Annotated in this window: 84 protein-coding genes and 3 pseudogenes (2 of these 87 only partly in view); 38 read left to right on the forward strand and 49 right to left on the reverse strand. The window is 71.7% G+C overall.

Annotated elements, in window-relative coordinates; translation table 11 throughout:
- The 3 genes from ACFY8W_RS01360 to ACFY8W_RS01370 all read left to right on the forward strand — a co-directional run.
- Positions 1–667, forward strand: the 3' portion of a protein-coding gene (locus tag ACFY8W_RS01360) for an FAD-dependent monooxygenase (RefSeq protein ID WP_391098693.1). 869 nt of this gene lie to the left of the window's left edge; the window shows 667 of its 1,536 coding nt (coding positions 870–1,536); the start codon falls outside the window, past its left edge; its stop codon occupies positions 665–667.
- Between the two features lie 62 nt (positions 668–729).
- Positions 730–2,055 (forward strand): amidohydrolase family protein, encoded by a 1,326-nt coding sequence (locus tag ACFY8W_RS01365; protein WP_391098696.1) that lies wholly within the window; start codon positions 730–732, stop codon positions 2,053–2,055.
- Positions 2,056–2,181: 126 nt separating this feature from the next.
- Positions 2,182–2,736 (forward strand): TetR/AcrR family transcriptional regulator C-terminal domain-containing protein, encoded by a 555-nt coding sequence (locus ACFY8W_RS01370; protein WP_391098698.1) that lies wholly within the window; start codon positions 2,182–2,184, stop codon positions 2,734–2,736.
- Positions 2,737–2,786: 50 nt separating this feature from the next.
- Here ACFY8W_RS01370 and ACFY8W_RS01375 read toward each other — a convergent pair whose 3' ends face one another.
- Together ACFY8W_RS01375 and ACFY8W_RS01380 are read right to left on the reverse strand one after the other, a co-directional pair.
- Complete coding sequence (locus tag ACFY8W_RS01375; RefSeq protein ID WP_391098700.1) at positions 2,787–3,941, reverse strand: DUF3500 domain-containing protein; 1,155 nt, start codon at positions 3,939–3,941, stop codon at positions 2,787–2,789.
- A gap of 13 nt (positions 3,942–3,954) precedes the next feature.
- On the reverse strand, positions 3,955–5,058 hold the full coding sequence (locus ACFY8W_RS01380; RefSeq protein ID WP_391098703.1) for a zinc-binding dehydrogenase: 1,104 nt from the start codon (positions 5,056–5,058) through the stop codon (positions 3,955–3,957).
- A 236-nt stretch (positions 5,059–5,294) separates the two neighbouring features.
- On the opposite strand from ACFY8W_RS01380, the gene ACFY8W_RS01385 reads away from it, so the two are divergent.
- From ACFY8W_RS01385 to ACFY8W_RS01400, 4 genes are all read left to right on the forward strand, one after another.
- Positions 5,295–6,080, forward strand: a complete 786-nt coding sequence (locus ACFY8W_RS01385) for an SDR family oxidoreductase (protein WP_391098706.1) — start codon at positions 5,295–5,297, stop codon at positions 6,078–6,080.
- A 32-nt stretch (positions 6,081–6,112) separates the two neighbouring features.
- A complete protein-coding gene (locus ACFY8W_RS01390) occupies positions 6,113–7,048 on the forward strand; it encodes a dihydrodipicolinate synthase family protein (RefSeq protein ID WP_391098709.1) in 936 nt (311 codons plus the stop codon).
- A gap of 130 nt (positions 7,049–7,178) precedes the next feature.
- Positions 7,179–8,084 carry a LysR substrate-binding domain-containing protein gene (locus ACFY8W_RS01395; protein ID WP_391098712.1) on the forward strand — a complete coding sequence of 302 codons (906 nt, stop codon included), beginning with the start codon at positions 7,179–7,181 and terminating at the stop codon, positions 8,082–8,084.
- Between the two features lie 431 nt (positions 8,085–8,515).
- A complete protein-coding gene (locus ACFY8W_RS01400) occupies positions 8,516–9,826 on the forward strand; it encodes a DUF3533 domain-containing protein (protein ID WP_391098715.1) in 1,311 nt (436 codons plus the stop codon).
- A 160-nt stretch (positions 9,827–9,986) separates the two neighbouring features.
- Here the strand turns inward: ACFY8W_RS01400 and ACFY8W_RS01405 are convergent, their stop codons facing one another.
- The 4 genes from ACFY8W_RS01405 to ACFY8W_RS01420 all read right to left on the reverse strand — a co-directional run bounded on the left by ACFY8W_RS01405 (position 9,987) and on the right by ACFY8W_RS01420 (position 15,680).
- Positions 9,987–12,098 carry an MMPL family transporter gene (locus tag ACFY8W_RS01405; protein ID WP_391098718.1) on the reverse strand — a complete coding sequence of 704 codons (2,112 nt, stop codon included), beginning with the start codon at positions 12,096–12,098 and terminating at the stop codon, positions 9,987–9,989.
- A 291-nt stretch (positions 12,099–12,389) separates the two neighbouring features.
- Positions 12,390–13,016 carry a TetR/AcrR family transcriptional regulator C-terminal domain-containing protein gene (locus ACFY8W_RS01410; protein ID WP_391098721.1) on the reverse strand — a complete coding sequence of 209 codons (627 nt, stop codon included), beginning with the start codon at positions 13,014–13,016 and terminating at the stop codon, positions 12,390–12,392.
- A gap of 354 nt (positions 13,017–13,370) precedes the next feature.
- On the reverse strand, positions 13,371–13,958 hold the full coding sequence (locus ACFY8W_RS01415; protein WP_391098724.1) for a TetR family transcriptional regulator: 588 nt from the start codon (positions 13,956–13,958) through the stop codon (positions 13,371–13,373).
- 465 nt (positions 13,959–14,423) lie between these two features.
- Entirely contained in the window at positions 14,424–15,680 is a 1,257-nt protein-coding gene (locus ACFY8W_RS01420; RefSeq protein ID WP_391098727.1) for a hypothetical protein, read from the reverse strand.
- Positions 15,681–15,742: 62 nt separating this feature from the next.
- Between ACFY8W_RS01420 and ACFY8W_RS01425 the strand changes: the two are divergent.
- From ACFY8W_RS01425 to ACFY8W_RS01450, 6 genes and pseudogenes are all read left to right on the forward strand, one after another.
- Positions 15,743–15,874 (forward strand): annotated as a pseudogene (locus ACFY8W_RS01425) (aldehyde dehydrogenase family protein); the annotation flags it as partial.
- Positions 15,875–16,118: 244 nt separating this feature from the next.
- Positions 16,119–20,237: a LamG-like jellyroll fold domain-containing protein gene (locus ACFY8W_RS01430; protein WP_391098729.1), complete on the forward strand. Its 4,119-nt coding sequence runs from the start codon at positions 16,119–16,121 to the stop codon at positions 20,235–20,237.
- Positions 20,238–20,362: 125 nt separating this feature from the next.
- Positions 20,363–26,521 carry an RHS repeat-associated core domain-containing protein gene (locus tag ACFY8W_RS01435; protein ID WP_391098732.1) on the forward strand — a complete coding sequence of 2,053 codons (6,159 nt, stop codon included), beginning with the start codon at positions 20,363–20,365 and terminating at the stop codon, positions 26,519–26,521.
- A 551-nt stretch (positions 26,522–27,072) separates the two neighbouring features.
- Positions 27,073–27,438: a hypothetical protein gene (locus ACFY8W_RS01440; protein ID WP_391098735.1), complete on the forward strand. Its 366-nt coding sequence runs from the start codon at positions 27,073–27,075 to the stop codon at positions 27,436–27,438.
- A 679-nt stretch (positions 27,439–28,117) separates the two neighbouring features.
- Entirely contained in the window at positions 28,118–28,375 is a 258-nt protein-coding gene (locus ACFY8W_RS01445) for a DUF6400 family protein (protein ID WP_391098737.1), read from the forward strand.
- Positions 28,359–28,589: a hypothetical protein gene (locus ACFY8W_RS01450; RefSeq protein WP_391098740.1), complete on the forward strand. Its 231-nt coding sequence runs from the start codon at positions 28,359–28,361 to the stop codon at positions 28,587–28,589. The genes ACFY8W_RS01445 and ACFY8W_RS01450 overlap by 17 nt, the downstream gene beginning before the upstream one ends.
- Before the next feature lie 2 nt (positions 28,590–28,591).
- Here the strand turns inward: ACFY8W_RS01450 and hypE are convergent, their stop codons facing one another.
- The 15 genes from hypE to ACFY8W_RS01525 all read right to left on the reverse strand — a co-directional run bounded on the left by hypE (position 28,592) and on the right by ACFY8W_RS01525 (position 43,474).
- Positions 28,592–29,632 carry a hydrogenase expression/formation protein HypE gene (gene hypE / locus ACFY8W_RS01455; RefSeq protein ID WP_391101653.1) on the reverse strand — a complete coding sequence of 347 codons (1,041 nt, stop codon included), beginning with the start codon at positions 29,630–29,632 and terminating at the stop codon, positions 28,592–28,594.
- A 49-nt stretch (positions 29,633–29,681) separates the two neighbouring features.
- Positions 29,682–30,866 (reverse strand): hydrogenase formation protein HypD, encoded by a 1,185-nt coding sequence (gene hypD / locus ACFY8W_RS01460; protein WP_391098743.1) that lies wholly within the window; start codon positions 30,864–30,866, stop codon positions 29,682–29,684.
- Positions 30,863–31,180: a HypC/HybG/HupF family hydrogenase formation chaperone gene (locus tag ACFY8W_RS01465; RefSeq protein ID WP_391098745.1), complete on the reverse strand. Its 318-nt coding sequence runs from the start codon at positions 31,178–31,180 to the stop codon at positions 30,863–30,865. The genes hypD and ACFY8W_RS01465 overlap by 4 nt, the downstream gene beginning before the upstream one ends.
- 9 nt (positions 31,181–31,189) lie before the next feature.
- Positions 31,190–33,628 carry a carbamoyltransferase HypF gene (gene hypF / locus ACFY8W_RS01470; protein ID WP_391098747.1) on the reverse strand — a complete coding sequence of 813 codons (2,439 nt, stop codon included), beginning with the start codon at positions 33,626–33,628 and terminating at the stop codon, positions 31,190–31,192.
- Positions 33,625–34,320 (reverse strand): hydrogenase nickel incorporation protein HypB, encoded by a 696-nt coding sequence (hypB, locus tag ACFY8W_RS01475; RefSeq protein WP_391098750.1) that lies wholly within the window; start codon positions 34,318–34,320, stop codon positions 33,625–33,627. The genes hypF and hypB overlap by 4 nt, the downstream gene beginning before the upstream one ends.
- A gap of 2 nt (positions 34,321–34,322) precedes the next feature.
- A complete protein-coding gene (locus ACFY8W_RS01480; RefSeq protein ID WP_391098753.1) occupies positions 34,323–34,718 on the reverse strand; it encodes a hydrogenase/urease maturation nickel metallochaperone HypA in 396 nt (131 codons plus the stop codon).
- A gap of 136 nt (positions 34,719–34,854) precedes the next feature.
- A complete protein-coding gene (locus ACFY8W_RS01485; RefSeq protein WP_351179957.1) occupies positions 34,855–34,995 on the reverse strand; it encodes a DUF6893 family small protein in 141 nt (46 codons plus the stop codon).
- On the reverse strand, positions 34,992–35,522 hold the full coding sequence (locus tag ACFY8W_RS01490; protein WP_391098755.1) for a hydrogenase maturation protease: 531 nt from the start codon (positions 35,520–35,522) through the stop codon (positions 34,992–34,994). The genes ACFY8W_RS01485 and ACFY8W_RS01490 overlap by 4 nt, the downstream gene beginning before the upstream one ends.
- Positions 35,519–36,916, reverse strand: a complete 1,398-nt coding sequence (locus ACFY8W_RS01495; RefSeq protein WP_391098757.1) for a hypothetical protein — start codon at positions 36,914–36,916, stop codon at positions 35,519–35,521. The genes ACFY8W_RS01490 and ACFY8W_RS01495 overlap by 4 nt, the downstream gene beginning before the upstream one ends.
- Positions 36,913–37,551 carry a DUF6084 family protein gene (locus tag ACFY8W_RS01500; RefSeq protein ID WP_391098759.1) on the reverse strand — a complete coding sequence of 213 codons (639 nt, stop codon included), beginning with the start codon at positions 37,549–37,551 and terminating at the stop codon, positions 36,913–36,915. The genes ACFY8W_RS01495 and ACFY8W_RS01500 overlap by 4 nt, the downstream gene beginning before the upstream one ends.
- Positions 37,548–38,207 (reverse strand): DUF5947 family protein, encoded by a 660-nt coding sequence (locus tag ACFY8W_RS01505; RefSeq protein ID WP_391098766.1) that lies wholly within the window; start codon positions 38,205–38,207, stop codon positions 37,548–37,550. The genes ACFY8W_RS01500 and ACFY8W_RS01505 overlap by 4 nt, the downstream gene beginning before the upstream one ends.
- Entirely contained in the window at positions 38,204–38,761 is a 558-nt protein-coding gene (locus ACFY8W_RS01510) for a hypothetical protein (protein ID WP_391098768.1), read from the reverse strand. Before ACFY8W_RS01510 ends, ACFY8W_RS01505 begins: the two co-directional genes overlap by 4 nt.
- Positions 38,758–40,542 (reverse strand): nickel-dependent hydrogenase large subunit, encoded by a 1,785-nt coding sequence (locus ACFY8W_RS01515; RefSeq protein WP_391098770.1) that lies wholly within the window; start codon positions 40,540–40,542, stop codon positions 38,758–38,760. Before ACFY8W_RS01515 ends, ACFY8W_RS01510 begins: the two co-directional genes overlap by 4 nt.
- Before the next feature lie 88 nt (positions 40,543–40,630).
- A complete protein-coding gene (locus tag ACFY8W_RS01520) occupies positions 40,631–41,713 on the reverse strand; it encodes a hydrogenase expression protein HypE (RefSeq protein WP_391098772.1) in 1,083 nt (360 codons plus the stop codon).
- Between the two features lie 57 nt (positions 41,714–41,770).
- Positions 41,771–43,474 (reverse strand): enoyl-CoA hydratase-related protein, encoded by a 1,704-nt coding sequence (locus ACFY8W_RS01525; RefSeq protein ID WP_391098774.1) that lies wholly within the window; start codon positions 43,472–43,474, stop codon positions 41,771–41,773.
- 262 nt (positions 43,475–43,736) lie between these two features.
- On the opposite strand from ACFY8W_RS01525, the gene ACFY8W_RS01530 reads away from it, so the two are divergent.
- The 4 genes from ACFY8W_RS01530 to ACFY8W_RS01545 all read left to right on the forward strand — a co-directional run bounded on the left by ACFY8W_RS01530 (position 43,737) and on the right by ACFY8W_RS01545 (position 48,483).
- Positions 43,737–44,120, forward strand: a complete 384-nt coding sequence (locus ACFY8W_RS01530) for a hypothetical protein (protein ID WP_391098776.1) — start codon at positions 43,737–43,739, stop codon at positions 44,118–44,120.
- 566 nt (positions 44,121–44,686) lie between these two features.
- Complete coding sequence (locus ACFY8W_RS01535) at positions 44,687–45,220, forward strand: 2Fe-2S iron-sulfur cluster-binding protein (protein ID WP_391098778.1); 534 nt, start codon at positions 44,687–44,689, stop codon at positions 45,218–45,220.
- Entirely contained in the window at positions 45,217–46,218 is a 1,002-nt protein-coding gene (locus ACFY8W_RS01540) for an FAD binding domain-containing protein (RefSeq protein WP_391098780.1), read from the forward strand. Before ACFY8W_RS01535 ends, ACFY8W_RS01540 begins: the two co-directional genes overlap by 4 nt.
- A 141-nt stretch (positions 46,219–46,359) precedes the next feature.
- Complete coding sequence (locus tag ACFY8W_RS01545) at positions 46,360–48,483, forward strand: molybdopterin cofactor-binding domain-containing protein (RefSeq protein WP_391098782.1); 2,124 nt, start codon at positions 46,360–46,362, stop codon at positions 48,481–48,483.
- On the opposite strand, the gene ACFY8W_RS01550 is transcribed toward ACFY8W_RS01545, so the two are convergent.
- The 5 genes from ACFY8W_RS01550 to ACFY8W_RS01570 form a co-directional block, all read right to left on the reverse strand.
- Complete coding sequence (locus ACFY8W_RS01550) at positions 48,458–49,954, reverse strand: beta-xylosidase (protein ID WP_391098785.1); 1,497 nt, start codon at positions 49,952–49,954, stop codon at positions 48,458–48,460. The two genes, ACFY8W_RS01545 and ACFY8W_RS01550, sit on opposite strands and share 26 nt — an antisense overlap.
- 90 nt (positions 49,955–50,044) lie before the next feature.
- Positions 50,045–51,028 (reverse strand): acetylxylan esterase, encoded by a 984-nt coding sequence (locus ACFY8W_RS01555; protein ID WP_391098788.1) that lies wholly within the window; start codon positions 51,026–51,028, stop codon positions 50,045–50,047.
- Positions 51,029–51,278: 250 nt separating this feature from the next.
- Positions 51,279–54,185, reverse strand: coding sequence for a glycoside hydrolase family 3 C-terminal domain-containing protein (locus ACFY8W_RS01560; protein ID WP_391101656.1), 2,907 nt, complete (start codon positions 54,183–54,185; stop codon positions 51,279–51,281).
- A gap of 126 nt (positions 54,186–54,311) precedes the next feature.
- Positions 54,312–54,596, reverse strand: a complete 285-nt coding sequence (locus ACFY8W_RS01565; protein WP_391101658.1) for a hypothetical protein — start codon at positions 54,594–54,596, stop codon at positions 54,312–54,314.
- A 59-nt stretch (positions 54,597–54,655) separates the two neighbouring features.
- On the reverse strand, positions 54,656–55,471 hold the full coding sequence (locus ACFY8W_RS01570; RefSeq protein ID WP_391098791.1) for a phytanoyl-CoA dioxygenase family protein: 816 nt from the start codon (positions 55,469–55,471) through the stop codon (positions 54,656–54,658).
- A 143-nt stretch (positions 55,472–55,614) separates the two neighbouring features.
- Between ACFY8W_RS01570 and ACFY8W_RS01575 the strand changes: the two genes are divergently transcribed.
- On the forward strand, positions 55,615–56,415 hold the full coding sequence (locus ACFY8W_RS01575; protein ID WP_391098794.1) for a helix-turn-helix domain-containing protein: 801 nt from the start codon (positions 55,615–55,617) through the stop codon (positions 56,413–56,415).
- 147 nt (positions 56,416–56,562) lie between these two features.
- Positions 56,563–56,808, forward strand: a pseudogene (locus ACFY8W_RS01580) (ATP-binding protein); the annotation flags it as partial.
- Positions 56,809–57,025: 217 nt separating this feature from the next.
- On the opposite strand, the gene ACFY8W_RS01585 reads toward ACFY8W_RS01580, so the two are convergent.
- Entirely contained in the window at positions 57,026–58,219 is a 1,194-nt protein-coding gene (locus tag ACFY8W_RS01585; RefSeq protein WP_391098797.1) for a Gfo/Idh/MocA family oxidoreductase, read from the reverse strand.
- A gap of 50 nt (positions 58,220–58,269) precedes the next feature.
- On the opposite strand from ACFY8W_RS01585, the gene ACFY8W_RS01590 reads away from it, so the two are divergent.
- From ACFY8W_RS01590 to ACFY8W_RS01615, 6 genes are all read left to right on the forward strand, one after another.
- The gene (locus tag ACFY8W_RS01590; RefSeq protein WP_391098800.1) at positions 58,270–59,184 is read left to right on the forward strand and encodes a helix-turn-helix domain-containing protein; all 915 of its coding nucleotides are present in this window, start codon (positions 58,270–58,272) and stop codon (positions 59,182–59,184) included.
- A 217-nt stretch (positions 59,185–59,401) separates the two neighbouring features.
- Positions 59,402–59,551 (forward strand): hypothetical protein, encoded by a 150-nt coding sequence (locus tag ACFY8W_RS01595; RefSeq protein WP_391098803.1) that lies wholly within the window; start codon positions 59,402–59,404, stop codon positions 59,549–59,551.
- 152 nt (positions 59,552–59,703) lie between these two features.
- Positions 59,704–60,810 (forward strand): ricin-type beta-trefoil lectin domain protein, encoded by a 1,107-nt coding sequence (locus ACFY8W_RS01600; protein ID WP_391098806.1) that lies wholly within the window; start codon positions 59,704–59,706, stop codon positions 60,808–60,810.
- 116 nt (positions 60,811–60,926) lie between these two features.
- Positions 60,927–61,358, forward strand: a complete 432-nt coding sequence (locus ACFY8W_RS01605) for a hypothetical protein (RefSeq protein ID WP_391098808.1) — start codon at positions 60,927–60,929, stop codon at positions 61,356–61,358.
- Between the two features lie 53 nt (positions 61,359–61,411).
- The gene (locus ACFY8W_RS01610) at positions 61,412–62,926 is read left to right on the forward strand and encodes a family 43 glycosylhydrolase (RefSeq protein WP_391098810.1); all 1,515 of its coding nucleotides are present in this window, start codon (positions 61,412–61,414) and stop codon (positions 62,924–62,926) included.
- Positions 62,927–63,183: 257 nt separating this feature from the next.
- Positions 63,184–64,203 (forward strand): substrate-binding domain-containing protein, encoded by a 1,020-nt coding sequence (locus tag ACFY8W_RS01615; protein ID WP_391098813.1) that lies wholly within the window; start codon positions 63,184–63,186, stop codon positions 64,201–64,203.
- Positions 64,204–64,325: 122 nt separating this feature from the next.
- Here the strand turns inward: ACFY8W_RS01615 and ACFY8W_RS01620 are convergent, their stop codons facing one another.
- The 6 genes from ACFY8W_RS01620 to ACFY8W_RS01645 form a co-directional block, all read right to left on the reverse strand.
- Complete coding sequence (locus ACFY8W_RS01620) at positions 64,326–65,042, reverse strand: hypothetical protein (RefSeq protein ID WP_391098814.1); 717 nt, start codon at positions 65,040–65,042, stop codon at positions 64,326–64,328.
- 263 nt (positions 65,043–65,305) lie between these two features.
- Positions 65,306–67,294 (reverse strand): beta-galactosidase, encoded by a 1,989-nt coding sequence (locus ACFY8W_RS01625; protein ID WP_391098816.1) that lies wholly within the window; start codon positions 67,292–67,294, stop codon positions 65,306–65,308.
- Complete coding sequence (locus ACFY8W_RS01630; RefSeq protein WP_391098818.1) at positions 67,294–69,516, reverse strand: WD40/YVTN/BNR-like repeat-containing protein; 2,223 nt, start codon at positions 69,514–69,516, stop codon at positions 67,294–67,296. Before ACFY8W_RS01630 ends, ACFY8W_RS01625 begins: the two co-directional genes overlap by 1 nt.
- Before the next feature lie 100 nt (positions 69,517–69,616).
- Positions 69,617–70,543: an ABC transporter permease subunit gene (locus ACFY8W_RS01635; RefSeq protein ID WP_391098820.1), complete on the reverse strand. Its 927-nt coding sequence runs from the start codon at positions 70,541–70,543 to the stop codon at positions 69,617–69,619.
- Positions 70,540–71,646, reverse strand: coding sequence for an ABC transporter permease subunit (locus tag ACFY8W_RS01640; protein WP_391098822.1), 1,107 nt, complete (start codon positions 71,644–71,646; stop codon positions 70,540–70,542). The genes ACFY8W_RS01635 and ACFY8W_RS01640 overlap by 4 nt, the downstream gene beginning before the upstream one ends.
- Complete coding sequence (locus ACFY8W_RS01645) at positions 71,646–73,322, reverse strand: extracellular solute-binding protein (RefSeq protein ID WP_391098825.1); 1,677 nt, start codon at positions 73,320–73,322, stop codon at positions 71,646–71,648. The genes ACFY8W_RS01640 and ACFY8W_RS01645 overlap by 1 nt, the downstream gene beginning before the upstream one ends.
- A gap of 824 nt (positions 73,323–74,146) precedes the next feature.
- On the opposite strand from ACFY8W_RS01645, the gene ACFY8W_RS01650 reads away from it, so the two are divergent.
- Both ACFY8W_RS01650 and yicI read left to right on the forward strand, forming a co-directional pair.
- Positions 74,147–74,479: a hypothetical protein gene (locus ACFY8W_RS01650; RefSeq protein ID WP_391098827.1), complete on the forward strand. Its 333-nt coding sequence runs from the start codon at positions 74,147–74,149 to the stop codon at positions 74,477–74,479.
- Positions 74,476–76,758: an alpha-xylosidase gene (gene yicI, locus ACFY8W_RS01655; protein WP_391098830.1), complete on the forward strand. Its 2,283-nt coding sequence runs from the start codon at positions 74,476–74,478 to the stop codon at positions 76,756–76,758. The genes ACFY8W_RS01650 and yicI overlap by 4 nt, the downstream gene beginning before the upstream one ends.
- A 272-nt stretch (positions 76,759–77,030) precedes the next feature.
- On the opposite strand, the gene ACFY8W_RS01660 is transcribed toward yicI, so the two are convergent.
- Positions 77,031–78,083 (reverse strand): glycosyltransferase family 9 protein, encoded by a 1,053-nt coding sequence (locus ACFY8W_RS01660; RefSeq protein ID WP_391098832.1) that lies wholly within the window; start codon positions 78,081–78,083, stop codon positions 77,031–77,033.
- Positions 78,080–78,826 carry an SDR family NAD(P)-dependent oxidoreductase gene (locus ACFY8W_RS01665; RefSeq protein WP_391098834.1) on the reverse strand — a complete coding sequence of 249 codons (747 nt, stop codon included), beginning with the start codon at positions 78,824–78,826 and terminating at the stop codon, positions 78,080–78,082. Before ACFY8W_RS01665 ends, ACFY8W_RS01660 begins: the two co-directional genes overlap by 4 nt.
- A 470-nt stretch (positions 78,827–79,296) precedes the next feature.
- Between ACFY8W_RS01665 and ACFY8W_RS01670 the strand changes: the two genes are divergently transcribed.
- A complete protein-coding gene (locus tag ACFY8W_RS01670) occupies positions 79,297–80,556 on the forward strand; it encodes an MFS transporter (RefSeq protein ID WP_391098837.1) in 1,260 nt (419 codons plus the stop codon).
- A gap of 28 nt (positions 80,557–80,584) precedes the next feature.
- On the opposite strand, the gene ACFY8W_RS01675 is transcribed toward ACFY8W_RS01670, so the two are convergent.
- Positions 80,585–80,770, reverse strand: a complete 186-nt coding sequence (locus ACFY8W_RS01675) for a hypothetical protein (protein ID WP_391098839.1) — start codon at positions 80,768–80,770, stop codon at positions 80,585–80,587.
- A gap of 221 nt (positions 80,771–80,991) precedes the next feature.
- Between ACFY8W_RS01675 and ACFY8W_RS01680 the strand changes: the two genes are divergently transcribed.
- Positions 80,992–82,539 carry an FAD-dependent oxidoreductase gene (locus ACFY8W_RS01680; RefSeq protein WP_391098841.1) on the forward strand — a complete coding sequence of 516 codons (1,548 nt, stop codon included), beginning with the start codon at positions 80,992–80,994 and terminating at the stop codon, positions 82,537–82,539.
- Positions 82,540–82,565: 26 nt separating this feature from the next.
- Here the strand turns inward: ACFY8W_RS01680 and ACFY8W_RS01685 are convergent, their stop codons facing one another.
- From ACFY8W_RS01685 to ACFY8W_RS01730, 10 genes and pseudogenes are all read right to left on the reverse strand, one after another.
- A complete protein-coding gene (locus tag ACFY8W_RS01685) occupies positions 82,566–83,279 on the reverse strand; it encodes a DUF6766 family protein (RefSeq protein ID WP_391098844.1) in 714 nt (237 codons plus the stop codon).
- 82 nt (positions 83,280–83,361) lie between these two features.
- A complete protein-coding gene (locus ACFY8W_RS01690; RefSeq protein WP_391098846.1) occupies positions 83,362–83,811 on the reverse strand; it encodes a hypothetical protein in 450 nt (149 codons plus the stop codon).
- 431 nt (positions 83,812–84,242) lie between these two features.
- Positions 84,243–85,640 (reverse strand): D-glycero-beta-D-manno-heptose 1-phosphate adenylyltransferase, encoded by a 1,398-nt coding sequence (rfaE2, locus tag ACFY8W_RS01695; RefSeq protein WP_391098849.1) that lies wholly within the window; start codon positions 85,638–85,640, stop codon positions 84,243–84,245.
- Positions 85,637–86,293 carry an SIS domain-containing protein gene (locus ACFY8W_RS01700; RefSeq protein ID WP_391098852.1) on the reverse strand — a complete coding sequence of 219 codons (657 nt, stop codon included), beginning with the start codon at positions 86,291–86,293 and terminating at the stop codon, positions 85,637–85,639. The genes rfaE2 and ACFY8W_RS01700 overlap by 4 nt, the downstream gene beginning before the upstream one ends.
- A gap of 142 nt (positions 86,294–86,435) precedes the next feature.
- Positions 86,436–87,707, reverse strand: a complete 1,272-nt coding sequence (locus ACFY8W_RS01705) for a glycosyltransferase (RefSeq protein ID WP_391098855.1) — start codon at positions 87,705–87,707, stop codon at positions 86,436–86,438.
- Positions 87,704–88,657 (reverse strand): glycosyltransferase, encoded by a 954-nt coding sequence (locus ACFY8W_RS01710; RefSeq protein ID WP_391098858.1) that lies wholly within the window; start codon positions 88,655–88,657, stop codon positions 87,704–87,706. The genes ACFY8W_RS01705 and ACFY8W_RS01710 overlap by 4 nt, the downstream gene beginning before the upstream one ends.
- Positions 88,654–89,733: a glycosyltransferase family 9 protein gene (locus ACFY8W_RS01715; RefSeq protein WP_391098861.1), complete on the reverse strand. Its 1,080-nt coding sequence runs from the start codon at positions 89,731–89,733 to the stop codon at positions 88,654–88,656. Before ACFY8W_RS01715 ends, ACFY8W_RS01710 begins: the two co-directional genes overlap by 4 nt.
- Complete coding sequence (locus tag ACFY8W_RS01720; protein WP_391098864.1) at positions 89,730–90,332, reverse strand: HAD-IIIA family hydrolase; 603 nt, start codon at positions 90,330–90,332, stop codon at positions 89,730–89,732. The genes ACFY8W_RS01715 and ACFY8W_RS01720 overlap by 4 nt, the downstream gene beginning before the upstream one ends.
- Before the next feature lie 59 nt (positions 90,333–90,391).
- The gene (locus tag ACFY8W_RS01725; protein ID WP_391098867.1) at positions 90,392–91,465 is read right to left on the reverse strand and encodes a glycosyltransferase; all 1,074 of its coding nucleotides are present in this window, start codon (positions 91,463–91,465) and stop codon (positions 90,392–90,394) included.
- Positions 91,462–92,935 (reverse strand): annotated as a pseudogene (locus ACFY8W_RS01730) (carbamoyltransferase); the annotation flags it as partial. The gene ACFY8W_RS01725 and the pseudogene ACFY8W_RS01730, both read right to left, overlap by 4 nt.
- A 301-nt stretch (positions 92,936–93,236) precedes the next feature.
- Between ACFY8W_RS01730 and ACFY8W_RS01735 the strand changes: the two are divergent.
- The 3 genes from ACFY8W_RS01735 (at position 93,237) to ACFY8W_RS01745 (ending at position 95,038) form a co-directional block, all read left to right on the forward strand.
- Positions 93,237–93,587 carry an anti-sigma factor antagonist gene (locus ACFY8W_RS01735; protein ID WP_391098870.1) on the forward strand — a complete coding sequence of 117 codons (351 nt, stop codon included), beginning with the start codon at positions 93,237–93,239 and terminating at the stop codon, positions 93,585–93,587.
- Positions 93,588–93,788: 201 nt separating this feature from the next.
- Positions 93,789–94,349 (forward strand): hemerythrin domain-containing protein, encoded by a 561-nt coding sequence (locus tag ACFY8W_RS01740; RefSeq protein WP_391098873.1) that lies wholly within the window; start codon positions 93,789–93,791, stop codon positions 94,347–94,349.
- Between the two features lie 185 nt (positions 94,350–94,534).
- Complete coding sequence (locus ACFY8W_RS01745) at positions 94,535–95,038, forward strand: hypothetical protein (protein ID WP_391098876.1); 504 nt, start codon at positions 94,535–94,537, stop codon at positions 95,036–95,038.
- A 152-nt stretch (positions 95,039–95,190) separates the two neighbouring features.
- On the opposite strand, the gene ACFY8W_RS01750 is transcribed toward ACFY8W_RS01745, so the two are convergent.
- Positions 95,191–95,352, reverse strand: a complete 162-nt coding sequence (locus tag ACFY8W_RS01750; protein ID WP_391098878.1) for a hypothetical protein — start codon at positions 95,350–95,352, stop codon at positions 95,191–95,193.
- 436 nt (positions 95,353–95,788) lie between these two features.
- Here ACFY8W_RS01750 and ACFY8W_RS01755 point away from each other — a divergent pair, with 436 nt between their 5' ends.
- From ACFY8W_RS01755 to ACFY8W_RS01775, 5 genes are all read left to right on the forward strand, one after another.
- Complete coding sequence (locus ACFY8W_RS01755) at positions 95,789–96,310, forward strand: SMI1/KNR4 family protein (RefSeq protein WP_391098881.1); 522 nt, start codon at positions 95,789–95,791, stop codon at positions 96,308–96,310.
- Positions 96,311–96,658: 348 nt separating this feature from the next.
- A complete protein-coding gene (gene ligA / locus ACFY8W_RS01760) occupies positions 96,659–98,710 on the forward strand; it encodes an NAD-dependent DNA ligase LigA (RefSeq protein WP_391098884.1) in 2,052 nt (683 codons plus the stop codon).
- 732 nt (positions 98,711–99,442) lie between these two features.
- Positions 99,443–101,131, forward strand: a complete 1,689-nt coding sequence (locus tag ACFY8W_RS01765; protein WP_391098887.1) for a GMC oxidoreductase — start codon at positions 99,443–99,445, stop codon at positions 101,129–101,131.
- Complete coding sequence (locus ACFY8W_RS01770; RefSeq protein ID WP_391098890.1) at positions 101,128–102,675, forward strand: patatin-like phospholipase family protein; 1,548 nt, start codon at positions 101,128–101,130, stop codon at positions 102,673–102,675. The genes ACFY8W_RS01765 and ACFY8W_RS01770 overlap by 4 nt, the downstream gene beginning before the upstream one ends.
- Positions 102,676–102,691: 16 nt before the next feature.
- On the forward strand, positions 102,692–104,533 hold the full coding sequence (locus tag ACFY8W_RS01775) for a hypothetical protein (protein WP_391098892.1): 1,842 nt from the start codon (positions 102,692–102,694) through the stop codon (positions 104,531–104,533).
- Positions 104,534–104,866: 333 nt separating this feature from the next.
- Here the strand turns inward: ACFY8W_RS01775 and ACFY8W_RS01780 are convergent, their stop codons facing one another.
- Complete coding sequence (locus tag ACFY8W_RS01780) at positions 104,867–105,970, reverse strand: SpoIIE family protein phosphatase (RefSeq protein ID WP_391098895.1); 1,104 nt, start codon at positions 105,968–105,970, stop codon at positions 104,867–104,869.
- Positions 105,971–106,184: 214 nt separating this feature from the next.
- On the opposite strand from ACFY8W_RS01780, the gene ACFY8W_RS01785 reads away from it, so the two are divergent.
- The gene (locus ACFY8W_RS01785) at positions 106,185–106,757 is read left to right on the forward strand and encodes an antibiotic biosynthesis monooxygenase (protein WP_391098898.1); all 573 of its coding nucleotides are present in this window, start codon (positions 106,185–106,187) and stop codon (positions 106,755–106,757) included.
- Positions 106,758–106,851: 94 nt separating this feature from the next.
- Here ACFY8W_RS01785 and ACFY8W_RS01790 read toward each other — a convergent pair whose 3' ends face one another.
- Positions 106,852–115,343, reverse strand: the 3' portion of a protein-coding gene (locus tag ACFY8W_RS01790; RefSeq protein WP_391098901.1) for a SpvB/TcaC N-terminal domain-containing protein. Its footprint extends 163 nt past the window's final position; only the last 8,492 of its 8,655 coding nucleotides appear in the window; the start codon falls outside the window, past its right edge; its stop codon occupies positions 106,852–106,854.

Raw genomic sequence — 115,343 nt, forward strand, 5'->3', positions numbered from 1 at the left:
CGCCGCGCACGTCCACACCCCCGCCGGTGCCCAGGGCTTGAACACCGGCATGCAGGACGGCTACAACCTCGGCTGGAAGCTCGGCCAGGTCCTCGCCGGAGCCGACCCCGCCCTCCTTGCCACCTACGAGGCCGAGCGACAGCCGATCGCCGCCCGGGTCCTGGGACTGTCCACGGAGAAGTGGGGCGGCATCGCCAAGCTGGACCCCTCCAGCATGAAGCGCGGCAAGGACGAGCAGCAGCTCGCCCTGACCTACTACGGCGGCCCGCTCGCCCCCACCGACGGCGACAGTGGCGAGACCAGCACGCTGCACGTGGGCGACCGCGCCCCGGACGCCCGACTGCTCGGCGCCGACGGCGCCGAGACCCGCCTGTTCCACCTCTTCCAGGGACCGCACTTCACCGCCATCGCCTACGGCCCCGGCGCCACCCGGGACCTCGAACTCCTCGACTGGCCGACGACGGGTGCCCCGCTGAAGCGGCTCACCGACGGATCGGCCGCGGGCGAGGGCCGCACCTTCTCCGACCCCGAGAACACGCTGCGGAGTGCCTACGGCCTGACCGGCGACACTCTGCTGCTGATCCGTCCCGACGGCTACATCGGGCACATCGCCACTCGGGACTTCCTCACCACCACACAATCCGCCGCGCGGGCAATGACGCCATAAGCAACAAGGAGCCGCACCATGTCCCAGCAGAGCCACACCTCCCCCGGTTCGGGGGACGCTGAATGAGCCGCATACTGCTGCGAGGGGCGCACGTCATCACGATGACGCCGGACCGGCCGGACGCCGAACATGTCGACATCCTCGTCGACGGCGACACCATCGCAGCCGTCGGCGAAACCATCGAGGCGCCCGACGCCGAGGTCGTCGACTTCTCCGGCCGCGTCCTCATCCCCGGCCTGGTCAACGCCCATCTGCACACCTGGCAGACCGCGTTGCGCTCCGCAGGCGCCGACTGGACGCTGATGGAGTACCTCACCCACCTGCACGGCGCGTGCGTCGGGCACTACACCCCGGCCGACATGCACGTCAGCAGTCTCGCCGGCGCCCTGAACCAGATCAACTGCGGTACCACCACCCTCGGCGACTGGTGTCACAACGCCCTGTCGCCCGAACACGCCGACGCGGCCGTGGAGGGACTGGTCCAGGCCGGGATCCGCGCCGTCTTCCTCCACGGCACGCCCTACCGCTCACCGGACACACCCCACCCGCTCGCCGAGATCGACCGGCTTCTCGACGGACCCGTCCGCGACCACGCCCTCCTCACCCTGGGCATGGCACTCCAGGGGCCGCAGTACTCATCCCCCGAGACCGCGGTGGCCGACTTCCAGGCCGGCGCGGAACGCGGCCTCGTCGTCTCGATGCACCAGAGCGGCGGCGAACCCTCACCCGGCTGGGAAGCCGTGCGCAACGCCGGGCTGTTCAGCCCCCTGACCAACATCGTGCACGGAGTCGGCCTGCCCGCCGACTGGATCAAGACGCTCGCCGAAGCGGGCGTCACCTTCACCACCACCCCGGAGAACGAACTGGGCCAGGGACACGGCACACCCATCACCGGATCCCTGCTGAGCCTGGACGCGGCACCCTCCCTGGGCACCGACATCGACACCGCCGTACCCGGCACGGTCCTCACCGCCGCCCGGATCGCCCTGGCCCACCAGCGCAGCCTGGACCACGCCCACCACCGGCAGACGACCGGCACGTACGCCAACACACCGTCCGTCACCAGCAAACAGGCGCTTGCCTGGGCCACGGTCGAAGGCGCGAAGGCACTGGGCCTGGCGGACAGAGTGGGCCGGATCGAGGTGGGCATGCAGGCCGACCTGGTCGCCGTCGACGCCCGGGCGCTCAACCTGTGGCCGGCGCACGACCCCATCGCCACGGTCCTGCACGCCGACATCGCCAACATCGAAGCCGTGATGGTCGCCGGCACCTGGCGCAAACGCGACCACGTCCTGCTCGCATCCGGCCTCCCCGAGGTCAAGGACCGGCTACGCGAGTCCGGAGAACGGCTGCTGCGCAGCATCCGGCCCGCGGGCTCTCCCGGCTGACCTACCGCAACGGCCCCACGCGTGAACCGCGCGCCGACGCGCACGGCACCCCGTCCTCGTCGGCGCGATGGCCACACACCCTCAGAGCCGAACACCGCGGCCTCGTTCCCCCAGCAAGAAGGTCCCGTGAGCAGCCCTATGCCGCCTACCGCGGGTATGCCCCGCGGCGCCCTGCACCAGGAGCAGATCATCCAGGCGGCCATCGCCCTTCTGGACGAGGGCGGCATCGAGAGTCTGACCATGCGAAGACTCGCCGGCCGTCTCGGCATCACCGCGGCGGCGCTGTACTGGCACATCAAGAGCCGACACGACCTGCTCCTGCTGGCCGCTGACACCGTGTGGGGACAGACACCTCTCCCCGCTCTCGACGGCGGCGAATGGCGTCCGGCCCTCCTGGCCATGGCCGACAACCTGCGTTCGCTGCTTCTCAGGCACCCCTGGCTGCTGGCCGCCATGACCATCCAGCCTCTCGACGGCCCGGCAAGGGAACGCCATGACGAGCACCTGCTCGCGGTCTGCGAGGCGTCCGGCCTCAGCAGGCGGGCTGCCGAACATGCCGCCCAGAGCGTCGTCACGTTCGCGATCGGCGCCGCCCTCGCAGACACCCCTCGCCCGTATGTGTCCTTCGGACTGCGGTCGCTTCTCGACGGCGTCGAAGGCAGGCTTGCCGCCCGTACCTGACCGCCGGGAAAACCGGCGGTCAGGTGTGTACGGCGTTCCCCGAGCAGGCCCTACTCGTGTGCGAAGTGTGCGCGGTGTTCGGCGAGTACGTCCAGTCCGAAATCGGAGGTCAGGTCACGCCACACCGAGTGGGCGTGGTTGGCGTCCCGCTGGGTGTTGTCGTACTCGATGAGGACGCGAGGGTCCTGCACCCGGTAGTAGTGCGGTTCTCCGGCGTCCGTGCTGCCCGCCCAGCCGAAATGCACCGCGTCGAGGACGGTGTCAGAGGCGTAGTGGGTGTCGTAGGCGTCTGCGAGGAACTCGGGTGCCCGTCCGGTGTAAAGGGTGACGAGCCGGCGCAACAGGTGCCGCTGCTCGTTGTTCAGGTCGCGACCGCTGATGCCTTGGGGGGGAATCGTGATGGCCACGCGCGCGTGATCGTTCTCGGTGTATCCGCTGCCCGCTTCCGCCCGGCGGTCGATGTCGTCGACGAGCCGGTCCAGCTCAGGGTCGGCGAACCGGCCGCGCCACAGGTCCTGCATGTGCATCATCGTGTCGCCGTGTGCGACGCGTGGGCGGTTGCCGGAGACGATGTCCGAGACCGCGGACGGGTGGAGCAGGGCACCTTGGAGTTGGCCCGTGTCCAGGCTGCGGACCAGTTGACGGGCCGTCTCCTCAGGGCCTTGCAAGGGCCGCAGGGTGCCTCCGATCAGGTCGGTCGTGGCCGGGTCGGCACCGATGAAGCAGGGGGTCGTGGAGACGAGCCGGCCGGCGACGACGAGGTTGTTCAGGGAGATGTGGTGGCCGCCGAACCGCCATGCCCAGACACGGTCGCCGGGGCGGCCGAAGATCCTCAGCCAGTACAGGCCGGGGTCCCGTCCGCGCTGCCGGCCCCAGTGGACCCGCCACCCTTCCAACTGGTCCAGGACGTTCTCCAGTCCCATCACAGTGGTGACCGTGGCGTAGCCCGGGACGGACAGTCCAGTGGCCACCAGCCGCATGGCCAGGCTCTGTTGGCGGGCGTTCTGGTCCCGGACGGCGAGCCCGCCGTGGTCGGTGGGGGTGTAGAACCAGCGCAGCCGCTCGGCCTCCGCATCCGGCTGGAGCGGGGATCCGTGGGCGGCGAGCGGGAGTTGGTCCTCACTGAGGCTCTCCAGCCAGGCGGTGGCGGCATCGGCCATGGCGGCCGCCGCCTTCTCCCGCCCGGCTGCCAAGGCGTCGGGCACAGTGCCCTCTCCGCTACCGGTCACTGGTGGGCTCCGGGTCCTCGGAGATGTCCAGCATGACCTTGATGGCGTTGCCCCGGCGCTCGGCGTAGGTGTCGAACGCCTCGGCGACGTCGGGCAGCCCGAAATGGTGAGTGACCAACTCCGCGGTGCGCAGCCGGCCCCGCGCGGCCAGACCCACGGCGCGGGCCAGCGAACCAGTGCCCTCGCCGCGGACCGTCCGGATCGAGATGCCGTTCATCACGGCGTGGTTGAGGTCGGCCCGTACCGGCTCTTCGAAGAAGCCGACCAGGACGATCTTCCCGGACCGCTTGGCCATACGCAGCGCGTCGTCCACCGCACTCGGGGCGCCGGAGCACTCCAGGACGATGTCGGCGCCGATCCCGTCCGTTGCCTCCCGGACTGCCGCCACGGCGTCCTCCTCCCGGGAGTTGACGACCAGGTCCGCGCCGAAGGACTTGCCGATGGCAAGCCTGGCTTCCCGCGTACCGGCCAGGGCGACGGTCCTGGCCCCGAGTTCACGTGCGACCTGTACCGCGAGCAGACCTATCGGTCCGGGGCCGATCACAGCGACCGTGGATCCGACGAGCAGGGTGTCGAGCACGTCGAAGGCGTGCATCACGGTGCCCACGGTGGTGAGGACGACCGCGGCGTCGAAGTCCACGGTGTCCGGCAACCGGTGGAGGGTCGCCACATGGTTGAGCGCGTACTGGGCGAAGCCCCCGTTGACGGTCATGCCCTGCACGCGGTGCCCGGTGTGCCGCAGGCCGTAGTTGAGGCAGTCCGTATAGGCCCCGGCCAGGCAGTTGGCACAGCGCATGCAGCCGCGGTGGGCTTCCGTCACCACCCGGTCGCCGACCCGGAATTCGTCCACGGCGCTTCCCACCGTGGCAACGACGCCGGCGTACTCGTGGCCGGGTACGAACTCGCCAGCGGCCGGGCCGCCGTCCTTGAAGAAGTGCCGGCTGCGGATCTTCAAGTCCGTTCCGCACAGGGACGCTCGGCGGACGTGTACCAGAACGTCTTCCGGTCCCACCTGCGGCACGGGCAGCGTCGTGACGGCGAGGGCGCCGGGCTCGGCGAGGACCGCGGCCTGCATGGTTTCGGGCAAGAACATAAGGGCCTCCAGTTACGGGCCATGACATGCATCCGTGAACATGTGTCGGGAATCGACGGGCCGAAACGGCCCTGTTCCCCATCTCATCCTGCACGCCGGGAACGCCTCTTCCCTATGCGCGGCGCATAGGGATCCCTTATGCATGCCGCGGGAGATTCCTATTGGAGTCCCTTCGCGGCCTCGTGGCAGTGTCCTTTGGAAACGACGAACGGGGCCACCGCCCAAGGAGCGAAGCTGTGGATCTGGGAATTTCGGGCAAGACCGCGCTCGTACTGGGCGGGGGTGGGGGTCTCGGCGGAGCGATCGCCCAGACTCTCGCCGCGGAAGGCGCCGCTGTCGCCGTCGCGGACATCAGCCCACAGGCCGCCGAGCGCACCGCCGAGGCGGTGGCCGGAGCGGGCGGGAAGGCCGTGCCCCTGGAATGGGATCTCGCGGACCTGGGCGCGATCGACCAGCACGTCGCGGCAGTCGAAGGGGCCCTCGGTCCCGTGGACATCCTGGTCAACAACACGGGAGGGCCGCCGCCCTCGCCGGTTGCGGGGCAGGACCCTGAACTCTGGCTGAGGCACTTCCAGTCCATGGTGCTGTCCGTCATCGCGATCACAGACAGGGTCGTGCCGCTGATGCAGAGCCGCGGCTGGGGCAGGATCATCACCAGTACCAGCTCGGGGGTGATCGCCCCCATCCCCAACCTGGGGCTGTCGAACGCCCTGCGGGGCAGCCTGCTCGGCTGGTCCAAGACGCTGGCCCGGGAAGTCGCGGCCGAGGGTGTCACCTGCAACGTGGTCGTTCCGGGACGAATCGGCACTCAGCGGACCACGTTCCTCGACCAGGCCAGGGCCGACCGGGAGGGCAGGTCCGTCGCGGAGACGTCCGCCGAGAGCGTCGCCTCGATCCCTGTGGGCCGCTACGGCGAACCGCGGGAATACGCCGCCGCCGTCGCCTTCCTCGCAAGCGCCCATGCTTCTTACATCACGGGCTCGGTCCTTCGCGTCGACGGCGGACTCATCACCAGTCTCTGAAACAGGCATCGGACTTCTGAGGAGGCAGAACAATGGCACCGCTGGACCGCACCACCCATGGTGTTTTCGCCATCGCACCCACGCCTTTCGACGAGGAAGGCGCCGTCGATGTCGACTCGCTCAGCCGACTCGTCGACTTCTACCAAGACGCCGGCGTCACCGGACTGACCCTCCTGGGGCAGATGGGCGAAGCACCCAAGCTGTCCCACGAGGAAAGCGTGCGCATCGTCCAACACGTCATCAAGCGAACCGACCTGCCGGTCGTCGTGGGCGTCTCCGCGCCCGGTTACGCCGCTATGCGGGCTCTCGCGGTTGACGTCATGTCAGCCGGCGCCGAGGGCGTCATGATCGCCCCGCCGAACACGCTGCGGACCGAGGACCAGATCGTGAGCTACTACGAGGGAGCGGCGGGTGCCATCGGCGCGGACGTGCCGTTCGTGATCCAGGACTATCCGCTGTCGTTCTCCGTCGTCATGTCCCCTGCCGTCATCGCCCGCATCGCGAACGCCGCGCCGGGATGCGTGATGCTCAAGCACGAGGACTGGCCAGGCTTGGAGAAGATCAGCGCACTGCGGCAACTCGAAGCCGACGGAGTGATGCCCCGCCTGTCGATCCTGTGCGGAAACGGCGGCCTCTTCCTGGACTTCGAGACCGAACGCGGAGCTGACGGAGCGATGACGGGCTACTGCGTTCCCGAGCTCCTCGTCGACGTGGTGCGCCACACCGCGGCCGGCGACCGTGACGCCGCCCATGACCTCTTCGACGCCCATCTGCCCCTGCTGCGCTACGAACAGCAGCCGGGCATCGGCCTGGCCGTGCGCAAGTACGTCATGAAGCGCCGCGGAATCCTGGCCTCCGACACCCAGCGCAAGCCCGGGTCCGTGCTCTCGGCTCGTGCCCGCACCGAGGTCGACTACTTGCTGTCCCGGCTCACCCGCAAGGACAGCAGGGTCGCGCTTACGGCATGACGCGCAGATGACACCCCTCGGCGCATCCCCGCCGACGCGAGCTGCGCGCCATGCCGCAGGTCCTGAGAAGCACCGGATTCGTGGTCACAGCGCAAGCACTGGGCAGCGCTCGGCCGAGTAACTTGGTCACATGCAGCTACGTCAGCTGGAGTACTTCCTCGCGGTCTGGGAGGCGGGCTCCTTCAGTGGAGCGGCTGCGCGACTCTATGTCACGCAGCCTTCGCTGTCCCAGCAGATCGGGGCCTTGGAGAAGGAGCTGGGCGCGGTCCTGCTGGAGCGCGGCCGGCAAGGGGTGACGCTGACTCCCGCGGGCCGTGCCTTCCTTCCCCGAGCACAGAACGTCGTCCGCGCGGTTCAGGACGCGCAGGACTCGGTGCGCGAGGTGGTGGAGGGCCGTCAGGGCGATGTCCACGTCCTGACCGTGCGGTCCGTCGCCTCGGGGATCCTGCCGCCGTCCGCGGCGCGCTGGCACTCGACGTACCCCTCCACCGTGCTGAGACTGCACGACTACTCCCACCGCCGGGACCTCGAGGAGGCCATGCGCAGTGGCCAGGGCGACATCGCGGTCGGCCCACGGCCCGACCCGTGGGAGGGGCCCGTCGTCTCCCTGGGATACGAGGAGATGGTGGTGACCGGCTCGGCCGAATACCCGGCGGGGGCATCGGCCGATCCCGCCGAACTGGCCGCTGCCGACTGGGTGCTCTACGAGCAGGAACAGGGCATGAGCGAAGTGGTGGACCGCCTGACACGGCACCTCGGGTTCACCCCGCGCGCCGTCGCACGCACGGGCCAGGTCTCCGCAGCGCTGCTGTTCGCGGTCGAGGGAATCGGCGTGACGGTGACGCCGGAGAACGCGGTGCCGCTGCGCTGGTCGAGGCACGCCCGGCGGATCGGACCCGGCTGTTTCCGGGAGCTGGTGGTGTTCAGCAGAAAGCGCCCTTCCCAACTGGCCGAGCGATACCGGGACATGCTCACCGCTTTGGAGCTGCCACTCACTGCCGAACGGGATCTGCCAGAAGGAGCACTCTGCTTCTGACGAGCTCGTGCACGGTAAGCGGCGCCCTGCTCGACGGCCAGGTGGAGCTTGGCGGTGAACCCGCCGTGCAACCGTCCCAGCCCCGTGGTCACAGGGCTCGGTGAAGATGCCGCCCGGTGGTTCCTTCTGCGGGCCGCCCTGTTTGCGGACTCCTGCCGCGTGCTGGTGGACACGGCAGACCGTGGAGTCGACGCCCAGATCCCACGTGATCCCACCCTTCGCGTCGCCGGGGACCGGAGCCGGGTGAGGATCCGCCGCCAGGTGCCGTTGCGCTGCCACCGACGGAACAGGTCGTAGCCCCGGCACCACGGTCCGTGCTCAGTGGGGGCACTCCCATCTCCACGCTGCTCACCCTTGCGTTTGACTTCACGAAGAAGGGTGACCATTCTGGTCACGTAGTAACCGAAACGGTCACCCAGGGAGTGCGCACCATGCCGAACGACAACAAGCCCGCAGGAAGCAGGCTGGGGCCGCGGTTGTGGCTGACCCCGGCAGTCATCGTCACCGTGGTCATGGCTGCCCTGGCAGCGTTGTATCTGGGGTCGACGGTCAACTCCTCCAAAGACCTCAACGGCTTTCCCGTAGCGGTCGTCAACGCCGATGCCGGAGCCACCAGCCCGTCGGGGCAGCACATCAACATCGGCCAGCAGATCTCCGACAGCCTGCGCGAGGGGGTCGACGGCGACAAGTTCGATCTCCGCTACGTGAGCCTGGCCACAGCGGAGGAGGACATGGGCAAGGGGAAGCTCTACGGCGCGATCGTTCTGCCCTCGGACCTGAGCGAAAGGCTGGTGACTCTCACGGAGAGCGCGGCGACCGGTGGGGCCGCGCAGCAGCCCGCAGTCACCGTGTACACCAATCCCCTCGCGAACACTTCCAGCACGTCCGTCGTCAATTCCTTCGCTTCTCAGGCGCTGGCCGAGGCGAACCAGACCGTGGGCGAGCAACTGCTCGCCACTGCGACACAGGCCGGGGACGAGGCGGCATCCGGCAGCCAGTCCATCACGGGAACGGCACGCATCGTTCTCTCCGAACCGATGCTGGTGCACGTCACGCCGTTCAAGGAGGTTCCCGACGGGACCGGCGGCGGCCTCTCGGCCTTCTACTACGCCCTCCTGCTGGCGCTGGCCGGGTTCACGGGCTCCATGATCGCCACCAGCCTCGTCGACTCCCAGCTCGGTTTCACTCCGTCGGAGATCGGTCCGCTCTACCGCATGGAACCCCACTCGGGTCGCAGCCGCCTGGCCACCCTTGTTCTGAAGTGGGGAATCATGACGGGGATCGCGGTGCTCGTCAGCAGCGTCTATCTGGGGATCGCGGACTGGATCGGCATGCCGCTGGACCATCCCTGGGAGCTGTGGCTGTTCAGCGTCCTGAGCATCACGGCCGTCGCGGTGGTTGCCCAGGCGATTCTCGCCCTGCTGGGCGGTCTGGGCATGGTGGTCAACCTCTTCCTCTTCATCGTGCTCTCGATCCCCAGCTCCGGCGGTACGACACCGCTGGAAGCCATGCCCCCCTTCATCCGCTTCCTCAGCTCGTTCGAACCCATGCACCAGATCTATCTGGGTACGCGCTCGATCCTGTACTTCGGCGCCACCTCGGATTCAGGGCTGACGCGGGCCGTGTCGGCCGCAGTGATCGCACTCGCCCTCGGCCTCCTCGTCGGGGCGCTGGGCACTCGTGGCTACGACCTCAAGGGGCTGGCCAGGAAGCACAGCACCCCTGCCGTCGCCGGGCAGTGACCGACAGACTCCGCTGGAGATGCTCCACAGCATCCCCAGCGGAGCACCACGAGCGGCTGCCCCGGGGCGCTGCCTCCCTCTACGGGCGGAACACCAGCCGCGCAGAGGCGTAGGGGCCAGACCGGCTCGACCTCGGACAGCGGTCGCCCTGCCCTCGGTCCTACGGCCGTGTCGCCGGCTTGGGCAGATCGCGTCCTTCGATGTCGACGTTCGGCAGGATCTTCTGCAGCCATCGCGGCAGCCACCACCCGCCCTGGCCGACCCACATGAGCACGGCGGGCACGAACGTCATCCGGATCAGGAAGGCGTCGACCAGCACCCCGAAGGCCAGGGCGAAGGCGATCGGTTTCACGATGGCGTCCTGCATCGTGACGAAGCCGGCGAAGACCGCCACCATGATCAACGCGGCGGCGGTGACCACCCGGAATGCCAGGGGCGAGCCCTGCAGGACGGCCCGGCGGGCGTCACCGCCGTGTGCGTACTCCTCGTGGATGCTGGAGACGACGAACACCTCGTAGTCCATGGCCAGTCCGAAGAGCACGGCCATGAGGATGATCGGCAGGAAGGACACCACCGGCCCGGTCTTCGTGACGCCGATGAAGTCCGCGGCCCAGCCCCACTGGAAGACCACGACCACCGCGCCGAAGGCGGCCGCGACGGAGAGCAGAAACCCGACCGTCGCCTTGACCGGGACCACGAGGGAGCGGAAGACCAGCAGCAGGATCAGCAGGCACAGGCCCACGACCACGATCGCGAAGGTCAGCAGCGAGTCGCTGAGCTTCTGGGACACGTCGACGTTGACGGCGGTCTGCCCGGTGACCTGGTACGAGATCCCGGTGCCGGACCGGACCGAGGACTCCTTGGCCCGCAGCGCCTTGACCAGGTCGCTGGTGGCCTCGTCCCCGGAGCCGGTGGTCGGCACCACGGTCATCAGCGCGTACTCGGGATTGAGCTGCTGGGCCGCCGAGGCGAGGGCGACACCCTTGGTGGCGGCCAGGGCCTGGCGCACGGTGTCCAGTTGCCCGGTGAGCTCCTGGGCGGACAACGCCTCGGCGCCGCCGGTGTTCAACAGGAGCAGCAGCGGGCCGTTGAGGCCGGGGCCGAACTCCTTGGTGATGGTGTCGTAGGTCTCGCGCTGGGTGGTGGACTTCGCGGCGCTGCCGTTGTCGGGCAGGGCCAGGTGCAGGTCGCGGGCGGGCCAGGCGACGACCAGGAGCCCGGCTGTCACCAGGACGACGGTGAGGGCAGGGATACGGGTCACCGTCCGCACCCACCGGGCGCCCAGCGTCGGCTTCGGCTTCGGCTCCGCCGGGTCGCCCGGCCCGGATGTCTTCTTCGGCTTGGATCGCAGCCGCTCACCCGCGAATCCAAGGAGCGCGGGCAGCAGGGTGAGGGCGACGAGTGCGGCGCTCGCCACGCCTCCCGCACCGGCCAGCCCCATCACGGTCAGGAAGGGAATGCCGACGACGGAGAGTCCGACCATGGCGATGATCACGGTGAGCGCCGCGAAGGCGACCGCGCTGCCGGAGGTTCCGATCGCGCGGGCCGCAGAGTCCTCGGGCGTCATCCCTGCATTGAGCTGGTCGCGGTGGCGGGACAGGATGAACAGCGTGTAGTCGATGCCGACCGCGAGGCCCAGCATGACCGTCAGGGTCAGCGCCGTGGAGGAGATCGCGGTCAGATGGCTCACCAGGAGCAGCCCGCCGGCGCCGACCACGACGCCGATGACGGCGGTGAGCACCGGCATCCCGGCCGCGAGCAGCGATCCGAACGTGATCACCAGGATGACCAGGGCGATGACGACACCGACGCCTTCCTTGGCGCTGATGTCGACACCGGTGCTGTTGTACGCCTGACCGCCCACCGACACTACGAGCCCGGCCTTCTCGGCCGCGGCGATCGTATCCTCGAGAGAGTCCAGCGACCCGTCCTCGAGGTCCGCGTTGGAGACGGTGTACTGGACCTGTGCGAGGGCCGCGCGGCCGTCCTTGGACACGGCCCGGGTCTGCTCGGGCGAGAGGACCCCGGCGACCTGCGGGGCGGCCGCGGCCTCCTTGAGCGTCGCGGCGATCCCCGCCTGGTACTTCTGCGCGGTGACCCGCTCCCCCGCCGGGGCGGTGAACACGATCTGCGCGTTGGTACCACCGGCCGCCGGATACACCCGATTGAGTGTGTCGAGCGCCCGCTGGGACTCCGACCCGGGAATCGTGAACGTGTCATCGGTGTCCTCACCGGCCACGCCGAGACCGGCCACCACCGCGGTGATCACCACCGCCCACAGAGCGAGAACCAGCCTGCGACGCCGGAACGCGAGCTTCCCGAGGTGGTAGAGAAACTGGCCATGGCACGCACGCTCCGGTCATCAGGTCATGGAACTCCTGATGAATATCTCAAAACAGACACAACCATGCACTTACGGTCATATTTGCCCGGATCTGAAAGTGGACTCTCCAGCCACTGCACAAGATCACGCGCTCAGCGCGAGCAGCTGTGGCGACCCCCCGTGTGCCGACCGAGATGACTCCGTGGGCGGGCGGCCTCAGGTTCACACCGTCCTGCCCGGTCAGACGTCGTCGCGCAGGTGGGCGAGCCCGCCAAGAAGGAGTTCGAGCCCGAAGGAGAACTCGTCCTCGATCGGAACGGGCATCGACGCAGCGACGGTGACCGTTGCCGGGAACAAGGCTGGATCGACGCCCTCGAAGACGGCGGGCACTCGCGCGTCGTCGAGTTGCCCGCCGCTGCCATGTCCGTTGACCTGTATGGCGAATCCGAGGACGTAGCGAGCGAGGGTGGCATAGGCGTGCGCGGCCAGTCGCGGCGGGAAGCCGCTGTCGAGCAGTGCCGCGACGCAGTGCTCCCGCAGCACCATGGCGTTCGGCCCCAGGGGAATCTCTTCGACCATGAGGCGCGCGGCGTTCCGGTGCTGTGCCAGGGCCTCGAACATGGTGTGTGCGACCGTCCGCAGCGCTTGCTGCCAGTCCATCGCGCGGAATTCGTCGCCATCCAGTTCCACGGCGCCGAACATACGGTCCACGACATGGGCGACCAGCGCCGCTCGGTTGTCGAAATGCCGGTACAGGGTCGCGGTGCCCGAGCCCAGACGCTGGGCCAGCGTCCGCATCGAGAGAGCGTCGGCCCCTTCGTCGTCCACGATCTGCAGAGCGGTAGAGACGATGCGCTCCAGCGGCACGGGCGGACGCCCCGGGCGCCGAGCCGATGCCGTGGTCGCCCGCGTAGGACCAGGTGCTGCCACTGAACCTCTACCTCCTCGGCCGGCAACATAACAGCAACACCGTATCCACTATGAAGATCGCCGGTTGAGCGTGGAGCGGATACACCACCTCGATCAACCCGTCGACAACCGCTCACGGGGAACTCGCGGGCTGCGGCGGCGCAGGCGCACAGCAACTCCGACTCGGGGTGGCCGTGCACACAGACCTGTCGTTCCACACGACCACCACCGTGTGCCCGCCCGCGAGCCGGTGGCCGAAGCACTGCTCGGCACGCGCGCGGCCCCGCGGCGCCAGCTGCCCCGTCGCAGTGCTCAATCACCCACGCCGGCATTGCCGTTGCCCCTGCGGCCCAGTGCACCAAGGCCCGCAGCGATCACCGCATCGGTGCGCTCGGTCCATCTGGCCTCACGGTTCGCCATCATCGTGACGGTCACAGCACCGATCGCGGACACCACCCGCACATGCCGTTCCTCATCAGTCCAGACATCGGGATCGAAGGCTTCCATCAACATGCGCTGCGCCCCGGAGAGGCGCTGCATGATCTCGGGCTCTCGCGTCAGCCAGAAGGCGCCGACGATGAGCGCACCAGTTCCCGGCCACTCCTCGATCAGCTTGACCAGTGCACCGAGCAGGGCGGCGTCCCGCTCGAGCCCGACCGGGAGGCCCTCACCCGCAGCCGCCACTCGTGCGGCATGTTCCTCCGCGCGAGCCACCACGGCGTCCTGGATCCGCTCCTTCGAACCAAAGCGCTTCAGCACAGCCGCCTTGGAGTAGCCGGCGCCGTCAGCGATCGCCTGCACAGGGCCCTGAGCGAACCCGTGCCGCGCAAAGACGAAGGCCGCCACGTCGATCAGGGCACGATCGATCTCCTCGCTGGTGGGCCTCACGGTTGACTTCATAACCAAAGGTTACCGTTTCGGTCGGCAAGTGACCGAAACGGTAACACCGCCCTTCATCCACCTGCGCGGGCGAGCGCACCCCTGGAGGAGCCGCGGCAGCCGTAGGCATCAACGCGGACACGGCAACCGAACAAAATCTTGCCCCATCTCACCCACCACAGCGATCGCACGGCGGCCAGGTCCGACCCCGGCTGCACTCCTTCGCACGGCACGGGCACGTTTGGTGGGAGCCGCGCAGGAACTCCGACGTCCGTGGTACGCCCAGGGGATTCAGGCAGATTGCGTCGGGCAACCCGAGGGTCTGCGCACCAGCAGCCTCGACAGGAGCGTTTTCGGGGCCGTTCTCGGTCGGCACGCCTGCCGCCACCGCCCTGTCCGCGTTGCAGTCCCACCGCGGAGCTCGACGATCTCTCCCCTCGGCAACCAGAGCAGCATGGCAGCCGCGGCAATGCCGCCTGATACGCACTATCGAGGGTCGGGAAAGCCGTCGAGGCCCAAAGAGTAGGGGCTGAGTGGCATACCGTCGTCGGGCGATTCGGTCAGGAACATCCGGTAGTGCTCGCCCCGGGCGGGACGCATCACGAGGGTCGCCTCCTGCAGGCGACCGCTGCGGAGCGACTCGAGGACGATGGGCCCGTCGTCGGCTGTGACTTCCGTATGGAAGATGCAGACGGAGCCGAGGTTGAAAAGATGCCCTGCGATGGTGATCCCGTATTCGGAGCTGGTGATTCGTAGAGACTGTGGCCGGCCGCTGAGCAGCTCCCTTGTGTTCGCGTCGTCGATCCAGGTGAGCGTGATCGTCAGTTCGCGAGTGAATGGTGATGCTACACAGCGGCCCTCCACCAGGAGACGAGCCATCCGCAGAGCAATCCGGTCGGTCATCGACATGTCGGCGGGGATGGGGAGGTCCTGTTCGCAGTATCGCTGGACCACTTCGAGGTCCTCCAGGAACAGCTGCAGCTGTGCCCAGCGGCGGAGATCATCCGCAGTGCCGCTCTTCGGCAGGCGCCCCGCACCCGCGAGTTGGCCGTCAATCATCACTCGGAAGTCGCCGCCGAGCGCAAGGCGCCGGCGTAGCCTCAGCACCTTTAGCGCCTCTGCCGGAGCGAGTCCGGCAAGATCGAACTGATAGGCGAGCTTCGCGGGAGCCGAGTCATCGAACGGACGCAGCACCCGAAGCACCGCACCAGGTAGAGCCACCTCGATCGAGCTCCCCAAGGAGCCGGCACCTCGCGCCTTCAGTCGACCCGCGTACGACGCATGCACGCTACCGTCCTCGCCGAGGAAGACCACGGAGACTGCAGCATCGGCCCCTGACGCCGGTGAGATCGGCCTCCACAACACCGCGGTGTTGGTGAATGTCTGCGCGATCCAGTCCGGTCCGCTGACCGTCAGGCTCTCCACCGCGTCAGGCGGGAGCTCGACCGCCTCGGCGACTCCGAACCCCAAAGAGCGTGTAACGGCGGCTGACAGATCGGCGTTCATAGCCGTTCCGGCGATGGTCAAGGTGATGGGACTTACCTCATGGGCCCTGGGATGCTTCGCCCGCAGAGTGTGGATGACCCTGTCGCCTTCGCGGGCGAAGTCCACCGTCCAGTCCGGATCGAGGTCATCGACCACGCGCCCCAGAGCCTGCACTCGGGTACTCAAGTCGGCCGTGCCGCCCGCCAGGATGTCCTGCTCCCGATTCAAGATCTTCGCGCCAGCCAGCGATCGAGCCACTCTGCCTCCGTCATCATGCCTGGTCAGCCCCCTTCCGCATATACGGAATTGCATCAAACTCTGCCCATGCGGCGTTCGGGGGCTACAAGCAGTCGGGGGTGGGCCGGGAGACGCACAAGATGATGCTGGACCACTACCAGCAGACGAAGAACATCCTCCAGAGTTACAGCCCCAAGAAGCTCGGGTTCTTCTAGGCAAGCGAAATCGGGTGTCTGGAGGTGGCGGCCCCTCCAGGCGCCTGGCGCGACGCTGTCGACTGCTCGGGTCACCAGGGGGCTCACCGTCCGTGGCCCCGTCGAAGTCGCCCCAGATGATGAAGATCGTCGATACGGGTGGTTTAGTGCCCGATCCGGTCACCGACGCCTCCCTCCCGGTTACGTTGAGTGACGCATGGTCATGTCGGTGTCGGCGCAGTCTGGGTGGCGGGAGAGTTTGGGTGTGCACACGGTTCGGCTCGGCTTCGTTCATGTCCTGCTGACGCTGCTCGTCGTCGTCGGACAGGATCCGTCGTCCGCCACCGCGGCAGATGGTGGGCGTCCCGCCGCGGCGGTACCGGCCGGTTCCGGGCCGGCGGCCGCCTCGGCGCGGGCCCGGTCGACCGGTCGGCAGACGGAGGTGCTCGGCGAACGAACGCCGACCGCCCAGGTCTTCGCCAATCCGGACGGGACCTTCACCCTCGAGCAGCACCTACGCCCGGTCCGGGCTCGTGACGCGTCCGGCTGGCGGAACCTGGACACCACCTTGCGTGCCCGGTCCGACGGGTCGGTCACCCCGGTGGCGGCGGCCGCCGCCCTCGAGTTCTCGGGCGGTGGCACCGCCCCACTCGTCCGCTACTCGACCGCCGGCAGGCGATTGGAGCTGGGCTGGCCGACACCCCTGCCCCGACCCGAACTGGCCGGGGACACCGCCACCTACCGCGCCGTGCTGCCCGGTGTGGACCTGAGCCTACGGGCGACCGCAGACGGGTTCTCGCACGCACTCGTCGTGCGTGACCGCTCGGCGGCACTCAATCCGGCGCTGGCGGAGCTCCGGTTCGGGCTGCGGACCGAGGGGCTCGCCGTCACCGTCGACGCCGCCGGCAACCTCACCGCCGCCGAGGAGAACGGCCGGCCGGTCCTCCGCGCGCCCGCACCGCAGATGTGGGACGCACCGGGAAAGGATCCCGCAGGTCCGCACGTCGAGGGCAAGACCTCCGCCACCGGCCGCCGGGTGACCATGCCGGTGAAGGTGGCCGGGACGACACTCACCCTCTTCCCCGACACGAAGCTGCTGGCCGACCCGCAGACCCGGTTCCCGGTCACCATCGACCCTGAATGGTCGTCGGGCCCGGGCGGATGGGCGCTGGTCTACGGCGTTCCGGACGGATACCGGAACCAGTCGTACTGGCTGGGGGACGGAGACGGCGTCGCCAAGGTCGGATACAGCACATGGGAACGACCGACGGTGCTCGCCCGGTCGTTCTTCCAGTACGATCTGCGGGCTCTGGCCGGCAAACAGGTCGTGCGGGCGGAGTTCAACGCCTTCGAATCCCATGCTCCCTCGTGCTCGCCTCGAGGCGTCCAGTTGTGGCAGACCGGTGTGGTCGAGCCGTGGACGACATGGGAGAACCAGCCGCCCGGCATCCGCCACCTGGGCACCCACCATGTGGCCCACGGCTACTCGGCGTCCTGCCCGGCCAACTGGATCGGCTTCGACGTCACGCCCGCCGCGGTCGACGCCGTGGGCGGCGGGTCGTTCGTGACGCTGATGCTGCGGGCCGAGGACGAGGGCGACCGGTACGCCTGGAAGAAGTTCAGCCCCGACCCGACACTGATCGTCACCTACAACTCCCTCCCCGACCGGCCGGAGCACCTGTCCGCCGGAGATCTCGGCTGCGGGCTGCAGCCCAACGAGCCGTACACGAGAAGCGCCACCCCCACCCTGCGGGCCACCCTCGCGGATCCCGACCGTGGGCCGCTGGCGGCGGAGTTCGAGTGGTGGGTGCGCGGTGACCACCGGGTGGACTCCCGGACGACGGTGATGCAGGAGTCCGGCACGCCGTTCTCGGTGTCCATCCCGCCCGGGACGTTCGCGGACGGGAGCAGGATCGGCTGGCGGGTACGGGGCTGGGACGGCCGGGCGCACGGTCCCTGGTCGCAGTGGTGCGACCTGACGGTCGATCAGACGCCACCGGGCAAGCAGCCGGTGGTCACGTCCACCGTCTACCCACCGGACACGCTGGGCGGCGGTGTGGGCCAGACGGGCGGCTTCACGCTGTCGACCGACGGCGACCCGGACATCGTGCGGTTCCGGTACGGCCTGGTCACTCCCCCGACCAAGGAGGCGGCGGTGGTGGACGGAAAGGCTCAGGTGGAAGTGACGCCCGGCCGGGGAGAACCGCACGACCTGTACGTCGTCGGCGTCGACCGGGCGGGCAACGAAAGCCGCCCGACGACGTACCACTTCCTCGTCCGCACCACACGCTTCCCACCGGTTCATCACTGGCGGATGGACGGCCGTCTGCCCGCCACCAGGGTCCCGGACGCCGTCGGATCCGGGGCGGACGGGACCCTCACGCCCGGCCCGACGGCCTGGACCACCGGGCGGGAGGGGGACGCCGTGCACTTCGACGGCCTCACCGGTCACCTCGCCATGGGCGAGCGGTCCACCGTGCACACCGGAGGCAGCTTCTCGGTCGCCGCCTGGGTGAGGCTGGACCGGCTCGACGGGCCGTGGCGGACGGCGGTCAGCCAGGACGGCGACCGCGCCAGCGGGTTCTACCTGCAGTACCGCAGTGACACCCGGCAGTGGGCCTTCACGGTCCCGGTGTCGGACATCGACCACTTCGGCGGCGACCGGGTGTCGTCGGACATTCCCGTCCGCGCGGGTGTGTGGACCCACCTCGCCGGGGTGTACGACGCGGGCGAACAGCTGATCAAGCTCTACGTCGACGGCAGGTTCGCCGGGCAGGCCGAGCACCGTACCAAGTGGCACGCGAGCGGCCAGGTGCAGATCGGCCGCGGCCGGTTCAACGGTGCACCGGTCGACCCCTGGCCCGGTGCGCTCGACGAGGTCCGGCTCTACGACCGGGTACTGAGCGATGGCCGGGTCTCCGTGGGGGACCGGGTCGCGGTCGACAGCGACATCCACGCGCTCGCCACCAGACCGTCGGTGGAGGAGGGACGCTGGACCTTCGAGGAGAACACCGCCGAGAGCACCGCCGACTCCTCCGGCATGCGCCGGCACGGCGAGCCCCAAGGCGGCGCCGTCTGGGGGCCCGGGCACGGAGACGGCAGCGCGGTGGCCCTCGACGGAGTCGACGACCACGTCGGCACCAGCGGGCCGGCGGTGCGCACGGACGGCAGTCTCACCGTCAGCGCCCGGGTCCGGCCGAGCGGGCAGGGCATGCCCACGATGACGGCGGTCAGCCAGGACGGAGACCGTGTCAGCGGGTTCCGGCTCCGCTACGACGGTCCGCGCCGGCGGTGGGCGTTCACTACCACCGGTTCCGATGCCGACGACCCCCTCCGCTACGAGGCCTCCGCCCCGGCCGGGGCGGTGTCCGGCGGGTGGACCCATCTCGCCGGGGTGTACGACGCCTCTGCCGGTGAACTGCGGCTGTACGTGAACGGCACGCTTCAGGCGGTGGGGCGGGCCGGGGAGCACTGGCACGCCTCGGGCGCGTTGCGGATCGGCCGGGCCAAGGAGCGGGGAACCGCGGCGGAGCACTGGGCTGGATCGATCGACGACGTCCGGGTGCACTCCGGCGTGCGGACGGCAGGACAGATCGAGGAGGAGGCCGGAGACCCGCGGGAGGGGCGTCCCTTCGCCCGGGACGGGCTGAACCGCTATCTCGGCCATAACGGCGAGCACGTCACCACCGGTGGTCCGGCCAGCGGCGGCCTCGCCCCGCCCGGCTATCACATGGAGCACGAACTGGGCTGGTTCGCACCGGCAGGCGCACCGGACACCGCGCTGCTCTACTCGTGTCTGACGGGTGAGGACCAGTTCACCTCCGTGGACCCCCAGTGCGAGGGACACCGCCGTCTGGCTGTCCTCGGTCCGGTGTATCGCAACGCGCCGGCCGACGAGGCGACCGTGGCGCTGTACCGGTGCCGCACCCCGGCCGGCGAGCACTTCGACTCCTGGCACCCCGGTTGCGAGGGCCAGGAGACCGAGTTCCGTCTCGGGCATGTGCGGGCGTACGCACCGCTGGTGCGCCATGTGCAGCCGGACCGTCCTGGCGACCACTGGAGCAGCGTGGGCGGTGTCCCGGCCGGCTACCGGGCGGAGGGACGCATCGGTGTGCTCTCCCTGGTCGAACGGCCCGACACGAGGCCGCTGTACGCGTGTCTGGACGGCTCCGACGCGTTCAGTTCGCTCTCCGCGGACTGCGAGGGGGCGCGGCAGGTCCGGCTGCTCGGATGGATCCGGACCCGGGCGCTCCCCGACGAGACGGGTTACGAGCTCAGACGCTGCCGGGTGACCGCCACGGGTGAGCGCTTCGACTCGACCGACGCGTCGTGCGAAGGCCAGACCGTCGACATGCCGCTGGGGCACCTGTTGCGTCGGCTCTGAACACCCGCCTCTTCCCACCGATGTCGGGTGGCGAGCCGGCGTCGCGGCCACCCGACCGCCGACTCTCCCCCTCCCCCGACTGCTGACCACTGACTGCGGACCGAACGCTGGATCGGAGTATCACGATGGACGGGCTCGTCTCTCAGCGCAGACCGTGGACGTGGCGCCGCGCCCGCGCGACCGTCCTGGCAGCCATGGTGCTGAGCTCCCTGCTCGCCGCCCTGCCCGCGGAAGCCGCGCCGCCGCGCGCGGACAGGGCCGGACGCGGGACTCCCAGCCCCGTGCAGCACGACGCCCCGGTCGAGGTCACCCCGGTGGAGGTGCGGCCGATCGCCGCGGATCCGGCCGCCGCGGCGCAGTGGACGGGGACCCCGTCCGTGAGCTGGCCGGCCGCCGAAACAGCCGACGTGGACCTGACGGCCTGGCTTCCGGGCCGTCCGTCCGGTGCCGTGCAGGCGGGCCGGACGCCGGTGTGGATCGGCGGCGTCGACCCCGCGCGCGATGCGGCCTCGCCCGCCCGGGTCGGCGTCACGGTCCTCTCCCGGGAGACGGCGGCCGCCGCCGGCCTGCCCGCCGCCCTGCTGTTCGACCTCCGCGCAACGGGTGGCGGGGGGAACGCCGCTCGGGTGGCCGTGGAGGTGGACTACTCCTCGTTCCGTCATGCCTTCGGCGGCGACTGGGCCTCCCGGCTCCGGCTGGCCGCCCTCCCGCCCTGTGCGAGCCGCACGCCCGGACGCGCGGAGTGCCGCACCCTGACACCTGTACCCACGCGCAACGATCTCAAGGCGGGCCGGGTGGCAGCGGAGCTGGACCTCCACGGCCCTTCGACCCGGGTCGCCCTGACGGCTGCCCCCGAGGGGGCGACCGGCGACTACAAGGCCACTCCCCTGGCGCCGTCGGCCGACTGGCAGGTGTCGGCGAACAGCGGGACCTTCACCTGGAACTACCCGATGCGCGTTCCCCCGGTTCCCGGCGGCTTGCAGCCCTCGGTATCGCTGAGCTACTCGACCGGCACGGTCGACGGCCGGGTCGCCGCGGCCAACAACCAGCCCTCCTGGGTAGGCGAGGGCTGGGACCTCTGGCCCGGCTACATCACGCGCTCGTTCGCCTCCTGTGCCAACGACACGACCGACGAGCGGAAGAAGACCGGCGACCAGTGCTGGGCCGGTGACCACCACGTGTCGATGGTGAACGGAGGCCGGGCAACGGAGTTCGTCCATGACGCGTCGGGCGCCTGGCGGCCGAAGGACGACGACGGTTCGCGGATCGAGCTGCTCACCGGGGCCTCCAACGACGACCGGTTCGGCGAGCACTGGAAGGTGACCAGCCCGGACGGCACCCAGTACTTCTTCGGGTCCCGGCCGGAGCGCCAGTCCACGTGGACGGTCCCGGTGTTCGGCAACGACGCGGGCGAGCCGTGCCACACCGATACGTTCGCGTCCTCGTGGTGCCAGCGGGCGTGGCGCTGGAACCTCGACCACGTCGTGGACCGGCATGGCGGCACGATCTCGTACCACTACCGCAAGGAGACCAACTCCTACGGCCTGAACATGGCCAAGGGGAAGGCGGAGTACACCAGAGGTGGCCAGTTGGAGCGCGTCGAGTACGGCACCGGGGAGGGTGTGGAGGGGCCTGCCCCCGCCCGTGTCCTGTTCGAGGTGGCCGACCGGTGCGCACCGGACGCGGACTGCGGACAGCACACCTCGCAGAGCTACCCCGACGTGCCCTGGGACCAGAACTGCGCCGCGACGGCCGCGTCCTGCCCGGAGAAGTACTCGCCCACCTTCTGGACCACGAAGCGGCTGGCCAAAGTGACCACCCAGGTGCGCAGCGGCACCGGCTACGCCGACGTCGACTCGTGGTCGCTGCGCCACCTCTTCCCGCTGCCGGGTGACAGGACCAGCCCGGCACTGTGGCTGAGTGACGTCACCCACACGGGGCTGGCCGGCGGACGCGTGAGCATGCCGCCGGTCGAGTTCCACGGAGCGGCGCTGGCCAATCGGGTCGACTCCGCTCCGGACGGGCTTCCGCCGCTGAACAAGTTCCGCCTCCACGCGGTGCACAACGAGGCCGGTGGCGTGTTGAGTCTGGGCTACGCACCGCCGGACTGCCGTCCCTCGGCCCTGCCCACCGCCGAGACGAACACCCTGCGCTGCTTCCCGGTGAACTGGGCCCATGACCAGGGGCAGGCGAGGGACGACTGGTTCCACAAGTACGTCGTCGCGCAGGTGGTGCAGACGGACCGGGTGGGGGGCGCGCCGAGTCAGGTGACCACCTACGAGTATCTCGACGGCGGCGCGTGGCACTACAACGACAACGAACTGATCCCGCGGGAACGCCGGACGTGGTCCCAGTGGCGTGGCTACGAACGGGTGCTGGAGCGCAAGGGGGACCCGACCGACGCGGGCGTGGTCCGCACCGAGAAGGAGTACCGCTACTTCCGCGGCATGCACGGAGACCGGCTCAACCCGGCCGGAGGCACCAAGCCGCCCGTGCTGCTGGAGGACACGGACGGCCGCCGGGTGGAGGACACCGACGGGCTGCAGGGTTTCCTCCGCGGCGAGATCACCCGACGCGGACCGGGCGGCCCGGTGGTCACCGACGTCATCACGGACGCCTGGCGCAAGCAGACCGCCGCCCGTGGCGGGCAGACCGCGGCGATGGTCCGGCCGGGCCGGGTGGTCACCAAGACCGCGCTGGACGAGGGCCGGTGGCGGCGTGCCGAAGTGCACACCCGCTATGACGAGCACGGTCTGGTCTCGGAGACCGACGACCTCGGGGACACGGCGACGGCCGCCGACGACCGCTGTGTGCGCACCGGGTACGTCCGTAACACGTCGAGGTGGCTGCTGTCCCTGGTGAGCCGTAAGGAGACGGTGGCCGTCTCGTGCGGCACCGTCGCCCGCTACCCCGAGCACGCCGTGTCGGACGAGCGCACGTCCTACGACGGAGCGGCGTGGGGCGCCCCGCCGACCTCCGGTGACCCGACCAGGACCGAGCGGGTCGTCTCCTACCGTGACGGCGTCCCCGAGTACGCCGTCAAGGAGCAGGCCCGGCACGACGTCCACGGCCGGGCGGTGGAGACCACCGACGCGCTCGGACACCGGACCACCACCGTCTACGAGCCCGCGACCGGACCGGCGAACAGCACGACCGTCACCGATCCGCTGGGCCACACGACCACCACCGCCCTGCGGGTCGAGTGGGGCGAGCCGCAGTCCGTCACCGATGCCAACGGCCGCCGCACCGATCTGTCGCACGACCCGCTGGGCCGGCTGACCGCGGTGTGGAAACCGGGCCGGGACAAGGGCTCCGACGGGCCGCACCTGCGGTTCCAGTACCTCCTGCGCAAGGACGGGGCGAGCGCGGTCACGACCGAGAAGCTCGTCGGCTCCGGGGACTACACCTCGCAGGTCGCCCTCTACGACGGCCTGCTGAGGCCGCGCCAGACACAGAAGGCGGCCTGGGGCGGCGGCCGGGTGGTCACCGACACGCTGTACGATTCGCGCGGCCTGGCCGTGCACACCAACAATCCGTACAACACGACCGGCGCCCAGGGCCCCGACCTGGTGAAGGCCGATCCCATCGCGGTCCCGTCACAGGTGCTCACCGAGTACGACGGAGCCGAGCGGGTGACCGCCTCGGTGACCAAGACCCCCGGCCGCGAGTGGCGGACCGTCACCCGGCACCACGGGGACCACACGGACGTCGTCCCGCCGGCGGGCGGCACCACCACGTCCACGTACGTCGACGCCAGGGGCCGCACCACCCAGCTGCGCCAGTTCCACGGCACGCAGCCGCTCGGCGCCCACGACACCACGAGCTACACCTACGCCAAGGGCGGCGAGGTCGAGACGGTCACCGACGCCGCGGGCAACGTGCTGCGCTACGTCCACGACCTGTCCGGGCTCCGCGTCGAGGCGCACGACCCCGACAAGGGCACCACCCGGATGACGTACGACAACGCCGGGCAGCTGCGCACTCGTACCGACTCGCGCGGGAAGACGACCGTCCACTCCTACGACGCCCTGGGGCGGCGGACCGCCGTCCGGTCAGGCTCGGAGAGCGGCCCGCTCCTCGCGGAGTGGACGTACGACACCGTCCCCGACGACAGCGGGCGCCCCCTCAAGGGCCTGCTCGCCTCCTCCGTCCGTCACACCGACGAGGGTGCCTACCGCACCGTCGTGACCGGGTACGACGCGGGGAACCGGACCACCGGCACGGTCCTGACCCTGCCCGAGGGCGAGGCAGGCCTGCCTCGCAGCTACGAGACGGTCACCGCCTACCACCCCGACGGCAGCCTCGCCAGTCAGCGCCTGCCACAGGTCGGCGACCTGCCCGCGGAGACCCTGGTGTACCGCTACGACGCCCTCGGTCTGCTCAAGACGCTGACCTCTTCGGCCGGCCAGTACATCAAGAACATGCACTACACGGCGTTCGGCGAGCCGGCCCGTCTGTCGCAGGGTCCGGAAGGCGGTTCGCTGTGGCAGAGCACGTACTACGAGCCCGGCACGCGCAGGGTCGAGCGCACGCTGACGGAGCGGGAGAGCGGATCGCTCAGGGTGGACGAGACGACCTACGGCTACGACCCGGTCGGCAACGTGACCCGGATCCGCAGCGACTCGCCGGACGGCGTGGACACCCAGTGCTTCGTCCACGACCATCTGCGGCGCACGAAGGAGGCGTGGACACCGGCCGGTGACTGCCAGGGCGCGCCGGGGAGCTCCGTCGGCGGGCCCGCGCCCTACTGGGCCGGCTTCACCTATGACCCGGCGGGCAACCGGCGCACCGAGACCCGGCACGGCCTCGCCGGTGCGGCCGACACCGTCCGGACCTACCACTACCCCGAGCCGGGCACGGCCCAGCCGCACACCGTACGGTCGGTGACCACGACCGGACCGAAGGGCGGCCCGGCCACGGGCTCGGCAGCCCCCGTCGAGGAGGCCCAGGTCTACGCGTACAGCCCCACCGGAGCGACCACACTGCGCCCCGGTCCTTCCGGGAGGGCGCAGAAGCTGACGTGGGACGTGGAGGACCGGCTGACCACCGTGGAAGAGGACGGGCGGACGACGTCGTACGTCTACGACACCGAAGGAACCCGGCTGATCACCCGGGACGTCGGCGGGCGCACCCTTCACCTGCCCGTCGGGGAACTGCGCGCCGACACCACCGGCGGCCGGCTGCGCGGTACCCGTTACTACGCGGACGGCAAGGACCGGATCATCGCCGTCCGGGTCGGGACGCGGGTCAGCTACCAGGTCAGCGACCTGCACGGGACGGGGACCGTCGCCGTCGACGCGGTGACGCTGGCGCCGACCCGCCGGAGGCTCGACCCGTTCGGGCTTCCCCGGCGGGTCGCCGCCGCGCCGGACACCGTACAGCCGGCCCTGCCGGGTCGCCGGGGCTTCGTGGGCGGTACCGAGGACGCCGTCACCGGGCTCACCCGGCTCGGTGCCCGCGACTACGACCCGGGGACCGGCAAGTTCCTGTCGGTCGATCCGATGGTCAATCCGATGGACCCGCAGTCCCTGAACGGCTTCGCTTATTCGAACAACAACCCGGCCAGTTTCAACGACAGCACCGGTCTGTCGGTCTGCGCGCTGGTCGACTCGCCCGGCGGTGCCCGCTGCATCAACACCGGTCTGACCCGTCCGCCGCTGAGGATCGAGAACGTGCCTCCGTCGTCGACGTACGGTCACCGGTGCCTCGGGCCGCTGCGCTGCGACAACCCCCTGGACAGGAAGCCAGGCGGCTTCGGCCGCATGGATCTCTGCTCGGAGAGGGCGTCGGCCTCCTCCGTGGGCTGCGCCGCCATGCGCGACCGCGACCGAGAGGCGAGGCAGGAGGCCGAGAAGCAGCGGCGCGCCCGTGAGGAGGCCGAGCGGCGCGAGGCCGCCCGCCGGAACATGCAGGGAAGCATGATGGAGTGCACGTCCTTCTCCGTCTCGCTCTTCATCGTCGGGTTCGGGTTCGAGTACTGCAGTGGCCATGACGCCGCCGGACCCGGCGGGAGCTTCTCCGTCAAGGTGTCGGGCGGTTGGGGACTACCCGGCGTCAGCGTCGCCAAGATGGTCAAGGGCAGCGAGGGTGGCATCGACGAACCCGGGACCCTGACCATCAGCAAGGACCTCTCCGCGACCACCGGCCACCTGGGCATCGGGATCGACGGCTCCGTCACCACGTCGACGCGCGACGGCACCCTCACGGGAGGAACCGGAATGTCGTGGGGAATCGGAGGCCCACGGGTATCGGCCGGCGTCGAGTTCGGTTGGAGCTTCCGGTGACGGATGCCATCGACGCACACTGCGGCGGTCCCGCCCGCGAGCACGAGGCCTGCGCCGATCGGCTCACGCGCGAGCGATGCCGGGCCGACCACGGCCCGGACAGCCGCCGACCTCGGCCGGGGAAGGGACGAGCGGGCCGTATTGAGGCGCCGGTCTCTCCGGTCAGCCGGGACCTGTCGGAACCACCGCCGCTCCGTCTCGTACCGACTCGCGAGCACCCCAGGGCTTGCTCCGACCCGAGCGGTCGAAGGGGACGCCGCCGAGCGCCGCGGCCTGTGCGGTGACGGCGGCGAGGCGGTCCGCCACCTGGCCGCCGCGGCGTATCTGCGCCTCTGTGAGCGGGATCCAGAAAGGCGGCCACACAGTGGTTGGAGGCCCGAGTGCCGGAAGTCCTCGCAGGGCTGGTGTGAGAGCTGCCAGCGCTCTCGACGGGGCCGCCGTCGGCGTGGCCTGATCCCCGAGACCGGAAACACACTGTTACGACCCGCGGACACACCGTAGAAACGGGCTGTCGTCTTCCACTGATCGTCTTTCGATCCAAGGAGCCCAGCATGACCCGTTTCCGCACCACCACGATGGTTCTCGCCGCCGCCGCGATGGTCACCCTTGCCGCCGCACCCGCCCAGGCGGCCCCCGGTGACGTGACGACCACCTGCGCGAGCACCGCTACGCCGTACGGCTACGTCGACGTCAGCTGGGGGTACAGCGCCAGCTGCGGCACCCAGAACTTCAACCCGAACATCAAGCAGATAAAGCAGCTCACCGGCCTGCCCATAGGCACCGTCGTCGAGGCCTGTGGGTCCACCTACTACCCGGCCGGCTGGGTCCAGACCAGCTCCTACTACTCGAGTTCCTGCGTCGCGTGGCCCAACTCCGGTTTCAACAACAACGCCTGGACCCTCAAGCGCGTCTCCTGATCGCACCTTCCGAGAGCGGCCCGCCTCGCGAGCGGATCGAGCGAGGCGGGCGCACATGTCGATGCCGCCTGAGGGGGCGCCCGGCTCTTCACCCTCCTCGACGATCTCTCGCGCCGCTCCTGGCGAGTGATCGACGACACCGAATGGCGTGACATGGCACGCGCAGACGTCGCCTCCGCACGACAACAGGCAGAGCGCGGTCCCGGCTCCTTGGCGGTAGGACGACCACAGCCTCGGGTCCGGCCGCCGAGCGCACGGGACATGCGGGACATGGATGACTCCCAGAACTTCCCATCCCACGCCGGCTTCTCCGCACCCCATACGCCACCTCTGCCGGCGCCGCCTGCACCTTCGCTGTCCCTCACGAAGATCCGGGCCGTACGCGGTCCAGTGCCCCGACAATGACGCGATTGACCATCATTCGCGCTGGTCAGGGGGATGCTTACGCTGTACCACCAGCGGACGATGAGCCTGCTGGTCAGCTACTCGCCGACCGCCCCACACCAGCACCTCGGTGCCGCTCGCCGTGCGCCCGCGGAACCGCCGACCGACGCCACTGCCTGGTCGGCATGAGGTGCACCACAGGGACCTTCGAAGGCAGGTCGGGCACTTCCGTGCGTGCCGTGCGCTCTGGTAGACGTGGTGGCGTACTTGTTCGATTCGCCCTGAAAGCACACCCATGAACCACGACCACGGTCCTCGTTCCGACCTCGTCGGCTTCAGTATCGACCTCACCGTCGAGGAGGCACGCCGGCGTGCCGAGGTCGTGGCAGCCCTGGGGCCCGACTGGGACCCCGTGGCCGTGCTGCGTGAGGAGGAGGCGGCGCACGCCCTGCTGTACTCGGGATTGGACGAGGAGCAGCAGAGGCTTCACGCGACGCTGGTCGCGGCCGGTGTGCTGCCCGGGGAGGTGCCGGGCCGTGCGTCTTCCGCTTGACCCCCACGCGGACCCGGCTCGGCGGGCCTGGGTCGCCTGTCCCGGCTGCGACGACGCCCGTGACTGCGCGACCTGCCTGGACCGGCGGAACTGCCGGAGCCACTGGCGCTATCTGATCGGGAACAACGGCCTCCGGGTCCACCTGCAGTGTCCGAACTGCACCCACACGTGGACCCTCGACACCTCCCGTGGGCGACGCGGCCGCCTGGCCTGAGCTCAGCAGATCCGCGGCAACTGCTCTCCGAGCGGCATGTCGACGACGCGGGTGCCGCCGAGTCCGGTACGAGCCACCACCATGCCCGGGTGGGTCTCGACCGCCTCGCCGATCACCGCCGCTCCGGTGCCCAGGGGGTGGGCGCGCATCGCGGCCAGTACGGCGTCGGCGTGCTCACGCGGGACGAAGGCGACGAGCTTGCCCTCGTTCGCCACGTACATGGGGTCGAGGCCGAGCACCGCGCAGGCGTTGCCGACCGCTTCGGGGACCGGGACAGCGCGCTCCTGGATGACGACGCCCGTGCCCGACGCCGCCGCGATCTCGTTCAGCGAGGCGGCCAGGCCCCCGCGCGTGGGGTCGCGCAGCACGTGCAGGTCCCGCGTGACGGCGAGCATCGCCTCGACAAGGCCGCCGAGCGGTGCGCAGTCGCTGTTGATCTCGACACCGAATTCGAGGCCCTCCCGCACACTCATGATCGCCACGCCGTGCATGCCGATCGAGCCGCTCACGATCACCACGTCTCCGGGCACCACTCGCTGCGGGCGCAGGTCGACTCCGTCGGGGATCAGCCCGATCCCCGAGGTGTTGATGTAGACGCCGTCGCCGTGACCGGCCTCCACGACCTTGGTGTCACCCGTGACGACCTGAACGCCGGCCACGCGCGCCGCCTCACCGAGGGCTTGCGCGACGCGGGCGACCACGTCGGTCTCGACGCCTTCCTCCAGGATGAACCCGCAGGAGAGGTGGCTCGCCCGGGCACCGCTCATGGCGAGGTCGTTCACGGTGCCGTTGACGGCGAGGTCGCCGATGCTGCCGCCGGGGAAGAACAGGGGGCGCACCACGAAGGAGTCCGTGGAGAACGCCAGGCGGGCGCCGCCGATCCGGATCTCGGCCGCGTCCGCGGTGTGGGCGAGGGCCGGTCCGCCGTAGGCGGGGGCGAAGACACCCTCGATCAGTTCGGCGGACAGTGCTCCTCCGCCGCCGTGGCCCATGACGATGCGCGGTCGGTCGCGCAGTGGCGTCGGACAGGTCCAGGCGAGCATGTCGGGTGCCGGCTGCGCGGCGTCGACCGCTGGGGTGGTGCTGACGGTGTCAGGCAAGGGGGCTGCCCTCCAGGGAAGCGGTGACCGGGGACGGGGTGCCGGAGGCCGTGCGGGCCGACGCGGGAGGCCGCTGTCCCGGGGTTCCCGCGTCGAGCCGCCGGTAGAGGTAGTAAGCAGCGCAGGCGCCCTCGCTGGACACCATCGTGGCGCCGAGCGGGGAGCGGGGCGTGCAGGTGGTGCCGAACGCCTCGCACTCGTTCGGTTTCAGCAGGCCCTGGAGGACTTCGCCGCTGCGGCACTCGGCGGGCTCGCGGGTGTCGATCCCCTCGACGGAGAAACGGTGCTCGGCGTCGTGGTCACGGTAGCGTTCGGACAGGCGCCAGCCGCTGTCCGGGATGACGCCGATGCCGCGCCAGGCCCGGTCGGCGACCTCGAAGACGTCGCTCAGCATCGCCTGTGCCGCCGGATTGCCCTCGGCTGTCACGGCGCGCTGATAGGCGTTCTCGACCCTGTGCTCGCCCTGCTCCAGCTGGAGCAGGGTCCTGCGTACGCCTTCCAGGATGTCCAGCGGCTCGAATCCGGTGACCACGATCGGCACCCGGTGGCGTCGCGCGAGCTCCGGGTACTCGGCCGTGCCCATCACGCTGCAGACGTGGCCGGCGGCGAGGAAACCCTGGACGCGGCAGTCAGGGGACCGCATGATCGCGTCGATCGCCGGAGGGACGCGGACGTGGGACACGAGCAGGCTGAAGTTGCGGATGTTCCGCTTGCGCGCCTGATGGACCGTCATCGCGTTGGGCGGCGCCGTGGTCTCGAAGCCGATGCCGAAGAAGACCACCTCCCGGTCGGGGTTCTGCTCGGCGATCCGCAGCGCGTCCAGAGGAGAGTAGACCACCCTGACGTCGCCGCCCTGCCCGCGGACCTGGAACAGGTCGCGGCCCGTGCCGGGCACGCGGAGCATGTCGCCGAAGGAGCAGAAGATCACCCCTGGCCGGGAAGCGATCTCCAGGGCCTTGTCGATCATCTCCAGCGGGGTGACGCAGACCGGACAGCCCGGGCCGTGGATCAGCTCGATCTCGGGCGGCAGAAGCTGGTCGATGCCGTGCCGGATGATGCTGTGGGTCTGGCCGCCGCAGACTTCCATCAGGGCCCAGGGGCGTGTCACCGTCGCGCGGATCTCGTCGAGCAGCCGGCCTGCCAGGTCCGGGTTCTGGAACTCGTCGATGTACTTCACGGCCGTACCTCCCCGCGGACGCCGTCCTGCGCCTGCCACTCGCTGCCCGCGGCCTCGGCGGCCTCCCACGGGTCTCCGAACTCCTCCTGGAGCAGGCCGAGGGTCTCGAACAGCTCCAGCGTCCGCCGGGCCGACTCCTCGTCGAGCTTCTGGAGGGCGAAGCCCACGTGCACGATGGCGTACTCACCGGGCTTCAGGTCCGGCAGGTACTCCAGGCACACCTCCTTGACCACGCCGCCGAAGTCGACGGTGGCCATGCGGGTGCCGTCCCGGACCTCGACGTCCAGCACTTTTCCGGGTACCGCCAGGCACATGGTGTCTCCTCACTTTCGCTCTCGTCGTGGCGTGCCGGGGGCCGCCCCGTCCGTGGTCCGGGCGGCCACGACGAGCTGGCCCAGAGCCAGCCCGCCGTCGTTCGGCGGGATCCGACGGTGGCGCAGGACGGTGAAGCCGTCCTGCCGCAGTCCTTCGGCGCAGGCCGAGGAGAGCACCGTGTTGGCGAACACTCCTCCGGTCAGGGCGACGGTCTCCACGCCGGTCTCGCCGCGGGCGGCGGCGCAGACCACTCTCACCAGTCGGGCCACGGCCCGGTGGAACCGCGCCGCGACGACGGCTGCGGGGGTTCCGTCCAGCACGTCGGCGACCACCGCCGCCAGAAGAGGTGCGGGGTCGGCGGTGAGCGGGGCACCGGTCCGCGGCGAGCCGAGCCGGAAGACGTAGCGTGCGTCCTCGTCCACGGCGGGAGCGCGCAGGGCCGCGGCCTCCAGCTCGATCGCGGCCTGCGCCTCGTATCCCGCGTGCTGGCAGATCCCCACGATCGAGGAGACGGCGTCGAAGAGGCGCCCCATGCTGGACGTGGGAACGCAGTTCAGCTCGCGCTCCAACTGCCTTTCCAGCAGGGATAGTTCCCCGGGCTGACAGGCTCGCGTGCAGGGCAGGCCCCGGTCGGCGGCGAGGCCCGCGGCCCGTAGGTGGGACAGGGCCATGCGGTACGGCCGTCGTACGGCCGCGTCACCGCCCGGCAGGGGTACGCAGGCCAGGTGCGCGAACCGTCGGAATCCGGCGTAGTCCGCGAGAAGGAACTCACCGCCCCACACGGCGCCGTCGAGACCGTAGCCGGTGCCGTCGAAGGCCACGCCGATCACGGGACGCGTGCCGTCGAGACCGTTCTCGGCCATCGCCGCCGCGACGTGCGCGTGGTGGTGTTGTACCGGGACGACGGGCCGTCCCGCCGCGTGTTCGCGCGCCCAGCGGGTGGACCGGTAGGCCGGGTGGCGGTCGGCGGCGAGCAGTCCGGGCCGCACGCCCGTCACGGACTCGAGCTGACCCTCGGCGGAGGCGAAGGCGAGCTGCGTGGCGAGGTCGTCCATGTCCCCGATGTGGGCGGAGAGCCATGCCTGACGTCCGGCGCCGAGACAGAAGGTGTTCTTCAGGTCACCTCCGACGGCGAGTGCGGGAGCGACGTCGACGGGCAGCACGACCGGCAACGGTGCGTAGCCCCGGGAGCGGCGCAGCGTCAGCTGTTCGCCGTCGCAGACGCGGACGACGGAGTCGTCGCAGGGCACATGGATCGGTCGGTCGTGCAGCAGCCAGGCGTCCGCCAGACCGGCGAGCCTGGTAAGCGCCTCCGCGTCGTCCGTGACGATGGGTTCGCCCGCGAGATTGCCGCTGGTCATCACCAGCAGGCGGGGCCCTTCCCGGTCCGCCGAGCCGAGCCCGAGGAGGAGGTGGTGCACCGGGGTGTACGGGAACATGAAGCCGAGGTCCGGGCTGCCCGGCGCCACCTCCCGCGCCGGTGCGGCCCCGTGGCGCGGCCGGGCGTCGTGGCGGCGGCGCAGCAGGACGACGGGCCGGACGGAGCCGGTGAGGAGTTCGCGTTCGAGCGTGCCGAGGTGGACGAGGGGCTCGATGTCGGCGAGGTCCGCGGCCATCATCGCGAACGGTTTGTCACCGCGCGCCTTGCGGCGGCGCAGTTCGGCCACCGCGTCCGGGTTCGTCGCGTCGCAGGCCAGGTGATAGCCGCCGAGGCCCTTGACGGCGAGGATCGCGCCGGAGGCGAGCATCCTGCGCGCGGCTGCGACCGGGGCGTTGCCGGAGTCGGAGGAGAGGCGGACGTTCTGCTCGGGGCCGGACGGTGCTGGACCGTCAGGCGCCGTGACCAGCCGCAGCCGGGGACCACAGCGGGGGCAGGCGACGGGCTGCGCGTGGAAGCGCCGGTCGGCCGGGTCCGCGTACTCCCGGGCGCAGTCCGGACACATCGGGAAGCCGGCCATGGTGGTGTGGGCCCGGTCGTAGGGCAGTCCCGTCACGATCGTGAACCGCGGGCCGCAGTTGGTGCAGGTGATGAAGGGGTGCAGATACCGCCGGTCGGCCGGGTCGGCGAGCTCCGCGAGGCAGTCGTCGCAGGTGGCCGTGTCCGGCGGGACGAGCGTGCGGACGGCGCCGCCCTGGCGGGAGGGCACGATCGTGAATCCGCTGCCGCCGCTCGCGGCCACCTCGGCCGTCTCGACCGACTCCACCCAGGCCATGGGCGGGGCGTCGGGCGCGAGGCGGGCGCAGAAGGAGGCGACGTCCTCGGGGGCTCCCTCGACCTCCGCGACGACGCCGTCCGCCGTGTTGGTGACGTGACCGGACAGACGCAGCCCGGTGGCGAGGGCGTGGACGAAAGGCCGGAAGCCCACGCCCTGCACGACACCGCGGACGACCACACGGCTGCGCAGCGGGGCCGTGGCGGGTGCGGGTCCGGGTCGCGCCGTGCTCACGCGCCGGCCCGGGCCATCACCGGGGTGTGGACTCGGTTCCCCTCGGTCGCGGCGAGGGCCCGGTCGAGGAGTGCTCCGGCGCCCCGGCCGTCACGCACCGAGCTGAGGACGACCTCGACTCCGGGGTTGACCTGCTGCACGTGGGCGCGGAAGGCCGTCTCGTCGAACTCCGCCGCCTCGGCCATGTCGGTCTTGGTGACGATCACCAACTGGGCGAGGCCGAACGCGGTGGGGTACTTGAGCGGCTTGTCCTCCCCTTCGGTGACGGAGGCGAGCACCACGCGGAGGGACTCCCCCAGGTCGTAGCCGGCGGGGCAGACGAGATTGCCGACGTTCTCGACGAACAGCAGCCGGGTGGACTCGGGCAGCCAGTCGTGCAGGTGCCGGGCGACCATGTCGGCCTCCAGGTGGCAGAGGCCGTCGGTGAGCACCTGCTTGACGGGGACGCCCGAGCGGGCCAGACGGCGGGCGTCGTTCTCCGTGGCCAGGTCGGCGGTGAGCGCGGCGGCGGCGACGCCCCGTTCGCCGGCGAGGCGCAGTTCACGCTCCAGCAGGGCGGTCTTGCCGCTTCCGGGGCTGGAGAGCAGATTGACCACCGTGGTGCCGCGGGAGGTCAGTTCGGTACGCAGGATCTGTGCCGCGGCCTCGTTCTTGGCGAGGACGGCGCGCTGGAGATCGACGGCTCGGCACATGCTCAGCTCTCCTCGGTGATCGGTCGGCGATGTCGTTCGTGCGTCGTCTCGGGGCCGGCCCAGCGGACCTCCCGGATCCGGAGTTCGCGGCCGGAGACGAGTTCGTCGGCTGCGCCGCCGCAGCCGGGGCAGAGCAGCCGGGGCGGCATGCCGACCGCCCAGTCCTCGGCGCAGGGTTCGCAGCGCGCGGTGCCCGGGACGGTACGGGTGATCAGCTCGGCGCCCTCGACGACGGTTCCGGCGCAGGCGAGTTCGAAGCAGAAGGCGAGGGCGTCGGCGACGACGCCGGCCAGTTCGCCCACGTCCAGCTCGATGCTGCTGACACCGAGGGCCCCGCGGGACTTCGCCGCGCTCTCGACCTGATCCACGACCGCGACCGCGAGGGACATCTCGTGCATCGGTCTCCGTCCTGGGCGCGGGTGGGTCTCGGGCGCCATTAGAGGCCGGGCGGCGGCGGAGTCCTGCCCGGCGCGCCGGGACCGCACGGCGGTGTCGTCCGTTCGGTGCAGCCGCCGCCACCGGCCCGCGGGTGCGTCACATCCTGCTGATGCGCAGGTAGCGCCGGAGGTCGGGGAGGACTCCGACGACGACGGCCACGACGGCCAGGGCGGCGGTGGCGGCGACTGCGGCGCCGAGGACGTTCCTGTGCATGGTGCTCTCCGTTTCGGTCTTCATACGACGGCTTCCTGGCGGACCAGTTCGGTCACCATGCGCACCGCCTCGGGCACGGCCGCGGCGACCTGCGGGCTCAGCCCGATGCCCTCGTCGAGGCAGGCCGGTTCGCAGCCGACGACGAGGATCCGCCGTGGCGGCGCGGCCCCGGTTCCCGCGCACAGGGTGTCGAGCAGGGCGAGGACGGCGTCGGGCGTCATCCGGTGGCCGTCGAGCGGGGCGGGCTCCGTGCCGCGGCCGCGGTCGTCGGCCGCCGAGGCGTCGATGAGATAGAGCGTCCCGGGTTCACCGCCGCGGGCGGTGACGTCGACGAGGACGAGGGTGTCCCAGCCGTCGAGGAGTTCGTAGGCGAGGTGGACGCCGCGGACCCCGACGTCGGCCAGTTCGACGGAGGCGGGCAGTTCCTCGCGGCTGAGCCGCCGCAGGGTCTCCACGCCGAAGCCGTCGTCGCCGAGGAAGATGTTGCCCACCCCGGCCACGAGGGTGCGGGCCGTGCCGGGCGTCCGGGCTCCGGGCGCGGGGCCGTTCACGCGTCCTCCAGGGCTTCGACCTCGTCGGGCTGGAAGTAGAGGAACCGGCCTTGTTCGCGGCGGATGTCGGCGCCCGGGTCGTCCTCCACGGTCACCGCGATGTGGACTCCGCCGTCGACGTCGTGGAGGACGGCCTCGACCAGGGCACTGCGCCCGTCGAGGAACAGGTCCTGGGCGTCCGTGCGGCGCAGCCGGGGGCGCAGGAGGACCCTGCTGCCCGCGCGGACCGCGCGCCCGTCGACGACGACGTGGTCACTGCCCGGATCGACACCGGTGTCGCCGCCCGGGTCCCACCAGGGCGTCTCCGGTGCGAGGATGTCTCCGGCCGGCTTCGGGGGCCCGGTGACGCTCTGGAGGCTCCGTACCGCTCCGTGCAGGCGTTCGAGGACCTCGGGCGGCATGGTGTCCGCCAGCTCGATCACCGCCGCGGCGCGGGCGTCGGTCCCCCTGGCCTCGCGCTTCTCCTCGTCGGTGAGAGCCGCCGTTCGCAGGGCGAGGATCTCGTCGATCTCGGTCGCGTCGTAGAGGGCGCCGGGGCTCTCGGGCGCGATGGCCGGGTGGTCCTCCAGGATGATCGGCGAGGAGAGCATCAGGTCGTCGCGTCCGGGTTCTCCGGCAAGGACGGGCCAGGTGTGCAGGTTGCGGCAGGCGGCGACGGCGCCCCTGGCCCATTCCGGTGGGTCGGTCATCGACAGGAACGAGCCGCCGTCGATGCGGAGCAGCGTGTGGGTGGCGACGAGGGAGTACGGCAGTGCCGCGTGGCGGTCGGTGTCCCCCTCGGCGGTCCAGTCGCTGGTGTTCTCCACCGTGACCGAGAGGCGCTCGACGCGGTACGGGCCGTCGAGTTCGGCCGCCGAGATCCGCAGGGTGCCGCTGATCTCCTCGCGGCGGCGTACGAGCCGGCCGAGGACGCGTCCGTCGGCGTCGGTGACCTCCTCCGTCTCCTCGGCGGCGGGGCGGGTGAAGGGCAGGACAGCGCCGTCGCCCCGCAGTTCGGCGACGGGCACGACGAGGGTGACGCGCTCCTCGACGCCCTCGTCCCAGGCCACCAGGACCCGGTCGGCCAGCCGGAGTTCGCCGGTCGGCGCGAAGGTCCCGTCCTCACGGAGTTCCTCGACGGTACGCCGCTGGGCACGCAGGAAGCGGACCTCCACGGCGAGTTCGGCGCCGGTCCTGGGCTCCATGAGGCACTCGGTGAGCTGGAAGTCGTGCTCCTCGGCGGCGGCGCTCCAGGACGGCGGCACCAGGACCCCGAACTGCCAGCGGAGCCGGTTCTTCGCGGCGGAGGCACGGTACGGGTAGAGCACGTACCCCTCGAAGAGGACGGCGTCGGCGACGGACCGGGCGACGGCGAACCGCGCCTCGGTTCCGGGGGTGAAGGCGACGGTGGTCATCGTGTCCTCTCCCCCGCCGCTTCGAGCAGGGACTCGACGGTGGCCTCCCACGACGGGAGGGCCCGGCGCGAGCGGTAGGCGAGCAGGGCGTCCATGGCGTCGCCCGGGAGCCGGATCCATCCGCAGCCGGGGAAGTGCTGGTCGATCATCTCTCGCCACACCTTCACGGGCATGCGGTGGGAGACCTCCTTGTCCCAGGGGACGGGCTCGACGTGGAAGCCGCCGGCCCCGGTGAAGGCGGTGCCGGAGAAGAGCAGGAGCAGCGGGACGTCGCCGTCGGAGAGCGCCCGGAAGTAGCGGGACGCGGCGATGTCGGTGTCGTAGGTGCACGGCACGACGAGGTCGGTCTCGATCTCGCCGGTGAAGCCGGGCACCATGACGGAGGCCTGGGCGAACTGGACCGGGTTGAGGCTGCTGCCCCACCGGGAGCGTTCGCCGAAGAGGTCGGCCAGGGCCGCCGCCTCGTCGTCGTCGTAGCCACGCCGGGCGGGTTCGACACGGATCTGGCAGCGCAGGGCCATGGCGTGGACCCGGGTGCCGCCGGTGGCGGTGATCCGCAGCCGGAACACGAGCGTGGGTCCGGCCGCGTATGCGTCGGCGCGGACGTCGGTGCAGTCGAAGGAGAACTCGGTCACGGCCGGCTCCCCTGCGGCTCGCGGGCCAGGCCGCGGACGTGGGCGAAGAGGGCGTCGAGGTCCGCCCGCGCCTCCGCGCCTCCGTCGAAGCCCTGCCAGTGGAGTCGCATGCGGCCCACCAGTTCGTAGCAGAGGTCGATCGGCACGAGGAAGCATTCGGTGCGGCCCTCGTGGCGGCGCAGCAGCAGGGCCTCGACGTCGGGTTCGAGGTGGGCGGCGAGCCGGGTGGCATCGAGGACGGACCGCCAGGCGTCCTCCTCCAGTTCGCTCTCGGTGGCGCCGGCGGGGCTCGGGTAGAGCACCACCGGCCGGTCGAGGGCGGAGTTGCGGAAGAAGAACGCGACCGAGACCGGGATCCGCAGCGACTCCCAGGCGCGGTCGTCGATCCGGTGGCCCGGGTCGCTCAGGAAGCGGCCAGGGACCGCCCGGAACCGTCCCGGGGAGGCGGCGGAACGGTCCATGAGCTGCGCGCACGGGCCGCAGGCGCAGACCAGGGCCCGCTTGTCCGTGTCGACGAGGTGCGGGTGGCGCTCCTCGGCCGCCAGCGGGGCGCCGCACAGTTCGCAGCGCTCCTCGCGGGGCGGGCGGGGAGTGGTGAACCGGCGCAGGCCGGTGGGCGCCGGGGGCCGCACGGCGCTGTTCGGCGGCCCGTTCACCGGGCCGCCGATGAGCGGTTGTCCGCGCCCGCGAGCGACGGACGGGTGCCGATCTGGAGCAGCGCCGGTTCGCGCGGGGCGCGGCTCTCCAGCTCCACGCCGGTCACCTCGGGGGCGAAGCAGGCGAGGGCGTCCACGGCCGCCTGCCGGACGGACTCCTGCGTGCCGGAGCAGCCGCAGCCGGTCGAGGCGGTGACCCGCAGCCGCAGCACGCCCGTCACCGGGTCGAATCCGGCGTTCTCCACGGGCTGCGGCAGGGCGGCCAGGGCGCGGTCGATACGGGCCGGCGCGTCCTCGGGGTGCAGTCCGTGCAGGTTGAGGAGGCTCGCGACGAGTTCGTCCGCGAGCAGCGGGCCCAGCGGGTCGGCGGGTGGACGGGCGGCGGGGCGCCCGAGGAGCTCGACGACGCGGGCGATGCCGCTGCCGTAGAACTCCATGAGGACGCGTACGACTTCTTCCGCGGCCGCGCAGGCCTCGGCGTCGCCGTTCTCGGCCAGCCGGTCCAGGACCTCCTCGACCCGTCGGCCCGCCTGTTCGGCGGTGGTCGCGCTCATCCGGCCAGACCGCTCAGGCCGGTGGGCACGTGCATCTGCTTCACGGTCCTGCCGTCGCCCGTGTACATGTGGACGCCGCACGGCAGGCAGGGGTCGAAGCTGCGCACCGCGCGCATGATGTCGATGCCCTTGAAGTTCTCGGGCGTGTTCTCCTCGAAGATGGGGGTGTTCTGCACCGCGTCCTCGTACGGACCGGGGGTCCCGAACGTGTCCCGCGTGGAGGCGTTCCACGGCGTCGGCGGATAGGGATGGTAGTTGGCGATCTTGCCGTCCCTGATGACCATGTGGTGCGAGAGGACACCCCGTACGGCCTCGGTGAAGCCGACGCCGATGGACTCGTCCGGCACTTCGAACTTCTCCCACGTCTGCGTGCGGCCGGCGCGGACCTCCTCCAGTCCCTTCTCGGCGCAGTGCAGGGCGACGGCGGCCGCGTACGCCTGGAAGTAGGTCCGGGCGCGGTTGCGCTCCAGGGCGTTGCTCCACTTCGGGATCTTCCACTCGAAGGTGGTCTCCGGCTTGGTCATCGTCCGGGGGAGGTTGATCACGACGCTGTGCCCGGTGGCCTTGACGTAGCCGATGTCGACGAGACCGGAGAGCGCGGTGGACCACAGGCGCGCGATGGGGCCGCCGCCGGTGTCCAGTGCCAGGTGGTCCTTGCCGTCGAACCAGCGCGGGGACATGACCCAGCTGTACTTGTCGTCGAAGTTCCGCTTCTGCGGGGCCGGGATCGTGTGCTGGTTCCACGGATGGCGCGGGTCGACCGGGTTGCCCAGCGGATCGTGGGTGACGAACTGCTCCTGGCCCTGCCAGTCCTCGTAGTAGGAGCTGCCGAGCAGGATGCGGATGCCGAGGTTGATCTCGGTGAGGTCGTTGGTCACCAGCTTGCCGTCGACGACGACACCGGGGGTGACGAACATCCGCCGGCCCCAGTCGGTCATGTTGGCGTAGGTGAAGTCGCAGTGCTCGGGGTCGTTGAGCGCGCCCCAGCAGCCGAGCAGCACACGGCGGCGGCCGACCTCCTCGTAGCCGGGCAGCGCCTCGTAGAAGAAGTCGAAGAGGTCGTCGTGGAGGGGGACGACCCGCTTCATGAACTCCACGTAGCGCATGAGGCGGCTCATGTAGTCGGTGAACAGCTGCACGGACGCGACTGTCCCGACGCCGCCGGGGTAGAGGGTGGAGGGATGGACGTGCCGCCCCTCCATGAGACAGAACATCTCCCGGGTGTAGCGGCTGACCTGGAGCGCCTCGCGGTAGAACTCGCCTTCGAGGGGGTTGAGGGAGCGCATGATGTCCGCGATCGTGCGGTAGCCGTGCTCGGCGGCGTGCGGCGCCTCGGTGCGCTCGGCCAGCTCCAGGACGCCGGGGTTGGTCTCGCGGACCATCTTCTCGCAGTAGTCGACCCCGACCAGGTTCTCCTGGAAGATGTTGTGGTCGAACATGTACTCCGCGGACTCGCCGAGGTTGATGATCCACTCGCCGAGATGCGGGGGCTTCACGCCGTACGCCATGTTCTGCGCGTACACGGAGCAAGTCGCGTGGTTGTCACCGCAGATGCCGCAGATGCGGCTGGTGATGAAGTGCGCGTCGCGGGGATCCTTGCCCCGCATGAAGACGCTGTAGCCGCGGAAGACGGAGGACGTGCTGTAGCACTCCGCGACGCGCTTCTGCTTGAAATCGATCTTCGTGTGGATGCCGAGGCTGCCCACGATCCGGGTGATGGGGTCCCACGCCATCTCCACCAGTCCGGAGCCGTCACCCGTCGTCTTCGCAGGGGATGCCATGGTCGCTGTGGTGCCCTTCGTCAGCTCTTCGTCTTCGCGAACAGTGGGATGGATGGGGGTTCTGCGGGGGTGGCGCGAGGGGTCGCGGTCACCAGGGCGGCCGGTAGCCGGTGGTCACCCGTTCACCGGTGTGCCGCCACTTCGGCTCCTTGTCCACGGTCCTGGACGTCATGCTCCGGAGCCGGCGGATCACCGAGCCGTACACACCGCTGGCGGAGACGGAGACCTTGGCACCGGGAGGTTCGTCCATGAACGGCATGAACTTGTCCGGGAATCCGGGCATCGTGCACGCGATGCAGATGCCGCCGACGTTCGGACAGCCGCCGACGCCGTTCATCCAGCCGCGTTTGGGGACGTTGCACTTGACGACGGGGCCCCAGCAACCGAGCTTCACGAGGCACTTGGGCGAGTCGTACGTCGAGGCGAACTGGCCCTGCTCGTAGTAGCCGGCCCGGTCGCAGCCCTCGTGCACGGTGGCCCCGAACAGCCAGGTCGGACGGAGCTTGTCGTCCAGCGGGATCATGGGCGCGGAGCCGACCGCCTGGTAGAGCAGGTAGGTCAGCGTCTCCGCGAAGTTGTCCGGCTGGATGGGGCAGCCGGGCACGCACACGATCGGGATGCCCGCGTGGGACTTCCAGTCCCAGCCCAGGTAGTCGGGCACGCCCATCGCACCGGTCGGGTTCCCCGCCATCGCGTGGATGCCGCCGTACGTGGCGCAGGTGCCGATCGCGACCACGGCGAGGGCCTTGGGTGCCAGCCGGTCGATCCACTCGCTGGTGGTGATGGGCTGGCCGGTCTCCGGGTTGTCGCCGAAGCCGCACCAGTAGCCCTCCTGCTTGATGGCCTCGTTCGGGATCGATCCCTCCACGACCAGCACGAACGGGTCGATCTCGCCCCGCTCCCCCTTGAAGAACCACTCGATGAACGTGTCGGCGCCGCCCACCGGACCGCACTCGAAGTCGATCAGTGGCCAGTGGACCGCGATCCTGGGCAGCCCTGGCAGCCCCGCGAGGGCGATCTCCTCGATGCTGGGCTGCATGGCGGCGGTCAGGGCCACCGAGTCTCCGTCACAGCTCAGACCCGCGTTGATCCAGAGGATGTGGATCGGCTTCTCTTCGCTGCCGGGTGCGGCACCCTGGTCCTCGACCGGGGCCGGTTTCACTGCGCTCATGGGTCGCCTCCTGAGGAGGGATGGGGCGAAGGCCTCATGTCGGGCCTACGGTCTTGCTTAACAGTCGGCCGATGCGCCCGCTCCCGCACCTGGGCTGTCCGGGAGCGGCGCTCGGGGGGCCTCCTCCTTCCGGACGAAGGCCCGGCGCCGCGCGTGGTAGCTCGCGGCGGGATCATCGAAAATCGTCCGCATCCGGGAGAGCTCCCGCTCACGGTGCGCCGCAAGGGGAGTGACGGACTCCCGGCGCTCGTGCTCCGCCTTCTTCGCCGCGATGCGCGGCTGGAGACCGCCACGGGACGCCAGGTGGAGAGCCAATCGGGTGACCTCGGCGGCGAACTCCCCGGGTCCGCAGTCGACGACACGGTCGACCAGACCCATGGCGAGCGAGGCGGCCGCGGACACCGGCCGGGCCTCTTCGGTGAGGCGCGCGGCCACGGCCTCGCCCACCTTCCCGGGCAGGGTGCGGGTCCAGTACTCCGATCCGTACAGACCCATGCGCCGGTAGTGCGGATTGAGCACCGACCCCGAACGGCACCAGACCTCGTCGGCGGCGAGGGCGAGCATCACACCGCCGGCGGCGGCGTTGCCGCCGATCGCGCTCACGACGAGCCGGTCGGTCGTGGTGAGAACCGCCTCGACCAGGTCGTTCATGGCATTGATGTTGGCCCAGGACTCGGCGGCGGGATCGGCGGCGGCCTCGATGACGTTCAGATGGATGCCGTTGGAGAAGAAGTCGCGCTGCCCGCCGAGCACCAGGACGGAGGTGGGACGCCCACGGGCGGTCTCGTACGCGTCCAGCAGGCGGCGGCAGTGGTCGGTGCTCATCGCACCGCCGGGGAACGCGAAGGACAGGACGCCGACCGGCCCCTGTTCGCAGTACGAGATGTCGGTCCACGTCCGCCGGCCCGGCTCCGGGGCGACGGGTGCGGGCAGTTCGGGAAGGTCCGGCAGCCGGCCCGCGAGGGCCAGGGTGGCGGGCAGCTTGCAGGCACGCGGCCTGCCGGGGCCGGTGCGGGCACGGAGCTCGGGGATCCACACCGCACCGTCCACGGTTGCGCGGCAGACGGCACCCGCCCGGGTGGCCAGCAGAGCACCGGGCCGCCCGCGCAACCCGTCCTCCGCGTGGCCGCCGTGCAGGAACCACTCGGCGCCGAGCAGCCGGTCCGGTACACCGGGCTGCGAGTCGGCGGCCCGCAGGGTGCGCAGGACGGTCCCGGTGGTGTCCTCGCCCCACGAAATCCGGCGCTCCTCCTGGCGGAGAGCGGGACGGGTGCGGATCTCGCCGGTCTGCGGACGGGGTGTCGCCCCGGCGGCGACCCTCTCGACGGCGCGGAGCACGGCTGCCACGGCGGCGTCGGACAGCTCGTTGCGGTACAGATCGCTCTTGCCGACCTCCGGCACGCGGAAGGTCGCGGACGCCCAGACGTCGCCCGCGTCCATCTCCTCGTCGGCCTGGAGGACGGTGACGCCCCACTCCTCGGCCCCGTCGTGGATCGCGTGGTCCAGCGAGGACGGGCCGCGGTCGCCCACGGGCCCCGGGTGCACGATCAGGCAACGGTGCGCCGTCCACACATCGCGGGGCACCACGGCCTTCAGCATGGGGGCCACGACCAGATCGGGCGCGTGGCGCGCCACGGCCTCGCGCACGGCGGCCCCGTCGGGGGTGACCTCCACGGGAACGAAGTGCCCGCGGTCGCGCAGCTCGACCAGGACACGCTGGGTGAGGCTGTTGAAGCTGCTGGCGACGAGCAGGATGCGCATGAGCGGCCTTTCCGGGTCGCGGGCGGGGCGGTACGGCCCTGGGAACCGCGGTCCACCAACCGCCTGCGATCATCGGGCAGCGCGAGGAGGGCAGCAGGGTGACGGAGCCCGCACCTCACCCGTTCGAGGTGTGCGTCCGGCCGATCGGCGGCCTGATCGCCGCAGTGCGCCGCCCATGAGACTTGCCATGCGTCTCATGGGAAAATCAGAGTCCTACGGGTATGCGAACGCATGCCCATCGCAGCGACAGGCAGGTCGGCTCATGGCCGAGAAACCGAAGTCCTCCAAGCCCTCGCGCGGCGAGCCGAGCCGCGACGGTATGGCCGGGCAGCACGGCTGGTCCCCTGACGTGGACGAGACGCGACAGCAGGAGAACCCGAGCGCTTCGCGTTCCTTCCACCCCGAGAAGCACGCGCCCCCGCGTGGCAAGGGACGGAAGATCTCCAAGGAGGAGGAAGGGGACGTCCCCGGCGACACCGTTCACAGCGACACTGCCAGGGGCGAGAAGCGAGGCCGCTCATCGGAGAAGGGCATGCGCGACACCGGCCGAAGGGGTCGGACACAGCGCCCCAGCGGCACGAAGGACGACTCGGCGTTCACCGGCGTGAACCCGGACGACGACTCCTCCGGTCCCCGCCCGGGCTGACGCGACAGCGATAACGAAGGGCTACCAGCGCGGTGTGGGGGCTGCGCCGGGGCCGGTGACCCTCGGGCGGCGGGAGCGTTCCTCGCTCACGGCCGCGCGCGGTTCGTTCGGCTCGGTGCCGGCCTGTGGTACCAGCTCCCTCGCCCGCGCCACAAGGGCTGCTCGGCCCGCAGAATCCGCGCCTGCCTCCGTCGGCGCCACGTGGTCGAACGGTGCTTCAGCCGGCTCAAGCGGAACCGGGCGCCGGCCGCCCGCTACGACAAACGCGCCCGGCAGTACCAGGCCACGGTCACCCTCGCCTGCCCCGACTCTGGCTGCCATGACTTCCGGACACCCTCCAGGGCCGGACGCTTCGCTCGCGGGAGGCGGGGGAGGCGGTCGTCGCATAGCGTCGACGCAGGCGCGTACGGATGGACACGCCGACGGACACGAGTCCGCACCCGCATGCGGACAGGTCGGCGGGCGTGTCGAGCGGCGACCCGGCCGGTCGGGCCCGCCCACGTACCGCCACGCGGCGGACGTTCGGGCCCGCGTCGGCAAAGACTCCGAGGTGAGGAGGAGAACCGGTGGACCAGACCCTGCCGGAGCGCGCGTCCACGGTGGCGCTGCGCGTCAACGGAACGGACCGCTCGCTCACCCTGGACCACCGCACGACCCTGCTTGACGCGCTGCGCGACCACCTCGACCTCACCGGCACCAAGAAGGGCTGCGACCACGGGCAGTGCGGTGCCTGCACCGTCCTCCTCGACGACCGGCGGGTGAACAGCTGTCTGCTGTTCGCCGTCGCGTGCGCGGGCCGTTCCGTCACCACCGTGGAGGGCCTCACGGACGGCGAGCGTCTCCACCCGGTCCAGGAGGCGTTCGTCGCCCGGGACGCCCTGCAGTGCGGCTACTGCACACCGGGCCAGATCTGCTCGGCCGTGGCCCTGCTGAACGAGGCGGCGCGCGGCGAACCCTCGCACGTGACACCGCCGGAACGACTGCCGGGTGAGCCCGTCGCCCTCACACCGGACGAGATCCGGGAACGCATGAGCGGGAACATCTGCCGCTGCGGCGCCTACCCGAACATCGTGGCCGCGATCGAGGAGGTCGCACGGTGAAGCCCTTCGCGTACGTGCGACCCGAACGCACCGAGGAGGCCATCGCGCACCTCGCGGCCCACCCCGGCGCCCGCTTCCTGGCGGGCGGCACCAACCTCGTGGACCTGATGAAGCTGGGCGTCACCGGCCCGCCGCTGCTCGTCGACCTCGGCGCCTTGCCCCTCGACGGCGTCGCGGAGACCCCCGACGGCGGACTGCTGATCGGGGCGACCGCGCGCAACAGCGACGTCGCCGCCCACCCCGACGTGCGTACCCGCTACCCCGTGCTGTCCCAGGCACTGCTGGCCGGTGCCTCGCCCCAGCTCCGCAACGCGGCCACCACCGGAGGCAACCTCCTCCAGCGCACCCGCTGCCCCTACTTCCAGGACACGTCCACGCCGTGCAACAAGCGTCTGCCCGGTTCCGGCTGCCCCGCCCGGGAGGGCGTCCACCGGGACCTCGCGGTCCTCGGCCACTCCACCCACTGTGTCGCCACGCACCCCTCGGACATGGCCGTCGCCCTCGCCGCCCTCGACGCAGAGGTCCGGCTGCGCGGGGCGGACGGCGAGCGGACGGTGCCCGTCGCCGCGTTCCACCGGCTGCCCGGCGACCGCCCGGACCTGGACACCGTCGTCGCGCCCGGCGAACTCATCACGGGCGTGACGCTCCCCGCGCCGCCGCCCGGCGCGCTCAGCGCCTACCGCAAGGCCCGCGACCGCACCTCGTACGCCTTCGCGCTCGCCTCCGTGGCCCTCGTCCTGACCGTCGAGGACGGCCAGGTGGGGCACGCCGCCCTCGCTTTCGGCGGTCTCGCCCACAAGCCCTGGCGGGCGCGGGCGGCGGAGGAGGTGTTGCGGGGCGCGCCGGCCACCGCCGAGACCTTCCGGCGGGCCGCCGATGCCGAACTCGCCGCCGCCGAGCCTCTCCGCGACAACGGCTTCAAGGTGCCGCTGGCCCGCAACCTCGCCGTGAGCCTCCTGGGTGACCTCGCGTCCCGCGCCGCCGCGGCCGCACCGTGACGACCACGACGCGCCCGCACCCGTCTGCCACGCCCTCTGACATCCTGCCCGGCGTCACCGCGTCCGCCCGGCATCCGTCTGTCCGCCGAACGTCCGAGCGCGCACACCCCGCCGTACGCCGACCGGAGGAGGCACCACGCCATGAACCGCCATGAACCCGCGACCGCGCAGCCTTCGGCGGCCGTCAGGCGTGACGCCCCCCAGAAGGTGACGGGCGAGGCCCGCTACGCCGTCGACCGGACGCCGCCCGGCTGCCTCCACGCCTGCCCGGTGCCCGCCGCCGTCGCACGCGGGCGGGTCACGGCCGTCCACGCCGACGAGATCCTGCAGCGCCCGGGCGTACACGCCGTCCTCACCCACGAGAACGCCCCGCGCCTCGGCGACGCCGACGACCCGACGCTCGAGCTGCTCCAGGAGGACCGGGTCCCCCACCGGGGCTGGTTCGTCGCCGTCGTGGTCGCCGACACGCCCGAGAACGCCCGCGCCGCCGCTGACGCGCTGCGGATCGACTACGCGCCGAGCGAGCACGACGTCCGGCTGAGCGCCGACCACCCGCGTCTCTACACGCCCGAGAAGGCCAACGGCGGCCACCCGGCCGTACGCGAGCGGGGCGACTTCGACACCGCCTTCGCCGCGTCCCCGGTCCGCATCGACGCCACCTACACCATGGGCGCCCTGCACAACCACCCGATGGAACCGCACGCCGCCACAGCCTGGTGGGACGACGACGGCCTGACCGTGTACGACTCCAGCCAGGGCGCGACGACCGTACGGGACGTCCTCGCGCGCCTGTTCCGGCTGCCCCGGCAGAAGGTCACCGTCGTCTCCGCCTACGTGGGCGGCGGCTTCGGCTCCAAGGGCACCCCCCGGCCGCCGGCCGTCCTCGCGGCGATGGCCGCCCGGCACACCGGCCGGCCCGTCCGGCTCGCCCTGCCCCGCCGCGAGCTGCCCGCCACCGTGGGGCACCGCGCGCCCACCATCCAGCGCGTCCGCATCGGCGCCGCCGCCGACGGGACGATCGCGGCCCTCGCCCACGACGTGGTCACCCAGACGTCCACGGTGAAGGAGTTCGTCGAACAGGCCGCCGTCCCGGCCCGCACCATGTACACCTCCCCGCACAGCCGCACCACCCACCGGGTGGTCGCCCTGGACGTGCCCACCCCGTCGTGGATGCGCGCCCCCGGCGAAGCGTCCGGCATGTACGCCCTCGAAGCGGCCATGGACGAACTCGCCGAGGCGGTCGGCGTCGACCCGGTGGAGCTCCGGCTGCGCAACGAACCCGACACCGAGCCCGACAGCGGCAAACCATTCAGCAGCCGGGGCCTCGCCGCCTGCCTGCGGGACGGCGCGCGCCGGTTCGGCTGGGCGGACCGGGATCCGCGCCCCGGCGTCCGGCGGGACGGGGACGTGCTGGCCGGTACGGGTGTCGCCGCCGCCACCTACCCCGTACTCCTGAGCCCGTCCCGCGCCTCGGCCCACGCCGCCCCGGACGGCCGCTTCGTCGTCCGCGTCAACGCCACCGACATCGGCACCGGGGCGCGGACCGTCCTCGCCCGGATCGCCGCCGACGCCCTCGGCGCCCCGCTCGACTCCGTAGGCGTCGAACTCGGCAGCAGCCGACTGCCCGACGCCCCCGTCGCCGGCGGCTCCTCCGGGACCGCGTCCTGGGGCTGGGCCGTGCACAAGGCCTGTGCCGCGCTGCGCGCGACCCTGGCCGCCGACCCCGGTCGTCCGCTGCCGCCCGAGGGCGTCACGGTCGAGGCGGACACGGATGAGGAGGCGGGGCGGACTTCCCCGTACGCCCGCCACGCCTTCGGCGCCCACTTCGCGGAGGTCCGCGTCGACACGGTCACCGGAGAGGTCCGGGTGAGCCGGCTGCTCGGCGTCTATGCCGTGGGCCGGGTCCTCAACGCGCGCACCGCCCGCTCCCAGTTCATCGGCGCCATGACGATGGGGCTCGGGATGGCGCTCACCGAACACAGCACCATGGACCTCGTCTTCGGCGACTTCCGCGAACACGACCTGGCCTCCTACCACGTCCCCGTCTGCGCCGACGTGCCGGACATCGAGGCACACTGGGTGGACGAGCACGACCCCCACCTCAACCCGATGGGCAGCAAGGGCATCGGGGAGATCGGCATCGTCGGCACGGCGGCGGCGATCGCCAACGCCGTCCAGCACGCATGCGGCGTCCGCCTCCGAGACCTCCCCCTGACCCCCGACCGCCTCCTCCCGCGGCTCACCGCCCGGGCGCCCACCTCCTAGGCGTACTGACCACGGGCGTTGTTAACAAGGCTGGGTCGTGACCGCTGTGGGATACCACCGCGACCGTGGAGACGGTGGTGTTCGACGGCGGCAGCAGCGTGACGGTGTGGCCGTCCGCGGCATCCGTCCACGGAACGGTGACCGAAGCCGAGTTGCCGCTGACGGTCAGCGTCCGGTCGGAGACCGTCACCGGCCCCGTCACCGCGCCGCCGCCGTTGTCCGGGATGCGCTGGACGATCGCGCGCACCCGGCCGTTCTCCACCACCGACGTGGTGTCGAGACGGTTGAGGTTCACGGTCACCTTGCCGGTGTTGCCGTTGCTGCCCAGCAGGATCTTGGTGTTGCGTGCGGAGTTGTCCTTCGTCGCCACCCCGTCGATGTTCGTACCGGGCGTGAGGTTCACGATGCTGCCGGTCTGCGAGCCGTAGTACCGGTACAGGAACCACTCGCCCAGGGGCAGATACTGACCGCCGGTCTTGGTGAGCAGGTTCGCCGCGAAGTCGTGCAGGTCGGCGCCCCACGCCCAGTTGGCGCGCATGCCGTCCGCCCCGGCGCGCTCCAGACGGGAGATGTACCAGCCGCCACGGCCGGGGTTCTGCTCGGTGTTGGCGGCGTACTCGTTCACCTGGAACGGACGGCTCGTGGTCATCGACCGTGCCGCCAGCTTGGACCTGACGGCGTCGGCGTCGGCAACCGGGTCACCCGGCAGGTCGTGCCAGCTGTAGACGTCGGGTTCGACGTTGTTCGCCTTCACGTAGTCCAGGTACGTGTTCCACCAGGGGCCGCCCCAGTCCGCGGAGGGCTTGCCGGCAGTGCTGGCACCGACGATGACGGCGCCCGGGAAGGCGGCCCGGATGCGCTGGTAGGTCCGCTTCCACATCTCCAGGTACTGGGCCTGCGGCCGGTCCCAGAAGGCGGAGTAGTCGGGCTCGTTCCAGATGTCCCACTGGATGTCGGTCATGCCGGACGCCTTCGCGTCGGCGAGCAGCCGGTCGTAGAAGGCGTGGAAGCGGGACCAGTCACCGTTGTCACCGGGGAAGGTGGGCGAAGTGGTCCCGTCGGCGCCCCACAGGTCGTGCGGCAGGATGACGAAGGTGCCGCCCAGCGCCTTGGTGCTCTCGTACTGGGCGAGGGTGGACTTCCACCGCCGGTCGTACTTGCCGGCGACCCAGCCTCCCGGGCTGTCCAGCTGGGCGCCGCCGGCCCGCATGAACTTCCACTTGATGTCCCTGTAGAAGTGCTCCTGCGGCAGCGAGCCGTCCTCGGTCATCCCGTAGATGGTGCCCGAGGCACGGTACGTGGGGGCGCCCCCGGTGGCGGAGAAGTCGACGGTGACGGTGGTGTCCGCGGCCTGTGACGAGGCGGCGGGCACCAGGGTTGCGGCCAGGGCGGCCAGGAGGACGGCCACGGACGCGAGGGCTCTGCGTCGGGCGGGGGCTGCGGGTCCTGAGGGTGCGGTGAGCGGCTTCATTCTGCGGCTCCTGGGGTGATCCGGCAGGGCGACGGACGGGACGGACCGGTCGCGGCTGTCACGGCAACGGCCTCTTCAGGCCGGCGTCGGTCAGAGCTCCGGTGCGAGACCACGCTCGCGCAGCCAGGACAGCTGGACCGGCGGGTTGGAGCCGTACCCTCCGCCGTGGTCGCCGAAGGGCCAGACGGTCATGGTGCGGTCCTCGCCCCGGTAGTGGTTGTAGGCGGCGTAGACCGTGGAGGGCGGGCAGATCGGGTCCATCAGGGCGACGCTGAACAGGGCCGGTGCGGTGGCCCGTCGGGCGAAGTGGACGCCGTCGAAGTAGTCGAGGGTGGCGAGGGTCTGTTCCACGCGGTCCGGACTGTGCCGGCGCAGGTACTCGGCGATCTCCGGGTACGGGCCCTCCGCGGTGATCTGCACGGCGCGGCGGAAGTGGCACAGGAACGGAACGTCCGGCAGTGCCGCCGCCACGCGGTCTCCGGCGAGAGCGGCGACGGCGAGGGCCAGGCCGCCGCCCTGGCTGCCGCCGGCCACCACGATCCTGCGCGGGTCGAGGCCGGGCAGCCCGGCGACGGCGTCCACGGCGCGTACGCAGTCGGTGATCAGCCGCCGGTAGTAGTAGTTCTCGGGGGAGTCGATGCCTCGGGTCATGAACCCTCCGGCCCACTGCGTGCCGTCGCCCGCCGTCCGGTCCGGGGTGTCGTGGCCCTGGCCCCGGCTGTCGACGACGAGCTGGGCGTAGCCGGCGGCGGACCAGAACAGGTGGTCGGTGGGCAGACCACGGCCGCCGCTGTAGCCGATGTACGTGACGACGACCGGCAGCGGTCCCTCCGCGCCGCGCGGGCGCAGGAGCCAGGCGGCCACCGGCTCGCCGTCCCAGCCGGGGAAGCGTACGTCGTCGACTTCGACGGTGTGCAGCAGGTGCGCGGAAGTGACCCGTTCGGTCTTGATCGTCGCGTCGTAGGACCGGGCTTCGGCGAGGGTGTCCCGCCAGAAGGCGTCGAAGTCGTGCGGAGCGGTCAGCTGCGGCCGGTAGCCGACGAGGTCGTCGGTCTCGAGGTCGGTGAGCGGCATGGGCTTCCTCCGGGCGGAGTGCGGACGGGGTGGCGGGGGTTCGAGTGGCATGGGGACCACGCCCTCACGGGTCCCGGGCACAGCGGGTCCCGGGCACAGCGGGGCAAGGGAGTGGCGGGGCAAGGGAGTGGCGGGGCAAGGGAGTGGCGGGGCAAGGGAGTGGCGGGGCAAGGGAGTGGCGGGGCAAGGGAGTGGCGGCCCGTCCTCCCCCTGTCGGACGGGCCGCCGGTCTACGGGTCGGGCAAAGCGGTCAGTCCGCCGTGCCAGGGCTGCCGAAGCGGAAGGCGGAGAGGCGGAAGTCACCGTGCAGGGTCAGGCGCAGGTCGTGGACGCCCTCGGGCGGGGCGTCCAGTTCGCCGGCGACGGTCTGCCATGCGTAGCGGTCGCCGGTGAGGGGGACGTCGAGCTCGGCCAGCACCTGGCCGCCCGCCCGGACGACCAGCCGTGCCTCGCCGGGTCCGGCGACCTCGCGGGCGGTCTCGGCCTCGATCCGGACGGCCCCGGCGAGGTCGACGCCGTGGAAGAGAAGCGTCCCGGGCCGATCGGGGTCGGTGGGCGTGACCGCGTCACCGTCGGCCCGCGTGGCGTCGACGAGGGTGACGTCGGCGTAGTCGTCGAAGTCGACTGCCGAGGTCCACCGTTCCACGACGCCCCGGGGCGCCGGGGCCGTCCCGGTCACCGTCAGCGGTGCGGTGAGGACCGGATGACCGGCGGAGCGGGCGACGATGATCTCGTAGTCGCCGGGAGCGACGGTGAAGGCGGAGGTGGCGACATCCCAGTGGGCGAGCCGTTCGGCGGGCAGTCGGAACGTCACCTCGCGGCTCCCTCCTGGTTCCAGGCGCACCTTGCGGAAGTCGGCCAGGCGCAGTTGGGGCGCCTCGTGTCGGGCGTCCAGCGCCCGGACGTAGAGCTGCACCACCTCGCTGCCGGCCCGGGCACCGCTGTTGGCCAGGCTCACCGTGACGTCGACCGCGCCGTCCTGGCCGGCCGAGGACCGCGACAGCCGCAGGTCGCGGTAGGAGAAGTCGGTGTACGACAGGCCGTGGCCGAACGGGTAGAGGGGCGCGGCCGGGTGGTACTGGTAGGTCCAGCCCGCCTTGATGATGTCGTAGTCGAGCGGGGCCGGCAGCGGATCGTCGCCCCGGTACCAGGTCTGCGGGAGACGCCCGGCGGGGTCGGCCTCGCCGAGGAGCACGGCGGCCAGCGCGTGGCCCGTCTCCTGCCCGCCGTGGGAGGTCCACGCCACGGCGGGCAGGTGCTCGTCGGCCCAGTCGACGGCGTACGGGTAGCTGCTCATCACCACGAGCGCCGTCTCCGGGCGCACGGCCGCGACCGAGCGGAGCAGCTCGTCCTGCGTCGCGGGCAGGTCGATGTCCGCGCGGTCCTCGGTCTCACGGCCGTTGATCAGGGGGTGGTTGCCGAGGACGACGACTGCCGCGTCGGCCGCCTCGGCGGCTGCCCGGGCCTCGGCCGCGCCGTCGCGCAGCAGCTCTCGCTCCCAGCGTTCGGCGGAGTCCGGGGCATCCGCGGTCACGGTGACACGGCCGTCGGTCGGATCCACGGCGGCGTAGCGGCCGGTGAGCACGGAGCGCAGCAGCACCGTGTCCTCCCCGGCCGGTTCGAGGAGGAAGGTCTCGTGGATCTCCCAGCTCTTGAGCACCTTCTGGTCGGCCGCCATGGTGGCGTCGTCCTTGAGGCTCAGGTAGTGGCCGGTGTCGGCGGCGCGGAGGGTCAGCATGCCGCGGCCCCAGTCGGTCACGTCGAAGGCGGTCTTGCCGAGGAGTTCGCCGGTGGTGCGGGAGCGCAGCGCGATACGGTCGGCGCCCTCCACCCGGACCACCTCGCCGCCGTGGGCGCCGAGTGCGGCGGTGAGGCCGTCGGCGACGGTCACCTGGTAGGGCATGGTGCCGCTGTACCAGTCCTCGCACAGCGTGTCGGCGAGTGGGCCGATGACGGCGATTCTCGGTGTCCGCGCCGGGTCCAGCGGCAGCAGGCCGTCGTTCTTGAGCAGCACCACCGACTCGGTCGCCGCGTGCCGCGCCAGGGCGCGGTGCTCGGGGCAGTCGATCACCTCCGGGCCGATCCCGGCGTACGGGTCGAGGTCCGGGTCGAACTCGCCGAGGCGGAAGCGGAGTTCCAGCTGGCGACGCACCGCGCGGTCCACGTCGGCCTGTTCCATCAGGCCGCGCTCCAGTGCCTCGCGCAGTCGGCCGACCGGCGTGGCGCTGTCCTCGTTGTGGTCGGTGAAGCTGTCGATGCCGGCCTTGAGCGCGGCGGCGTGGGACTCGGCGTGGTCGTCGAAGTAGCGCTCCGGGTCGACCAGGTTGGAGGGGGCCTCGGCGTCGCTGACGACGAACAGTTCGTGGCCGGTCGGGCGCGCCCAGCGGCGCAGCTCGGTCTCGATCAGCGGACTGACGTGACAGGGGCGGCCGTTGACCAGGTTGTACGCGGCCATGGCTCCGGTCGCGGCGCCGGAGGCGACGACGGGCCGGAAGGCGGCCAGGTCGTACTCGTGGAGGACGCGCGGGCGCAGTCCGGAGGAGGTGGTGCAGCGGTCGTCCTCGTTGTTGTAGGCGAGGAAGTGTTTGAGAACGGGAGCCGTCCGCAGGTAGGTCGGGTGGTCGCCGGCCAGGCCCCGGCAATATGCCTCGCCGAGCCGGGCGGTGTGCACCGGGTCCTCGGAGTAGCCCTCCTCGTTGCGTCCCCAGCGCGGGTCGCGCAGCAGGTTCAGTACGGGTGCCCAGGCCTGCAGGCTGTGATGGCCGGCGCCGGTGGCGGGCGTGCGGTGGTGGTGGAAGGCGCGCAGTTCGACCGAGACGGCCTCGGCGACCCGGCGCACCAGGTCCTCGTCCCAGGTGGCGCCGAGGCCGACGGCCTGCGGGAAGACCGTCGCCACCCCGAGCCAGGAGACCCCGTGCAGAGCCTCGCTGCCCGTACGGAAGGCAGCGAGGCCGAGCCGTGGGACGGCCGGCACGTACTGGTGCAGCATCGCGATCCGCTCTTCGGGCGTGAGCCGTGAGAGCAGGTCGTCGACGCGCTTGTGCAGTGGGAGCGCGGGATCACGGAAACCGGGTGGCTCGGATGCGGACGCGGGCGCGGAACTCACGTGGAGACCCCTCAGGTGAGCTGGTGACGGTGGCCGTTCGTCGAAGCGCATCGACGGTCCCATTCGCTTCCATGACCTGTCAATGAAAGCCGCAGAGAAAGCACTTCCCCGTCAACCTTCCCCTGTCCCCCGCGAAACCGCTTCATCGCGCTCCCTACCTGGTCAAGCGATTCGACGTCAGGACCCGGTCCGCGTCCGCAGGTCGACGAGCCGTTCGAAGAAGAACTCGTGCTTGAGGAAGGAGACGTCGTACTCGTGACCCGGGTAGGGCGGGATCAGCTGGGCGGCCTGGAACAGCCGCCAACCGTCCTGGAGCGCGGCCACCCCCGACTCGTACGGCGGCTCGTCGCCGTCGCCCGTGGTGGGCGAGGTGCGGCCGGTGCCGTCGTAGCGCGACCAGCCGACGACATTGGAGTCCAGTGCCGAGCCGGCCAGGTACAGCACGAGCACCTGCTGCCGCAGCACCGGGGCCGCGGTGGCGTCTTGGGTGTCCGCCGACGCGGGCGGGATCGCTTCGGTCGTCATGCCACGGTCTCCTTCGGGCGGTTGGAGACCCTGGTCACCCAGTGGTCGAGGTCGAAGCCGTCGTCGCCGGTCAGCTCCCGCCACAGCAGGATGCGGTTGTACCGCTCCAGCCGCCCGGTCGCTCCCTCGTACCACGGGAACATCGCGTCCAGCTCCGCCGCCACCTGCGGGTCGTGGAGATCCGAGGTGTCCCACAGACGTCGTTGACGCACCCGGGGATTGAAGCGGATCTTGAACATGTAGCGGACGATGTCGCTGTCGTTGCGCCGGCCCCCGTGCCAGATGCCGTGGTGCAGAAGCACCACCGTGCCGGCCGGGCAGACCAACCGGTCCTGACCGAGCAGGTTCTGGTAGCGGCCGGTGTCCGATTCGTTGGTCCGCCGCAGATGGCTGCCCGGCACGCTGAGCGTTCCGCCCATCTCCAGCGTCACGGTCTGCGGGTAGTACATCAACTGGACGTCGAAGGCGTCCGGTCGGACGTCGATGATGGCGTCCGCGTGCAGCGCCTGCGCGGCGCCTCCGTGGGGCTCGCGGATGTGCACGAAGTGGTGGTCCACCCACGGTTCGGGACCGACCAGGCTGCTCAGGGCCCCTGCCACCTGTGGCAGTTCCAGCAGCCGGCGGACGAAGGAGCCCTTCGCGTACGCATCGGACAGCGGCGTCCCGTACGGCACCGGCGGGACCCCGGCCGCCAGTACCGCCAGGCCCTCGGCGTTCATCTCCGCCGGTACCACCGCGTCCAGCCGCAGCGACCCGCGCGCCACGAAGCGCGCCATCTGCACCGAGTTCAGCAGTTCTCGTCTGTTCTCCATGACGGCCACGCTAGGTCCGGCCCGCCGTGCACCGCGTGGGCCGCGTTCACCCTCCACTGGTCGGTTTTCACTCTGCGTCCGCCGCGCACGTCGACGACCGCGTCCCGGGACCGGCCGCGTCCACCGTGGTAGAACCCGTACCCATGCAGACGGTCCTCGCCCATCTCGACGACCCTCCCACTCTCGCCGCCGTCGGTATCGGCGTGCACGGTCCGGCCGGCCAGGTGGACGTGTTCTCCTTGCCGGACCTGTGGCAGCTCCATCTGTACGGCTACGACGCCGACCTGACGGTCGACGGCACCGAGCACGCGATCCGCCCCGGGCGGGTCAGCTTCGTACCGCCCGGAACCGAGGTGCGTTACCGCTACCGGGGCCGTTCCGAGCACCTCTACGCCCACCTCCGCCTGGGCTCGGCGGGAACACCTCACAGCATTCCCGTGATCCAGCGCACCGGAGCCGAGCTCGACCTGCTCACCGCACAGTTGCGGCAGGCACTGGCCGCCTGGCCGAACACTCCGGCCCGGGCCACCGCCGAGGTGTGGGCCGCCCTGTGGCGGATCGCCCGGCTCACCCCGATGCGGGAGCAGAGCACCCGGGCCGTTCATCCGGCGGTGGCGGCCGCGACGGCCCTGATCGAGGCGCGGCTGACGGAGTCCCTGACGGTGCCGGAGATCGCGAAGGCGGCCGGCGTCTCCCACAACCACCTGACCCGGCTCTTCCGCGCCGCCACCGGGGAGACCGTCGTCGGCTACATCCGGGCCCGCCGGATGGAACGCGCACGCCATTTCCTGCGGGCCACCACGCTCTCCATCCCAGCCGTCGCCGCCTCGGTCGGCATCCCCGACCTCCAGGCGTTCAACAAGGCCTGCCGCCGTGAACTCGGGGCGTCACCTCGCGGCATCCGTGCGGCCGGTCCCGCCCCGCGCGACAACGCGGCTCAGTAGATCCAGACCCTCGGCGAGCCGGTAGACGGCGGTGCACGGGTCCTGACGCGGCTGAACCGGATGGAGGATGTGCGCCGCCGACGCGGGCGGCGCGGCAGGGGGCGCCAGAGGCACGCTGTCGACCCTTCGACACCCACCGTGACCGAGAACGCCATCAGATACGGCGAGCCGCCGATCAGGCTCCGGCTGATTCGAGATACCTCCCTGATCTGCGAGGTCTTCGACGGAAGCAACACCGCTCCGCACCTGCGCCGAGCCCGCGACTTCGACGAGGGCGGCCGGGGCCTGCTGCTCGTCGCCCAGCTCACCCAGGAGTGGGGCACCCGGCACACCACCAACGGCAAGACGATCTGGTGCGCGCAGGCCCTCCCTCAGGCCTGCGCGACGTCGTGATCAAACCCGGGCCGGCCCAACTCCGGCCGGCCGTCCTCGGCCGCTTCCGGGTCTGGAGGAAGCCGGTGTCCTCACTCGACGAAGGCTGGGCCTCCGCTGGTCACCCTCTCCCCCGCCGAGCCCGCTGATCCGCTGGGTGCCCGGCGCCGGCGTCCCTGGCGGCCTGACCGCACGTTCACGGCGTCAGGCCGCACCGCGGCACCGTGGCCGGGTGGTGCTACGGGATTCGGGGTCCGTCTCCGTGGTCGGGGATGGGGAGGCGCACGCCGGCCTGGAGGGCGGATTCGTGGGCGATGATGCCGGGGAGGGTGTAGCGGGCGGCGGTCCACGCGTGCAGCGGTGGAGGCGTTCGTGTCGTGACCGCGGTGGCGAAGTCGTCGGCGAGGAAGTGGTGACTGCCCTCGTGGCCGTTGGGTGCGTGCGCGAACTCACGCGGGAGTCGAGAGCGGTCGTGGACGGGTGCGGTGCCGGAGGCGAAGGCGTCGCGCAGTTCCGGGGCGATGTGGGAGAGCGCCGGGTCGTCCGGTGCGAGGGTGGGTGCGGGATGCAGGTGCGCGGTGACGTCGTGCTCGCCCTTCTTGTCCTGCCACAGGCTGACCGAGCCGAGTTGTTCGAGGACTGCTTCCGTGCCGAAGTAGCGGAAGCGTGACTCCTTGCCGATGTATCCGACCCTGCGGAACTCGTTCGTGCGGAAGCTGCCGCCACCTGCGACTTCGAACAGTGCGGTCGCGTTGGAGAAGTCGTTGTCGAACTGGCTGATCTCGCGGTCGAACACGCCGTCGCCGCGTTCGTCCGGAACCCCGATCGCCGAGACGCTCACGGCGTGCGTCTGCCAGGCGCCGAGGACTCCGCCGATCGAGTGGGTGGGGTAGAGCAGCGGCGGGTAGCTGGCGGTGGACTTCCAGTTCTCGCCGCCGCTGTACTTGTACGCGTCGTAGAAGCCCCAGTCCATGTCGTGGACGTAGTCGCCTTCCGCGTAGAACATCCGGCCGAACGCTCCGTCGGCGATCCGGGCGCGCGCGTAGACGGTCGCCGGGTGGTAGTAGCTCGTCTCGCCCATCATGTAGATCCGTCCGGTCTCCTCGACCGCTGCGATGATGTCCGCGATCTCGGCCTCGGTCACGCCCATGGGGACCGCGCTGTAGACGTCCTTGCCCGCGCGCAGTGCCTGCACGGCGAGGGGGCCGTGGGTCCAGCGCTGGGTGAAGAGCGCGATGGCGTCGAGATCGGAGTCGAGCATGTCCTCGAACGAGGGGAGCGTGCCGGCGAGGTCGTGATCGGTGACGAGTTGCTCGGCGCGCTCCGGGATCAGGTCGGTGACCTTGATGTCTCCGACGTCCGGGTGCAGACGCCAGAGTTTGGCGAACGAACCGGCGAACTGGCCGGCGCCGACGATGCCGAGTGAGAACACGCGAAGTCTCCATCAGGACGTAGGAGTGGGTGCGAGCGGGTGCCGGTCGCATGACGGTGCGGGCTTCGGCACTGCTCCATGACGATAGGATCCGAGTCCGCGCGATGTCTGCACCGTTTCGAAGCGAGAACTTCTTGGATCCTCAGGGTGCTCTGGTCGACGAACCCTCGTACCTGCGCGGCTGGTCCGGACGCCCGACGCTGATGGCGGCAGCGCACCGGCACGACGACCTGGAGATCAATTTCGTGGCCGGCGGTGGGTCGATGCTCTATCTCTACGGCGGCGAACTCCTCGAAGTCGCGGTGGGCGGCCTCGCGGTCTTCTGGGCCGCGATCCCGCACCAGTTGGTGGCGAGCCAGGCGACGCGCGTCCACTGGCTGCATGTGCCCTTCGACCGGTTCCTCGCCTGGGGGCTGCCCCAACCCCTCCTCGCCCGCGTGCTCTCGGGCGTGCCGGTGATCACTCCCGCAGCCCGTGCCGACGCGAGCGATCCGGCGAAGTTCACCCAGTGGGCGACGGATCTGGCCGCGGGCGACGACGAACTGCACCGCATCGCGATGCTGGAGATACAGGCGCGCGTCCGGCGCCTGGCGCTTGCCACGGTCGGCGATCCGGCACATCGACACGCCGGTGACGATCCGGCCCTGCGCCAAGCGGTGTCCATGGCGCGGTACATCGCACATCACTTCCGCGAGCCGATCGCTGTCGCGGACGTCGCCGCGGCGGCGAACGTCCACCCGACCTACGCCATGACCCAGTTCCGCAAGGTCGTGCGTACCACGATCGGCGACTACGTGAAGCGGTACCGGCTCGCTGAGGCACGCCGGTTGCTGGTGACCACCGACCTTCCCGCGAGCCAGGTGGCTGCGGCCGCCGGCTTCGGTTCGGTCAGCCGCTTCTACCGCGTCTTCACCGACGCGTGCGGGACCACCCCGGCACGCTTCCGGCACGGACGCGGGCTCTGACTCACCGGGCCACCGCGTCCCACCACGAGAACCGGCCGCATGGCGCCACAGGACCCAGGATCGGGCGTGTACCGACCTGGTGACTCTTGACGAGAACATGCCGCATGTCTACTGTCCTGCGACGGAACCGAACAGACTTCAACAATCAGAAGCCCTGTCCTGGTGAGCCGAATGCCCATGCCCAGACGGGCGTGACGCTGCTCAGGACGACGACGGCATGGCGTGTCAGGTCACTTCCGCGCCCAGCAACGCCGACCTGCACAGCTACCGGCTCACCGCCGACCACACCAGCCGCGACAGCGTGGCCGCCGGCCCCCGGGTCTTGCGGCGTGACCGCACTGATGGCGGCGTCTCCGTCCGTACGTAGCGCCAACAGGGGTCTCTCCCCCTCTCCACGCGCCGTTCTGCCGTACGTCAGGCGGCCGCCGACGCCGACGCGAGGGTGCCACGGCCGGACCGCTGACGGAGCGGCATTCAGTCCAGTTCATCGAGCAACCACTCTCGGAAGAGGACACCCGCATGAGAAAGTCCTGGCTTCTCCACCTGATCACGCTTTTCGCCGCCGTGCTCGGGGTGACGGCGGCAGGTGTCGCCCCCGCGTCCGCCGCTTCCCACACGCCCTTACGCGTCATGCCGTTGGGCGACTCGATCACCTGGGGCGTGGGAAGCAGCACGGGCAACGGTTACCGGGGGCCGTTGTGGGACAGGCTCGCGGCGGACGGCCACCCGCTGGACTTCGTGGGCACGGGGCGGGCCGGTTCGATGTCCGACCCCGACAACGAAGGCCACTCCGGATACCGCATCGACCAGATCGCCGCCCTGGCCGACGCCTCACTGACCCGTTACCGGCCCAACGTCGTGACGCTGCACATCGGCACCAACGACCTCCAAGGGGCCTCCGAGGTCAACACCGCCATCGCCCGGCTGAAGTCCCTCGTCGACCGGATCACCGCCGCCGCACCCGACGCCACCGTCCTCGTCGCCTCCCTGGTGGTGTCCACCAGCAGCTCGGAGGAGCAGCACCGCGGCGCGTACAACCAGGCTATTCCCCAGATCGTGAGCGCCGCGCAGGCCGCGGGCAAGCGCGTCGCGTTCGTCGACATGAGCGGTCTGACCACGGCCGACCTGGCCGATCCCCTGCATCCCAACGACTCCGGCTACCGGAAGATGGCCGACGCCTTCCACCAAGGCGTCCGGGCCGCGGACGGCGCGGGGTGGCTGAGGAACCCCGCGCCGGCCCCCGCGCGCGTGCAGTCCGGCATCGCCGGCACGTGCATGGACGTCAACGGCGCCGGCACCGCCGACGGGACCGCCGTCCAGACGTGGAGCTGCGGCGACGGCGCCAACCAGTACTGGTCCGCCTACACCGACGGCACCCTGCGCTCCCTCGGCAAGTGCCTCGACGCCGCCGGCGCCGGCACCGCCAACGGCACCAAGGCGCAGCTCTGGTCCTGCCACGGCGGCGCCAACCAGGTCTGGCAGCCCTACAACGGCGGCTACCGCAACCCCGCCTCCGGCCGCTGCCTCGACGTCCCCGGCTCCTCCACCACCAACGGCACACAGCTCCAGCTGTGGGACTGCCACGGCGGCTCCAACCAGAAGTGGACGGCCCTGACCGCCGGATGACCCCTCGCTCCCGGGACCTGGGCCCTTTGCGGGCTCAGGTCCCGGGAGGACTCAGAGCACGACTCGGCGCTCCGTACCCGAGGAACCGCCCGGCACTGATCTCGAAAGGGCCGCCATTGACCGAGAAACAAGGGACCTTCCACTGGGGTCACGAGGCCCTTCACCTCGCGCTCGTCCTCGATGACGACGGGGGCCCGCGCCTCACGCACCTCGGACTGCCCGGCGAAGCGGCGCGGAGAGTCCCCGGCGCGTCCCTCCCCCCCTTCGTGGAGGTGACGGCCGCGGGTCACGGCCGCGACTGGTCGGGCAGCCGCCTGATCGGGACCGCTCTGGGCGGGCGGCTGCGCCACCGGACCCACCGCGCGGCCCGCGACGGCGACCGGCACACGCTGACCGTGCACCTCCACGACCCGGAAACCAGGCTGGTCGCGGTCAGCCGGGCCGATTGCGCCTGGCTGCCCGACACGGCCGGGCTGAGCCCGACCCTGCCCACCGCGCCGTCCGCCGTCCTGCTCCGCATCACCCCCACGGACCCCGGCGCGCCCTGAACCACCGCCACCACGCCACAGCTTCATCACCCATCGACGAAAGGACCCATCGGGTGCCAGCACTGCGCAGGCCGGACCAACGCCTCGCCAACCCCGTGATCCCCGGCTTCCACCCCGACCCCAGCGTCTGCCGTGTCGGCGACGACTACTACCTGGCCTGCTCCAGCTTCGAGTACTTCCCCGGCGTGCCCCTCTTCCACAGCCGCGACCTGGTGCACTGGACGCAGATCGGCAATGCCCTGGACCGGCCGGAGCAACTGCGTCTGCCCACCTCCATGCCGTCCTCCGGCGGGATCTACGCCCCCACCCTGCGCCACCACGACGGCCGCTTCTGGTTGATCGTCACCAACTGCAGCGAGGGCGGCGGCAACCTGATCGTCACGGCCACCGACCCCGCCGGACCGTGGTCGGACCCCATCTGGGCGCCGGGCGTCCCCGGCATCGATCCCGACCTGGCGTGGGAGGAGGACGGCACCTGCTGGTGCACGGTCGCCGGTGTCTCGCAGGTCCGTCTCGACCCGTCCACCGGGCAGACGTACGGACCACCGCACCGGCTCTGGTCCGGCGGGCCCGGCGCCAAGGCCCCGGAGGCGCCGCACCTGTACCGGATCGGCGACTACTGGTACCTCCTCATCGCAGAGGGTGGCACCGAGCGCGGCCACGGTGTCTCGATCGCCCGCGGCCATACGCCTGCCGGCCCGTTCGAGCCGTGCCCGGCCAACCCGGTCCTCACCCACCGCGGCACCGACCACCCCGTCCAGAACACCGGGCACGCCGACCTGGTCCAGGGCCCCGACGGTTCCTGGTGGATGGTGCTGCTCGGGGTCCGACCCGGCGGCGGCACGCCGGGCTGGCACGTGCTCGGCCGGGAGACCTTCCTGGCCCCGGTGACCTGGGTGGACGGATGGCCGGTCGTCGGCGAGGTCGCCCTCGACCTGCCCGAGCTTCCGTGGCCGCTCTTCCCCGGCCCTGCCGAGGAGCAGCGGGACGACTTCGACCTCGCCGAACTGCGTCCGTCCTGGATCTCCCTGCGCGACCGGCCGGCCGAACACTGCACCACCAAGCAGCGTCCCGGCTGGCTGACCCTCCGCGCTCGGGGAGGCTCCCTGGACGAGCCCGGCGTGGTGTTCACCGGCCGGCGCCAGCAGCACCTCGCGTGCCGGGCGCGCACGCTGGTCGATCCTTCCGAGGGGAGCGGCGGCCTCGCCGTCCGGCTCGACGAGCAGCACCACTACGCGATCGAGGTGTCCGGTACGGAGGTACAGGTCATCGCGCGCGTCGGGTCCCTGCGCACGGTCGTGGCCGCGCAGTCAGTGCCCGCCGGGCCGGTGGTCCTCGCCGTCACGATCACGGAACCGCCGACTCCGCACGGACCGTGCACGGGACCCGACGTCGTCTCCCTCGGCGTCGAGCGGCCCGACGGCACGCTCACGGAGCTCGCGGCCCTCGACGGCCGCTACCTGTCGACCGAGGTCGCCGGCGGCTTCACGGGCCGGGTCATCGGCATGTACGCCACAGAAGGCACCGTCCACTTCGACTGGTTCGACTACGAGCCCCTCGGCGGCTGAACCCCGGGTGCGCTCGACGAGGGCGTGTACGTCGTGCACGACGTGACCACGACTCGGGGCGGTGGATCGACGTCATGCCCGGCGACGGCGGCGGCAACGCCGGGCAGACCGACCGGGATTTCGTACGAGGAGGTCATCGAAGCGCTTCAACGGAGCGATGGACAACACCACAGCCTGGGGCTAGGGTCGGCGTAGATTTGACGCAGGGAACATGACGTTCGCGCGATCGAAGCGCTTCATCAGGCCGGGAGAGCTGGATGGTAACCCTCGCCGAGGTCGCCCGGCACGCCGGTGTGTCGGCGAGCACGGTGAGCTATGTCCTCAGCGGCAAGCGGCCCATCTCCTCCGCCACCCGGCTGCAGGTCGAGAAGAGCATCCGCGAGCTGGGATACCACCCGAACGCGGGCGCGCGGGCCCTGGCCGGCAGCAGGTCGAACATCATCGCGCTGATGGTCCCCCTGCGGACCGGCATGTATGTGCCGGTGATGATGGAGATCGCCATCGCGGTCGCCACGACGGCCCGGACGCACGGGTACGACGTACTGCTGCTGACCGGCGAGGAGGGTCCCGAAGCCGTCCGCCGCGTCACCGGCAGTGCGCTCGCCGACGCGATGATCCTCATGGATGTCGAACTCGACGACGAGCGGTTGCCGTTGCTGCGCAGCACCGACCAGCCGTCCGTGCTGATCGGACTGCCCGCCGACACCTCGGGACTGACCTGCGTCGACCTCGACTTCAAGGCGACCGGCGCGTTGTGCGTCGAGCATCTGGCGGCGCTCGGCCATCGCGACATCGCTGTCATCGGCGAGGCCTCCGCGGTCTACGACCGTCACACCGGCTTCGCCGAGCGCACTCTCGCCGGAATCCGTTGCCGGGCAGGGGAGTTGGGCATCAGGGTGTTGCACCGGCCGTGCGACGGCGGCTACGACGCGATGGCCGCCGTCCTCACCCGCATCCTCGATGAGCGCCCGGGCACCTCCGGGTTCGTCGTGCAGAACGAGCAGGCGGTCGAGCCACTGCTCGCCGTGCTGCGCCGGCAGGGCCTCGCCGTCCCCGAGGACGTGTCGGTGGTCGCGATCTGCCCGGATCAGGTGGCCGTCCAGGCCTCGGTGCGGCTGACGTCGGTCTCCATCCCCGCGCAGGAGATGGGCCGGCAGGCGGTGGAGCGTCTGGTCGCCAAGATCGAGGGTCGTGGCACCGACGACGTCTTTCTGATCGCACCCGAGTTGACGGTGCGGGCGAGCACCGGATCGGCACCCTGGCACGTGGACCGGTGAGATGTACGGGGACGGCGCGACCGTGACGGTCGGCGCCCGTGTTCGCGGACTACGGCACACTGCGGGCCGAGGCCGACCACGCCCGGGGAGAACGCGGAACCGACCTCGGCCCTGGTGTCGGGTCAGCCGCCGCTGATGGTCAGGTTGTTGGTGTGGAAGTCGAGTCCGCCGGACGACGAGGTGATCTCATAGCCGAACTGGACATCGCCGATGGTCTCGTTGCCGGGCATCCAGCCCTTGGTGTAGGCGATCCAGTTGAGGATCGGCTTGACGTCCACGGTGCCGGAGTGGGAGTCGGACGTCCGCAGGAACGAGAACACCTGGTTCGACCCGTTGGTGCCCTTGTAGACGTTCCAGTTGTGGCCGCCGAGGGTGACGTTGCCCTGATAGCCGCCGATCGGACCTACTGCTCCGTTGTCGTTGACCCAGAGCATGATCTCGTACTGGTGGTCGGTGTCCCAGATGTCGTACGACGTGTTGTACGCGCCGGACGGCGGGACGCTGACGTCGTAGCTGCTGGTGAGCCGGCCGAGCGAGTCGATCGTCTTGTTGATCGTCTTCGTTGCGTTGGGGTAGGACTTGATGCCGCCGGTGTTGGGGTGGTCGGCCCAGACACCCCAGTCGGTCCCGGAGTTGGCCCAGAGGCACTGGCCGCCGGCGCCGGACCCCCAGATGTTGTTGTAGAGCTTGTAGCCGTCCAGGCTGGTGCTGCCCCAGGTGGCGCAGGAGTTCCAGACTGCTGCGGAAGCGGGGGCGGAGGCCAGGCCGACGGTGGCACCGAGGGCCATCGCCGGCGCCAGCAGCGCCATGGTGATCTTGCGCATCGTGCCTTTGACCATGGTGTCCCTTCCACGGGTGGGGGGAATTGTGGGGGGGTGCTACCACGCCCCCTGGCTGAGGACGTGGTCCTCTCCGGCGACGGGTCCGATCGGCTGCGCGTCACCGGAAGAAGTCCTGACGTCGATACGGGCCGTGCGCGTCGGCTGCAGGTCCGCCGTCGGTGCGTGCCGTCGGCGCTCGGCCGTACCAGGGTGTGAAAGGAGATGACGACCCGCTCTGCGTGCGGACCTCCGAGCACAGGTGCGTCGTGATGGCGTGCCGCTCAGGAAGCCGTCCTCCCAACGGGCGGCCGGAGCACCGCCACGCCGTAGCGGCCGAGGGTGACCCGGTCCGTGACGGACGTCCCCGTGAGGAGATCGTGGTGAGTGCCGGGCACCTCGACGGTCACCGGCTCGCGGCCGTGGTTGAGCACGAACAGCGCCTCGCCCCGGCGGACGGCCTCGACCTGCTCGGGCAGGCCGTCGAGCACCGGCCGGACGCCCGTGGCGGAGGCGATCCGGGCCAGCAGGTCGCGCAGCGCCTCCGGCTCCGGGAGCGTGGAGACGTACCAGGCCCGGCCCTTGCGCAGGACGGCGGGCAGTCCGTCGAGTTCACCGCCCTTGTACGGCACGCTCTCGTCGGCGGAGCCGTCGGCCTCCAGCTCCTCCGACCACAGGGACGCCCTGAAGCCCTCGCAGGTGACGGTCTCCCCCACGTCCAGCGGCCACCACTCGTGCAGGGTGCGGATGCCGAACAGCTCTCGCAGCCGGGAATCCATGCCACCGGCGCGGACCCGGTCGTCCTCGTCGGCGACGCCGGTCTGGAAGCCGCAGACGAGGGTGCCGCCCCCGCGGACATGGGCGACGAGACGGTCGATCGCCGCGTCGGTGAGGGCGTAGAGCTGCGGCACGATGACCAGGGAGTACGGCGTCAGGTCGTGCTCGGGGTGGGCGAAGTCGGTGGTGAGGTGCGCCTGCCAGAGGGCTCGGTGCCAGGCGCGCAGGACCTCCGGGTACTCCACCCGGCCGGACGGCCGGCCGTCCTGGGCGCCGGCCCACCAGGCGTCCCAGTCATGCAGGATCGCGATGTCCGCGGTGATGTTCCGGCCGGCCGTCCCGGCGGCGATCCGCTCCAGCTCCGCGCCGAGCTGCTTGACTTCCTGGTAGGTCCGGCCCTCCTCCCCGGCGTGACTGACCATGCCGGAGTGGAACTTCTCCGCGCCCTGCCGGGACTGCCGCCACTGGAAGTAGCAGACGGCGTCGGCGCCCCGGGCCACGGCCTGCAGGGACCAGAGCCGGTTGAGGCCCCGGGGCTTGGGGTGGTTCACGCCCCGCCAGTTGACGGGCCCGGCGGCCTGCTCCATGAGCATCCACGGCCCGCGCGCCTGGGAGCGGGTCATGTCCTGGACGAGTGCGCCGCTCTGGGCGCCCAGCGGGTCGCGCGGATCCGGGTAGATGTCGACGGAGACCACGTCCTCCTCCTCGGCCCAGCGCCAGGCGTCCTGGCCCATCCACAGCGGCATGAAGTTGCTGGTGACCGGGATGTTCGGGGTGTGGCGGCGGACGATGTCCCGCTCGGCGACGTAGCACTCCAGGAGCATGTCGGAGGTGAAGCGCCTGAAGTCCAGCATCTGGGTGGGGTTGCGCATGTAGTGGGGCAGGCGGGGCGGCAGGATGCCGTCCCAGGTGTCGTAACCCTGGCTCCAGAAGGCGGTGCCCCAGGCCGCGTTGAGGGCGCCGAGGTTGCCGTACTTCTCGCGGAGCCAGCGGCGGAAGGCTGCCGCGGCCTCGTCGCCGTAGTCGAAGGTGCAGTACTCGTTGTTGATGTGCCACATCGTCAGCGCCGGGTGACCGGCGTAGCGGGCGGCGAGGTCCTCGGTGATGGCGGCGGCGTAGCGCCGATAGGTGGCGCTGGAGTGCGAGAAGTGCTGCCGGCCGCCCCACCACTCGGTGCGGCCGTCCTCGGTGACGGGCAGGGTGTCCGGATGCAGTCGGCCCATCCAGGGCGGGGGCGAGGAGGTCGGGGTGGCGAGGACGACGCCGATGCCGTTGTCGTTCATCAGATCCATCAGCGTGTCCAGCCGGCCGAACTCTCGTGCGCCCGGCTCCGGTTCCAGCGCGGACCAGGAGAAGACGCCGAGGGTGACCGAGTTGACCCCGGCCGCTTTCATCAGCCGTACGTCCTCGTGCCAGGTCTCCTCGGGCCACTGCTCCGGGTTGTAGTCGCCGCCGAAGAGGAGGCGGCCGCGGGTCGCGTCGCTCAGGCCGGGCATCAGACGGGCTCCCCGTACTGCACGCCGCGCCCGTTGGTGCCGAGGTAGACCCGGCCGTACACGCGCGGATCGCCGGTGACGACCCGGCCGGTCCAGCCCCACTGGTGCTGGTCGTCGTTGATCCGCACCCAGCTCTTCGCCTCGTCGTCGGAGCGGTGGACGGCGTTGAAGCCCTCGGTCGCGCCGACCATGTAGATCGCCGGGTAGGTGGCGCCCGGGGCGGCCTTTCCGAAGCCCAGGGTGTGCGAGGACCGGCAGCTGCCGATCTTGGTGAAGGTGGCGCCGCCGTCGGTGGAGCGGTACAGCCCGGCCTCCTTCGCGCTGAGCCACAGGTCACCTGAGCGTTCCGGTGCCGCGGTCAGCTGGAACTGCGCGTCGCCCGAGGGCAGGCCCGTGGCCGTGGCGGTGAAGGTCAGGCCGCTGTCGGTGCTGGTGTGGACCGTGCCGGCGGTCGTGTCGTAGGCGTAGAGAAGCGTCGGGTCCACGGGGTCCGCGACCAGGACGGCGCCCTTCGGGACGGAGGCGGCCTCGGTCCAGGTGGCGCCGTTGTCCGTCGAGCGGTACGCCGGGTTGACGGTGCCGTTCGAGGACCCGAGGGACCACAGAAGGACACTGCCGTCGGCGTTGGTGACGATCGGGCCGGGTGCGTCCTTGGCGGCGGCCGGCTGTGCCGCGAAGGGCGACCAGGTCTGTCCACCGTCGTTCGACCAGGCGCCGTTTGCGCTCCCGCTCCAGCCGGTGCGCACGACGTACGAGGGCCGAGTGGCGGCCTGGGCGAGTCCCGTCGTCGAACCGAACACGGGGTTCGACGCCATGCCGCGCGAGGGGGATGCCGTGAGCGACTCGTGGTACATCACGCCGATGTCGCCGTTGCCGCTGATCAGATGAGCCTCTCCGGCCGGCGGCGAGATCAGATGGAGGACGGCGGTCTCCTCCAGGCCGCGGATCTGCGGGGCCCAGCGCCTGAGGTCGCGCGTACCGTACAGGGTCGCGCCGGTGCCGTAGACGACGTGCCCGGAGTCGAACGGGTCGAGGCCGAGGGCCTGGATCCACCAGCCGAACTTGGGCTTGTCGTCACCCCACTTGAGGTAGGGGGTCTCGGAGACGTCGAGGACGGCCTCGTCCTTCAGGGACGTCCAGGTGCGGCCGCCGTCGGTGGAACGGAAGACGGTGTCGATCTCGGCCCAGCGGTTGTTGGTGGACACGACGAGCGTCCCGGGCCGACGGGCGTCGACGGCCACGCCGCCGTAGCCGAAGGCGTCGGTCCCGCCGCCGCTCGTCGCCCCGCCGGGCTTCACGGGGGTGACCTCGGTCCACTTGCCTCTGGTCGTCAGCAGCTTGTGCACGCTGCCGTCGGACTGACCGTTGGGGCCGGGGGCGTTGGCGTACGTCACGTACAGCTCGCGGGTGAGGCGGTCGTACGCGGCGCGGATCGGGACCGTCGCGGCGGTGCCGGTCGGCTGCCCTGGGACGGGCTCCCAGGTCCTTCCGTCGGACGTGCGGTACAGGTTGGGCCGGTCGGCGGTGCCGTCGGAGTCGCCCCAGCCGGCGTAGACGGTACGGCCCGCGGCGACCAGGAGGGTGATGCCCTGGCCGGTGGCGCTCGGCGTGGCCGGGAAGTCCGCGGGCTGCCAGGTGGCGCCTCGGTCCGTCGACCTGAGCAGGCCGTCGTGCCGGGTGCCGAGCCACAGCGTGTCGCAGTTCCGCGGGTCGACCAGGAGCCGTTCACCGCATCCGCGCCCGTCCTCGTTGGCTCCGAGCTTCACGGTGAGGTCCGTGCGCTTCCAGGTGGCACCCCGGTCCTCGGACCGCAGCACGGCCCCGTTGCCGGCCCAGGGCTGCGTGTACGTGCCGAGGGCCAGGTACAGCCGGTTCTGGTGGGCCGGGTCGACGGCCATGGCCTCGACGCCGAGGAGGTTCCAGTCGTCCCAGCCGAGGTGGTCGGTCAGCGGGATCCAGCGGTCGGTGCCGTCGTCCCAGCGGTAGGCGCCCCCGATGTCGGTCCTGGCGTAGGCGAGCCCTGGGACCGACGGGTGGAAGAGCACCCCGCTGATGAACCCGGTGCCGCCCATGACGGCGCTGCGCCACCGGTAGCCGCTCTCGGCGACGGCCGAGGGGACGGCGGCCTGCGCCTGTCCCGACACCGCGGGAAGGGAGACGACCGCGGCGGCGGCAGCGGAACCGGCAAGAACGGAGCGCCTGCTGAGGTGGAACCTGCTCATGACATACCTCTGTCCTGACGAAAGGGGAGATCGAGCTGGGATCAGGGGCGCGGGGCCGTGTCGATGTCCGGCTCGGTCGCGTGGGCGCGCGACCAGGGCGTCAGCCCTTGACGGCTCCCGTGAGCATGCCCTTCTTGAAGTGCCGCTGGACGAACGGGGAGGCCACCGCGACCGGGATCAGTGCGAGGACCATGACGGCCATCTGCAGCCCGAGGGAGGAGAGTTGGCCGGTGCGGACCGCCTGCTGGAGGCCGGTCGGCGCCTCGGTGTTCTTCTGGACCAGCTGGATGAGCACGTTCTGCAGCGGCATCATCTCCTGGTCGCTGAGGTAGATGGACGCGTTGAACCAGGCACTCCAGTACCCGACCGCGTAGAAGAGCGAGATGACGGCCAGCACCGCGCGCGACAGCGGCATGACGATGGTCAGCAGGATGCGCATCTCACTGGCCCCGTCGATGCGGGCCGACTCGCCGAGTTCGGGTGAGATCCCCATGAAGAAGGCCCGCAGCACGAGGATGTTGAAGACGCTGACGGCACTCGGCAGGATCAGCGACAGATAGGTGTCGGTGAGGCCCAGTGACTGCACCAGAAGATACGTCGGAATGAGGCCGGCCCCGAAGAACATGGTCGCCATCATGGCCATCAGGAAGAACCGATGGCCCAGACTCCCCGGCCGCGACAGGCCGTACGCCGCCAGCACCGACACCGTCATCGAGAACAGCGTGCCGACGAGCGTGACACCGACCGAGACCATGATCGCCCGGCTGACCTGGCCACCGCTGAGCAGTTCCGAGTAGTTGACGAAGGTGATGCCCTGGGGGATCACGACGAGGCCGCCGGCCCGGTCGATCACGGGCTTCGGGGAGAGGCTGGTGACGATCACGATCCACAGCGGACCGAGCACGCCCAGACAGCTCAGCACGAGGAAGCCGCCCTTGGCGGTGAGTCCCGCCTTGGTCGGCGGCTCCTCCCACACGGGGCGGGCGGGAGCCTTGAGGCTGCGGATGAGCTGCGTGTTGAGGCTCACTTCTTGTACACCCCCTGCTCGCCCAGCAGGTGCGCGAACTTGTTCGCGCACAGGACGAGACAGACTCCGATGAGTCCCTTGGCCAGGCCGACCGCGGCCGCGTAGCTGAAGTCGCCGTTCTGGATGCCCACGTTCCACACGTAGGTGTCGAGGACCTCGCTGGCCCCCGCGCCGACCGCGTACCGCTGGAGCAGGAACTGCTCGAATCCGACGCTCAGCGCGTCACCCACCCTGAGGACGAGGAGCAGGGCGATCACCGGGCGCAGCGCGGGCAGCGTGACGTGCCACATGCGCCGCCAGCGCCCCGCGCCGTCCATGGCGGCGGCCTCGTACAGGTCGGTGCTGATGGCGGACAGCGCCGCGAGGAAGACGATGATCCCCCAGCCGGCGTCCTTCCACACGGCCTGCGCGGTGACCAGATACTTGAACAGGTCCGCGTCGGTCATCAGGTCGAAGCCGCTCCACCCGTGCTTCTCGAGGGTCTGCGCGATGATGCCCGCGCCGCCGAGGATCTGCTGGAAGACGGTGACCACGAGGACCCACGAGAAGAAGTGCGGCAGGTACATGATCGCCTGCGCCACGGCCCGCACCCGAGGCCGGATCACGCTGTTGATGACCAGCGCGAGGACGATGGGGACCGGGAAGAACAGCACCAGTTGGAGCACGAACAGGACGATGGTGTTCTTCGTCGCGCTCCAGAACAGCGGGTCGTCGAGCATCCGCGAGAACTGCTCCACGCCCACCCACGGGCTGTGGAAGACCGCCGTGATGCCGGTGCTGGAGACGTACGGGTCGTAGTCCTGGAAGGCGACGACGTTGCCGAGCAGCGGGACGTAGTTGAAGAGCAGGAGCAGGGCGATGACGGGCAACGTCATGAGGATGAGCGCGCGGTCGCGGCGCCACCGGACCCGCAGGGGGACCTTGCCCGCCTTGCCGGCTTTGCCGGCCGTGCCGGCCGTGGCCGCCTTGCGCGCCTTGCCGGCCTTACCGGCCCCGCGCGGCACGCTCTCCTTCACCGTGCCTGCGGCGACCGCGGCCCTCGGCTCCTCGACGGCCGCGGGGGGAGACGTCCCGTCGGGCCTGCGCCCGGCCGTGAGGGACATCAGTTGCCGCTGCCGTTCTTGTCGAGGAGCTCCTGGTACCAGGCGCGCAACTTGTCGCCGCCGGAGGACTTCCAGGTGGAGACGGCCTGCTGGATGTCGGAGAGCTTCTTGTTGCCGCGCACGAAGTCGATCTCCAGCTGCTCGAACTGGCTGGCGAGGGTGGCGTACCGGGTGGGCTCGACGATGTTCATGCCGTAGGTGGACGTCTTCTTGACGAAGGCGCCCTGCCGCTGCTGCCACTCGACCTGCATGCGGGTGATGTCGGGGAGGTCGGGGTGGGCGGTGTAGGGGGCCGGGGCCGCCAGCATCACCCAGGTGTTGTTCACCTCCTGGACGCCCCGGTCGTTCTTGACCGGGGCGCCGTTCTCGACCGTGTAGTGGGTGCCCTCGACGCCGTAGTCGACGAACATCCGCTCCTTGGTGCCGTAGGGTGCGGCCGCGAAGTTGGCGGCGGCCAGAGCGTTCTCGACCGTCTCCTTCGAGGCGTCCTTGCGGATCATCGACCAGATGGCGGCGGGCTGGCCGGCGTACAGCGTCGGGCTGCCGCCGCCGGCGCCGAAGTAGTCCATGCCGGAGACCTCGAAGTCCGGGTTGGAACGGGCCTGTTCGGCGGTCTTGCCGTACCACGAGGACATGTCGTTGTTGTAGACCAGGATCTGTCCGGACGTGAACCGCTGGCTCGCGTCGCCCGTGTTCGCCCTGTCGTCGGGATGGACGACGCCCGCGGCGAACAGCTTGCGGACCCACTCCAGGTGTTCGAGGTACTCAGGGTGCTCGATGCGGTACGTCAGCTTGCCGTCGCCCCCGGTGTTCCAGCCGAGGGACCCGGCGGGGAGGACACCGAAGATGCCTGCCGCCGACCACCTCATGTCACCGCAGGCCCACACCTTGGCCTTGGCGCTGGTGGCCTCCTTGGCCCAGCTGAGGAACTCGTCGGCCGACTTGGGAACGGTGTAGCCCTTCTTGTCGAAGACGTCCTTGCGGTAGAAGGGCACGATGTTGGGCACGGCGGCAGCGGGCATCGGGATCCCGCGCAGCGCGCCGCCGAAGATGCTCATGCGCCAGGAGTCGGACGGGATCGCAGCCAGGTTCGGGTACTTCTTGACCTTGTCACCCGCCAGGTAGGGGCCGAGGTCCAGGAACTTGGCGGTGACCGCGCTCGAGATCTTGCCGACGAGTTCCCAGCTCGGCACGACCACCATGTCGGGTATGGAGCTGGAGGCGAGAACGGCGCCGAGCTTCTCACCGTAGGTGTTGCCGTCCTGGTTCTGCCAGGTGATCTTGGTGCCCGCCGCGGCGTCGAGCGCCGTGTAGTAGGCGCACCCGGGCTTCGGCGGGGTGCCCCAGAGCGGCGCCATGATCTCGATGGGAGCGCCGGTGCCGAGCCTTGCCGGGACCGAGGAGGCGAGGGTCGTGAGATCGACCTTGCTGGTGTAGCCCGCTGACGAGCCGTTCTTCGACGGAATGTCCGGCTTGGCGACCGTGCTGGCGACATAGGCCGGGAGCAGCTTGTCCGCGGCCTTGCCCGAGGTGGCGCCCTCTCGCGACCCGTCGCTCCCCGAATCGCTGCAGGCGGCGAGGAGCGGCATTCCCCCGGCCACCGCTGCGGTGGCGACCGCCGTGGAGGCGAGGAAGCTTCTCCGGCTCAGTCCGGAGGAGGCGGCATTCGGCGTCATTGCGTCAACCCTTCGTGGCGCACCTGGACACCCGGCGGTGGGCCGTCGGCTGCGGTGTCGTGACTGGAACTGGCTGAGCTGAAAGCGGACATCCGACCACTGCGACTCGATGCGCAGTCGAAGCGCTTCGATGTTGCAGTGAGGTTAAGTGAACACCCAAGGGCGCACAAGAGCCGCTTCCAAGATTCCTCCGAGGGGCGGGATGTGACTGTTGGTCATTTCCTGTAACACCGTGGTTGCTGCGACGGCGCTGCTCTCGTGACGCTCGCCCTGGCGACCTGATGAGCATCGAAGCGCTTCACGGCACTCGCCGCTCCACCCCGACGGGGATCCCACGTGTCCGCACACGCGCCGCACACCCGTCGCCGCCGACGGCCTGAAGGTTGCCGTTGGGGGGGTGTGCGAGGTCGTCGTCGAGCGCTCGAACTCGACGGCCGGTCCGGCAGGTTCGCGACATTCGCGCACCGATGGTCCGCCGCGCCGAAGGATCCCGCCTCCGTGCGTCTCGGCGGCGAAGTGCAGTGCGTGCCGGCACTCGATCACGCGGGCCCGCGCGGCCGGGGGGCTACGCGGCCTGCCGCCACTGCCGGCAACAACGGCTCTCTGGTGGCTCATGGCCGCAGCGGTGGCTCATGGCCGCAGCCCTCGGTGAATCATCGAAGCGCTTCACTTGGAGCGCAAGGCAGTGAGGGCCTCCTGACGAAGCAAGAGGCCTGCAGCAAGGGGACTTTCCTTCTTGCGAGGCATTGACATCGTGTCTTAGGTGGTGACAGCGTCGAAGCGCTTCACCACTGACGTGTCTCAGCTCGTGAGGGGTCCCTCCCGTGGGTTCTGCTTCCCAGCCCGCCGTGCGTCGGTGGCCGTTCCTCGGTCCCGCGATCCCCTGGGACCGGCGCGTCGACCACCTGGTGCAACGCCTCACTCCCGACGAGCGGATCGCTCTGCTTCACCCGTGCGCGCCGACCGTCGAGCGCCCGGAGGACGCCTCCTTCCGCACCTGGACGGACCGACCGCACCGCCGGCCGACCACCTCGCCGCCGTCGCGGATGCCGGCGCGGCCGGGGTGGACGCCCACCCGAACGCCCAAGGACAGCCACCACTGGTACCGGGGCCTGATCACCGCGCACCGCGCGCGGACGGAGGAAACCACCCGATGAAGTTCACCGACGGCTACTGGCTGATGCGTCCCGGAGTGACCGCGCGCTACGCCACCGAGGTCGCGGACGTCCGGGCCGACGAGCACCGGGTAACCCTCTACGCGCCGGTGAAGCACGTGCGCGGCCGCGGCGGCATGCTCAACAGCGCGCTGCTGACGATCGAGTGCTGGTCGCCGGCCGAAGGCGTGATCGGAGTACGCGCCACCCACCATGCCGGCTCGGTGAACCGGGGGCCGGAGTTCGCACTGCCCGGCGCGCAACCGGATGGGGGAAAGGTGCGCCGGGACGGCGCGGTGGTCGAGCTCGGTGCGGGTGAGCTGTCGCTGCGAGTGGACACCTCCCAGCCGTGGCGCCTCGAGTTCTCCGCCGGCGGCCGGGTGCTGACCTCCGTGGGCGAGCGCGGCATCGGCTTCGTCACCGACGCCGACGGCCGCCACCACATGCTGGGCCGGCTCGCCCTGGGCGTCGGCGAGCTGGTCTACGGCCTCGGGGAACGCTTCACCCCGTTCGTCAAGAACGGTCAGTCCGTGGACATCTGGCAGGCGGACGGCGGCACCAGCAGCGAACAGGCCTACAAGAACGTCCCCTTCCACCTGACGAACCGCGGCTACGGGGTCTTCGTCAACCACCCCGGCAAGGTGAGTTACGAGGTCGGCTCCGAGGCGGTCGGCCAGGTCCAGTTCAGTGTCGAAGACCAGTCGCTGGAGTTCTTCGTCGTCCACGGACCGACCCCGAAGCAGGTCCTCGAGCGTTACACGGCCCTCTCCGGCCGGCCCGCGCTGCCGCCGGCCTGGGCGCTCGGTCTGTGGCTGACCACCTCCTTCACCACCGACTACGACGAGGCCACCGTCAACCGCTTCGTGGGCGGCATGGCCGCACGCGGCATTCCTCTCAGCGTGTTCCACTTCGACTGCTTCTGGATGCGCGGCTACCAGTGGTGCGACTTCGACTGGGACTCCGACACCTTCCCCGACCCGGCCGGCATGCTCACCCGCCTCAAGGAGCAGGGGCTGCGGATCTCCGCCTGGATCAACCCCTACATCGCGCAGAAGTCGGCGCTGTTCGAGGAGGGCATGCGCGAGGGCCACCTGGTGCGGCGCCCGGACGGCAGCGTGTGGCAGTGGGACCTGTGGCAGCCCGGCATGGCCCTGGTGGACTTCACCAACCCCGCCGCCCGCGACTGGTACACCGACAAGCTCCGCACCCTCCTCGACATGGGCGTGGACTGCTTCAAGACCGACTTCGGCGAGCGCATCCCCACCGACGTCGTCTGGCACGACGGCTCCGACCCCGAACGGATGCACAACTACTACACGCACCTCTACAACCAGGCCGTCTTCGAGCTGCTGCGCGAGGTGCGCGGCGAGGGCGAGGCACTGCTGTTCGCCCGCTCCGCCACCGCCGGCGGGCAGCAGTACCCGGTGCACTGGGGAGGCGACTGCGAGTCCCACTTCAACGCCATGGCCGAGTCACTGCGCGGCGGGCTCTCCCTCGGCCTGTCCGGCTTCGGCTTCTGGAGCCACGACATCGGCGGCTTCGAGGGCACCCCGACCCCCACCGTCTTCAAGCGCTGGGTGCAGTTCGGGCTGCTCTCCTCGCACAGCCGCCTGCACGGCAGCAAGTCCTACCGCGTCCCCTGGGACTACGGCGACGAGGCCGTCGACGTCACCCGCGAGTTCACCCTGCTCAAGCACCGCCTCGCGCCCTACCTCCAGCGCGCCGCGCAGCAGGCGCACGCCACCGGCGTCCCGGTGATGCGCGCGATGGTGCTGGAGTTCCCCGACGACCCGGCCGCGGCCACGCTCGACCGGCAGTACATGCTCGGCGACGACCTGCTCGTCGCCCCCGTCTTCAGCGACGACGGCACGGTCGACTACTACGTACCCGAGGGCACCTGGACCCACGTGCTGACCGGCGCCCAGGTCACCGGCCCCCGCTGGGTCCGCGAGCAGCACGACTTCCACACCCTGCCGCTGCTCGCCCGCCCCGACTCCGTCATCCCGCTCGCCGCGGACGACCAACGGCCCGTCTCCGCCTGGGCGGACGGTGTCGAACTGCGGGTGCACGCGTTCGCCGACGGCGCCGAGCGCACCGTCGTGATCCCGCGCTCCGACGGCCCCGGCGAGACCGCCCGCTTCCACCTGCGCCGCACCGGCGACCGGATCCAGGTGACCACCGACAGCCCGCACCCCTGGCAGCTGCGCATCGGCGGCCCCGACGGCACCCTGCTCACCTGGCCGGCCGACACCGCCGAGGCCGACCTGCCGTACCCGGTCTGAACCGCCCGCCGCGGTGGGGCCTCGGCCGGGCCCCGCCCTGGGCGCGTTTCCTCGCCGACGCGTCGATGCCCGCCAACCGAGACCTCGCCGCACCGCTTCCGCGGGTCGACGCCCGTGCGCCTGCGCTGCGAACAGGGCCCGGTCACCGACCGGCCCGACTCCATCGGGGCCACGGTCTCTTCATCGTCGACCGCCTCTCCTTTGACCGGGGAACCCGGCCCGGGGACGGCGGCAAGACCGTCTGGGCCGACCTCCCGCTTTCCTCCTGACGGTCACGGGCCCTGGGCAAGAGCACCGGCACCCGTCGGACGGCCGAGCAGCGACTCCACCTGTTCCACCACCTCGTCCACCGTGATCCGCAGGAGCCGGGCGTCGGGCCGCCGGCCGTGGGCGTCCCCCGGCCGCAGCGGGTCCTCGCCGGCCCCCGGCCGCCACAGGACGCGGTGCCGGGTCCCCTGCGGGGGTCCCCAGAGGCGCGGCGCGACCGGGCCGAACAGAACGACGGACGGAGTTCCGAGTGCGGTGGCCAGGTGGGCCAGCCCCGTGTCCCCGACGACGACGCAGCGTGCGTCGGCCACCAGGGCGCACAGCTGGGGGAAGGGGACGTCCCGTGCTCCTCCCAGCACGGCTGTCGGCGGGAGCCCGGCGTCGGCCGCCAGCCGACGGCCCAGCCGTCGCTCCCCTGCCCCCGCCGTGACGACCACGCGGTGCCCCGCGCGGTCCAGGGCCCGCGCCACGGCCGCGAACCGCTCCACGGGCCAGCGGCGGGCTCCCGAGTCGGCGCCGGGGTGGATGACGACGGCACCGGGAGCGGGCGACGGGCACGCGGGGCGGGGGATGCCGAGATCGGCGGGGTCGGCATCGATCCCGTACCAGCGCAGCAGTCGGCACCAGCGGTCGCGTTCGTGCTCGTCCGGCCGCCATTCGGGCCCGGCGATGCCCGGCGTCCGGGCGTGCCGGAAGGCCAGGAGCCGCCCCGGCCGCAGACGCTGGAGGAGCAGGTGGCTCGGCGGTCCGTTGCCGTGCAGGTCCACGGCGACGTCGGGGGGCGGGCCCGTCCAGCCGAGTCCGGTGGGCACCGCCCGGCCGGGGGCGACGGTGGGCAGCAGCCGGTCGACCAGGCCCGTCGCCTTGACGGCGGTCGTCAGACGGCCGGGGGCGGCCAGCACGATCTCGCCCTCCGGGACGCTCCGGCGCAGCGCCCGCAGACACGGCACCGCGGTCAGCAGGTCACCGAGCCCCAGGGCCCGCAGCACCAGCACCCGGGGCCCGCCGCGGGGCGCGCCCGTGGGCGTGGTCCCGGCGGAGTCGGTCTCCGGGCTCACGGCCAGGACGGTTCCCTGCGCGGTACCACGACCAGCTCCCCGAGGGCGCTGCCGCTCGGCACGGAAAGGGCGTACAGCACGGTGTCGGCGACGATCTCCGGGCTCTGGAGCAGGGAGACGTCGGCGTCGGGGAACCGCTCCAGGATGAAGGCGGTCTCCATGCCGCCCGCGATGATCCCCGTCACCCCGATGCCCTCGCAGTCGCGCTGGGCCTCCTTGAAGAGGGTGTGGGTGAAGGCGCGGAGTCCCGACTTGCTCGCCGCGTAGGGGCCGGCTTCCGTCCAGGTCCGGTTGGCCGCGGTGGAGAGGATGTTCACGATGTGCCCGCCGCCCTGGCTCACCATGCGGCGATACGCCTCCAGGCACAGGTACATCGGGCCGAGCAGATTGGTGCTCACGACGCGATTGACCTCGTCCGCGGTGAGGTGCTCGGCCGATTTCGAAACGTCCACGGCGGCGTTGTTGACGAGGATGTCCACGCGCCGGCCGGCCTCGTCCACGTCCCGGAACACGTCGGCGACCGCGCCGGGGTCACAGACGTCGAGGAGCACGGGACGGGCGCTGAGACCCTGGGCGGTGAGCTCCTCGCACCGTTCCTTCGCCAGGTCCTGCCGTACGTCTGCCACGAGGACCGAGGCTCCGGCCGTGGCCAGGCGGCGGCAGACGGCCGCCCCCAGGCCGCGGCCCCCGCCGGTGACCAGCGCCTGTTTGCCGCTCAGGTCCGTGTACGCCGCGCCGCTCATCCGCATGCCTTCCGTCGGGGGGCTCCGGCCGGTCCGGAGTCCTGTCGCCCGGGTCGGCCGCTTCACCGTCACTGTCACCACGGGTGGGCCGCACGGCACGCCGGGTTAGACCACAAGGCCGCAATCGGTGTGACGGGGACCGCAGGCTGAGGTGCCGGCGGCACGGCGGCCGATGGTGTGAGCAAGCCCACGGGGTGGCGTGGATGCCGGGCGCGCCAAGGGTTGCCGGCCGGTGCGCCGGGCGGCGGAGGAACCGGTCACGGCGAGGCCCCCGCGCGGTCTGCCAGCATGGTCCGGGACCGTTTCCCCCTCTGTCGAGCGCCGGTGCGCAGCGGCGGTGTGCTCTCCCGGTCTCCCTCCGTTCCGCCGTCTTCCGTGCTCCAGGGTCTTCGCCTGTGTCTCGCTCCGTGTCCTCCGCCGTGCCCGCCGCCGCGTCGCGGTCGCCGTGGCGATCCCTCCGCTACCGCAGCATGCGCTGGTGGGCCGTCGCCAACTTCGTGTCCAACGCCGGTACGTGGATGCAGCTGACGGTCCAGAACCTGCTCGTACTGCAGATCACCGGTTCGGCCGCGGCGACCGGTCTGTCCGTGTCCGTGCAGGCCGCGCCCGGGCTGCTGTTCGGCCTCATGGGCGGCACCGTGGTCGACCGGTGGCCCCGGAAGCTGACCGCCGCCGTGGGCCAGGCGCTGCTGGGGGCCGTGGCCCTGGTGACGGCGGTCCTGGTGGCCATGGATGGGCTCGACCTGCCGGTGCTGCTGGTCCTGGCCGCCGTGACCGGGCTGATCGCCACGGTCGACGGGCCCGCCTGCGCGCTGCTGGGCAACGATCTCGTCCGTACGGAGGACGTGCCCTCCGCGATCGGGGTGGGCTCGCTCGTCCACAGCGCGGGCCGGCTGGTGGGCGCCGCGCTCGCCGGTGTCGCCGTGGGTCTCCTCGGCACGTCGGCGGCCTACGCCGCGAACGGCCTGTCGTTCCTGTTCGTGGCCTGTGTGATCCCGTTCCTCAGGGCGGCGCGCACGTCCGGGCCCGAGGCGCCGGGCGGCGGGGCGGACACGCCGTCCGAGCGGACGGAGGAAGCGGCCCTGACCGCCCGTGAGGGCCTGGCGTTCTTCATGCGGCGTCCCCGGCTGGTCGCGCTCGCCGGCCTCAACGGCATCAGCGCACTGTTCGGCCGCAACTACTCGCTGACGCTGGTGGTGTTGGTCACCGGGCCGCTCGCGGGGACCGCGGAATCGTTCAGCAAGGTGTCCACCGTCCTCGCCGTCGGCGGCATCGTCGGCGCCGTCCTCGGGGCGCGGCTGCGCAGGCCCGGCGTCCGGCTGGTGGGTGTTCTGACGGTCGCCGGCGCACTGCTCCAGGTGCTGGCCGGCCTCTCCCCCTCGCTGGCCCTGCTGCTGGTCCTGGTCCTGCCGATGGCGGTGGCGGAGTCCGTCTCGGACACCGCCCAGTCCACGGTCCTCCAGACGGATCCCCCGGCCCGGATGCGGGGCCGGGTCCTCGGGGCCTGGTCCAGCATCCGCACCGTGTGGGGGCTGGCGGCGCCGCCCGCGCTGGGCCTGATGATGGAGCTGGCGGGCGTACGTGCCGCTCTCGTGGGCGGCGGGTTGATCGTGACCGCGGCGGTGGCGGCGGGCTACTTCCTGCGCGGCCGCGGGCCGCGTCGGATCACGCCCGCGCGGGTGGCGGACGCTGCCGTGCCCGCCCGCGCCGGCCTGGAGACCGCCGCCTGAGCCTCCGCCGAGGCCGTCGGTCGGTTCGTCACGGATGGTCGGGGCGCTGCTCCGGCGGCTTGGAGCCGCCCGTCCGCGACCGGTCCTCCTTTCCGCCGCCCGATCCCGCCTTGCGGGAGGGGCGCGGCTCGGCGGCCTTCAGGTGCCTGCTCTCCTGTGGGGTGGCTGCGCCCTTTCCGCTGCGGCGCGCTTCCGGTTCCTGGGCGTCACCCATGGTCTCCTGCCCCTTTCGGTGTGTGCTGCTTCAGTGGCGGTCCAGTGGTCCCCACCGGCCCCGCCGGCGTTCGCCCTCCCGGGCGAGGCTCGGTCCTGGTCCCTGCCGGGCCGCTACCCGCTCGCTCCCGCGCCACTCCTGCCGCCGGCCTTGCGCGCCGACGCCCCGTCGGTCGCGCCGGGGCCGCGCATCGCGGACGGCTTCCCGGGCAGTCGCCGGACATGAATCCGACACCCGACCACACCCGGTCCTACTGGATGGAGACGGCCGAGTTGCCGTCCTTCGCTCCGCTGACCACCGACGCCGAGGCGGACGCGGCCGTCATCGGCGGGGGCATCGCAGGGCTCAGCGCGGCCTGGGAACTCGCCCGCGCCGGTCTGAGCGTGGCACTGCTGGAGGCCGATCGGCTCGCCGCAGGCGTGACGGGCCACACCACCGGCAAGATCACCGCCCTGCACACCACCGTCTACGACACGCTGAGCACCCGGCACGGGGAGGACGCGGCCCGTCTCTACGCGGCGTCGCAGAGCGCGGCGCTGCGGTACATCGTGGAGACGGCCGCGGGCCTCGGCATCGACTGTGACCTGGAGCGCCGGCCGGCCCTCACCTATTGCGAAGAACCCGACGGGGTCGACGCGCTGCGCGCCGAGGCCGAGGCGGCCCGGGCGGCGGGGCTCGACGCGTCGTTCGTCACCGAGACCGGCCTGCCGTACCCGGTCGCGGGCGCCGTCCGGGTCGAGGACCAGGCCCAGTTCCATCCCCTCGCGTACCTGCGGGGAGTCGTGGAGGACCTCGTCGTACGTGGCGGCCGCGTCCACGAGAACACGCGCGTCACCGGGGTGGACGGGGGCGATCCGTGCCGCGTGACGACCTCCTCCGGCTGCACCGTCCGTGCCCGTCACGTGGTCGTGGCCACCCACCACCCGGTCTTCGACCACGCCGTCCTCGCCACACGGCTCACCCAGCACCGCGACCTGGTGATCGCGGGCCCGCTCCCCGCCGGCCGGGATCCTCAGGGCATGTACATCACCAGGGAGGGCGGCAAGCGGTCCGTCCGCACGACGCCCCTCGGCGACGGCGACCGCCGGCTGCTGATCGTCACGGGAGAGGCCTTCACACCCGGCACACGCGCTGACACGGAGGCCGGGTACGACCGTCTGCGGTCGTGGGCGCAGGAGCGCTTCCCCGGATTCGAGGTGAGCCACCGGTGGGCGGCGCAGGACAACTCCTCCGTCGACGGCCTGCCCCTTGTCGGCCGGATGCGTGGTGGCGGCGAGAACGTCTACGTCGCCACCGGGTTCGCCGGGTGGGGCATGACCGGCGGGGTCATGGCCGGACGGCTGATCGCCTCCCTCGTCACGGAGGCCCGGGAGCCGTGGGCGGATCTGTACGCCCCCGGCCGCTCGGGTGCCGTCCTCGGGTCGCCGTCCACGTTCCTGAAGGCGCAGTGGGACACCGCCAAGCACTTCGTCAAGGACCGCCTGGACGCCCTGGGCAACGGTACGCACGGTCCCGTCGGGGCGCTGGCTCCGGGCGAGGGCACTGTGGTCCGGGCGGGAGGCGGGCCCTGCGCCGTCCACCGTGACGACCGGGGAGAGCTGCACGCCGTGTCGGCCGTCTGCACCCACATGGGCTGCCTGGTCGCCTTCAACAATGCCGAGCGCACCTGGGAGTGCCCCTGCCACGGCTCACGCTTCGGCGTCGACGGCGAGGTCCTCCAGGGCCCGGCCCTGCGCCCGCTGGAACGGCGGGATCCGCCGGACCTCTGACCCGGACGGACGCCGCCCGGCCCGGGTCACCCCTCGACGCCGGTCGAGCTGTGGGGGGCGCCGACGGGCTTGGACTCCGGTGAGCCGCGCTGGCGCAGGTAGACGGAGAGGATGACCATGGCGGCGACCGCGAGGAGCTCGGACTGCCAGTTCTGCAGGGTGCGGTTCCAGAAGTCGGGCAGCGCGAGGTAGTCGCCCCAGCCGACCGGGTCCTGGAGCCGGCGCAGCTGCTGCTCGTCGTACGCCGCCATGCCGTCGATCGACTGGGCGAACCAGGACCCGATGAACAGGCTGCCCATGACGAGCCCCAGGGAACGGGAGTACACCCGCTGGCGCCAGTCCTTGGTACCGGCCCAGCGGGGCGACGCGCTCCCGGCGTGGTCGCCCATGCGCTGCTCCTGCTCGGATTCCGTACCGATCTTGTGGAGTTCCTTGGACTCGGGGGAACCGCGTTGGACGAGCCAGACCGTGCCGAAGATGTAGAGGAAGAACTGGAGGAACTCCGACTGCCAGTTCTCGGTGACGTCGACGGCGAAGTCGGAGGTGGTCACGTACTCGCCCAGACCGATCCGCTGGAGCCCGTCCACGGTGAGCTGCTCGTTGAAGTCGGCGAGCCCGGCGAGTGCCTGCCCGAGGAGTACCAGCAGGAACGCCGAGCCGAAGGCCAGGGTGAGGCTGTTGTCCCGCCAGAAACCGCCGCGCCGTCGCGCCGCGCGCTCCTCGCCTCCCTTCCCGCTCACCAGTGCATCGCTCCGATCGCGATGAAGTAGCCGAGCCCGCCCACCACCACGACAAGGCAGGTCACGAACAGGAAGCGCATCCTCAGCCGCCCTTCAGCACGCATTGGTAGGGCCGCTCGCCCTGCGGGGAGCAGCCGGCCGCGACCACCCGCCAGCCGGCGTCGAACCGCGACAGGAACAGCGTGTCGCCGTCCAGGCGCAGCAGGGCCTGCCTTCCGTAGACCTCGGTGGCCCGCACCGCGCCCGCTTTCGGGAGGTCCTCCCCGCCCAGGGCCTCGGCGCAGGCCTTGCCCTCGTCCTGCTCGAGCTGTTCCAGCGTCGCCGGGGCCAGCAGTCGGCAGGCCGCCTCGTCGTCGCCCGCGGCCAGGGCCCGCTCGAAGCCCTCCCCCGCGGTCCGCGCTCCGTCCACCCGTGCGGCGGGCGCGCCGCACCCGGCTGCCAGCACGGCGGCCGCGCACACCCAGAGCGCGCGCCGGGCCCGCACCCGGACCGCGCTCACCGGGGACGCCTCGCTCCGTACGGCTCGGGTCACCCTCGTTCTCCTGACGTCTGGCTCACGCAACGGCACCTCACCTATGCCCCGTGTCGGTGCCCGCATCAGCCTCGGCGTACCCTCACCACCCGACCGGCCGACCGCGCCGTACGGGAAGCGGCGCGGCATGACGGCGCTCACCGAACTGTGCCGGATCCTCGGGCGCATCCATGACGACGGGGGCCGGGTCACCCTCCACGGCTTCTACGGGCCGGTGCGCGACCCGTGGCCCTCGGAGCGGGCCCGGTGCGCCGCGCTCGGACCGGTCGGTCCGCTGTCGTGGACGCGTGAGACCGGGATCTTCGGCGGTCCGGGCGAGGAGGGCCGCGGCGTCCTGGAACGCGTCTGGCACCGGCCCTCCGCCGAGGTGAGCGGGACTGCGGGCGGCGAGCCCGGCGAGCCCGCCCGCGGTGTCACGCTGCCGCACCGGCTCAAGGAGCCCGGCGTGCGCCGGCGGCCGCGCGCGCCGCGCGGTCGGCGAGGCTGGTGGTGGAGCGGCCGTCGAGGTACGGCAGGACGACGGTCTGGCCGCCCCAGCGGCGCAGCAGTCCGGCTTCCGGCAGGGCCTCGGCCGAGTAGTCGCCGCCCTTCACCCACACGTCGGGCCGCAGCGCATCGAGCAGGGTCAGGGGCATGTCCTCCTCGAAGGGCACGACGGCGTCGACGCTGCCCAGCGCCGCCAGCACCTTGATGCGGTCCTCCAGGGGGGTGAGCGGGCGGCCCGGTCCCTTCAGACGCCGCAGCGAGGCGTCCGAGTTCACGCAGACGACGAGGCAGTCGCCGATGCGCCGCGCGCTGTCGAGCAGGCCCACGTGGCCGGCGTGCAGGAGGTCGAAGCAGCCGCCGGTGGCGACCACGGTGCCCCCGGCGGCCCGTACGCTCCGGGCGAGCGCGAAGGCGTCCGCGGCGACCGGGGGCAGGGGCCGGCTCCGCCCCCGGCCGCGCCACAGGTCCGGGTCGGAGGCGCCGCCCGCGGCGACGAACGCGGCGGCGCCGGCCACCGCCCGCTGTACCGCTTCCTCGGGCAGCGCGCCCTGGGCGAAGGCGACGGCCGCGAGGGCCGCGAAGCAGTCCCCGGCGCCGCACGGGTCCCCCGTGGCCGGGTAGGGCACGGGCACGAGCATCGGTGCCGGGGACTTCGGACGGGTCAGCAACGCGCCGCGGTCGCCCAGGGTCACGACGACCGAGACGGCGTTCCAGCGCTCCGCCAGCTCGGCTCCACGGCGGGCGTGCTCCGCCAGCGCGTGCCCGTCACCAGGGGAAAGCGCGGCGGCCTCGGCCGCGTTCGGCGTCACCAGCCTGGCGCCGCGCACCGGCGGACCGCCGCGCGGGTGCGGGTCCCAGACCACGGGGGCGTGCCGGGCCGCGTCCGCGAGCAGCGGTCGCAGGGCGTCGGCGGTGCCCCTGCCGTAGTCGGCGACGAGGACGGCCGATGCCCCGGCGAGTACGTCGGGGACGTCCGGAGGGACCGGGCCGACCGTGCCGCCGCCCCGGTCGATCCGGACCAGGGGGCCGCTTCCGGCCAGGACCCGGGTCTTGACCGGAAGCGTTCCGTCGAGCGGGAGTTCCACCAGCCGGACCCGCCCGCGCAGTGCCTCGCGGACCGTGTCGCTGGCTTCGTCGGTGCCGAGGGCGGTCACCAGCACCACGTCACAGCCCGTCCGGGCGGCCACGGCGGCGGCCAGTCCGGCGCCTCCGGGGCGGGCGAGGTCGGCGGTCACGTCGACGACGGGCACGGGGGCGTCGGGCGCCAACCGGTCCACGACGCCCCGGACGTCCCGGTCGAGAAGGACGTCACCGACGACGACCAGCGGCCCGGGGCCGGTCACGGGGTCCTCCCGAGGACGGACGCCTCGGACCGGGGCGTCTTCCCGTCGGCGCGCCGGGCGCCGGCGGGCGTGGCGGCAAGCGCCGCGTCGAAGGATTCGCAGAGCAGATGCACCGCCACCAGGTGCGTCTCCTGCACGGTCGCGGTGGTGGACGCGTCGATGCACAGGGCCTGGTCGGCGGCCTCCGCGAGCGGATTCGGGGAGGCGCCGGTCAGGGCCCAGACCTCCACTCCGGCCGCGCGGGCCGTCATCGCGGCGGAGAGCAGGTTGGTGCTGCGACCGGAGGTGGACAGCAGGAGCAGGACGTCTCCGTCGCGGCCGTGCGCCGCGACCTGCCGCGCGAAGACGTGCTCGAACCCGTAGTCGTTGCCGATGGCCGTCATGCTGGACGTCTCGGCGTGCAGGGCGATGGCCGAGTAGGCTGCGCGCTCCTCGCGGTAGCGTCCCACCAGTTCGGCGGTCAGGTGCTGGGCCTGCGCCGCGCTTCCGCCGTTCCCGGCGGCGAGCAGTCGCCCGCCGGCAGGCAGTACCGCGGCGAGCCGCTCGCCCCAGTGGGCGAGCTGGTCGAGGCCCTGGGCGCGGAGGCGTTGCAGCGCGTTCTGGAGCGACTGGCAGTGTCGGTGTGCCGCCGCGTGCGCGGGTTTCTGGCTCATGACGTCGGGCCGGCCGCTCTGGCGAGCGGACCGCGCCCCACCTCCTTCGTGTTTCGGCACTGCGCGGGACGGGCCGCGGGTCGGGTGGGGCCGGACGGGCGGCGGAGGCCGTCCGTGGCGGGGCGGGCGCGCGTCGGCGGGCTCACGTCGCCCCGGCGGCGGTGAGGTGCAGGGCGAGCGCCGAGCGGTAGGCCCGTTCGGTGGCGGCGGCGACGAGTTCCCAGCCGTACCGGCTGGTCACCCGCAGCCGCCCGGCAGCGCCGTACGCCTGGCGCAGGCCGGGATCGGCCAGCAGCCCGGCCACGGCGTCCGCCAGTGCGCGGGGGTCGCCGGGTGGCACCAGCCGTCCGGTCTCCCGGTCGGCCACGGTGTCCAGCTGGCCTCCGACGGCGCTGGCCACGACGGGCCGGCCGCACGCCATGGCCTCCAGGGGGACGATGCCGAACGGCTCGTAGTCCGCCGGGCACAGGACGACGTCGGCACTGCGCAACAGGGCGGGTACGTCGGTGCACGGGACCGCGCCGAGGAAGCGCACGCGGTCGGCGACCCCGGCGGTCCGGGCGAGCTCGCGCAGGCGGCGCGCTTCCGGATCGCCGTCGAGGAGACCGGGCTCGGGGCCGCCCGCGATCACGAGCTCCGCCCCGGGCAGGTGGGCGAGCGCGGCGACGGAGACGGCCACGCCCTTGCGCGGCACCAGCCGGCCGATCTGGAGCAGCCGGTGGCGGTGGGTCGTCCCGCGTCCGGCGACCGTCCCGTCCGGGCGGAACCTCTCGGTGTCCACTCCGCACGGGACGACGTCGGCTTTGCCCGCGGGGACGCCCATCAGTTCGAGCTCGGCGACCTCGTCGCGGCAGGTGGCCACCACGCGGTCGCACCCCAGGCCGATCTCGCGTTCCAGTCCGATGCGCGACGGCGGGCTCGTGTCGGCGCCGCCCTGGTGCCTCTTCTTGACCGTGCCGAGCGCGTGGTACGTGTGAAGCATCGGCAGCCACAGCTCGCGCGCGGCGGTGAGGGAGGCGAGCCCCGACATCCAGTAGTGCGAATGGACCAGGTCCGGGCGTCGTCCGTGCTGCCATTGGAGGAGGAGGTAGCAGGCGAACTCCCGCATGTGCGGCAGCAGTTCGTCCTTGGGCAGGTGTTCGGCCGGTCCGGCGGGGACGTGGTGCACCATGACGCCGGGGCGCAGAGCGGTGCGTTCGGGCAGGTCGGGGGCGTCGCGCCGGGTGTAGACCGTCACCCGGTGGCCGCGGTCGGCCAGGGCCCCGGCCAGGCAGGCCACGTGCACGTTCTGTCCGCCGGCGTCGACTCCGCCCAGGGTCGCGAGCGGGCTCGCGTGCTCGGACACCAGCGCGAGGGACAGCGGTCGCCGGGCGCGGCGGGAGGGACCGGCCGACCGCAGTCGGGACGAGGTCATGACCGTACCTCCGTCAGCAGGCGCTCCCAGTCGGCCAGGAAGCGTTTGAGGCCGTAGCGTCCGAGGGCGGACTGGCGGGCGCGCCTGCCGTCCTCGGCGGCGGCTGCCGGCTCGTCGAGGTAGTGGCGGGCGGCACGGGCCAGGACGTCGGGCCGGGTGGACAGGACGCCGGTGCCGGGCGGGACCGCCTCCACGGCCTCCGTGGTGGCCAGCGCCACGACCGGCATGCCCAGGTGCATGGCCTCGAGCAGGGACAGCCCGAGGGACGTCCAGCGCACGGGGTGGAGGTAGAGGCGGCGCTCCGCCATGGCGGCGTGCAGGTCCTGCTGGGGCAGTTCGTAGGTGCGGCACCGGTCGGGGGGCAGGTCCAGGTGCTCGGCGAGTCCTTCGGTCCGCATGCCGAAGACGTCGAGCGGCGCGGACCGGGCCAGGGCCGGCAGCAGGTCCGTGCCGGTGTGGCGGCCCCGGCGGACGGGCTCGTTGACGACGACGGCGGCGCGGGGCAGCGCGCCCGTGTAGCGGTGTCCCGGGTCGACGATCCCGTGCTCGACGACTTCGGTGCGCGTCGTGCCGTTGTCCCAGAACAGCCGGTTGAAGTGCGTGACATGGACCAGCGTCAGGTCGGCGCACGGGTGGCGGGTGTTCGGCACGTCGCCGTCCGGCGCGTTGTGTTCCAGGTACACGGCGGGCACGTCGCGGCCCGGGCGGCGCCGGAGCCAGCGTTCGGCGAGTGCCGCCTCGTGGGGCCGTTGCAGGACGACGAGGTCCACCGGGGTCCCGGCCAGTTCGGCGGGGGTGACCTCGCGGACCGAGTCCGGCCAGGCGAAGGTCCGCGCGCGGCCCAGTCCGTCGGGTCCGCGATCCGGCGTGACGGGGACGAGATAGGTGTGCGGGCCCTGGACGAACGCGGTGGTCCACGAACCGTGGACGTGCCACAGCAGGATGTTCATGCGCTTGCTCCTCGGTGTCTCGCGTCGGTGCCCGCTGCGGGGACCGGGTCCCCGGTCGGGGGCGCGGCCCCGAGGAGCCCGGCCACGGCCGCCAGCACCTCGTCGTCGCCGATGCCGTCAAGACAGGGGTGCCCGGACACCGGGCAGTCGCGGGCCCGGCTGGCGGCGCAGGCCTCGCCCTGATCGCCGAGCAGGGCGTGGGGGACGTGGTACGGACGCCACCGCTCGGCCGGGACCACGGGAGCGAAGACGCAGACCACCGGGGTGCCCACGGCGCACGCCAGGTGCATCGGACCCGTGTTGCCGGTCACGACGACCCCGGCGCCCGCGAGGACGCCCGCCAGTTCGTGCAGGTCGGTCGTGGCGCCGCCCAGGTCGAGGCTGTGGCGGCCCGCCACCTCGGCGGTCAGTTCCCTCTCCGCCCGGCTGCCGGTGACGACCACCCGGTGCCCCGCCCCGTGCAGGGCCGCCGCGACCCGGGCCGCCCGGCCCGCGCTCCACCTGCGTGAGGCGACCGCGGCCCCCGGGTGCAGCACCACGTACGGTTCGGGGCCCGTGAGCCGGGTCGAGTCGGGGAACGGGGTGATCGCCAGCGAGCCGTCGTCCCCGGCGGGCAGGCGGTAGCCGAAGGCGCGGACGAGGTCGAGCGCGGCTTCGGCCTCGTGCCGGCCGGGCAGCCGACGGTGTCTGAGGTCCAGCAGGGAGCCGGGGTACTCCTCGCAGTCCGCGGCGACGCGTTCCACACCCGCGAGGGCGAGCAGCAGGGCGGCCGGCAGCGGGCTCTGGTGGTAGGACACCAGGATCACGCCCCGGTCGAAGCGGCGGGCGGCCAAGGCGTCCACCAGCAGTCCGCATTCCTCGCGGGAGGTCCGGGTCGGTTCCAGGCCGACCCAGGGGGCGGCGTAGACCAGTACCTCGTCCACGCCCGGCAGGAGCCGGGCCGCCGGGACGCCCTGGGGGCCGCACAGCAGCGTGGTGTGGGAGGACCCGGCCGCCACCGCGCGGACCGCGGGCCCGGCCAGCAGGACGTCCCCGGCGCTGTCGAGGCGTACGACGAGACTGCGCGGGGCGCTCATCGTGGCGGTCCGCTCGCACGCAGCGGCCCGTGGGACGCCAGGATCAGGCGGACGGCCCCGAGGAGGTCGGGCGCCGTGTCCGCGGCGGCGGCGATCTCGTCGGGCCGCGTCACGGGCGTCGGTACGAGGACGCCCCACGCTCCGGCTGCCTCGGCGGCCCGCACGTCGGCACCGATGTCGCCGACGACGACGCTGCGGCCGGGGTCCGCGCCGAGCCGTTCGCAGGCGGCCAGGACCAGGCCGGGCGCGGGCTTGCGGCAGCCGCAGCCCGAGTCGGGGCCGTGCGGACACACCGCCCACACGTCGAACGGCCCGAACAGGGCGTCGATGGTCCGGCGTACGGCTTCCACCTGGCTGGGCGTCAGCAGCCCGCGGCCGACGCCGGACTGGTTGCTGACGACGCCGACGGGAACGCCCCGGTCGCGCAGGGCCGATATCGCGGCGCGGGCGGACGGCATGGGGGTCACGCGGTCGGGGTCTCCGTTGTAGGGGACGTCGACGACGAGGGTGCCGTCGCGGTCGAAGAGGACCGCTTCCGGCAGCCGGTCGGCGGCGCGGGGCCCGCCGCGGGGCCGGGCCGCGCGGGGGCCGTCCCACACCCAAGGGCCGTCCGAGGGCCACGCTCCGGCATCGGGGCGTCGTCCTGTGTGCGGGGACCTCATGTCTGCACCCGTTCGTGCGGCGTCTGCCACGGGTCCGCCGCGTCTCCTCGCGGCGGGCGCGCCGGCCCGAGCGGGCGGGCGGTCCGGTGGGCCGCCTGGCCCCTGAGCCAGTGCCAGGTGGCGACGGGTGGGATGAGCGCGCTGGTCACCACCATGGTGGTGGTCTCCGTACGGGTCCTCGGCCCGGGCGCGATCCGCGCCACGGCGAACTCCGCGGTGCCGGCCAGCCAGCCGGCCGCGCACACGGCGGCGGCTCGGGACCTGCCGGACAGGGCGCAACCGACGGCGGCGACGGCCGCGGCGGTGACGGCCACGTGCCGGCGCAGGCGGCCGCGCGGGGCGGCGGCCCGTCCCCACCAGTCGGAGCCGTGCAAGCGGTTCATCAGCACGTCGTCGGCGTTGCCCGCCTGCACGCGGACGGACACCCAGCGGTCGGCGGGCCGTACCGGGTGAGTGGTGCGCCGGCTGCCGGTGGCCAGGGTCCAGCCGCCGTCGAGGAGTCTCAGGGCCAAATCGGCGTCTTCCCGGAAGGCCCGCGGGAAGCGTTCGTCGAACCCGTCGGCCGCCTCCAGGGCCTCGCGCCGGAAAGCCATGTCGGCGGTGATCCAGCGGGCGGTCGACAGGCCGGCGGTGGTGCGCTCCCAGTCCGTGGGCCGGCGCTCCGAGGGCAGCGGCACGTCGATGCGAGCGGTGACGGCCGCCGCGTCGGGGGCCGCCGTGGCCAGGTCCCGCGCCAGGTCGCGGCCCCAGGTGGGACCGGGCACCACGTCGTCGTCCAGGAAGACGATCCACGGCACCCGCCCGGCCACCCGGGCCCCGAGGTTGCGGGCGGCCGCGGGCCCCCGACAGCCGCCGGCCACGACCGTGGTCACCGGGAGCAGGGCACGCGGGACGCCCAGGGCGGCGGGTTCCGGGGCGGTTTCCGGGCGGTCGTGGACCAGGACGACCGCCGTCGGGCCGCTGCCCTGCGCCGTGGCGGCGGCGAGGGCTTCGAGGCAGACGCCCAGGCTGGGTCTGCCGAGGGTGGGGACCACCACGGCGTACCTCTCGGTCTCCGGCTCGTGCGTCATCGCGTCACGTCCTCTCCGTTGCCGAACAGCGGGCTCCGCCGGACGGCGTACGGCCCGATGGCGAGCAGGTCCACGGGGGACGAGCCGAAGCACTCCAGCGCGTCCCGGGGGTCGTCCACCATGGGCCGGCCGGCGGTGTTCAGGCTGGTGTTGACGACCACGGGCAGGCCCGTGCGCCGTTCGAACTCGGTGAGCATGCGAGCGACCAGCGGTTCCCGCTCCGCGTCGACGGTCTGGATGCGGGCCGTGCCGTCGACGTGCACGACCGCCGGGATCCGCTCGCGCCAGTCGGGGGCCACGTCGTGGACGAAGAGCATGTACGGGCTGGGCATCGGTCCGTCGAAGATCTCGGGCGCCCGGTCCGCGAGCACCATCGGGGCCACGGGCCTGAACTGCTCGCGGCCCTTGACGTCGTTGAGCCGTTCCAGGTTTCCCGCGTGGCCGGGGTGCGCCAGCAGGGAGCGGTGGCCCAGGGCGCGCGGCCCGTACTCGGAACGTCCCTGGAACCAGGCGACGATGGCGTTGTCGGTGAGCGCCTCGGCGACGGCGACCGCGATGTCCGGCGGCCGTTCGAAGGGGACGCCGGCCGTCTTCAGCCAGGCGCCGATCTCCGCGTCGGACCAGTCGCGCCCCAGGTCGGCGCCGGCCATCGGCTCCGGATCGTCCCCCGCTCCGGCGGCGAGGAGCAGCGCCGCGCCGAGGGCCGTTCCGGCGTCACCGGCCGCGGGTTGCACCCAGACGCGGGAGAAGGGGCCCTCGCGGGCGATGCGGGAGTTGGCGACGCAGTTGAGGGCGACGCCGCCGGCCAGGGTGAGGACGTCGTGGCGGGTCCGGCCGTGCAGCCAGCGCACGAGGTCGAGGAGCGTCTCCTCCAGTACGGCCTGTGCGCTCGCCGCGACGTCGGCGTGGGCGGCGGTCCACGGCTCGTCGGCGCCGCGCGGGGGGGCACAACTCGTGCCAGGGCACACCGGTCGCGTGGAAGCCGCCCTCGCCGGTCGGGTACACGTACCGCCTGAGTTCGGCCAGCATGCGCGGGGTGCCGTGGGAGGCCAGGGCCATCACCTTGAACTCGTCGGATGACCTCAGGAAGCCGAGGTGGGCGGTGAGTTCCTCGTACACCAGGCCCAGGGAGTGCGGGAGGTCCTGCGCGTACAGCGGCTCCAGCCGGCTGCCGGTCCGCCGCGCCGCCAGGTGGGAGCCGCGCTCGCCCCGGCCGTCGAGGACCAGTACGGCGCTGTCGTCCGCGCCGGCGGCGGCGAAGGCGCTCGAAGCGGCGTGGGCCATGTGGTGGGGAACGAAACGGACGAGGGCGGGGTCGAGGCCGGGAAGCGCCGCGGCCAGGAAGCCGGGCGCCTCACGGGCGTACGTCTGCCGCAGGTGGTCCCATGGGTCGTGCAGGCCCATGGCGTCGGCGGGGAGGGCGAGGGCCGGATCGTAGGAGTAGGCGACGGCGGCGTCGTCCCCCTGCCTCGAACAGCCCGCAGGGTCACCTCACCCTGCCCGAGTGCCCGGCGTGCCGCCCGTGCAGCGGGCATTCGGGTGGAAGCCCTGGGTAACCGAGCCACCGCGACGCGCCGGCTCGTACGGTGCCCGGGCGGGCGGAGGTCACGCGTCAGGTGCGCGCGCACGAGCCCGCACATCCCGCCCGCCCCGCGAGCCGTGCGGCTGCCGGGTATGGATGGCGACGGCGCGGGCAGAAGCCGTGGGTCGAGGCCCGAACCGGACGCGGGGGCCGCGGCCGAAGCCTCGACCGGGGGCGAGGAGGTCTGACATGACTGCCGAATTCGGTGCACATGCCGGTCGCCGGACCGATGACGCCGGGCAGGATCCGGTCGTCGTCCACGTGTCCGGTGAGCTCGACATCCAGCACGCGGACAAACTCGAAGGCCTGCTCGCCGCGGCGCTCGCCAGCGCCGAGCCCTCCACGGCGATCATCGTCGACCTGAGCAACTCCTCCTTCTGTGACTCCTCCGGACTCAACGTCCTGATCCGGGCGCGGGAGGCCGGTCTGCGCACCGGTCACACCCTCAGCCTTGCCGCTCCCAACCACCAGATGCTGCGACTGCTCGACCTGACGGGCACGGCCCCGCTCTTCCCGGTCGGGCCCGCCGTGGCGGGTTGACCCGGCCGGCCGCCAGGCCGACAGGCAGGCAGACAGGCAGGCAATGGCGCGGTTACGCGCCGGGGGAACCGCGCGGCGGCCCGAGCCGGCCGCGCGTCCGTGCGGGTGACACGCCCTGTCCACCCGGGCGCCCCGTGGTCCGGTGGGGAACCGATCGGATCGGGCCGGAGCGGCCCCACCCCGAGCACGCACGGAGGCGACATGGGACACGGCGGAAACGTGATCGACGAGCTGATGGCCGACCACCGGGAGGTGGAGGAAATGTTCAGCCGTCTCCAGGGCATGACGGGCACCGGTCAGGAGCTCCGTGATCTCGTCGACGAGATCACGATCGAGCTGGTGCGGCACTCCGTCGCCGAGGAGCAGTACCTCTACCCTGCGGTACGCGAGTACGTCGCGGGCGGCGACCGGATGGCCGACAAGGAGCTCGAGGACCACGCCCGCGTCGAGCGCATCCTCAAACAGCTGGAGAAGACGGGCACCGACGACGCGCAGATGCGTCCGCTCACGCAGCAGCTCGTGGACGAGGTCAGCGCCCACGTCCAGGACGAGGAGAGCAACCTCTTCCCGATGCTCCAGCGGGCCTGCACCGCGCAGCAGCTGGACGATCTCGGTGACAAGATCCGCCGAGCCAAGGCGATGGCGCCCACCCGGCCCCACCCGGCCGCCCCGAGCAGCCCCACGGCCAGCAAGCTCCTCGCACCGGGCGCGGGCCTCGTGGACCGGGCGCGCGACTTCGTGACCGGCCGCGGCGGATCCTGACCCGTCCGGCGGCGGGCCCGCAGGCATGCTGCCGGGCCCGCCGCCCGGAAGAGGGTGACGTGCGTCATGCCGCACGTCCGCCCCTTCCGGCTACGCTGGCCGGCCACGAGCGGAGCGGCGCAGCTTCGCGCCGCAGCTCGCGGCCCCGGCACGGACCGGGGCGAGCACGCCTCCAGGAAGCCGCCGTGTCCGCCGATCTCACACCCGTCATAGCCGCCGGCACCCGCTGGCTGCTGACCGCCTTCCCACCCGCCCCGGGCGCGTTCAGCCGGGCCCTGGCCGAGGCCCAGGCCCGGCAGGCCGTCGCCCTTGCCGCCGCCCTGCGGTACCCGACCGCGCTCGACGCACAGCTTCTGCACCTGCTCGGTCCGGGCGGAAGCGACCGACTGGACTGGCTGGCCGGCGCCGGTCACGAAGGCGACGCCGATGCCGGCTGGCGCACCTGGGTGGACGAGACCGTGGTCAGCTGGGCGGCCTGCCTCCTCGCCTCCCCCGCCCTCGCCGTCGACGCCCATCACCTCGTCGACCGCGGCCGGGCCGGCGAGCTCACCCGCCTCACCCGCCCCGGCGCCCAGGAACAGGACGCCGCGCCTCTGCTGCGCCACCCCGACCTGCTCGAACCCGTCGCCGCCCTTCACCGGGAACCGCTGCTGGACCTGCTCGACAGCGAGGGGGCCTCCGTGCAGTAGGGCGTCCCTCCCCCACCGCAGACACCCCGGCGGGTCCACTGCCGCCGCGCAGAGGCCGGGCCCCGCGGCGGTAGCCGGGAGCGAGGCGGCTCGGACGGGCCGGCACGACCGGCCTCGACCGGGTCCGTCCACGGCGTCGTACGGGACGGTCCTCACGCGGCGGGCGGCGGAACGGGCTTGCCGAGGGCTTCCGCGAGCGCGGCGTCGATCCGGTTCGCCGGTGCGTCGCGGCGCGCGGCGGCGATCCGGTTCGCCGGTGCGTCGCGGCGCGCGGCGGCGACCGGGCGGGCTGCGGGGGTGGGTTCGGCTGGCATGGCACGGAACGTACCCGGGCGGCACCGCCGGTGGTGTTGCCGCGGTACTGCGCCACCTGACACCTTGGGCGAACGGCTCTGACCTGGGGTTTCACGGACGATGCGACAAGATCCGCCACATGGGTGTCCACACCGTGGACGATCGTGGGCCGACCATGCGGCCGGCGGGACCGGGCGGGCCCGCTCGTGTGTGGCTGCGTTCAGCCGGCCGGTCGGCCGTAGGCCTGCTGTCCGATGATCGGGTGCGGTCGCCTTCGGTCGCTCGGCAAATCGTTCCAGGAGCCTCGTCAGGGCTGCCGCGCGGCCTGCGCCATGCTCCCGGTGCGGACGCGCACGTCGATCGACCCCTGAACCGGGGTCACCGGAACCCGTGGCGAGTCGCGTCGAAGCGGCTATCGATCGTCAAGCCCGTGGGGGAGGTCCGTAGGATGCGTTCGTGGCGGAGTTTGATGAGGTCAAGGCGACGTTCTGGGGCGAGGGACTGGATGGGGTTCAGCCACCCTTGACCGACGCAGTCGTTGAGGAAGCCGAGCGTCAGCTCGGTGTCCGCCTGCCGGCTTCGTTGCTGCAGATCCTTCGGATCCAGAACGGCGGTGTGGTGGCGGATGCGTGGAACGCGTTCCCGACCGATGTGCCGACGTCGTGGAGCGAGAGTCATGTGCCGTTTGACGAGATGATGGGCATCGGTCGTCACGACGACCAGTTGTCGTTGCTGGACACGGCCTACCTGGTCGAGGAGTGGGGCCTCCCTTCATCTGTCGTTCTGCTGTCCGGTGACGGCCACTGCTGGATCGCTCTCGACTACCGGGCATGCGGGAAGCGCGGGGAGCCGTCCGTGACGTGGTTCGACGTGGAAACCGGCACGGAGCTCCCGCTGGCGACGGACTTCACGGAGTTCGTCGAGCGGCTGACTGCGGCCGCGTCGCTCGATGACGACGAGGCGGACGGCAGCCGGTAGGGCTGAAGGGCCTGGTAGCGCCGGGCGGGCGGCGAAGTGCCGTCGTGACCGCGCAGGCCGGGTCTCCGAGAGATCACCGGCCGGGTCCGGGCGAGGACGTCGATCAGCACGCCGGTGGGCAGCCCCCGAAGCCTGTCCCGCAGGGCGGAGGGTGCGGTGACCCTCGGAGAGCGGATCTGGTTGACGGTTTGCGTGCGGGCCTCGACCACGCTCTTGCGGACCACGCGTCGCCCCGGCGGCCGACGATTCGACAGACGGACAGCCGGAACGTCGGTCGGACCCGAAGTCGGCCCCCGAACGACGCCGGGAACATCCTCACTGTCAGACCCCTGCGCAAGGATCACGGACATGACGACTTCCGCACCTGCCCTTTCGCTGACCGACCGTCCCGCCTACGACCGTGCGGTCGAGCAGGCCCTCGCCGCGAGCGCGGCGTACTACGGTGACGGGAGCACCACGCTCGACGACGCGTCCTACGACGCCCTCGCCCGCGGCATCGCCGCCTACGAGCAGGCTCACCCCGGCCACGTGCGGGCCGACTCCCCCACCGGGAAGGTCGGCGGCGGCGTCGCCCCGGTGGGGGACGTGGCGCACACCGTCGCCATGCTCTCCCTCGACAACGTCTTCGCCGACGAGGGTCTGGTGAAGTGGGACGCGTCCCTGGCCCGCAGGATCGACCACCCCGTCGAGGGCGGTTACGCGGTGGAGCCGAAGCTGGACGGTGCCGCGATGGCGGCGCGCTACCGCGACGGGCGTCTGGTGCAGCTCGTCGGTCGGGGGAACGGCACGCACGGTGAGGACCTCAGCCACGCGATCGGCTCGATCGTCGGCCTGCCGGCCGAGGTGCCCGGCGGGGCGACCGTGGAGATCCGCGGTGAGGTCCTGCTGACCCGGGACCAGTTCGAGAAGGCGAACGAGATCCGTGCCGCGCACAACGCGAAGGTCTTCTCCAACCCGCGCAACGGTACGGCCGGAACGCTGCGCGCCAAGGACCGGCCGTACACCATCGAAACCACCTTCTTCGCCTACGGGGCGGTGGATCTGGACGGCGCCGGCTTCCTCACCGGCACCGGTCACGAGGCCGTCATGGAGCAGGTCGCGGCCCTGGGCGTGCAGACCACCGCCGCCACCGACATCGGGTTGCGCGTGTACGCCACGCTGGCCGAGGCGCAGGCCCGCGTCGAGGAGATACAGCGGCTGCGGCCCGAACTGCCGTTCGGGATCGACGGGGTGGTCATCAAGGCCGACGACCACGCCGAGCAGCGGGCCGCCGGATCGGGCACGCGTCACCCGCACTGGGCCATCGCCTACAAGCTGCCGCCCGTGGAGGCGCGCACCAGGCTCCTCGCGGTCGAATGGAACGTGGGCCGCACCGGGCACATCGCCCCGCGGGCCGTGCTGGAGCCGGTGGAGGTCGACGGCAGCACCGTCACCTACGCGACGCTGCACAACCCGGCCTTCATCCGGAACACCGGTCTGAAGGTGGGCGACACCGTCCTGCTCTACAAGGCGGGCGACATCATCCCGCGCGTCGAAGCGCCCGTGGTGGCGCTGCGTACGGGTGAGGAAACCGAGATCGTGCTGCCGGAGACGTGCCCGGGATGCGGCGGCGACATCGACAAGTCCGGTGAGCGCTGGGAGTGCGCGGGCGGAGCGAGCGGAGGCTGCGGCAAGCTGCCGTCCTTGAAGTACGCCGTGGGCCGCGACCAGCTCGACATCGACGGTCTGGGCGTGACGTATCTGGAGGCTCTCGTCGAGGCCGGTCTGGTCGACGACGTCGCCGACCTGTTCTTCCTCACCCGGGAGCAGCTCGCCGGGGCGACCGGCAGCGACAAGCGCGCCGACTCGCTCGTGCTCCAGCTCGCCAAGGCCAAGGAGCAGCCGCTGAACAGGGTGTTCTGCGCGTTGGGTGTGGTGCGGACCGGCCGGACGCTGTCGCGGGAGATCGCCCGTCACTTCGGCACGATGGACGCCGTCCGGGCCGCCACGCCGGACGAGCTGGCGGAGGTCAAGAAGCTCCCCGGCGCGAACGCGCCGAAGATCGCGGCTCACATCGCCGCCCTGGGCCCGGTCATCGACAAGCTGGTCGAGGCGGGCGTGAACATGGTCGAGCCCGCCGCCGGCGACGCCGGCACGGACGCGGCAGGCGGGCCGCTGGCCGGCGAGGCGGTCGTCGTCACGGGCGGCATGCACGGGCCGCTGGCCGGGCGCAACCGCAACGAGATGAACGAGCTCATCGAGCGTGCGGGCGGCACCGCGTCCGGCAGCGTGTCGAAGAAGACGACCATTCTGGTCGCGGGCGAGGGCGCCGGGTCGAAGCTCGCCAAGGCCGAACAGCTCGGCACGAGGGTACTCACCGAGGACGAGTTCGCCGTGCTGGTCGCCGACTACCTGGCCTGACCGACGCCCGCTCCGCGGGTGGCGCGGATCCACGTACGGCCGCCCGCCTGCGCGCCGAGCTCCCCGCCGGGTGGCGCGGAGTCGTTCAGCGGAGCCAGGCGCGGGTGAGTGCCCGGACGGCGGAAACGCCCAGGGTCGGCGCGCGCGGTGCCGGTCCGGACGCGGCGAGCAGGGCGGGGACGTCCAGGCCGAGGTCGGAGACCATGGGGCCGGCCGGCCCGGGAATCCGTGCGCCCGAGCGCCGTCCCGACGTCCTCCCCGTCCCGCGCCACCCCCTCACGGGCGAGCCGTGGCGCCCGCCCGGCGACGAGGGGGCCGTGGTGCCGCTGGACAGCGGGGTGTGGGCGTACCTCGCCCACCCCGGCGAGACCTCGCCGGTGCCCGCGACCGGTGTCCTTGCCGGAGGGCGTCCTGCGCGACGGCCATCCTCTGCCGCCGCGCCCCTGGTGTCCGCTGACGCCCCACCGCCACGCCTTCGAGGACACGCTGGTCGGGCTGCCCGCCCATACGCACGCCCCGGCTGCGCAGGTACCACGACGCGTACCGCCGGGCCGCCCTCGCGGGCCGCCCGGCTCACCGCTCAGGCCCGTGACGTGCACCCGGCCCCGCCCGGCTTCGACATGCGGTTCACCACACGCGGGTGAACCATGGAGAGAGGTCGTGCGTGCGGCAGCCGCAGACGGGGGGAAGTCAAGGCAGCTGTTCCGGCTCCGACTTCCAGAGGTGGCGAGCGTGGACGTCTTCGATGCCGTCGTCGTCGGGTCGGGCTTCGGCGGGGCCGTGACGGCGTATCGCCTGGCCGACGCCGGCCTCAGCGTCTGCGTCCTCGAAAGGGGGAAGCCGTTCCCGCCCGGGTCCTTTCCCCGCAGCCCCCACGAGACGGCCAAGAACTTCTGGGACCCGGATTCCCGGTTGTACGGGATGTACGACATGTGGAGCTTCTCCGGGATGGACGCGCTCGTGTCCAGTGGGCTGGGCGGAGGGTCGCTGATCTACGCGAACGTGCTGATCCGCAAGCCGGAGAGCTGGTTCGTGCACGAGTCCTTCGACGGCGGCTACGAGAACTGGCCCGTCACCCGGGAGGACCTCGATCCGCACTACCAGTCCGTCGAGACCATGCTGGGCGCACGGAAGTACCCCTTCGACGTGGAGCCCTACCGGAGCACGCCCAAGACCCTCGCCATGCGCCAGGCGGCCGAGCGGCTGGGTCTTCCGTGGGAACTTCCGCTGCTGGCCGTCTCCTTCGGGGACCCCCCGGTGCCCGGCGCCCCGCTCGCGGGCGGCGAGGACAACCTGCACCACAGCCCGCGCTACGCGTGCAGGCTCGTCGGCGAGTGCGACCTGGGCTGCAACCTCGGCAGCAAGAACAGTCTGGACTTCACCTACCTCAGCGCCGCGCAGCGGCTCGGGGCGGACATCCGGACCCTCTGCGAGGTCCGCTCGTTCGAACCGGTCCGGGAGGGCTTCCGGGTCTCGTACATCGAGCACCTCGCCGGCGGGGACGAGGATCCGTCGGCCCCTGCCGTACGGCGGACCGTCAGTGCCGGACGGCTGGTCCTCTCCGCCGGCACGCTCGGCACGACCTATCTGCTGTTGCGGAACCGCAGCGCCTTCCCCGCGCTCAGCCCGGCGCTGGGTACGCACTTCTCCGGGAACGGGGACTTCCTCGGGCTGGTGCTCAAGGCCCGGGACAGACGTCAGGACCGGCCCGGGGAAACGGTGCCGCGCCTCATGGAGCCCAGTTTCGGACCGGTCATCACGAGTGCGATGCGCGTGGACCGCAAGGGAAGCGGCGAGGGGGACCGCGGGTTCTACATCGAGGACGCCGGCTACCCGGAGTTCCTCAACTGGCTCGTCGAGCACAACGTCCTCACGATGTCCGAACGGGTCGCGAGATTCCTGCTCCGGCGAGGCTGGTCGCAGCTGACCGGGACCGCACGCAGCCGGGTGGGACGGCAGCTCGGTGACGCCATGGGCAAGGGCCTGTTCACCGCGACGTCCCTGCCGCTGCTCGGCATGGGGAGGGACGTCCCCAACGGCCGGCTGTTCCTCCGGGACGGACATCTGGACCTCGACTGGAAACTGGCCGCGTCCGACCGGTACTTCGACCAGATGAACGCGACCATGGAGCGCGTGTCCCGCAGTCTCGGCGGACGCTACGCGGCGAATCCGCTGTGGCTGCTCAACCGCCTCATCACCGTGCATCCCGTGGGCGGCGCTCCGATGGGGCGCACCGCGCGGGAAGGCGTGGTGGACTCCTTCGGCCGCGTGTTCGGCTACCCGGGACTATCGATCGCGGACGCATCGGTGCTGCCCGGCCCCGTCGGCCCGAACCCCTCGCTCACCATCGCCGCGCTGGCCGACCGGTCGGCGGACCGCATCATCGAGGACCACCGGAAGAAATCCGAGAGCCACTCATGACGACCGGACAGGGCACCACGCCCCGCAGCGGATCCCCGCGCAGATCCCTCCTCCTCGCCGGCGGCGGGCTGAAGGTGGCCTACCAGGCCGGCGTCCTCCAGGTCCTTCTCGACGAGGCCGAGTTGACGTTCGACCACGCCGACGGCGCCAGTGGAGGCGTGTTCAACCTCGCGATGTACTGCCAGGGCATGACCGGGCGCGAGATCGCGGACAACTGGCGCACGCTCTCTCCGCTGAAGGGCGTCACCCCGAACTGGCGCGAGCTGCCGAAGGGACCCTACGCCCGGTCCCTCTTCACGCTGGACGGCTACCGGCGTCACGTCTTCCCGGCCTGGGGGCTGGACTGGGAGCGGATCCGGGCGACCGACCGTGAAGCCACCTTCAGCCTCTACAACTTCAGCGCCAACGAACTGGAGCCGGTGACCGCCGACCGCATGGACGAGGACCGGTTCTGCGCCGGGGTGGCGCTGCCGATGTGGTTTCCTCCGGTCGTCATCGACGGGCAGACGTACATCGACCCGGTCTACCTGACCGACGCGAACGTCGAGGAGGCGATCCGGCGCGGCTGCGACGAACTGTGGATCATCTGGACGGTCAGCCGGAGGCATCGCTGGCGCGACGGTTTCGTGGCCAACTACTTCCACGTCATCGAGACGACGGCCAACGGCAGGCTGCAGGACTGGCTGCGCCGGATCGAGGCCAGCAACGCCGCCATCCGCGACGGGGAGGAGGGCGAGTTCGGGCGCCCGATCGAGGTCCGGCTGCTGAGCGGCGAGGTGCCCCTGAACTACCTCGTCAACTTCAGCCGGGACCGTTTCGCCCAGGCCGTGGAGCTCGGAGTCCGGCATGCACGCCGCTGGTGCACGGACCAGGGGATCCCCTGGAAGGCTGATGAACCCCCGGACCGTCCCGACGACCCGACCCGCCTGCGCTTCACCGAACGCATGGTCGGCCGTGTCGTCTTCGGCGAGGACGACGCCCGGACGGCGGCCTCGTCGGCGGGAGGAAGCGCGGCGGACATCGCCCTGCACGTGACCGTCGACGTCCGGGGAATGGACCGCTTCCTCTCCGGTCCGGAGCACGAGGCGGAGCTGCGCGGGGAGATCCTCTGCCAGGAGCTGGGCGGTCGCCTTCCGGTCGAGCACGGCACCTTCCAGCTGTTCGTGGAGCACTCCGACCCGCAGCACCTGCGGATGCGCTACCGCCTGTTCTTCAGCGACCGGGCCGGCCACCCGCTGACGCTCAGCGGGTACAAGGACGTCAGCGAGGACTCCCGTCGGGGGATCTGGAAGGACACGTCCGTCCTCTACACTCACGTCCTCCGCGGCCACGTCGACGCCGACGAGGAGTCCGGAGCCGAGCCGGTGGCGGCGGGCACCGTGAACATCCGCCCCACCGACTTCCTGAAGCAACTCACCACCTTCCGGGTCGAGGCGCCGACGCTGCCCGGCAGGGTGACCACCCTGGGACGGTTCGGCCGGTTCTTCCTCGGCAAGCTGTGGGACGTGTACGCGCAGAACGTCCTGCCCTGGTCCCCGCTGTGACCGATGAGGAGCCGACGTGGACTTCCATGAGCTGCGCAGACACGCGGAGGTGCTCCGGTTCACCCCTCAGGAGCCGGTGCGCTGGCTCGCCCCGAAGGAGCTGGCGCGTACGGCGGTCAAGGTCTGCCTGGCCGCCGTCTTCGCCGACTACTCGGACAAGCGGGAGATCCAGGGCGCGCTGGAAGCCGGTCTCCTGCGCGCGCCGCTGGCGGATCCCGACGCCGAGGAGATGTGGATCGACTTCGTCGCGGACATCGGGGACGGGTTCGAGGCGACGGCCTCGGTGGCATCCGCCCTGGGGCAGGACCGACTCGCCGTCGACGGCCCCGGCTCGCTCCCCCGTGGCTCGCTGCTCGTCCTCGGCGGGGACCAGGCGTACCCGGTGGCGTCGGCGACCGCGTACGAGGACCGGATGAAAGGGCCCTACCGCGCGGCGCTCCCGTCGGCGGAGGACGAGCCGCTCATGGTCGCGCTGCCGGGCAACCACGACTGGTACGACGGGCTCACCGCGTTCCTGCGGATGTTCACCCAGGAGAGCGTGATCGGCGGCTGGCAGACCCGGCAGACCCGGAGCTACTTCGCCGTGGAACTGCCGCAGCGCTGGTGGCTGGTCGGCCTCGACAGCCAGCTCGGCACCTACTTCGACGATCCGCAGCGGCGCTACTTCGAGACCCACCTCTCGCCGCGGCTGCGTCCGGGTGACAGCGTGATCGTCTGCTCGGCCGAGCCCACGTGGGTGCGGAGCGACGAGAAGCCCGACGCCTTCAACTCCCTGCACTGGTTCGACCGCAACATCGTGCGGCACCGCTTCGACCGGAAGACCCGGACGCGCGAGGAGACGGGCGCCTCGATCCGCCTGTGGCTGACCGGCGACAAGCACCACTACGCCCGCTACGCGGAGCGGCTGCCCGACGACGGGTCCGGGGCCGACGACGCCCTCCCCCCGGACCCCCGGCGGCGCCAGATGGTGACGTGCGGCCTGGGCGGGGCGTACGTGTCGTCCACGCACCGGCTCCCGAAGGCCCTGCCCCTGCCGCCGGCCACCTCGCGCATGCGGCGGAAGGACGGCCCGCCGACGGTGTTCGCCCTCGCCCGGCACACGTACCCGGACGCGGCGGCGTCCCGCTCGCTCACCCGCGCGATCGCCGAGCCCTGGTCGCGCCATTGGCTGCCGCGGCGCAACCCCGGATTCGCCGTCCTGGCCGGGGCCGTGCAGATGGTCCTCGTCCTGATCGCGAGCGGCGCGTTCGCGCTGGCCGAAGGCCGGCACAACCCCGTCGGGGCCCTGCGGAACGCCGGCGCCGACGACCAGCTCGGCCTGCTCTGCACGAGTGCCGCCCTCTTCGTCCTGCCCTTCGTCATCGGCTGGTGGCGGGGGCTGCTGCGCGAACGGCGGCCCAGGGCGCCGTCCGGTCCGGTCGTGGCCGTGCTGTTCCAGGCGGCGGTCGCCGCCGCGGCCCTGGCCGTCACCGTCGCCGTCGCCCGGTCGGTGCCGTCCTCCTGGAACGGCTTCGCGTTCCTGGCGATCCTGCTGGTCGTCGCCGCCGTGCTGGGCGCGTCCCTGGGCTCCCAGCTCTTCGCCCTGTGGGTGCTGTGGACGAACCGGGGCCTGGTCGCCGAATGGCAGATGTCCGGGCAGTCCATCGACGACCACAAGGGCTTCCTCCGGATGCACCTCGCACGGGACGGCACGCTCACCCTCTACCCGCTGGCGCTCGACTCGACCTGCCGGAACTGGGAGTTCGACGACGTCGCGGACGGGGAGGGCGGCGTGTGGAAGCGTCCCGTGCCCGAGCCTGCGCCGACCGTGCGGCTCATCGAGGAGCCCGTCGTGATCGCGCGGCACGGCCAGGGCTGACCGCGAGGAGGCGCCCCGGCACGCCGGCGGCTGCCGTCTGCCCCGCGCCCACGGTCGCTTCCGCCCCGTCGACGCCGTTCGGCATGGCGACGCGTACCAGGACGACCGCCGTGGCCGTCAGGATCGCGAACACCAGCCCGGACACCCCGGCGGCCCACGGCGTCGCGAGGCGTTTGTGCATCCGCTCCATGGTCTCCCGCTTCCTGCCTGCGCTTCCTTCGTCCAGACACCCGTGGTCGCGGGACGCGCGCCACCGGAATCACCCCAGGGGCAGCCCTCGGTGCGCCCTACAGGCCGGCTCGCGCACCTCGGGGCCGCCGGGGGTCCGGCCGGTCAGCCCGGCCCGGGGGTGTCCGAGGCGAGGATCAGGAGGGTGACGTCGTCCTGGATCCTGGGGGCGAAGCGGCTCAGGTCGGCCCAGATCTCGTCGGGCAGCTCGTCCAGGCCGGCACCGGTCATCCCGGCCAGGCGCTCCGTGAAGGGGTAGAAGGCGCCGGAGGCGTCGCGTGCCTCCAGGACACCGTCCGACGCCAGGAGCAGCCGGTCCCCGGGCAGCAGCGGCACGGTGGCGACGGTTCCGGGCATGACGTCGGCGAGGCCAAGACCCAGGGGCGGGCCGGGGTCGAGTTCCAGGGTGCTCACGGTTCCGCCGCGCAGCAGGACCGGCGGCGGATGGCCGCAGGCCAGGACGCGGACCTCCCGCCCGTACGGCGCGAAGTCCAGGAGGACGGCCGTGGCGAAGAGCTCCGCGTGCTCCGTCCGCTCCGCGTCGACCACCAGCCTGCGGTCCAGCCGCGCCGCGATCGACCCGGCGTCCACGTCGTCCAGCACGGCCTCGCGGAACGCCCCCATGACGGAGGCGACGGTCGCGACGGCCGACAGACCGTGCCCCTGTACGTCGCCGAGGACCGCCCGCACCCCGTGGGGGCCGGGCCGGACGTCGAAGAAGTCGCCTCCCACCAGCGTGCCGCGCTCGGCGGCGCGGTACAGGCTCGCGCAGCGCACGGGCCCGACCCGCCGCCGTACGTCCGGGACGATGGCCCGCTGGGCCGTCTCGGCGACGGTGCGTTCCAGGTCGAGCTGCTCGTCCCGTCGCCCGCGGACGAAGGAGACGAAGACGCTCAGGGTCGCGACGAAGGCGAGGGTGAAGAGGTCGGTGTTGCCGGGCTGGTTCAGGTGGAAGACGGGAACGGTCAGCAGGCCGATCGTGCCGGCACCGAGGAAGGCCGTGGCCCATGGTCCGTGGGCCAGGACAGCCAGCGGAGGCACCGCGCCGAGCAGGAAGCCGATGTCCGGCGGAACGGACCCGGTGAGGGAGACCGCTCCGACCCCGACGAGCAGCAGCACGGGCAGGGTCCGCACCCAGCGCGGCGGCGGGGCCCCGCGCAGCCAGCTTCGCTGGTCGGCGCCGGTCGCCGCCTTCCTTGGCCTCACCACACCCTCAGGCTCCTATGCCTGAGGGCGCCGCGCACTCCACCGCAGCGGCCCGGCGTCTTCCCGAGGCTCAGAGAAGGGCACCTGACCTGGGCTTTCGCCCGGCGGATGTCCTGTGGCCGCTCTTCCGGTTCCGGAACCTCACGCGGATCGTCGGGCACCTCCGGCAAGGACACGTAGAGTGTCGTCGGGCGCGGTGTGATCATGAGGAGTACGTGTGACCGCGGTCAGTCTTGAGCACTCTGCCGTCCCCGCCGACACCGGCGAGGTGACCCTTCTGATAGCCCGTCGGGTCGACCCCGGGTACGAGGCCGACTTCGAGCTGTGGGCGAAGGGCATCCTGGAGAGCGCGGCGGCCTTCCCCGGCCACCTGGGATACGGCCTCTTCCGGTCCTCCGGCGGCGACGCCCCCTGGTTCCTCGTCCACCGCTTCCGCGACGCGGAGGCGTGCCGGACCTGGCAGGAGTCGCCCGAGCGGGCTGCCTGGTTCGCCGACTGCCAGGGACACCACCACACCGAGATCGCCCGGCGGAGGCTGACCGGCATGGAAACCTGGTTCGCCAAGCCGGGCTCCACCCGGCCCGCGCCGCCCCGCTGGAAGATGGCGATCAGCGCGACCCTGGCCATCTATCCGATCTCCGTGCTGGGCAGCCTCTTCCTGGTCCCCCACCTGACCGCGCTCCCGCTCCTCCTCAGCAGCGCGGTCATCGCCTGCGTCTTCAACGTCCTCATGACGTACATGGCGATGCCCGCGGTCAGCAGGATCCTGCGCGGCTGGCTCACGCCGTAGCGTCCCCGTCGCGTGCGGGACGGCGACGGCATGCGGCGGAGCCGCCGCACCCGGCTCGGCGGGCAGGTGCGGCGGCTCCTCGTGCGCGGGCGCCCTACGGTACGACCAGGGCCCAGCCCGATCGCGCCATGGTGGCGGCCGCTCCGAAGGACACCGGGTCGTCGGCCACTCCCGCGCCGCCGGTCGCCACGTCCTCGGCGAGGGTGGCGACGACGAGCGCGCCGGCGCCGATGAGGAGCGCGGCTCCGCCCGCCCACCTCGCCGCCGTCTGCCAGCGCGAGCGTTGTTGTGGTGCGGGTGCGGTCACCGGGACCGGGACCGTCTGCGGTTGGCGCTGGGTGGCGGAGTAGGTGATGACGCCCTTCCCGGGGTGCTTCGTCGACGACTCGACCTGGAGCGTCGTGTTGGGCTGGGTCGCGGACGGGGCCGTCATCGGAAGGATGTCGAAGCCGGCCGTGACCCGGCGCATGTCGCCCTGGGCCCTGAGCTGCGCCGTGATGCCGGCGACGTACCACTGCACGTCGCCGACGCCGGAGTCCTCGGCCCGGCCGCCCTTGTTCTTGGCGTCCCAGACGTAGACCGTGGTGTCCGTCCAGAGCAGCAGGTCGGCCCTGCCGCCGGTCGCGATGACCCTGTTCCGCGGGTCTCCGCCGCCCTTGACGGACTGGAGGTCCATGGAGACCTGCCAGGTGCCGCCGGGCTTCGCGGCGCCCATCGCCTGGAGCTGGGCCGCGGCCATCACGATCGCCTGGTCGTGGTGGACCGTGTACTTCTCCTGCAGGTGCCTGCCGAGGTTGAACGGCTCGCCGGGTTCGCGGCCGTCCGCGTCGGTGTAGCGGAGCGGGTTCTGGTAGCCGTAGCCGTACAGTTGCAGGTTGGACGGCTGGTGGACGCCCTCGTTGGACCCGCCGTCCAGGAACTCGCCGAGCGCGGGATCGGTGGACTCCCACATGCCGCCGCGCGGGTCGTAGTAGCGGGCGCCGTGGTAGGTGTAGCCGGTCTCCTGGTCGAGTTCCTTGCCGGTGAAGCCGTACGGGTCCTTCTCGCCCGGGTGTTCGTCGACCCAGGTCTCTCCGGACGGGAAGTAGTCCAGGTGCTCGGCGAGCCGGCCGGAGCCGTCCGTGCCGAAGTTCGCCGACCCCAGGTGGTCGCCGTGGAAGAAGAACTGGTCCTTCTCGTAGGCGTTGCCCGGTTTCGAGGTCTTGGTGGCGACGCGGACGCCGCCCGCGTACACGTGCTTGAACTCGGTCTGGTTGCGGGCCGTGTAGAACTGGTTCGGGTAGAGGGTGGTCTGGGCGCCGTCCTTGACGATCCGGGTGCCCTGGTCGTCGTAGGTGAAGCGGACCGACGGGGGCTTGCCGGGCTGGTTGCAGGAGGACGGGTCCTGGGCCTGGTCCTGGTTCTTGGACGTGTCGTGGACGCAGGCGAGGCGGTTCTCCTCGTCCCAGACCTGCTGGCGGCGCGGGCTGCCGGGCGCGGACGACACGCTGTCGACGAGGTTGCCGTCGGCGTCGTAGGTGAGGGTCTGCCGGCCCATGACGGACGGGGCGTGCGGACGGTCGGCACTGTACGTGTAGCCGTGCTCGTACGTCGTGTTCTTCTGGACCTGCTCGTGGCCGCCGCCCACGACGATGCCGTGGTGCTGGTCCTTGGCGGTGATGTTGCCGATCGTGTCGTACGACGTGGAGTAGGTGTACCGGTCGGTCTTGTTCGCCGTGAACCGGAAGGAGCCGGTGGCGCCGGTCAGCCGGTTCAGGTTGTCGTAGGTGTAGGTCTGCTCCGTGGGGCCGCCCAGCTTCGGGGTGTCGGCCGGGAGCGGGGTGTCGTTCTTCTGGCCGGTGAGGTTGCCGTTGGCGTCGTACGCGTAGGCGAGGTTCTGGAAGGCGGATCCGGTCGGCAGGGTGGACGTGAGCGTGGCCAGGCGGCGGTCCTCGGCGCCGTAGGTGAAGGTGGTGCCGGTGCCGTTGCCGAGTTCCAGTGCGGCGCGGTCGCCGAACTTGTCGTACGTGATCGACCGGACGTACGCGTAGTCGAACCCGTTCTTGGATCCGGCGGCGGCGCTGACCTGGCCGCCGCTGTCGTAGGTGTAGGACAGCCGCTCGCCGTCGGGGTAGGTCAGGGACAGCATGCGGTTGAAGCTGTCGTAGCGGTAGGCGGTGGTGAAGGTACGGATGTGCGGGCCGGGGCCCGGGAGGGTGCGGGTCTCCTCGGTGACCTCGCCGAGCGGCCCGTACTTCCGTGTCACCTCTCCGCCGGCGTCCTCGATCTTCGTCACCCGGCCGGCGGCGTTGTGCTCCGCACCCGGTGCGCCGTAGGTGTAGCGGACGTCGTTGTCGGTGAAGACCGGGTGGCTGATCGCGGTCACGCGGTCGAATTCGTAGGTGTAGGTGATGGCCTGGTTCCTGGCGGCCAGGTTGGCGGTCTGCTGGCGGATCACGTTGCCGGCCGGGTCGTAGCCGGTGACGGTGCGCCCGGCGTCCGGCGAGTCGACGACGGTGCGGCGGCCCAGGTGGTCGTAGGCGGAGGTGGTGACGTTGCCGTGGTCGTCGACGACCTTGAGGACCTTGCCCAGCGGGTCGTAGGCGTAGCTGGTCCAGATCGGCGCGTCACCGGCCTTGGCGCCGGGTTCGCGGATGGCCGTCTGCTGTTCCCGCACGTCGCTGTAGGCGGTGGTGCGGTTGCCCTTGGCGTCGGTGGACACGGTCGCGAACTGCGTGGTGCCCGCGCGGTCCTCACCGAAGCCGTACGCCACCGACGTGGACGTGCCGTCCGGCAGCGCGGTGCGCAGCGTGCGGTCGAGCACGTCGTAGGTGAGGGTGGTGGGACGGACGGTGTCGAACGCGGTGGTGAAGACGGTGCCGGTGTCGCCCTTGGGCTCGGTGAGCGGGTAGTACTGCTCGACCGTGCGGCCCATCGCGTCGAAGACGAGACGGCCGGAGACCGTCATCACGTCCTTGCCGCCGACGGTGGCGTCCTTCTTCGTCTGGACGACGCGGCCCACTCCGTCGGTGAAGGTGACGGTGTCGATCGTGTCGTCCTTCACCGCCCCGGTGGCGTCCCGGTCCAGGTGGCGGGTGACCGCGTACGGGACGGGCGCGTCCGGGTGGTAGGCGAAGGCGATCGTGGGCCGTCCGGCGCCCTGGTCGTGCGGGCCGGTCACGGCGGTCAGCCGTCCCAGCGCGTCGTACTCCGACACGGTCTTCTGGCCGTTGATGTCCGTGGACTCGGTCTGCAGGCCGAAGCGCAGGTCGTACGCGGCGGTGGAGCGGTAGCCGTAGCTGTCCTCGATCGAGGTGGCGTGGGTGCCGGTCGGCTCGTCGTAGGTGTACGTGCGCTGGTAGCGCTGTCCCCGGTGGTTCTCGGGCGAGGTGATCGACCTGAGGGTGCCGTCGGGATTGTACGCCAGGTCGGTGACGGCTGCGGCGTCGCCCTCCAGGTGGGCGGTGTGCCGGGTGACGTCGCCGGTGGTGCAGTCGACCTCGGCGTCGCGCGAGCGCATGAGCCTTCCGCCGCCGCGGACCTCGACCGTCCGGCCGATGCCGACGATGTGGCTGTCGGTGCAGGCGGTGTAGACGGTCTTCGTCTCGACGTCGTCGGCGGCGCCGGGTTCACCGTAGTCGACCTTGCGCACCAGGTTGCCGAGGTCGTCGTAGCTCATCTCGGTGGACGTGGTCTTGCGCGGGGTGTCGCCGCCCTCGCCGTCGTACCAGCGGGCCTCGGTGCGCTCCAGCTGCGGGAAGACCGAGCCGGTGAACACCGGCCGCAGGGTGTAGGTGTTGCGGGTCTGGGTGAAGAGGGCGCCCTTGGCGTCGGTGACCGTCTCGCGCGTGAGCAGGCCGCGGGCGGCGTGGCTCCGGGTGTCGAACTCGCGGACGGTGTTCCGGTACGGCTTGCCGCCCTCGGTCTGCTGGGTGCTGGTGACGGTGCCGTAGCCGAGGAACTCGCGCTCCAGGCGGTCGTACTTCCCGTTCTCGTAGGAGAAGGAGAACGCCTGGGTGTCGGGCCCGTCGCCGGGCAGGTCGTCGTGGACCCGGGTGCCGGTGAGCAGCCAGCGGGACCCGGGCTGGTCGTAGGTGTTGCCGTCGCGCGAGTAGCTCAGGTCGATGCGCGAACCGAGCGGCCGCGTCACGTTCTTGAGCAGGTTGGTGCGGCCGGTGCGGTTGGCGGCGACGACCAGTTCGTCGTCCTTGCCGGAGGCCAGGTGGTCCGCGAGTCCGTCGCCGTCGATGTCGCGGATCATCTGCTCGGCCCGCGAGGCACCGGTGGACACGTTGACGCCCGGGTTGATGATCAGGCAGCCGACGACGAAGCAGATCGGGACGGTGAAGTAGACGCCGCCGCCGAGCTGGGCGTTGGAGTCGGCGTTGATGCCGTTCAGGGAGCCGTGGAAGGGGACGGGCTCGGCGAAGCCGGAGCCGGTGTTGAGCGCGACCCGCACCGGGTCGCCGGCGAAGACGCGGTCGACGCGGCCGTCACCGTTGAGGTCGGCGAGGGAGCTCTTCGTCGAGGACGACTGCTGCTGGAAGGAGGCGCCGCCGCCGAAGCCGTAGAAGTCGGTGTTGAAGCCGATGTTCAGGCCGGCGGTGGAGCCGTGGCCCTCGTTGATCTTCCCGCCGGGCCAGGGTTCGGGCGCGGCGAAGCGGTAGCCGAGGTTGAGGGCGACGCGGCCGTCCTCGTACGCCCGGTCGGGCAGGCTGTCGCCGTTGATGTCGATCAGGTCGTACGAGGCGTCGGCGCGGTTGCCGCCCAGGTTGCCGCCGATGCCGAGCGGGGGCATGTCGTTGCCGGCGGAGGAGGTGTCCGCCGTGCCCCAGCCGGGCGGGGCGGCCTGGCCCCGGCCCGTGGCGATGGTGCGGGCCGCGCTGCCCGCGCTGGCGTTGCCGCTGCGCGTGTCGGAGGCGCGCACCGCCCCGCCGGGCACGGAGCCGCGGGTGGCGCCGAGGACGCCGGTCGGGTCGGTGTACTGGACGCCGCCCGCGCCGACGACGTCGGGGAAGCCGTCGCCGTTCAGGTCGAGGTAGTCGAGCTCGCCGCGGGCGGTGCCCAGGGCGACGCTGCCGCCCACGCTGCCGACGCCGCCGCCGACCGAGCCGGTCAGCGAGATCCCCTTCGAGTGGGAGATGCGGGGCACCGCGTGCGCGGAGGCCAGGGACGCGGCGGTGGGCAGGCCGATGCTCTGGCCTCCGAACCGTGAGCTGGAGGCGGTGGCGGCCGCTGCCCAGGTGTGCTCTCCGGAGCCCCAGCGGCCGTGCTCGGCGTCCGGGGCGAAGGGCACGGCGGTGGGCGGCGTGATCGTCGGGTCGTTCTCGAAGGCCTCGCGGTCCCGGGCCGGGTCGACGTCGGAGGGCAGGCCCTCCTTGATCTTCTCCTCGGTGAGGTCGTCCTGCTTCACCGGCTGCGTGGCGCGGTCGCGGTTGCCGTTGTAGCCGGCGTACGACCAGCCGCGGTACAGGCGGCCGAAGACGCCCTCGGCGGTGGGGGCCTGGACGGTGGCGGGCGCGAGCGGGCCGCCGTTCACGGCGACGTCGGCGCCCTGGATCTTCCCGGCCAGCTCGGGCGAGGCCGCGGTGATGTCGACGTAGAGGGCTTCGCCGGCCGGGGCCGTCACCTCGACGGACGGCTTGTCGCCGATGTCGAAGGCCCGCTTCGCGAGGAGGGCGCCGTGCTTCTTGACGGTGAGCACCAGCCGGCCCGTGGTGTTCTCGGCCGCCGTCACGTACGCGGTGACGGTGAAGGTGCCGCCGGGGGACGTGACGGGCTGCTGGACGCCGCCCGGTCCGGCGGGCACATAGGTGTCGATGTCGAACGGGGGCCGGAACTGGAGCGGCCGGGCGGCGTCGCCGGCCGCCGCGGTGACTCCCGCGGCCTCGGTGTAGCGGGCGAGCGGGGCCCATTTCAGGGCGGTGACGTCGACGGGTGAGTCGGAGAGGATCCGCCACTGGAGCTTCTGCCCCTTGGCGACCTGGACCGTGGTGCCGGCCGAGACGGTGCCGGTCTCGGCGGCTCCGATGGTCTTCTCGACCACCGGGGTGCCCGCCCTGAGGATCTGGACGGTGACGTCGTCGGTGGTCGCGGCGTTCTTCGTCACGTCGCCGGTCAGCTGGAGGGTGCCGTCGACCGGGGCCTCGACGGTGCCGGAGCGGCCCGCCAGGGTGAAGTCCTTCGAGGCGGTGTAGGAGTGCAGCGGCAGGCCGTTGGCGTCGGTGGCCTCGAAGCCGGTGTAGGTGACCGTGGGGTCCCAGGTGACGTCGTCGCCTGCGCCGTCGAAGACGGAGCCGACGCGGAAGTAGAGGCGGTCGCCGCGCTTGACCTCGATGGCGTCGACGCCCTGGGGTGTGTACGCGGTGTCGTCGCCGGCCTCGATGCGCCGGGACCACAGCTCGCTGCCCTCGTGCTGCACGGCGACGCGCACGCCGTCGGGCTGGGAGAACTCCGGCTGCTCGCCGGTCTTCCGGAGGGCGACGGTGCCGGTGACGCGGACGGTGCCGTCGTAGGGCGCCGTCCAGCGGCGCAGGGTGTCCACCAGCGGGGAGGAGTCGATGCGCCGCTCGCGCTCTGCCGTGTAGTCGGGCAGCAGTCCGTCGGCGTCGACCCGGCCGGCGCCGATCGGCACCGGGGTCTGCGAGGCGGGGCCGTATTCGACGGTGCCGTCGGTGTCCACGCGGCCGAAGCGCACGGCCGAGCCGTCGACGAGGTCGACGACGCCGTCGGAGTTGACGTCGCTGAAGTAGCGCCGGGTGGTGGAGACGGTGTCGACGTAGTCGAGCTGCGCCGCGACACCCAGGTAGCCCTCGATGCCGACGGTGAGGGAGTTGGCGGACTCGCTGAGGATGCCCGGCAGGTTGCGCAGCGGGGTGAGGGTGGAGGCGAACCGCGGCTCGCCGCCCGGCCGGGAGAGGTTCTTGCGGAAGACGAAGCCGCCGCCGTGCTTGAAGACCTTGTCCGGCAGGCTGTCGCCGTCGACGTCGGCCAGAGAGAGCAGCCCCTCGTCGCCGGACCTGCTGTAGCCGGCCTTGACGCCGACGGAGCCGTTCTTGGAGGGCTTGGCCCCGTAGCCGACGTACAGGTGGCCTCCGACGCTCGTGGAGGTGTTGCCGTGCAGGGCGCCCGCCTCGCCTGCCCCGGGCTTCACGGTGTCGACCGCTCCGTTGCGGACGTTGTCGTCGGGCGAGGTCCAGTCGACCTTGGCGAAGGCCTCGTAGGCGCCCTTGGCGTCGCGGATGTCGTCGAAGTACTCGAACCGGTGGCGGTTGAACTCCTTGCCGTCCGCGCCGAGCTGGGCGATGGACTTCAGGAGGGTCTTGTCGAAGGCGCCGGTGGTGTAGGCGAGTTCGTAGGAGCGGACGGGCTTGTCCTGGAAGCGGACGTCGATCCGGCGCAGCAGGTCGGCGGTGACCCGCTTGAACCCGCCGCGGGCGTCGATCGACACGTCGGGCCGCCGGCCCTCGCCCCGGTCCCGGTCGCGGACGAAGGTCACCGTGTAGGGCCCGTCGGTGTCCCCGTGGCCGGTGTACGCGATCTTCTGGACGTACAGGTCGCGGCCGGCGACGGTGCCGCCCGCCACGCCCGCGTCGCGGACCAGGGCATAGGAGTAGCGCACGGTGTTGCCGTGCGGGTCGCGAACCTCGCGCAGGGCCCAGGTGAAGATGTTGCCGGTGTCGTCGGCGAGGGTGGCGCCCTCGCCTCCGTACAGGTAGCGCACGCCGGACTTGTCGGTGACCTCCCAGCCGTACGTGGCCGGCGAGGTCCCGGTGCGCACGATGCGGGCGAAGCCGCCCTCGATCCGCGCGTGGAAGACCTTGTCGCCGGTGCTGCGGGGTCCGGGCGTACCGCGGTGTGCGAGGGGCGTCAGCTGGTCGCCGCCCATCAGGTACGTCTCGGTCTCGCGGGTGGCGTCGTAGCGCGGCACGCCCCAGCGGGTCTCGACGGAGATCGACGGGACGGACAGGTCCCAGCCGGTGCCGAGCCAGCTCTGGGCGGCCGACGAGGTGTACTCCACGGCCAGCGACGGTGCGAGGCCCGCTCGCCCGTCGGGGAGTTCGAGCGGGTACGAGAGCCGGGCGTCGCCCTGGTTGTTGGCGGCCGGGGCCGCCATCTGGTTCACGCCGGTGACCGGGGAGGCGGCCTGGATGTTCTTGATCTGGTTGGGGTCCGAGGAGACCTGTTCGGGACCCTCGGGAGCGGTGACGACGGCGTTCACCATGTCGGTGAAGTGGTCCGTGCGCGAGACGACGACCTGCTTGTCCTCGTCGACGGAGATCCGTTCGAGGGCCCGCCAGCAGCTGCCGGCCTCGTCGAAGTAGAAGGTGCGGACGTCGCCCGGGGTGTGCCCGGAGCTCTTCAGCACGTCGGGGTCGTACGGCAGGGAGACGGTGATGCCCGTCTCGAAGGTGTGAGGAGTGGGGGTGAAGCGGTAGCCCTCCGGCCCCTTGGTGACGTTCTCCATGCCGGCGCCGAGGCCCGGCAGGGAGGCCTCGTCCAGCGGTTCGATGCCGACCTCGGTGGGTTCGGACACCGCCTGGGGCGCGAGGGTCACCTCGGCGCCGTCACGTGCGACGCTCTTGGTCACCCCGGTGTCGGGGGTGA

Source organism: Streptomyces sp. NPDC012637, from assembly GCF_042954805.1.
Lineage (GTDB): Bacteria > Actinomycetota > Actinomycetes > Streptomycetales > Streptomycetaceae > Streptomyces.

Coding starts and splice junctions, on each gene's coding strand:
- ACFY8W_RS01365 (WP_391098696.1), top strand. CDS start 730: ATGAGCCGCATACTGCTGCGAGGGGCGCACGTCATCACGATGACGCCG.
- ACFY8W_RS01380 (WP_391098703.1), bottom strand. CDS start 5,058: ATGTTCTTGCCCGAAACCATGCAGGCCGCGGTCCTCGCCGAGCCCGGC.
- ACFY8W_RS01390 (WP_391098709.1), top strand. CDS start 6,113: ATGGCACCGCTGGACCGCACCACCCATGGTGTTTTCGCCATCGCACCC.
- ACFY8W_RS01395 (WP_391098712.1), top strand. CDS start 7,179: ATGCAGCTACGTCAGCTGGAGTACTTCCTCGCGGTCTGGGAGGCGGGC.
- ACFY8W_RS01400 (WP_391098715.1), top strand. CDS start 8,516: ATGCCGAACGACAACAAGCCCGCAGGAAGCAGGCTGGGGCCGCGGTTG.
- ACFY8W_RS01415 (WP_391098724.1), bottom strand. CDS start 13,958: ATGAAGTCAACCGTGAGGCCCACCAGCGAGGAGATCGATCGTGCCCTG.
- ACFY8W_RS01435 (WP_391098732.1), top strand. CDS start 20,363: ATGGACGGGCTCGTCTCTCAGCGCAGACCGTGGACGTGGCGCCGCGCC.
- ACFY8W_RS01440 (WP_391098735.1), top strand. CDS start 27,073: ATGACCCGTTTCCGCACCACCACGATGGTTCTCGCCGCCGCCGCGATG.
- ACFY8W_RS01445 (WP_391098737.1), top strand. CDS start 28,118: ATGAACCACGACCACGGTCCTCGTTCCGACCTCGTCGGCTTCAGTATC.
- hypE (WP_391101653.1), bottom strand. CDS start 29,632: ATGCTCGCCTGGACCTGTCCGACGCCACTGCGCGACCGACCGCGCATC.
- ACFY8W_RS01465 (WP_391098745.1), bottom strand. CDS start 31,180: ATGTGCCTGGCGGTACCCGGAAAAGTGCTGGACGTCGAGGTCCGGGAC.
- hypB (WP_391098750.1), bottom strand. CDS start 34,320: ATGTGCCGAGCCGTCGATCTCCAGCGCGCCGTCCTCGCCAAGAACGAG.
- ACFY8W_RS01480 (WP_391098753.1), bottom strand. CDS start 34,718: ATGCACGAGATGTCCCTCGCGGTCGCGGTCGTGGATCAGGTCGAGAGC.
- ACFY8W_RS01485 (WP_351179957.1), bottom strand. CDS start 34,995: ATGAAGACCGAAACGGAGAGCACCATGCACAGGAACGTCCTCGGCGCC.
- ACFY8W_RS01495 (WP_391098757.1), bottom strand. CDS start 36,916: ATGACCACCGTCGCCTTCACCCCCGGAACCGAGGCGCGGTTCGCCGTC.
- ACFY8W_RS01510 (WP_391098768.1), bottom strand. CDS start 38,761: ATGAGCGCGACCACCGCCGAACAGGCGGGCCGACGGGTCGAGGAGGTC.
- ACFY8W_RS01515 (WP_391098770.1), bottom strand. CDS start 40,542: ATGGCATCCCCTGCGAAGACGACGGGTGACGGCTCCGGACTGGTGGAG.
- ACFY8W_RS01520 (WP_391098772.1), bottom strand. CDS start 41,713: ATGAGCGCAGTGAAACCGGCCCCGGTCGAGGACCAGGGTGCCGCACCC.
- ACFY8W_RS01525 (WP_391098774.1), bottom strand. CDS start 43,474: ATGCGCATCCTGCTCGTCGCCAGCAGCTTCAACAGCCTCACCCAGCGT.
- ACFY8W_RS01530 (WP_391098776.1), top strand. CDS start 43,737: ATGGCCGAGAAACCGAAGTCCTCCAAGCCCTCGCGCGGCGAGCCGAGC.
- ACFY8W_RS01545 (WP_391098782.1), top strand. CDS start 46,360: ATGAACCGCCATGAACCCGCGACCGCGCAGCCTTCGGCGGCCGTCAGG.
- ACFY8W_RS01550 (WP_391098785.1), bottom strand. CDS start 49,954: ATGAAGCCGCTCACCGCACCCTCAGGACCCGCAGCCCCCGCCCGACGC.
- ACFY8W_RS01555 (WP_391098788.1), bottom strand. CDS start 51,028: ATGCCGCTCACCGACCTCGAGACCGACGACCTCGTCGGCTACCGGCCG.
- ACFY8W_RS01560 (WP_391101656.1), bottom strand. CDS start 54,185: ATGCGCTTCGACGAACGGCCACCGTCACCAGCTCACCTGAGGGGTCTC.
- ACFY8W_RS01570 (WP_391098791.1), bottom strand. CDS start 55,471: ATGGAGAACAGACGAGAACTGCTGAACTCGGTGCAGATGGCGCGCTTC.
- ACFY8W_RS01575 (WP_391098794.1), top strand. CDS start 55,615: ATGCAGACGGTCCTCGCCCATCTCGACGACCCTCCCACTCTCGCCGCC.
- ACFY8W_RS01590 (WP_391098800.1), top strand. CDS start 58,270: ATGACGGTGCGGGCTTCGGCACTGCTCCATGACGATAGGATCCGAGTC.
- ACFY8W_RS01595 (WP_391098803.1), top strand. CDS start 59,402: ATGGCGTGTCAGGTCACTTCCGCGCCCAGCAACGCCGACCTGCACAGC.
- ACFY8W_RS01600 (WP_391098806.1), top strand. CDS start 59,704: ATGAGAAAGTCCTGGCTTCTCCACCTGATCACGCTTTTCGCCGCCGTG.
- ACFY8W_RS01615 (WP_391098813.1), top strand. CDS start 63,184: ATGGTAACCCTCGCCGAGGTCGCCCGGCACGCCGGTGTGTCGGCGAGC.
- ACFY8W_RS01620 (WP_391098814.1), bottom strand. CDS start 65,042: ATGGTCAAAGGCACGATGCGCAAGATCACCATGGCGCTGCTGGCGCCG.
- ACFY8W_RS01625 (WP_391098816.1), bottom strand. CDS start 67,294: ATGCCCGGCCTGAGCGACGCGACCCGCGGCCGCCTCCTCTTCGGCGGC.
- ACFY8W_RS01630 (WP_391098818.1), bottom strand. CDS start 69,516: ATGAGCAGGTTCCACCTCAGCAGGCGCTCCGTTCTTGCCGGTTCCGCT.
- ACFY8W_RS01640 (WP_391098822.1), bottom strand. CDS start 71,646: ATGTCCCTCACGGCCGGGCGCAGGCCCGACGGGACGTCTCCCCCCGCG.
- ACFY8W_RS01645 (WP_391098825.1), bottom strand. CDS start 73,322: ATGACGCCGAATGCCGCCTCCTCCGGACTGAGCCGGAGAAGCTTCCTC.
- yicI (WP_391098830.1), top strand. CDS start 74,476: ATGAAGTTCACCGACGGCTACTGGCTGATGCGTCCCGGAGTGACCGCG.
- ACFY8W_RS01665 (WP_391098834.1), bottom strand. CDS start 78,826: ATGAGCGGCGCGGCGTACACGGACCTGAGCGGCAAACAGGCGCTGGTC.
- ACFY8W_RS01670 (WP_391098837.1), top strand. CDS start 79,297: ATGCGCTGGTGGGCCGTCGCCAACTTCGTGTCCAACGCCGGTACGTGG.
- ACFY8W_RS01675 (WP_391098839.1), bottom strand. CDS start 80,770: ATGGGTGACGCCCAGGAACCGGAAGCGCGCCGCAGCGGAAAGGGCGCA.
- ACFY8W_RS01680 (WP_391098841.1), top strand. CDS start 80,992: ATGAATCCGACACCCGACCACACCCGGTCCTACTGGATGGAGACGGCC.
- ACFY8W_RS01700 (WP_391098852.1), bottom strand. CDS start 86,293: ATGAGCCAGAAACCCGCGCACGCGGCGGCACACCGACACTGCCAGTCG.
- ACFY8W_RS01705 (WP_391098855.1), bottom strand. CDS start 87,707: ATGACCTCGTCCCGACTGCGGTCGGCCGGTCCCTCCCGCCGCGCCCGG.
- ACFY8W_RS01710 (WP_391098858.1), bottom strand. CDS start 88,657: ATGAACATCCTGCTGTGGCACGTCCACGGTTCGTGGACCACCGCGTTC.
- ACFY8W_RS01715 (WP_391098861.1), bottom strand. CDS start 89,733: ATGAGCGCCCCGCGCAGTCTCGTCGTACGCCTCGACAGCGCCGGGGAC.
- ACFY8W_RS01725 (WP_391098867.1), bottom strand. CDS start 91,465: ATGACGCACGAGCCGGAGACCGAGAGGTACGCCGTGGTGGTCCCCACC.
- ACFY8W_RS01735 (WP_391098870.1), top strand. CDS start 93,237: ATGACTGCCGAATTCGGTGCACATGCCGGTCGCCGGACCGATGACGCC.
- ACFY8W_RS01740 (WP_391098873.1), top strand. CDS start 93,789: ATGGGACACGGCGGAAACGTGATCGACGAGCTGATGGCCGACCACCGG.
- ACFY8W_RS01750 (WP_391098878.1), bottom strand. CDS start 95,352: ATGCCAGCCGAACCCACCCCCGCAGCCCGCCCGGTCGCCGCCGCGCGC.
- ligA (WP_391098884.1), top strand. CDS start 96,659: ATGACGACTTCCGCACCTGCCCTTTCGCTGACCGACCGTCCCGCCTAC.
- ACFY8W_RS01770 (WP_391098890.1), top strand. CDS start 101,128: ATGACGACCGGACAGGGCACCACGCCCCGCAGCGGATCCCCGCGCAGA.